Source organism: Shewanella sp. UCD-FRSSP16_17 (assembly GCF_001675935.1).
Lineage (GTDB): Bacteria > Pseudomonadota > Gammaproteobacteria > Enterobacterales > Shewanellaceae > Shewanella > Shewanella japonica.
This window is the reverse complement of record NZ_LZFV01000002.1, coordinates 1-115343: the sequence shown is the minus strand read 5'-3', so window position 1 is coordinate 115343 and position 115343 is coordinate 1. Positions and strand designations below refer to the sequence as shown.

The following is a 115343-nucleotide window of genomic DNA, read 5'->3' as shown; positions in this document are numbered from 1 at the left end:
TGATGTTGGGTAATTCGGTTTTTTTAGCGCACGCTGAAGAAGCTTCAACCAATGCACCTCAAGCAACCGTAAAACCAGCAGTTGAAGTTATTTATAACGACCCAAGAGATCCCATTGAAGGTTTTAACCGTGCAATGTGGGACTTTAATTACTTGGTGCTAGACAGGCATTTATTTCGCCCCATAGCCCACGGCTACAACGATTATTTACCCTTACCCGTTAAATCAGGTGTCAATAACTTTGTACGTAACTTTGAAGAGCCAAGTTCACTTGTGAATAATGCATTACAAGGAAAATGGGGCTGGGCGGCCAATGCTGGTGGCCGCTTCACAGTTAATACCACCTTAGGTTTATTCGGCATTATTGATGTTGCTGACATGATGGGGATGGTAAGAAAACAAGATCAATTTAACGAAGTTTTGGGCTATTACGGTGTACCAAATGGGCCTTATTTTATGGCGCCTTTTTTTGGGCCCTATGTGACAAGGGAACTCGCCTCAGATTGGGTTGATGGTCTATACTTTCCTTTATCAGAATTCTTGTTATGGCAGTCCATTTTGAAATGGGGTTTAAAAAACCTTGATTCTCGTGCTGCTGCTATTGATCAAGAACGCTTATTGGATAATGCGCTTGATCCATATACCTTTGTAAAAGAAGCCTATTTTCAGTATATGGATTATAAAGTTTATGACGGCAATGTGCCTTCAAAACAAGACGATGACGAGTTACTCGAAGAATACCTATTAGAGCTCGAGTAAACCTGCCGGACTAATTATTTCGCCGGTAGATAATCTGCCGGGGAAAAGTATGGCATTAACAGATGTCGCTGTGCTGTTAGTTGAAGATGATTCAGTTTTTAGGCAATTGTTGGCCGATTTTTTAGTCCAGCAAGGTGCTGTTGTATTCGAAGCCGCAGATGGTAACGAAGGAGTCAGTGAGTTTCAGGCTCATACTGTTGATATTGTGATTGCAGACTTGAGTATGCCTAAACTCGATGGGTTAGGGATGCTCAAGCAAATTATTAAAATTAATCCAGCAGTGCCTTCAATCGTCATTTCTGGAAACAATGTCATGGCCGATGTTGTTGAGGCTTTGCGATATGGCGCCAGTGATTATTTGGTTAAACCTTTGGCTGATTTTAGTATTATCGAACAAGCCATCTTGCAAGCTATTTCCCCACAAAACACGCAATTAGAACATCTCGATTTTAATGATAGCGACGCGGTGATTAATTCAGCGGCAAACATGAGTCAGGATTTATCCTACCAAGAGTTAACTGATAATTTCAGTTTGCTTGAACATAATTCAGAAGCGGCTAAAAGTGTTCAGCAGCAATTATTTCCTGCATCAAATGTGTGTTATCCATCAGCTAAAATTCATTATAGCCTCTGCAAAAATAGTGATGTCAGTGCCTACTTTATTGACTCAACGATGGTGGGTGACAATCACTTAATGATGTATATGGCTCATTTCCATCCCGAGGATAATCGTGCTGCATTTGGCTGCGTACTATTAAGAAGTTTCGTAAATCAAAAACTAAAGTTATTTAGAAATGGATTGAGCACCACACTCATTGAGCCGTTTAATATGTTGAGCTACCTAAATGACCGTATGGTTAACTCTGGCATTAATCTATTTGTAGATATTGTTTATGTCTGCATTGATTTAAGTAACTTTAGAGTGGCAATAGGGCAAGCTGGTAGCGGTTTACGCTGTTATTTACGTAATAATAATGGGCTTGCGCCATTGGCAATGTCTGAATCGTTACAGCTGGGAACTGTTGAATGGAATAAACCAAGTATGCAGTTTAGAACGTTAATGCCTGAAGAAAAAATTTGTATCGCCAGTAATATTAGTCAGCATCGTAATAAACTTTTGAATAATGAATTTGACGGATTATATTATGATGAAACTGTGCCTGCTGGTGGTTTTATTGAGTTAGCGGTTAACTAGTGGGTTACTAGTATAAGACAAGGTGGGTTTATTTAGGGCTGTTTCAAGTTTTTAAATAAGTGATAAGTCATTAGCCAACAAGCATTAAGAAAGTAAAATAAAAAACCTCGCAATTGCGAGGTTTTTAGCTTTTTAACACTTATCGATTAACTTGGTTTAATCGCTTCATGTTCAGCAGTAACAGCGATTTCTTCTGCTAATGCTTCTTCTTCGCTTTCATTGTGTCCTTCAGCGCCGTGCATCCAGTCAACGAGCTTGTCAGCCATGAAGTAAAGGATAATGCCTGATACAGCAGAAGTAATTGCGATACCAGCGAAAATAGCCATTGCATTAGCAAGTTGCTCTTCTTTTTCGCCACCATGACCAATGAATGAACCTACAATGCCGCCAACTTTGTTTGCAATAGCAACGAATAGGAACCAAGCACCCATCATTAGAGAAGCAATACGCAGTGGAGCAAGTTTAGTTACCATTGATAGACCGATTGGAGATAAACATAGTTCGCCCATAGTATGGAAGAAGTATGCACCTACAAGCCACCACATGCTTGATTTGGCATTGGCGTCACCGCCCATTTCTAATACCGCACCAATCATGAATAGGAAACCAATACCCAGTAATACTAAACCTAAAGCAAATTTTACAGGTGAGTTAGGCTCATTTTTACCAAGACGTACCCAAATAGAGGCTATCACTGGCGCAAAAATAACAATAAACATAGCGTTTAAAGACTGGAACCAAGTTGTTGGTACTTCCCAGCTACCAATCATACGGTCAGTAAAGTCATTAGTGAACAAGTTCATCAGACCACCAGCTTGCTCAAAGCCAGCCCAGAAGATAATGGTGAACAGACCCATAACCATAATCACTTTAATACGGTCACGCTCAACTTTAGTTAATGGCTCTTTACGTACATCACCTTTTTCTTTTTGCTTCTCTTTTTCAAGTTTTGCAGCAGGGTAGCGACCAATGTCACCTAATAATTTTTGCGCAAAAACAAATTGAATAATCAGTGAAAGTACCATACCGATACCTGCACACAAGAAGCCCATTTGGAAGTTACCATCGTAAGCTGCAACAACCGAACCAACAATAATACCTGAAAGGAATGCACCTACGTTGATACCCATATAGAAGATAGTAAATGCACCATCACGACGGTGATCACCTTCTTCATATAAGTCACCTACCATAGTAGAGATATTTGGCTTAAATAAGCCGTTACCAATGATAAGAGTAAATAGACCGATATAGAAAATAGTCGTTTCGGCACCTGGTGCCCAACTATGAGGAAATGCCAAAGTAAATTGACCAGCAGCCATTAATGCACCACCAATCATGATGGCTTTACGTTGACCTAAATAATTATCAGCTAACCAACCACCAATAAGCGGTGTTAAGTATACTAGACCTGTGAAAGTACCATAAAGAGAGATTGCATCTGCTTGTGTCCAACCAAGACCATGACCACCATCTGATTGAACCTTATCGACTAGATAGAGCACCAAAATGGCGCGCATTGCGTAGTAACTAAATCTTTCCCATAATTCTGTTGTAAACAGCAGGAAAAGCCCCTTGGGATGACCAAGCATGGTCCCCTGTGGTTTTGCATTGCTCATTAAGTCTTCCACCTTAAGCTTGTGATTGCCTGCGGGACAAGGGTCGCCACAGAAATTGTTGTCTGCAAATGGTGATTAATTTCAACGTATTGATTATTTAAGGGTCTACGCCCGTTAGTGTTTCAATTTAGTTGCTATAAAATTAATCACTTTGTTGTTTATTTATTATATTAAATGTCATCATTTTAAAGTTTTAATCATTAAAACCTCAAAAAGCTAACCTTATATACCCTTTAAAGGCCTTAAAAGTCAATGCTAATGCGACATCTGGCTCTGTAAATACTTGTATAAAATCACAACTTCGTTGGATTTTTAGATACCTTTGTTGAGATTTGTAGTGGGTTTGTATTCGTTTAACGCTGGTGCAAGTTCAAGCTTGTATTTCACTGTTTTGGTTAATGCAGTGTTGAAGCGAGAGGGGCTAAGGATAAGCAAGTTAAAAAATCCTACCTATACTAGAGTAAGTTTGGTTAATTGCTTTGCAATCTGTTAACAAAAAGATAAAATGTAACTCTTTGGATCTGTTTGTCTTAATTAGATATTCAATTGTTTGATTTACGTGTTAGTAACATGTGCTGTTTTCGCATGCCTAATCTTGGATTTATAAGCGTGGAGGCAAGATGTTTTACAAAGTATTTGTCTTAGCTTGCTTATTAAGTTTGAGTTTACCTTGTTCGGCGTGGGTTGATACCGATAAAGACGGCGTACCAGATAAAAAAGATGCATGTCCTGATACACCCGCTGATGCGGTTGTGTTAGCCAATGGCTGCCAGGACCTTACTTTGTTATCAAGTGAAACGAATGTCATCGATGAAAAAGCTGCAGATGTTGCTGATGTGCAAGGTTATTCAGTTTCAGCTATTGAATCTCCAATGCGGCTATTCTTTGAATTTGCTCACGCAGACTTATCGCAAACGCAGAGAGCTTCTTTACAGGCATTTATACCAGAGATTAGGCATTCCGCAAAGGTGTTGTTGGTAGGGCACACAGACAATATTGGATCAGAGCAGTTTAATAACGCCTTGTCTTTAGCACGGGCTAAAGCAGTGAAGTCATTACTAAGTAAAGAGTATGGCGTTAATACAGAGTTTATAGAAGTGTTAGGCAAGGGCAGCAGTCAGCCTATGACTGATAATTTATCTAAAGAATCACGTCAATTAAATAGACGAGTAGACATTTTATTAAATAGTAAAAGTACAAAATAATTTATATTAAGGGAGTTAAACAATGGAAAATATTGAAGGCTTAATGCAACAAGCGCCAGAATTTATAGTCACTTATGGACTGAAAGTGGTCATGGCAATTGTTATCTTTATTATCGGTAAGTACTTATCAAACGTGGCTAAGAACTTAACCACTAAGATGATGCTAAGCCGTAAAATTGATGAAACAGTTGCCTCTTTTGTCGGTAACTTAGTCTGGGGCGTTGTTTTTGTATTTACCATTATCGCCACTTTAGGCCAAATTGGCGTGCAAACAGCGTCATTGGTTGCTGTATTAGGTGCGGCTGGTTTAGCGGTAGGTTTAGCGCTTCAAGGTTCATTATCAAACTTTGCTTCTGGCGTGCTTATGGTTGTATTTCGTCCATGTCGCGTAGGCGATTACGTTGATGCGGCAGGTGTCTCTGGTACGATTGATGAAATCACTATCTTTTCAACACGTCTTTTAACGCCTGATAACAAGGTGATTGTTGCTCCTAACTCAGCAATGATGAATGGCACAATTACCAACTATTCTGCACAAGAAAAACGTCGTATCGATATGGTTATTGGTGTTGGCTACGGTGCTGATATTGCTCAAACCAAGAAAATATTAACTGAAGTGTTAGACAACAATGCCTATGTCTTAAAAGATCCTGCGTACACAATCGCACTGGCTGAGCTTGCTGATTCTTCAATTAACTTTGTTGTACGTCCTTGGGTAAAGACACCAGATTATTGGGGTGCTAAGTTCGAACTACTTGAACAAATTAAAAATGCACTTGATGCAGCGAATATTGAAATTCCATACCCACAAATGGATCTTCACTTAAAAGAGATGCCTGCCAAATAAGTCGGTAACTCTTTTAAAAAAACCAGCACTTGTTGCTGGTTTTTTTTGTGACAAATTTAATCAACATAGGCTGAATTGGTTCAAATGGTGTGACATTAAATAATGAAGGCATGATTAATTAAGGTAGAATGAATGCCTTTAATTTAGCTGCTTATTACAAGCTTGATGTTGATGAGAACAAACATGATAGATTTTCGTAGTGATACAGTCACAAAACCTACCGATGCGATGCGAGCGGCAATGGCGAATGCTGAGGTCGGCGATGATGTTTATGGCGATGACCCGACGGTGAATCGTTTGCAAGACATGGCCGCTGAGCGATTCGGCTTTGACAGTGCCTTGTTTGTTAGTTCTGGCACTCAAGCCAATTTACTGGCCTTGATAAGCCATTGTGACCGAGGCGATGAATACCTTTGTGGTCAGCAGGCTCATAATTACAAATTTGAGGGTGGTGGGGCTGCCGTACTGGGGAGTATTCAACCGCAACCGCTAAATAATCAAGCTGATGGCAGTATCTTATTAACGGATATTGAAGCAGCAATTAAACCCGATGATGTGCACTTTGCCAGAACTCGCTTGCTGAGCATTGAAAACACGATTGGGGGAAAAGTCCTACCGCAACAATATTTGGCTGATGCCCAAGCGTTAGCGTTTAATCATAATTTAAAAATTCACCTTGATGGTGCTAGAGTTGCCAATGCTGCAGTGGCTCAAAATGTAGCGATAAGTGATATTACCCAATATTTTGATTCTGTTTCTATTTGTTTATCAAAGGGGTTATCGGCGCCAATTGGATCAATTTTGTTAGGCGATGAGCGATTAATTAATAAAGCAATTCGATGGCGTAAAATGTTAGGTGGTGGTATGCGTCAGGCTGGGATAATCGCAGCCGCCGCAGAACTTGCGATTACCGATCAGGTTGATAGATTAGCAGAAGATCACGATAATGCAGCTTTACTCGCGCAACATTTACTTGAGATGCCTGAGCTTAACGTAGATATTTCACAAGTGCAGACTAATATGGTTTTTGCGACGTTAGATAAACGCTTTGATGTAAAGCATTTAACCTTGTTACTCGCACAACAAGGGATATTAATCAGTTCTAGTTATTCTCTTCGCTTTGTGACCCATAAAGATATTAGCCGACAAGACATACTGACGTTTGTTAAAGCACTTAAAGCATGTTTGCCTCAGGCTCTCACTAAGTAGTTTATCTAAAATATTGCCAATCAAAGACAAAGCGTAGCGAGCGACTATCGTTGCGCTTTTATCGTGCAATCTTACTCATGTTATGCTCATTTGTAGCGCAAGCCATCTCTTTTGGGTTAAGTTTATCTTGTTCTATTCCTTATATTTCAAGTGTTTACCTTAGTGGTATTAATGTTGCTACCTCTTTAGGGGTATTCTCTATAAAAGGATCAATATCATGGAATATTTAGGCCGTCATATTGTCAAATTAGTTGATTTAAATTCAGATAAGAAATTATGCAGTGGCCAGTTGATGAAGTGGCTAAATGAAGAAACGTCTCTTTATGCTCGATGTGAAATGCACAGTAAATTATTGATGCCCAAGCTAGTGTCGGAAATTAATTTTATGTGCTCAGCAAGCTTGGGTGATGTAGTTGAGTTTGGAATGGAAATTATTAGCTTAGGTCAAAGCTCTATAACACTTCGCTGTAAAGCACGAAATCAATCAACAAACGCGCCTATTGCGGTGGTTGATAAAGTTGTTTTTGTGAATATCAATGAACGTGGTTTGCCTGTGCCACATGGGATCAGAGCGAATGCTGCGTAAGGCTTAAAACAAAAAAGCCCATTTCAATATTGAAATGGGCTTTTGCTAAAACGCACTAAAAGCCTAAAAGGGCTTACCTGCCTTTAATGTAGTTTCAAATGTGGATGAATGATGCGACCAATGCCTTTAGCCAACATCATTAATGTCCCTTTAACTACACCGTGTAATTCAATCAAGTGACGACGATATAAAGAAGTGTAAACGAAACGGGCAATTTTACCTTCCACTAATACACCACCGCCCATGAATGACATTAAATTACCGACAGTATGAAACTTAGATAAATTTACCAAAGAGCCTAAATCTTTATACACATATTCATTCTTAGGTGCTTTGCCATCAAGCATTAATATAATGTTATCGGCTGTCATTAACGCCATTTGTCTTGCTGATTGACCTCTAGGCGGTACCCAGCTGCCATCTTCTTGTGGGCACGCTGCACAGTCTCCAATTGAGAAAATATGGTCATCTAGCGTCGTTTGCATGTTCTGCTTTACCATCACCTGATTGATATGGTTGCTTTCAAGGCCACCAATATTGTTCAGGAAGTCAGGCGCTTTTACACCAGTAGACCAAATAACCATGTCTGAAGGAATTAAGTTGCCTTCAGTTGTTGATAACCCCTCAGGGGTTACTTGTGTGATACGCGTATTTGTCATCACGTTTACGCCAAGCTGTTTCAGCTCACGGGTAACTGAATTTGAAATTTCTACCTTATCGACCTTTGGTAAAATACGTTCATCAGCTTCAATTAAGGTCACTTCAAGCAAGCTAGTATCAATTTTATAGCCAAAGCCACTTAGTTGTTCAACTGCATGGTGCATTTCCGCCGACATTTCCACACCTGTAGCACCAGCGCCAACGACAGCAATTTTGATTTTTTCATCAAGTTGATGGTGGCTTGCGTAGCGCATGAATTTATTCAGTAATATTTTACGAATAGACATGGCTTGTTCAGTGTTATCTAGGAATAAACTGTGTTCTTTAACGCCTGGTATATTGAAGTCGTTTGCAACACTACCAATTGCGATTACGGCATAATCATATGGAATATGGCGCGCTGGTAACAGCTCTTGACCTTCTTCGTCATTAATTGGCGCCAAAACAATCTGTTTTTCGTCTCGATTAATATCAATCATCGCACCTTGCTGGAAATGATAACCATGGGCTGATGCGTGGCCTCGATAGCTGATTGCATCTAGGCCAATATCTAATGCGCCTGTTGCCACTTCGTGCAATAACGGCTTCCACACATGGCTTTCGGCGCAATCAATTAATGTGACTTTTGCTTTGCCTTTTCTGCCAACTTTATGACCAAGTTTTGTGGCGATTTCCATACCACCTGCGCCGCCACCAATAATGACGATATTTGGAACTGCTTGCATCTGATGATGCTCCTATAAAGGTAAGTTTAAAAATTCAGTTAATTTCTATTTGGAGCGTTATATGAACGTCAATTAGCTCACTTGTTAATTTGGTTAATGGCAGAAATCGAAAAGCTTGGCCATATTGAACCTTATCAACTCGTCTTATCTTTATAATGTAAGGATAAGTTTGATAAAGCTGGGCTAATTGTAAACGCGTTTTAAATCACTTGTTTTCAGTGAGACTAAGTTCAATTGACTGAGCCTGTAAGTTCACTGTGTTCTGATATTAAAATAGAAATTTGAGCAGTGTTTATATAGTAATACAGGGGAGTTCGTCAGATTTTGATCGATAAACTGTGATCGCATATCAATGCTATTACCAAAAACGAAGAGTCGATCACAAAATGTGCGCAGAGTTGGAAAGTTAATTACAGTTAAAACAACACCGACAATCGCAATGTATTGTCGGGTTGATATGACTGTTTTCCATTTAGAACGATATACGAGTCAGTGGAGATTTTGGAAAACAATTGTGCTTTATTAAGTTGTCATGACTGATTTACTGAGCTTTAGCCAGTCGGCCGTTATAATCTTCAACAAGGTGAGCTACAATTTTTTCGGGATCTGCATCTTGGCAGCATTGGTCTAAGAATATTTTAAACGTCACCAGTGAGTGGGCGTTATTTAACATGCGGTTACTTTGCATTGCATAGTAGGTATCGTCAGTGTCAGATTTTCTAACCACAAACTCACCATTTTCGAATGCTTTTGAGCCTGGCTCACAGTGCCACTTAGTAATTCTATTTAGTGCGATTTCACTAGATTGGTTAATTTCGACATGATTTAACCAGCTTGCTGGTTTTTCATTTTCTTTGTAATGAGGACATCTTACTGTGTAGTTATACACATGAGTGATTGCTGTCATAGCTTACCTACTTTTTTAAGAATGTAATTCATCATAGACTGCTAATTTAACTTTGGTCAATGGTTATTTATAGAAGTTAGAGCCAGTTAACAGTTCTTAAATGATGGTAATTAAAAGTATATATTAAACAGTTGTTTATGTGTTTTTGTCTGTGGTTGGTACTTTATTTTTTGACGCTTAATATTGATAGTTTGCCTATAAGCACAAGCGTGAATTACTGCCAAGCAGGTATACCAAACTTGCCAGTTGTTTTAGCTCGATACTTGAATGAAAATCGTACTGCTGCAACCAAGTTAGCTTGCCGCAGTACAATTTCTGTCTTTCTTAACACATCATGCTAGACAATGAGTCAGCTTATTCTGATTAGGTACTTATTAACTTATAGAGCGTTGGTAAAAATTTCGCAAATTTCTGCGTGTGTTGCTTGTTGCGGGTTAGTCAATCCGCATGCATCTTTTAACGCATTGTCAGCTAAGACTGGAATGTCTTCAGGGTTCACACCTAACTCGGTTAAGTTAGCAGGTATATTCACTGCAACAGATAACGCTTTAATTGCTTCAATTGCAGAGTCAGCACCTTGTTCATCGGATAGTTGAGCAACATCTACCCCCATTGCTTTAGCGATGTCTTTTAACTTACCTGGAACCACTTTTGCGTTGTATGCCTGAACATGCGGCAGTAACAATGCATTACAAACCCCATGAGGTAGGTCGTAAAAACCACCAAGTTGATGCGCCATTGCATGGACATACCCAAGGCTTGCATTATTAAATGCCATACCCGCTAAGAATTGCGCGTATGCCATTTGTTCACGAGCGTCAATATTATCGCCTTGCTCTACCGCATTGACTAAATTGGCTTTAATTAACTCGATTGCTTTAATCGCGCAAGCATCGGTAATGGGAGTGGCAGCGATTGAAACGTATGCTTCAATTGCGTGCGTTAGTGCATCCATACCAGTAGCGGCAGTCAATGCTGCCGGCTTTTCAATCATAAGCTCAGGATCATTTACTGATAAAATTGGTGTCGTGTTTTTGTCGACGATAGCCATTTTAATGTGACGAGTTTCGTCAGTAATGATACAAAAGCGCGTCATTTCACTGGCCGTACCGGCAGTTGTATTGATAGCAACTAAAGGTAATTGTGGACGAGTTGATACATCCAGACCTTCATAGTCACTAATACTGCCGCCATTGGTTGCGACTAATGCAATACCTTTGGCGCAGTCGTGCGGTGAACCGCCACCTAATGAAATAACAAAATCACATTCATGTGCATTTAGCATGGCTAAACCGGCTTCAACATTGCTCACTGTTGGGTTAGGTTGTACGCCATCAAAGATGAATACTGTAATGCCATTATCGATGAGTTTAGCAGCGACCTTATCTACTAAACCAATGTTAACTAATGGCGTATCAGTGACTATCAGAGCACGTTTGAAGCCTAATGTTTTAATGTCATTAATTGCTTCATCAACACCACCTTGACCGAGAACATTTACACTTGGAATGAAAAATTTAGTCGCCATAATAAACCTCTTCAACGCTTGAAATTAATAAAGTTAAAATTCTTTTCTGTCGTTAAAGTAACAACCAAATGCACTGTGGTTTGTGATGAAAATCATATATTGATACTAAATTTTTGTCATTTTGTAGTTTTAATACGAAATGGGGATTTGGCGCTTATTTTAGTTTTTTGCGAGATATTGAGCACATTATCCACTAAAAAAAATGCTGATAACTAAAAGTGTTATCAGCATTTAAATAAGAGAAACCGTTAGCGATAAAACTAGAATATACCCGCTATCATTCAGGTCGTTAAACTTGAGGACAAGCGGTTTCAGTTACTGTGTTGATGACGATATCTGTCGTCGGCACATCACTACTATTAGTATCAGTGATATTGATTTGATCAACGACTTCCATTCCTTGTACAACTTGACCGAAAACAGCATAACCAGGACTTGTACTTGAACTGTAATCCAGCTGTGTATTATCTAGCGCGTTAATATAAAACTGCGATGTTGCTGAATTTGCCACATTGGTTCTTGCCATTGCAATGGTGCCGCGAGCATTCGATAAGCCGACGTTACTTTCTAACTCAATGGGATCATTAGTTGGTTTTGCGACTAATCCTGATGTGAAGCCACCACCTTGCGAAACAAAGTTATGAATTACACGGTGAAAAATTGTGCCATTGTAGAACTCTTCTTCAACATAGGTTTTAAAATTTTCACCAGTGATCGGTGTGTTTGTTGTATCGATAGCAAGTGTAATGTCACCTAGCGATGTCGACATGATGTAACAAATATCAGCTTGAAGCTCTTTTTCTTCTACAGGTGGATTGGGATCGACAGGTTCTACTGGATCGGTTGTGCTTGAATCTGAGCTTCCACCACATGCAGATAAGGTCAATGCAAATAACAACGGGTACATCAATTTCATTGTGGGCCTTTTTGTGTTTTGTTTTTGTTGCGGTTATGTTGCTTAATTGGTCTAGGTAAATCAACAAAAAAAACCACAAGATACAAACTGTTACTTTGCACTTAAAAACAGTATTTATTGAATTTTGTGGTTTTAATAGTGAAAGGGACTGATCCAGGCTTGAATACATCGCTTAAATGTCATTGAGCCGCTACAATAGCGCCATTATTACTTGTGTAGATTAGAGAAAAATATGACTTTTGATTCTGTTGGCTTTTCACAGCCTATTTTAGATGCGGTTAAGGCGTGCGGCTACGACAAAATGACGCCAGTACAGCAGGTTGTGATGCCACTTGTGATTGAAGGTAAAGATGTTTTAGCAAGTGCTCAAACAGGTACAGGTAAGACTGCTGCGTTTTCGTTGCCATTATTATCATTGTTGTCGCAACAAATTGAGCAACAAGAGACTAAAACTGCTTGGCAAAGACTCCGTGTGTTAATTATGACGCCAACACGAGAGTTAGCAATCCAAATTGAGCGTAACATTGTTGATTACGCTCAATTTTTACCGTTTGAGAGCGTCGCAGTATATGGCGGGGCAAGCATTAACCCCCAACGTAAAGCGCTAAATAAAGGGGTAGACATTCTCGTTGCTACGCCTGGTAGATTATTTGACATTATTGGCCAGTACGATCTGGATTTATCTTTTGTCACTCATTTAGTGATTGATGAAGCTGACAGGATGCTTGATCTTGGTTTTGTCAAAGACATAGAGAAGGTAAAACGTTTAGTCAATCGTCAACATCAAACCATGATGTTTTCAGCAACCTATTCAGAAGATGTCAAAAGCTTAGCGGCAAAAATGCTTAAGTCGCCTGAGTTTGTGCATGTGTCAAATCAAGCCACTGCCGATACGGTTTCTCAATCGGTATTTCAAGTGGACAAACGACGTAAAGCAGAGTTGTTATCAGAACTGATTGGCCGTAATAATTGGCAACAAGTTATGGTGTTTACCAGTATGAAAGAAACTGCAGAACACCTTCTTAAAGAGTTGAAATTAGACGGTATTAAAGCTGCAGTGTTTCATGGCGATAAAACTCAGGGAGCACGAAATAGAGCGTTAGAAGAATTTAAAAGCGGTAAACTGCGTGTCATGATTGCTACCGATCTTGCTGCTCGAGGCCTAGATATTGAGGCTTTACCTTTGGTGATTAACTTTGAGTTACCGCCAGAGCCTGAAGATTATGTTCACCGTATTGGTCGAACAGGGCGAGCAGGACTTGCTGGACAGGCAATTTCGTTAGTAGCTCAAAATGAAATGGAATTATTAAGTGATATTGAGTCGCTAATTCAATGCCAAATAGAAGTCCATGTTCAGCCTGGCTATGAAGCTGGCGCACCTTTACCAGCCAGATACCGTGAGGCTGAAGTCGTTAAACCTAAGAAGTCTTTTAAGCATAAAAGACCAAATGGTCATCGTGGCAATGATAAAGCCAAACCAAGTCGACAAGGTAAATATGCTAAAAAAGCTAAGTGATCATTATGGCTTTATTAAGTACTAATTGAACAAGGAAATGTTGGGTGATTCTCAAGACTATCAAAACAAATGTAATTACGGGTTTTTTAGGCGCAGGTAAAACTAGCCTTATTTTGTCTTTACTCAAGTTAAAACCTGAAAATGAAACATGGGCCATATTAGTTAATGAGTTTGGTGAAATTGGTATTGATGCCAGTCTAATGGCTGGCACTCACTCATCCGAGCAAGTGGTGATTAAAGAAGTTGCTGGTGGTTGTTTGTGCTGTGCTGCTGGCATCCCGACTCAAGTTGCTATTAACCAACTGATTCAAAAAGCCAAACCTGACAGACTTTTTATCGAGCCTACAGGTTTAGGGCATCCAGCTGAGATTTTAAAAGTATTAACCAACGAATATAACCGCCAAGTACTATCGGTCAATCAAACGGTATGTGTTGTAGATGCACGCAAAGTGCTTAATGAAATGTATCGTGAAAATGAGAATTTCAATCAACAAATTTCTATCGCCGACATTGTGTTTGCAAGTAAAGCGGACTTATATCAAGCACAAGAATATAAAAGCTTATCTTTACTCATCGAGCAGGTTAACAAAGAGGCTAACTTAGTTAGCTCTATTGATGAAAATGCGATAAGCCAGTTATTGAACGATATTGATAAACCACGCTCATTAGCTAAAAAGACGGCAACGCCGATAAGTCAGTCAGTTGGTCTTGGTAAAGGGGCATCATTAACTAATCGCTCTGCTTCAATATTTCAGCCTGTGTCATCCACTGAGCCCTTGCTGCAAGCCATAGATTTTAATCAAAGTGGTTACTGGGTAAAATCGAATCAAGGTGAAGGGGCATATAGCATTGGTTGGATATTTGAGCCTAGTTTATGCTTTGATTTTGATAAGCTTATTGTCTTTATCAATCAACTCATCGAACAAAATGTTGTTCGTATAAAGGCGGTTATGATCACTGAAGAAGGGATTGCAGGCTTTAATATGTCTGATAGCAAACTATCCGTTATGGAGTTAGATGAAACGATGGACTCTCGGATTGAGGTTATTTCTCTGGCGCCATTAGATGAAACGGTTATCACCGAACAGTTACAGGCTTGCTTAATTGCTGAGTGAAGTGATATAGATTAGCTTAATAAAAGAATTGATGCGCAATAATGCGCATCAATTTAAATTTCTCTTAAACACTTATTTCTCTAAAGCCCTTTTAAAATAGTTTACTTCCCCAGCCTAATTTGGCTCTCAAAACATTAAAGTAATTATGGCCTTTAGGGTGGATCATTCTAAGCCTATCTTCACTACGACTAATTAAAATCTCATCGCCAGGCAATACTGATAAATGGACGTGACCATCACAACTTACTTCAAGGTTTTCGCCATTATCGGGCGAGACGACTAACTTAATTGTACTGCTTGCATCCACAACAATAGGGCGACAAGATAAGGTGTGTGGAAACATTGGCACTAAAATTAATGCTTGCAGGTTAGGGGTGAGAATTGAGCCGCCAGCAGATAATGAGTACGCGGTCGAGCCTGTAGGCGTTGAGACAATCATGCCGTCAGCCCGCTGACTATACATGAATTGATCATCAATATAGACCTCAAACTGGATCATGTGCGCCACTTTACCTGGATGCAGTACGGCCTCATTGACAGCGGTATTACTTGATTTGAGCATGCCATGGCGATGGACTTCTGCCTCAAGCAAAAAACGGTACTCAGTGTCATATTGTCCGTCTAACACCTTCGACAACGAGGCTTCGAAGTTATCTGGAGGTAAATCAGTTAAAAAACCTAAGTTGCCACGGTTTACACCAATCACTGCAATATCGAACCTAGCTAATACTCTGGCAGCTCCAAGCATATTTCCGTCGCCGCCTACCACAATGGCTAAATCGCAACGCTCACCTAATTCTGTTAAATCAACCGATTCAATGTCGACTTTCAGTTCTGAAGCGACACGTTCTTCGGCTAAAATATCGAAACCTTGCATCGACAACCAATGATGCAAACGCTTCAAAGTGAGGTTTGTACCCTTGTGGTGTGGTTTGCCGATTAGGCCAATTGTTTGGAACTTTTTGGTCATATTAGTATTTGATTTGCTCAAAGGCTTGAAACAAAGAAATTGATCCCCATAATATGCCCATAGTAATCAGAAACAAAGCATTTTTAGCTGGAGTGAAAATGAGCAACGAGTCAAATAAAGCAGATCAAGACGTTATTGATGCAGCTGAAACCACTGAAATCGAAACAGAAGTTGAAACTGAAGCAACACAAGAAGTTGATGAGTTAACTCAAGCTAACCTTAGAATTGAAGAGTTAGAACAACAACTTGCGGCATCTGAAGCAGCATTAGCTGAACGTAAAGATGTAGAAATTCGTGCGGCAGCAGAAACAGCAAATATCCGTACTCGTGCGGCTAAAGATGTTGAAAAAGCACGTGCATTCGCTTTAGAGAAGTTTGTAAACGAACTGCTACCTGTGTTGGACAACATGGAGCGTGCGTTAACAGGTGTTAATCCTGAAGATGAAGCGACTAAAGCTATCGTTGAAGGTGTTGAATTAACCATGAAAGGTTTCTTAGGTTCAGTAGAGAAATTCGGAGTGGTACAAGTTAACCCAATCGGCGAAGCATTTAACCCAGAACATCACCAAGCAATTGGTATGCAACCTAGCGCAGAATATCCAAAAGACACTGTCATGTTGGTTATGCAGAAGGGTTATACCTTAAATTCACGCTTACTCCGTCCAGCTATGGTTATGGTTTCTCAAGGTGGCCCAAGCGTAGATACTCAAGCGTAGATACTCAAACGTAGAGACTAAAGCGCAGATACTCAAACGAATAGGCTCACACGAAGAGACTATTCAAGCTTTAAAACAGCGATTAAGTATCATAAAAAAAGGACTGCAATTGCAGTCCTTTTTTATGTCTTCTTATCGCCATTTAAATAAAATACTCGCTTCAATCGTTTAAATGACGAGGCAATCAAACAAGGAGTAAGTTAATCTAAATAGGCATTGATTTGAGCGAGTACACCTTCACCATCGAGTTTTAATTCTTTAATTATCTCATCGGGTGCGCCGTGCTTAATGAATTCATCAGGTAAACCAATTTGTAAAACAGGCTTAATGATTTTCATTTTTTGCAATGCTTCAATAACACCGCTACCAGCACCGCCCATAATGGCGTTTTCTTCTAATGTCACTATCACATCATGGCTAGTAGCCAATTCAGCCAGTAAAGCTTCATCGAGCGGCTTAACAAAGCGCATATCAGCAACGGTAGCGTCAAGCGCTTCGCCAGCTTCTAAACCTGCGGCCAATGTCGTACCAAAATTAACAATGGCAATTCGTTTGCCTTGACGTTTTATCAAGCCTTTACCAATTGGCAGAGCAGTCATAACTTCAGTTTGCTCAATGCCAGTAGCACTACCACGAGGGTATCGAACCGCGGTAGGACCGTCTTTATAGCAATAACCTGTATAAAGCATTTGGCGGCACTCATCTTCGTCAGATGGTGCCATTATGACCATATTAGGTACGCAACGTAAAAAACTTAAGTCAAATGCACCTTGGTGTGTAGGACCATCGGCACCCACAATACCACCGCGGTCTATGGCAAATAGTACTGGCAGTTTTTGTAAGGCGACGTCATGAATGATTTGATCGTAGCCACGTTGTAAGAAAGTTGAGTAAATTGCCACAACCGCATTGAACCCTTCACACGCAAAACCAGCGCCGAGGGTGACAGCATGTTGTTCTGCAATGGCGGCATCAAAGTACTGTTTAGGGAATTTTTGCGAAAACTCAACCATTCCCGAACCTTCACGCATTGCAGGCGTAATCGCTAAAAGCTGCTCATCTTCTTTGGCAACATCGCATAACCATTTACCAAACACTTGCGAGAAGGTTGGTGAGCTTGGTTTCGCTTTAGGCTTTCTAAATTGAGTGTGATCAAATTTAGGGACCGCATGCCAGCCGATAGGATCTTTTTCTGCAGGTTCATAACCACGACCTTTCTTGGTCATGATATGAAGAATTTGTGGACCTTTAAGGTCGCGCATATTGCGCAATGTTTCGACTAATGAATCTACATCATGACCATCGATAGGGCCGATGTAGTTGAATCCAAGTTCTTCGAATAGTGTTCCAGGCACAACCATGCCTTTAAGGTGCTCTTCGGTGCGCTTTGCCATTTCTTTAATGACCGGCATACCTTTGAGGACTTTTTTACTGCCTTCACGGATCGTGGTGTAAAAGCGGCCCGACATTAATTGTGCCAAGTGGTTGTTGAGTGCACCGACGTTTTCAGAAATTGACATCTCGTTGTCATTTAACACAACTAACATGTCATTGTGTAAATCACCGGCGTGGTTCATGGCTTCAAACACCATGCCGCCTGTCATAGCACCATCACCAATAACGGCAACAACTTTACGATCTTTTTGTTCTTTTTCAGCTGCAACTGCCATCGCTAAAGCAGCGCTAACTGACGTACCTGAGTGACCAACACTGAACGTATCGTATTCACTTTCTTCACGCCATGGGAACGGGTGCAAACCATTCTTTTGACGAATAGTATGCATTTGTTCACGACGACCAGTTAAAATTTTGTGCGGGTAAGCTTGATGACCAACGTCCCAAACTAAACGATCGAATGGCGTGTTATAGACGTAATGAAGCGCCACGGTCAATTCGACTGTGCCTAAGCCTGATGCAAAATGGCCACTGGAATTACTTACTGATTTTAGTAAGAATTGTCTTAACTCATCAGACAGCTGTGGCAGCATACCTTGCGGTAGCTTTTTTAAATCTTCAGGCGTATTAGCTTGTGCTAACACTGGAAATTGAGAATTATCGAAACTCATAATGAGATAAACTGTCTCTTTTATAATCTTCGCGCAATGATATAGCGGGCGAAGTCTGCAATTAACTGGCTATTGTAGGTCAATTTAGCCAGCGCTGAAAGTGCATCGTTAATTAGTTTTTCGGCGCATTCATTAGCACCGTCAAGTCCAAGTAAGCTCGGAAAAGTGCTTTTGTTGGCTTCTTCGTCACTGCCTTGTGGTTTACCGAGCTCTTCGGTGCTGGCAGTGATATCTAAAATGTCATCTTGAACTTGAAAAGCTAAACCAATATTTTCGGCGAATTCTCTGATGATTTGCTGCTCTGTGTCAGAGGCATTAGCGGCAATTAACGCTAATTCTGCGGCGCAACTTATTAACGCACCAGTTTTTTTGTTATGTAATTGGGTCAGCTGTTCAATATTAATACGTTTATCTGTCGAACTCAGATCAATTGCTTGTCCGCCACACATACCACTATAGCCTGAGGCTTTAGCTAGCGCCGTTACCATTGCCAATTGTTGCTGTGGATTGATCCCTTCCACTGGCTGACAAATGAGCTCAAATGCCAGTGTTTGTAGTGCATCACCTGCTAATATCGCCGTTGCTTCATCAAAAGCAATATGTACCGTTGGTTGGCCTCGGCGAAGCGCATCATCATCCATAGCGGGTAAATCGTCATGGATTAATGAGTAAGCATGGACGCACTCAATGGCCGCTGCGGCATTATCGAGTATGCGACTATCAGCACCAAGCATTTCACCGATACTGTATACCATAAATGGACGAATACGCTTGCCGCCAAGTAAAGCACCATGAATCATTGCAGCTTTTAATTGGGGAGCATTGTCATCAAGTTCATTCAGTTTTGCTTCAAGAACTCGATTGACACGTTGTTGATATTTTTCAATAGCTTGGTCTAACACGCTTATTCGCCTTCAACGGTAAATGGGGTCAGATTTGTATCATCTTCATCAAGTAGGATAGATACTTTTTGTTGGGCTTGTTCAAGCTTAGATTGGCTTTGACGTACAAGCTTAATTCCGCGCTCGAATTGTTTGAGGGCATTGTCTAGTGTGACTTCACCTTGCTCAAGATCTGCAACGATGTTTTCAAGCTCCGATAACGATTCTTCAAAACTTAGATTCTCAGGTTTTTTAGCCACAATTATGATTCCTTCTGATTTGCGGATGACAAGGTATATCAGGGCGACCTAAGGGTCAAATTCAGTCGTTGTTTATTTGCTCAATAGCACGCTTTAAGACTGAAAATTTATACAATTAGTAAAAAATCTCTAAACTTGGGCTAAGTTTGACCGATAACTATAACGAAAGCCAGTTTCCTTCATTCGCATTCATTTAATTGATGGCCCACTCGTAAATAGTGACCTAATAATTGATGAATTTTTTAGCACTGGCCGTTATTTTATAATCGAATGCTGTTTTTTCAGTGTTTTTTGATATTTGAACTATTATCCCTGTTGCACAGGGTGTTACATTGATACTGAAAAGATAAGTGCTGCGTTGGTAGTGATTTATCAGCTAAGGCAGCATTTTAAGACTGCAATCAAGGAGACATTGTGGATTTAGCAACCCTAATCGGTTTGATAGGCGCATTTGCATTTATTATTGGGTCAATGGTCAGCAGTGGTGGTATTTCCATCTTTGTTGATGTGCCGTCGATTATGATCGTATTTATCGGTTCATTGTTTGTGGTCATGATGAAGTACAATTTAAAGCAGTTTCTTGGCGCTGTTAAAATTGGTGCTAAAGCTTTTATGTTCAAAATTGACAAGCCAGAAGATCTCATCGAGCAATCAGTCAATATGGCAGATGCCGCTCGTAAAGGTGGTTTCTTAGCTTTAGAAGAAGCGCAAATCACCAACAGTTTTATGCAAAAAGCAGTTGATATGCTGGTTGATGGTCACGATGGCGATGTCGTACGAGAAGCCTTAGAAAAAGACATAGCCTTGACCGAAGAACGTCATAAAACCGGTATCGGCATTTTTAAATCTTTAGGTGATGTAGCACCTGCAATGGGGATGATCGGTACCTTGATTGGTTTGGTTGCCATGTTATCAAACATGGATGACCCGAAATCTATTGGACCATCGATGGCTGTGGCATTATTAACCACACTTTACGGTGCAATCATTGCCAACATGATTGCTATTCCAATCGCGGATAAATTGCAGTTAAGAATGAGTGAAGAACTCCTCAATCGTAATTTAATCATGGATGCTGTATTAGCGATTCAAGATGGTCAGAATCCACGTGTAATTGAAGGATTTTTGAAAAACTACTTAGCTGAAAAACAACGTCAAATCGATACCACGGACGGAGAGTAACTCATGGCCAAAAAAGCCAAGTGTAATTGTCCGCCACCTGGCGCCCCTTTATGGCTAGCGACATTTGCTGATTTAATGTCGCTGCTAATGTGTTTCTTTGTACTGTTGCTGGCTTTTTCAGAAATGGATGTGATGAAGTTCAAGCAAATTGCCGGTTCAATGAAATACGCCTTCGGGGTGCAAAATAAAGTCGAAGTGAAAGATATTCCCAAAGGTACTTCTGTGATTGCGCTGGAGTTTCGCCCAGGCAAGCCCGATCCAACCCCGATTGAAATTATTAACCAACAAACCAATGAGATGACTCAACAAACGATTGAGTATCAAGCAGGTGAAGATGCCAGTGCTGGCGGCGTTCAAAAGCAACAAGGTGAAAACCGAGGCGGCAATTCTTCTGCGACTGCGCAGCAACAAGCTCAAGCTCAGCAATCTCAAGCTTCATCAGAACAAGAGAATATTAACGATCAAGTTAAGAAAATGGCTGAAAAGCTCAATGAAGAGATTGTTGATGGTGCCATAGAAATTGAATCATTAGGTCAGCAAATTATTATTCGAATTCGTGAGAAAGGCTCCTTTGCTTCGGGATCTGGTTTTCTACAGCCTCGTTTTAAGCCTGTGGTTCGTTCAATTGGTGAGTTATTAAAAGATGTCCCTGGTATTGTCACGGTTTCGGGGCATACAGACGGAATGCATATTAGTAATGAGCTTTATAGCTCTAACTGGGACTTGTCTAGTAAACGTGCTGTTGCTGTCGCCCATGAGCTAGCAAAAGTGAAAGGGTTTGATGAAGCGAGAATGCAAGTGGTTGGTATGGCATCCAACGCGCCGTTAGTACCCAATGACTCTAACCAAAATCGCAGTCGTAATCGTCGAGTGGAAATTGCCATTGAGCAAGGTAAAGCTAAAGAGTCAGATGAAATTGAGGTTATGACGCCATAGTTTTTTGTACCATAGTTTTTTGAATCATAGTTTTTAGCGACATACAGTGGCTTAATAATAACCTATGATTGGATTATCATCAGTGGCGTTTTTGTTAAGTTTGTTGTTTTGATTATTGTTTTTATGGTGAGTTATCAAGCCGTTTTAGTATCAGATTAATTCTGTTATTACTGCGGCTTTTTTATTGGCCTGAAGCCTGATAAATCAATAAGCCTGTGCTCAAATCTGGTGATTTATTGTGTTTGGTAAATAGACAATTTTTGTTATAATCCCGCCTTTAATGGCTGGTTGCTTTTCTAGCCATCATTTTTAAGCCTTTTTACATATTAAATTTTGATATATTTTTGTTTTATATCATTGGTTTAGTTTGCTAGTAAGGTAATACCGAAACAGAAGCCCGCGGAAATCCAATGAAGTTTATCGTAAAGCTATACCCAGAAATCATGATGAAAAGTAAAACGGTGAGAATGCGTTTTACTAAAATCCTTGAAACAAACATTCGCAATGTACTTAAAAAAGTTGATGACGATGTAAAAGTGCAACGCCAATGGGATCGTATCATGATCCACGTAGCGAGCGATGAACAAGCAAGAATTGATGCGATTTCAGCTAGATTAGAATGTATCCCTGGTATTGCTCATGTGATTCAAGTTGATGAATACTCATTTGAGTCAATTGATGACATTTACCAGCAAGTTTTGCCTGTATATAAAGATGAACTAGCAGGTAAAACCTTCTGTGTACGTGTTAAGCGAACAGGTAAACATGATTTCAATTCAATTGAAGTCGAACGTTATGTCGGTGGTGGTTTAAACCAGCACACTGACGCTGTTGGCGTGAAGTTAAAAAATCCTGATATGACAGTGAATCTTGAGATTGATCATGAAAAGCTATACATGGTTGTACGTCGTATTGAAGGTCTAGGTGGCTTCCCTATGGCCACTCAAGAAGATGTGTTATCACTTATTTCGGGTGGTTTTGATTCTGGTGTTTCTAGCTATCAGTTTATCAAAAAGGGCGCACGTACACATTACTGTTTCTTTAACTTAGGTGGCGCTCAACATGAGATCGGCGTTAAACAAGTTGCTTACCACTTATGGCAAAAGTATGGAGAATCTCATAAAGTTCGCTTTATCACAGTGCCTTTTGAGCCAGTTGTAGAAGAGATCCTTGAGAAAATCGATAATGGTCAAATGGGCGTTATTTTAAAGCGTGTGATGATGCGTGCAGCCACTAAAATTGCCGAGAAGTACGGTATTCAAGCACTAGTTACAGGTGAAAGTCTCGGTCAAGTTTCAAGTCAAACCTTGACTAACCTCAATGTAATCGACCGTTGTACCGATTTATTGATTCTGCGTCCACTGATCACCATGGATAAGCAAGATATCATTAATGAAAGCCGTAAAATTGGCACAGAAGATTTTGCTAAAGCTATTCCTGAATATTGTGGTGTTATTTCACAGAAACCAACAGTGAAAGCCATTTTATCTAAAATTGAAGCTGAAGAATTGAAGTTTTCAGAAGATCTTGTCGATAGAGTCGTTAATGACGCTGTCGTGATTGATATCAAGCAAATTGCAGAAAAGGTCGAAACAACGGTAAGCGAAACTGAAACAGTCGCTTCAATCGATAACGACGAAGTAGTTATTGATATTCGTGCTCAAGATGAAGAAGAGCAAAATCCGCTAAAAATAGCTGATACAGAAATATTGAAGATCCCTTTCTTCAAACTAGCCACTCAATTTGCAGACTTAAGTAAAGAAAAAACTTACCTATTGTATTGCGATCGTGGTGTGATGAGTAAATTACAAGCTCTGTATTTAACTGAGCAAGGCTACACTAACGTTAAGGTTTACCGTCCTTAATTGATTCGTCGATTCGAATTATTCGGATAAACTATGTTAATGCTAAATAGCCATTAGATTAATTCTAGTGGCTATTTTTTTACCTGAAATAGCTGTGAATATTGAATATAAAAAAACCGCATTACCAATAAAATGGTTAATGCGGTTTTTTTGAAACGGTTTTTACAGTAAATTAATCAGCAATACGTGTTTCAGCCGTTTTGATTGTCGCTTTGTCTGCGTTCTCTTCGGTTAGCGTGTTTTTCACGTTAACATCGATGTTGTTTTGCATTTCATTCATGCTTTGCTCAAGTTCAGCATTAATTGATGCTTGAAGGTCGCTGATATCAATTGTGGTATCATTTGCTGTGGCCATAAATGCACATGAAGAGAGTAAAGCAGCTGTTGCTAACGTTGTTAAGTTAAACATAAAGGGTCGCCTCCTAGGTGACAAATCACACTGTCGGACACTCCCTTATTACCTGGTAGAGATTGTCCAACTCACTAAATTTCAATGGTTATAATTTAAACGAACACAGTGTTCTTTACAAACGACAAAAAATAACGATAATCATTAGAAAAACTAATTAAAAAACGAGAGATTGATCACTATGTCGAGAAGATTGCCACCTTTGAATGCAGTCAAAGCATTCGAGGCTGCTGCGAGGCACTTAAGTTTTACTCGAGCGGCAGAAGAGCTATTTGTCACGCAAGCAGCAGTCAGTCACCAGATAAAAGCACTGGAAGATTTTTTGGGCTTAAAACTATTTCGACGCAAAAATCGCTCGCTATTATTGACTGAAGAAGGTCAAAGCTACTTCCTCGATATCAAAGATATTTTTATCCAATTAGGCGAATCTACCGATAGGCTATTAGCCAGAAGCGCGATTGGTTCGTTAACGGTAAGCATGTCACCAAGCTTTGCAATTCAATGGCTTGTGCCAAGACTTGCAAAGTTTAGTGAGAAAAACCCAGACATTGATGTGCGAATTAAAGCTGTAGATAGCGAGGTCGACTCATTGACTGATGATGTCGATGTCGCGATTTATTATGGTCAAGGTAATTGGCCTGGGCTACGTGCAGATAAACTCCGTAATGAAGTGTTAATTCCTGTTTGTTCGCCGCTGTTATTGAGCGGTCCTAAGCCGCTTGAAAAACCCAGCGATTTAAAAAATCACACCTTATTACACGACTCGAGTCGTCAAGATTGGCAGGCTTGGTTTAGACAATGCGGGATTAGTGAAATTAATGTTAATTCTGGTCCTATCTTCAGTCATTCATCATTAGTATTGCAAGCTGCGGCTCATGGTCAAGGTGTGGCATTGGGGTATAGCGTATTGGCAAGGCCTGATATTAAAGCCGGTCGACTTGTGTGTCCGTTCTCGGAAGTATTAGTCAGTAAAGATGCTTATTACCTTGTGTGTCAGCAGAGCCACTCAGAGCTCGGAAAAGTGGCAGCTTTCAGAGAATGGATGGTAGATATGTTTGCTGAAGAGTCACGCAGTGAGTTATTAGCTGGTTAGATAAATAAGTCGTTACTTTCTAGAAGTGATTTATTACTTGCTGTGCTTTAGCTGCACAAAACTATGAGGCGTTGAAAGCAAAGTGTTGCAAAGAGGCCTCAGCTTACCATTCAACAATTATTCATCAATAAGTGAACCCCAATCAATGACAAATAAGTTGTGCTCTAGTGAAATCAATGGTCAAGCAATAGAATATATTTTACAAGGTGAGCAGAGCAAAACCTTAGTGGTTTTTGCCCATGGTGCTGGCGCTAATATGCATCATGAGTTTATGGAGGCTGTGGCATCTGGACTTAGCCAAACTGGCGTTCAAGTGTTACGTTTTAACTTTTTGTATATGCAAGCCAACATGCAAGATGGCAAACGCAGACCTCCAGATAGGGCGCCAAAACTACTCAATCATTTTCAACAAGTATTGCAGCAAGTACTAGCGCAAAATAAACAGCAAACCTTAGCGGTTGAGAATATCATTTTGATGGGGAAATCTATGGGGGGCAGAATGTCGGCCATATTGATGACGCCAGAGTTAGGTGAAATGGAGAAGGTCGAACTTGTACCTGAATTTTCTGAGATCGCTAAATTGATCAAAGGCGTGATTTGCCTTGGTTATCCTTTTGTTCCATTAAAAGGTGGAGAACCTAGGTTAGCACCAGTCAATGATTGCACTGTACCGTTATTAGTTATGCAAGGAGAGCGGGACAAATTTGGCGGTAAAGAAGAACTCCCGCAATGGCCTTTAAACAAGTCGATTAAAATACAGTGGATTAAGGATGGCGATCATAGTTTTAAACCACGGAAGTCGTCAGAGACCACATTAGAGGATAATCTGCAAACTTGTATTCAACAATGTCAGCATTTCATTAATGCACATATAAATTGATCATTTAAAGGCAATCATGATGAAAAAAGGTTTACTACTTTTAGCAGCGCTAAATGGTTTTTTAGCCGTTGCGCTTGGCGCATTTGGTGCACACGGATTAAAAAATATTGCCTCACCAGAGTTAATTGCCATTTTTAATTTAGGCGTTGATTATCACTTTTATCATACCTTTGCGATTATCGCTGTTGCGTTTGCAGGCCATTGGATCTCGTCAAAGTTACTTGATTGGGCGGGGTATCTGTTTTTTATCGGCATCTTACTGTTTTCTGGTTCATTGTATCTTTATGCCTTTACTGGGGCTAAGTGGATCGGTCCAATAACTCCAATGGGTGGTGGATGCATGTTAATTGGTTGGATATTATTTGCAGTTGCCATTGCTAAGTATCAGAAAGATTAATGAGTTAACCTACTGAAAAGCAATATGAGTTTATTAAAAGCAGCCGAAACATCGTTTTAGCTGCTTTTTAGTTTCTGTATTTCTCGTTTCATTTCACACAGAATTATGAATTTTGCGTATAATGCAGCCCAGCAAACTATTTTTAATCACAAGCACTGGCGTCATTATTCTAATGGAACGTACAGTCTCGTTATCGACACCAAAGGTTCATCATGAAAAACCTATTTTTATTCTGCCGTGCGGGCTATGAGAAAGATTGCGCAGCAGAAATTCAACAGCGTGCAGCTGAATTGAATATTGGTGGTTTTGTAAAAACCAATACCAATGATGCTTATGTTATTTTCCAAAGCTTTGAAGAAGATGGTGGTGAACAACTAGCAAAAAGAATTGAGCTCAACTCTTTGGTGTTCGCGCGACAAATGTTTGCGGCAAATGATTTACTAAAAGATTTGCCAGAATCAGACCGTGTCTCTCCAATTGTTGCAGCTTTAGCGGAAGTGTCAAAAGCGGGGGAGTTACGTGTTGAAACGCCGGATACTAATGAAGCGAAGGAATTATCGGGTTTTTGTCGTAAGTTTACCGTGCCACTAAGGCAAGGTTTGAAAAAGTCAGGCTCATTGCTTGCTCAAGAAAATGACAAAAGACCCATTATTCACGTTTGTTTTGTTGGACCAGGTCAAGCGTACGTTGGTTACTCACTGACTAATAATAGCTCGCCTCATTTTATGGGGATCCCACGTCTTAAAATGGCGGCTGATGCTCCGAGCCGGTCAAGTTTGAAATTAGACGAAGCATTTGGGCACTTCTTAACAAAAGAAGAACAAGAACAGCGCTGTCGCTCAGGTCTTCATTCAGTTGATTTAGGGGCATGTCCTGGCGGTTGGACCTATCAGCTCGTTCGCCGCGGTATGTTTGTCGCCGCTGTTGATAATGGTCCTATGGATCAAAAGTTGATGGATACAGGTCAGGTTCGTCACTACCGTGCTGATGGTTTTCGTTTTGAGCCACCAAGAAAAAACATTTATTGGTTAGTGTGCGACATGGTTGAAAAGCCTTCACGGGTTGCAGAGCTTATGGAAGCATGGGCGATAAATGGTTGGTTTAAAGAAGCTATTTTTAACCTTAAGCTACCAATGAAAAGCCGTTATAAAGAAGTTAGGCAAATCCTTGATACTATGGCTGAGATTTTAAAAGAAAACGAAATCGAAGATTTTAAAATCCAATGTAAGCATCTTTATCATGACCGTGATGAAGTGACAGTGCATTTATGGGTTAAACCAAATACACCATGGAACTTTAATTAATCCTTGAAGCGATATTGGCATTTTTTGTGATGTTTATTGTTTCAGCTATAAAAAAGCCCTTAGTGAATCTCACTAAGGGCTTTTTATTATCTATTTAGCTTAGCTTAATGAAAGATTAGCCTAAACGGTCAATAACGGCTTGAGTGAAGTCAGTCGTACCGTGTGTACCACCTAAATCGCGAGTCGTACGGTCGCCTTCTTCGATCACTGCAGATACTGCACTACGGATCATTTCAGCTTTATCAGCCATACCTAGATACTCAAGCATTTGGATAGATGCAAGAATAACTGAAGTTGGGTTTGCTAAGTTTTTACCCGCAATATCAGGTGCACTGCCGTGTACGGCTTCAAAAATCGCAGCGTCGCTACCGATGTTAGCACCAGGTGCCATACCTAAACCGCCCACTAAACCTGCACATAAGTCAGATAAAATGTCACCGAATAAGTTAGTTGTTACCAATACATCGAAATTTTCTGGATTCATGACCAACTTCATACATGTTGCATCAACAATCATTTCTTCAGTTTCGATATCTGGGTAACGCTGGCTTACTTCACGCGCTACTTTCAAGAATAAACCTGAAGTCGACTTCATGATGTTTGCTTTGTGAACAATCGTTACTTTTTTACGGTTTTCTTTACGAGCAAGCTCATAAGCGAAAGTGGTAATTTGTTCAGCACCTTGGCGAGTAATGATACTCGTTGCTTCTGCAGTAGCACCATCTTCAGATACTTTTTGGCCTAAACCAGAGTACATACCTTCGGTGTTTTCTCGAACGGTGATGATATCAATATTGTCGTAACGCGCTTGAGTACCTTTAAACGAAAGCACTGGACGTACGTTTGCGTATAAGCTGAACTTTTTACGCAAGCTAACATTGATAGAAGTAAAGCCTTCACCCACTGGAGTGGTTAATGGACCTTTAAGAGTGATACGGTTTTTTTCAATAAGGTCTAAGGTACGCTGAGGTACTAATTCACCTTGTTTTTCTAAAGCGGCTAAACCGGCGTCTGCAAATTCATATTCAAAGTCGCAACCAGCTTTGTCGAGAATCTTTAAAGCGGAATCGATAATGCTTGGTCCAATCCCGTCACCTGGGATTACGGTTATAGTACGTTTTGGCATGGATAGTCCTTCCACCTAGTAGTTACTGCATTTCTCTGTTTACGTTAACAAGCTTGTAACAGAACGATTTACTAACGTTTTAATGCGCCGCATTTTAACGAATTTAGAATTTTTTTTACAGGATTTAGTGAGTTTAATCACATATTTTTTGTATTTTTTAAGTTAATCCTCAGCTGATTGCTTTAATATATTCACAATAGCGTAAATTTAAGATTCAATTAGCGTCATAAATACACTTTACATGTTGCAAAAAGGTTGGCGCGGCAATGATTTTACCTGAGTAGCTTAGGTAGATAAGAATATTTTTACAGACGACTTTGGTCTAACAGGTTAAAAATGCACCAGTAAATAGCTGGATGCTTTACCTCAACATCACTCAAGTCGATTAAATGTTAGCTCGTATTCATTGCGTATGTGTCAAAGCGCTTGATTGAATAAAGATCCATTTGTTTAATTGCTCGATAATAATAACTCACGAGGATGACTTTGAAGTTACATACATTTCTACCACTGACGTTACTCGCCGCGTCCGTTGCAGTAAACGCTGCGCAGCAGCCAAAAACGTTAAGCTTAAATGACATCATGCATTTTGAAACCCTGCAACAGCCTGTTATTTCTGATAATGGTCGTGTTATTGCGGTTGAAGCGATGCCTGATCGAGGCGACAGTCGCGCCTTAGTGAATATTGCCGCGACTCAAAAACAGTACGTTATTGATGGTGGTTCGGCACTTCAGCTTAATAGCCAAGGCTCTTTTGCAATAGCGAAAATTGAGCCGAGTTTATTATCTGCAGAGACGCTCAAAAAGTCTGAGCTTCATAGTGGTTTGGTATTGCTAAATACCAGCACTGGAGAGCAACAGCAGTTTGAAAAGGTAAAACACGCAGAATTTAGCCCTAATGGTGAGTTTGTCGCGATATGGTTTGAAGTTGAAAAATCCGAAGAGGCTGATAAGGAGGCGGATAAAGACGATAAAGCCAAAGTTGATGAGAAAGACACTGGCAGTAAAATCAAACTTATTCATCTAGCTGATAATAATGTTCATGAGTTTGAGCATGTGACACAGTTTGCTTTTGACAGAGTCGGTAAAAACTTTGTTGTTGCGAGCAACGATATCAATAATCAGCGCCACACCATTACAAAAGTTAATTTAATCAATAATACCTTAAACCAACTACACCAAAGCCAAACTCAACAATTTGGAGAGTTAAGCGTATCTGACGACGGATTATGGCTTGCGTTTACCAGTGGTGATGCCGCCGTTAAGCGTGATGAACGTGAGTATCAGTTATCTATTATTGATTTGAAAAATAGTCAGGTTAAGCCAACGCCTACAACGGAAGAATGGACACTTAATCAATATTCAAAAATCTTTTTCTCAGAAGATAGTTTGCGGTTATTTGTAGGTCGAGTACCACAGGTTGATAAAGTGGTTTCTTTACCTGAAATTAAACAGCAAGCTGATTTGTTTGATACTGAAATCGTAACCGGCTTACGAAACCTGAAAGTATGGCACGGGGATGATCCTAAAATTAAGCCCCATGAAGTCAAACAATACAGTAAAGAATTACAACGTACTTATTTAGCTGTTCTTCACGTCAATGCCAATCGTATTGTGCAACTAGCAGATAAAGATGTACCAAATGTGCAATATGGTGAGCAAAAACGATATCTATTGGCCACATCAGATGTGCCTTATCAAAAAATGATCACTTGGGCTGGTTTTTATCAAGATGTGTATTTAGTGGACTTAAATACAGGCCGAAAGCAGCAGCTTTTAACCCAGCACCCAACGAATGAAATGCCGACGCTATCACCTAATGCGAGATTTGTGGCTTATTATCAGCAAGGTCAGCTCTTTCTCTATGACATTGCAGGAGTAAGAAGACATACCATCTCTAAAGACATTAGCGTGAGCTTTGCCAATGAAGATCATGACTACCCAGGTAATGCACCGAGTTATGGCTTTGGCCCTTGGTTAGCTGATGGTTCAGGTATTATTGCTTACGACAAGTATGATGCTTGGCAATTTAGCAGTGCATCATTCGATGGCTTTATGCTGACGGCCGGTGAGGGGCGTAAAACCAGTACGCAAATGAGAATTGAAGGGTTGTATGAAGACAAGAATGTCCCGGCAACGATAGCACAGCAGCAAACGGTGTTGGTGCATGGCTACAACGAAAAAACCAAAGCGGATAGCTTATACAGTGCCGTTGTGGGTGTGCCTGGGTTAACAACCTTGATGGAAACCGATGCGAAAGTGAAAGTGCTAGCAAAAAGTAAAAATGCTGACACTATCGTGTATTCAAAGGAGCGTTATGATCTTTACCCTGATCTTTACACCGCTGACATTGCAGCGCCGCAAGATGGTGTTAAGCAAACTGCGTTAGATAAACAGCGAGATGATTTTAATTGGGCCAGTGCCGAGCTAGTGCAATGGCGTGATGCAGATGGCCGTTTAACTGATGGTGTATTGATCAAGCCAACTAATTATCAAGAAGGTAAACAGTATCCTGTTATGGTGTATTTCTATCGCTTTATGAGCGACCGATTACATTCATTCCCTCATATGGCTATTAATCATCGTCCTAACTTTGCTTGGTACGCTGACAATGGTTATGCGATTTTCTTACCGGACATTCGATTTGAAGTTGGCTATCCAGGTGCATCAGCGGTTAAAGGGTTAACTTCTGGTGTGCAAAAGTTAATTGATATGGGCATTGCAGATCCTGATGCTGTCGGTATTCAAGGACACTCATGGGGTGGTTATCAAACTGCATTTGCGGTTACCCAAACCAATATCTTCAAAGCAGCTGTAACGGGTGCCCCTGTATCTAATATGACGAGTGCATACAGTGGTATTCGTCATGGTTCTGGTTTAGCTCGACAGTTCCAGTATGAAACAGGCCAAAGTCGAATTGGAGAAAGTTTATTTAACTCCCCACAAAAATATATTGAGAATTCACCAGTATTTTATGCTGAACGTATTCAGACACCAATGATGATCATGTTTGGTGATAAAGATGATGCGGTGCCATGGGAGCAAGGCGTTGAGTTATACCTTGCAATGCGACGTACTGGTAAGGATGTCGTGTTTTTACAATATGAAGACGAGCCGCATCATTTGAAGAAATATCCGAATAAACTCGACTATACAATCAGAATGAAGCAGTACTTTGACCATTATCTTAAAGGTGCTAAAGCCCCTGAATGGTTAGAGAAAGGTGAGGCTTATAAAGAGTATCAATAACAGTTAAAATAGACTTAATTGTGATTAATAAAAATGCCACATTATGTGGCATTTTTTATGGTTAAGGTAACCTTGCACACGATTGTGGCTCAATAGGCTGACAGTCGAATTCTCGTTTTAAAACTGAGATGTTAGGGTCAATTGCTAGATTACTTTTCACCTTCTGATAAAGGGGTCTTATGGTCATCAGAATCTGTTTCGGCGACTGCAGGGGGAGAAGCTGGGATGACATTATTTAAAATGGGAATTTGTAAAAACTGATCGTAAGTCTCTTGTCCCCACGCAATCAATTTTCCATTTTTAAATAACAATGGTGTGCACTCATCTTTAGTGGTGATGCCGTCAGATTTAACATGATGGGTTCGATAAAACATGATCTGAAAGTTAGCGTTGTCAGTTGCTTTCGCTTCGGTAAAGTCCGCTCGACCCATTAATTTTCTAATGTTCTCAATAGGCTGGCCTATATTGATTTCACTGAGCATATTGTGATTAAACTCTTGTCTTTCTTGCCAACTTCTATCTTCTGGTTTCGGTTCATAAACCATCACAACGGCAATTGCGAAGACGATGTAGGCAATGAACATGGAGGCGATGATAAAGGACATTTTTGAATTCATTTGCTTAGGTGTTCCTTTCGCTATTGCTAATGACTCTGAATTGTTTGAGATTGATATTGAGGGGCATATGACATTGCAGTTGGGCTAACTTGTAACTCACTCTCGCCATGTCTTTACCATCAATGAGTTTTTGCGCCTGTTTTGCACCTAAGTTATCAATGGACTTGTATAGGTTTGCTAAGCTTCTGAACTTATTTAATAAATCGGCTGCTGACTTCGGCCCAATACCTGCTATCCCTGGTACTTTATTGCCGCTGTCTCCAGCTAGCGCGATAAAATCAAGTATCTGACTTTGTTGTACAGCAAGCTTTTTTTCGTATTCAGTTAAATCGAAATATTGCTGTTTGAAGTGATCCCATATGACGATATTGTCATCAATGATTTGGCTGAAACCTTTATCAGTAGAGACGATAATTGCTTTACCTTTATTTTCAGTGATTTTAGTCGCTAGGGTAGCGATGACATCATCTGCTTCTGAGACGGCGTCATGAGAATGTATATGTGCTTCAGAAAGCGCCGCTTTAATATCGGCTAATCCCGATTTTAAAGGCGTAGGCATCGGCTTACGCCCTTTTTTATATTCAGGGTATAACTGTTTTCGCCAAGATTCTTCATCACCATCCCAGACGACAATCGCATGGGTGGGCTCATGGTGAACTAACAGTTTTTTGGCTGCGGCTAACGTACGTTCTTTGACGCTGGCAATATCATTTTCATCTGGTAGTACTGCATGAATACGTCTAACAAGGTTCAGACCATCAATGATCAACAGTTTGTTCATGTTTATTTTCGTCGCTGGTGGTAAGGCTCAAGTGAGCCCACGTTAGATTGAATAGTTTTAGCTCACCATATAGGTGATTAAATTCAGTTTTAATTTATGATGACTAATCATATAGCTATTTAACGTTTTGTTAAACAATCACCACCATTAAAGCGACAGATATTGACTGAACCCTATTGGGATTCCGTTTCATTTTCCGTTTTATTCATTATGCGATAGCAAGGCACGTATGCACTGCCTGGTAATTTCATTCGTTGCTGGCTAACAAATGCATTGAGCAGTTTATCCATCATCATCATTAATTGCTTGTCACCGCGGATCTCAAAGGGGCCTCGCTCTTCAATGAGCTTTATGGTGTCTCCTTTCACATTGCCAGCGACTATCCCTGAAAAAGCACGTCGAAGGGTCGCTGCTAGCTCGGCCTTATTAGGCTGGAAATATAAATGCAGGTTTTGCATCACTTCATGGGTCGGATCGAATGGTAGCTGAAACTCGGGCTCTATTTTTAAAGACCATTGATATTGATATGCATCGCCCAATTCTTTACGGCTATTTTTAACGGCTTGCATACCTTGTTTCATGATTTGTCCTACTTTGACGGGATCATCGATAATGATTTGGTATTTAGCTTGAGCGTCAGGTCCTAAAGTGGCCCCAATAAACGCATCGATCTCGGTAAAGTAATCGGCACTCTCAATGGGACCTGTGAGTATCAAAGGGAAGGGTAAGGATTGGTTAGCATTGTTAAGTAAGATACCTAAAATATAAAGCAGTTCTTCGGCTGTGCCTGCACCACCAGGAAAGATAACAATACCATGGCCTAGCCTCACAAAGGCTTCTAAGCGTTTTTCGATGTCGGGTAAAATCACTAGCTCATTAACAATTTGATTTGGCGGCTCTGCGGCGATGATACTTGGCTCAGTTAAGCCAATATAACGAGCGTTATTAACCCTTTGCTTAGCATGACCAATGGCTGCTCCCTTCATGGGTCCTTCCATTGCTCCAGGGCCGCAACCTGTACAAATGTCGAGTCCACGCAGCCCAAGTTCATAGCCCACTTCACGGGTATATTGATATTCAATAGGATTGATACTATGGCCTCCCCAACAAACGACGACATTAGGATCTTTCATTGGTGAGATGACTCTTGCGTTGCGTAATATATCGAACACAACATTGGTGATATGGCTCGCATTAGTAAGATTGATGTGTTTGAGATTGTCGTATTTATTGTCGATATAGACGATGTCTCGAAGAACGGCGAAAAGATGCTCTTGAATCCCTGCGATAATCTCGCCATCAACAAAGGCTTGCTCTGGCGGATTAATCAATTCAATTAATAAGCCTCGTTCACGCTGGAGAACATTGATGTCAAAATTGGTGTATTTATCAAATAGGGCCTCAGAATTATCACTTTGTAATCCTGAGGCAAGCACTGCAAGGGCGCAGTTTCGAAGTAGTTGGTATAAATCACTCTTAGCGCTTTGTTTGAGTCGATTAACTTCCATTTGTGAAAGTTGATCTAAACTCCCGCGAGGGCTTATTTTTACTATCATATGCAACTCCTCTTGAGATGAGTTGCATCGAAGGTTAGATATCGATTACGACTCTATCTCTGCCATTGTGTTTGGCTTTGTATAGGGCTGCATCGGCACGTTCAAAGGTTTCTTCGATACGTTCATTTTCCATTACTTGCGCAGCACCTATTGATAATGTAACTGTAATTCGCTGATTTTTAAATTTAAATGGAATATTCTTAATTTTCTCTCTGACACGATTTAATAATAAACCAATATTGTCTTCATTGACTTCTGGAAGTAATAAAACAAATTCTTCACCGCCGTATCGTGCGACAAACTCGCTTTCTCGCAATGAGTTTTTTAGTGCCATAGCAATGACTTGCAATGTTTTATCACCGGTGCTGTGACCAAAGTTATCATTGACTGATTTAAAGTAATCTATGTCAGTAACAGCAACCCAAAGCGGTGCATTAAAACGCTTATGGTTGCGATATTCTTGCTCCATTCTATCTTCAAGTGCGGTTCTGTTAGGCAATTGTGTTAATGGATCAAGTAAATTAAGTTTTTGATGTTCAAATAGTTTTTCTTTATAACTATTTGCCTCTTTGGTAATACTGGTTAATTCCTTTCGCATTGACTCAATGGATTTTCTGAGCAGTGTTTGCTCTCTGTTTTCCAATGCTTCTTTACGGCTTAGCGCATCTTTAAGCGAAGATAATTGAATTGTCAGCGCTGTCTTTAATGCGTTTAAATCATCTGACTCAATTAAAATGCCATCGGCATTGTCGACACGTAAGTTAATCTCTTTGTTCAGCTGGCTTTTTATTTGCTGTGAACGTTCATTGTTATTAGCCGTGTTACTTACCACATCTCTAACGACACTAATGGCATCATTTAAAGCATATAAAAAGTCTTGGGATGCTGTTTTTTCACGTGCGATGTTATTGAGTAAAAGGCTTAATATTGTTTGATACGACTCAAGTAGGGTATTGAGTTTAATATCACCCATTAATACTTCTTTCATGACCAAAATTTGATCACGCTGTTCTTTTCTAAATTCTATCTCAGAAATTTTTTGGGCTAGCTCTTTGGCTAAAATAAGGTGCTGAGGCAAAATAACGTGTTCATCAGTACCTGCAAATTGCTTTTGTAAAATATGCTCGTAAAAGCCGATGACTTGTTCAACTTTAGGGATGTACTCCCAAATGGTATGAATCGGTTTATTGAGATCTTTTTTGAAGTAATTAATTTCTTTTTTAATTTCTTCTGGGGCGGAGTCTACACGTTGAATTTGGCTGATAACTCGAGAAAGGCTGGTGCGGCTTTCTTCAAGTTGAGTCATTGTATGATTGTATTGGCCTTTTAATAGGCGCTCTATTTCAACGAGCTCAGGCAAGGCCTCATCAATTTGATCATAACCTTGTAAATGATGTCTTAGCTTGGCTAATCGATTATCAAGTTCTAGATTTTGACCTTTACAGGCAAGGCTTAAATGACCTAAAAATTGAATTAGGGTGCGTAATTTTTCATTACGATCCTCATGGATTTCTTCAAGCGCCAACTTGGCAGAGTTTAGTTTCTGTTTCAAAAGTGAAACTTGTGACACTGCCGTCGAAGAATCTTTCATGCTTATGAGCTTCCTAAATCAATCAAATAACTAACAACATCAATCACCTATTTGATTGATTAGTGACGTTTATAATACTGTATTTGGTATTTTTATAGAAATAATATTAATAACTATATACCTATATCGGCCGCTGTGGACGAAAGATTAATGATGTTTGTGTTTATTGGTTAATTTGTAGGCCATTTTATCTCAGCGATAGGTCTATTACTTTCAGCTCTGATAATGCCTCTTTGCAATGCATGAGTAAGGTTTAAATATAAAGGTTTGAAAAAGATGGCCGCTGGAGCAAAGTTTAGTGTGCGTATACTGACGTAAGTACTACCTTTATCAATGGTTTTTGCTGCTGCAAGGGCATATTGTACCGTTTCAAATTGAAGGTCGTTGGTAAGGCGTAAATCAGGGTTTGCCAATAAAGGGAGATTAATATGACCCATGATGCATTCAAGGGGGTCATGTTTTACTACCGAGTAATTAGGAATATTGGTATTGATTGCTAAATCTTGCGAAGCCAAACTTGCCTCAATCTTTTTGAGTGTTTCATTAGCTGTGAATGTTTCTTTAAAGCAAAAAGCAAATTCGCCTGGCTTAATGACATAAACACAAGCTGGAAGGTCTTTCTCAAATTGCTGGATCAAGCTTTCTGTAATTAATTTTGATTCCGATAGCCCAAAGTCAATATCTAAATCGGTAAGTGCTTTGATGTTAACTAAGGCAATGGTTTTAGGCGATGTGCCAGTGGACATGCAGTCAAGCATTCCTCTGTAGCCCTTTACTTCGGTGAGTGGATCTTGAATGACTTTGGCGGTTAATGACTGTTGTTTTTGTTTTAATGTATTAATTCTTTTTAAGCTATATAACCACACAAACGACAAAATAAAGATAGCGGCCAGTAGAATGATAATCGCCATTTGCTGATCTTTACTGCTCTTGATATAGCCATTTAACTTGTTTTGATAAACGTTTATTTCAAATTTGAGCTTTTCTTCATTCAGGTTAGAGTTTACGGCTTCATCCACAATATTTTCTTGCTGTTCATTATCTATCGCTACAAGCTTATCCATCATTTCAAGCGCTGAGGAATCATCTTTTATCCCGCGGTAAGCTTTGGAAAGAAAAGAAAGGGCCTCTTTTTGCGCATCAATAAGTTGCTTCTCTTCTGCAATGACTAGCGCGGCCTTGGCATGAGTAATCGTTTCTTCCCATAAGGCTTGTTTTGACATCACTTCAGCAAACAGCAACTCGTTGTATACCAGATAATGCATGACTCTACGGCTTTTAAAAATCTCGTTAGCCATTTTCAAATAACTGACAGAAGACGGGTAGTTGTCTAGATACATGTACGCTTCGCCAATATTATGGAAATTTAGCCCTTGGCTAATAACCTGATTATTTTTTTTATCGAGCTGTTGTGCATTTAAATAATAATCAATGGCTTTATTCCATTGTTTTTGGTTGCCGTATACCATGGCGATGACTGTCATGGCATTAGACTGTAAGGCTTCATGTCCTAATTCTTGAAAGCTAATGGCAGCTTCATTTGCATTTTTTAATGCTTCATCCCATTGGCCTAAATCTCGATAAGCCCTTGAAAGCTGAAATTGAGCGTGAGCTTGAATTACTGGGTAATTCAATCGATTGGAAATTCGATAGGCTTCGCTATGATGCTGCAGCGCTTTCGCTAGCTGGTTTTTACCAGTGTAATATTTACCAATAGCGGTTTCAGATTGGGCAATAAAATAGTCATTTCGCAGCTGGTAAGCAATTTCTCGATAACTTTTATAATGATATAGGGCTTGGGTATCTTGCTTTAATATGGCATGAAGGCTACTTAAACCGCCATGTAAAACAAATTGTAAGGTGAGGCTGTGCTCATCACGTATTGAAGCGATTTTCTTCAAGGCTTCTTTAAATAATATAATAGATTGTTTGTACTGTTGATCTTCTATACCGCGAAACTTTGCTTCAAGTAGCAATATCATCGCTTCTTGCATTGGGGTTACTGCAATTGATTCTAACTGTTGAGTCAATAAACGGGAGTTTTCAGTTTTATTTGGTGTTCTGACAACCGTTTCCATATACAGACGAGCCAAAGTTTCGAGGTCTGCTTGTAATTCATCTGGCGTATATTTGAGTTCTTTTGCTATTAACTCAAATTCTTGGCGGTTATTGAATGAAAGCGGAAATTGTGTTCGAACTAATAGTTGGTCAAATAGCGCTTGCGGTGTTTCATTAAATTCAATTTCACGTTCTTGTGGATCGATTGCTAATGCCGGAATTGAAATTATTAATAAAATAAAGGCCAAGCAGTTTGGTATCAATTTTCGCATGTAAGAACAGTGACCTTATTATTTTGTAAGCTTTTGTTGGAAGTGGGTGAGCCTACAATAAGCTCTTGTTATAATGCCACCTCATTTAATGTAATATTTATTACAACAAATCTATATGATGTTGAAAACGCTTAACTACAGCGTGTAAAAATATAACAAGAATAATAACAGAAGGAATCGATAGTGAAAGTCTCAAAACTGGCTATTTTTACCGCAGGGATATTTTTTTCAGCTTCTACCCTGGCTGAAGTGCAATATCAGATTGATCTCACACAACCACAACATCACCTTGCAAAAGTGAATGTGACCTTTCCAGAGTCATCTGCAGATACGCTTACAGTAAATTTACCGGTTTGGCGTACTGGTAAATATGCAGTGCTTCCACTTGCAGATGGTGTGCGTTTATTTAAGGCGACAGATGACGATGGTAATGCACTAAATTGGCAGAGAACTGCAACAGGTGAGTGGACGATTGAGCTACAAGAGCCGACAGAGGTCAATGTGAGTTATCAGCTTTACGCTAATGATTTAGGAACTCGTGTTCGCCATATTGATGAATCCCATGCTTATTTAGATGCCAGTGGCGTATTTATGTATAGCCCCGAGTTTCGCCAAGATAAGGTGAATGTTTCGATGACGGTGCCTAAAGGCTGGCAAAGTTATTCAGGAATGGAATCAGGACGCAGTAAGCACTCTTTTGTTGCTGATAATTATGATGTATTGATCGATTCTCCAATCGAAACTGGAGTAAACACGCACTACAGCTTTGAAGCTGATGGACGTGATTATGAAGTGGTTTTTTGGGGCGAAGGTAACTATGACGCTGAACAAATCGTCACAGACCTAACAAAAATCAGTAGCACAGCGGAAGTCATATGGGATGATTATCCTTTTGAACGTTACGTCTACATGATCCACGCTACCAGTGGCGCACGTGGTGCAACTGAGCACTTAAATTCGACCATTATTCAACTGCCAAGGTTTAACTTTCGTGAGCGAAAGGATTACCTACGCTTCATTAGTACAGCATCACATGAGTTTATCCATACATGGAATGTGAAAGCCTACCGTCCTGAAGGGTTAGTACCTTACGACTATCAAAAGGCAAGCATGACTGAGTTATTGTGGATGGCCGAAGGCTCAACCAGTTATTTCCAAAATCAATTATTGCTTCGTGCTGACGTTATTACGCCAAAAGAGTTTTTTGCTGATTTAGCAAAACGTATTGATAGAAATCTCAACAAACCTGGGCGGGAAATTCAATCTGTTGCTGAAGCTAGCTTGAATGAATGGACTAATACAGGTGGCGATTATGCCATTAACCATGGTGTTAATATTTATTCTGAAGGTTATTTAGCTTCTTTATCTTTAGATTTTAACCTTTTAGCAGACACTGAGCTTGCTCATTCTTATCGTGATGTTCATCGTAAGTTATATCAAGACTTCAAGTTACCTAAAGGGTATAACGTTGATGATGTGAAAAACATATTAGCAACGCTTTCTGGCAAAGATTATCAACCTTGGTGGCAGTCACATATTACATCACCATTTAGTTTAGAGTTTGACTCATTACTGGCTCAAGCTGGATTGGTCTTATCTTATGGCGACAGTGAAAAAGCGACCGTTTACAGCGGTCTTACATTAACTGGTCAGCATAACGATCTCACGCTTGCTCATGTGACACGTAACAGCCCTGCATGGCTGGCGGGTATTGTAGCGGGCAATGAAATTATTGCGGTTAATGGATTAAAAGTGACTGCAGCTGGGTTCAAAAAGCGTTTAGAAGACTTTAACGCAGGTGACGAAATTGAACTGACTATTTTTAATAATGATAAGTTAACTCAAGTTTCACTGACACTAGAAGAGCAACCTAAAGGTGACTTAGCGATTGAAGGTGTGTCTAATCCGACTAATGCGCAAAAAGCATTCTTAAAAGCTTGGCTTGGTATTGATTGGCCATTTGATGATGCAGGTAAATTCATCTAGTTATTAATTGTTAAAAAGCCCTCAATGCGAATGCGTTGAGGGCTTTTTTATGTATCAATAATTTTAACCGCTGCTTGTTATCCTAGCAGGGGAAGTCATTTAGATATTCTCTTCTATTGGGCCTAATGCTTGTTGTAATGCATTGATAAAGGCAACAAGCTCTCCGCCCATTAGTGCGAAGTCAGCATCTAATTTGGCTAAAGGATCTTCAGTGCCAACATCATCAGTTGCCGCTCTGAATTCTTCAGAAAATTTAAGACGCTTCACGCTGGCGTCTGATTGCAATAAAAATGCGATAGATTGGCCAAAATGTAGCGCTAACTTGTGCACCTGCTTACCTGTAGCAAGGTGTGCTAGCACTTCATCTTCTTGCAGTACCTGCTGTTTAAAGCGCACGATACCACCTTCATCTGAATCTGACTTTAGTTCTGCTTCATCTTGCATTTCAAATGGCTGTGGCGATGAACCATTGCGTAACCATTCAGTTAATGTGGTTTCAATTGGCGTAGTAAAGTGAAGTGGTATAACTGGCAAGCTACCGAGCGCTTTACGTAACAATGCGAGTAACTCTTCTGCTTTTGCTGCACTTGAGCTATCAACCAGAATCATCTCAAGTTCTGGCATGATTAACGCGTGAGTTTGACTGCGACGAGAAAATGCCCGAGGCAGAAGCGTCATAGTGATCTCTTCTTTCATCGCATCTTTTTCTTTCTTGGTGACTTTGCGACTTTCTTGATCTTCTATTAATGCCACTTTTTCATCTAAAGCTTCTTTAATCACCTGACCTGGTAGAATCTTTTCTTCTTTGGTCACACAAATGAGGTGGCGATTTTCAGCACTGTGCACCAATGCATGGCCTTGTTTACCTAAGGCTTTTGAAAATCCAAATTTACTGATGTCTTGGCTAGAACATGGCGAGAAAGTGAAATCAGCTAATGCTGTTTCTAGTGCCTCGGTATCGGTAGTGAAAGGTTTATTGAAACGATAAAGGGTGAGATTTTTAAACCACATAAAAAGACACTCATCAAAAATTAAAAATGCAGTTTACGGGATCCATGCGCTGGGGTAAACCATCAAAATACTGCAGCTTGATTGTTCTATATTCAGAATTCATTAAACTGTAATGTTTCATAATTTCTAATTAAAACCATTAAAAATCAGCAGCTTGTTTGTTCTTCGCTTTTGCTGAATTAGCTTTAACTTAATAAACTCGGCTTTTTGAAATATTTCTGCAACAAAAGGCGTGCACTATTCGCATCGTTCCCAAGCTATTAGGCAGCAAATATCTGCTTGTTCCAACCTGATAGCAGCACAAAAAATGGTGTAAAACACCAAAAAATATGTCTAAAGGATGAAATGATGAATGCTTTTTATAAAACGTTAGTTGCTTCTGCTATTGCCACTGCTACGCTTTCAACTGCCCATGCAGCAGAACCTCTAGAAGTATATGGTAAGTTGAATGTGTCAGTTCAGTCGAATGACGAAGGTGACGGTTCAGTAACTGAAATTCAAAGTAATGCATCACGTTTCGGTGTAAAAGGCGGATTTGAATTAAGTGAGTCTTTAGAAGCGTTTTACACTATCGAATACCAAGTTGATACTGGCAATGCTAGTTCAGATAACTTCACTGCTCGTAACCAGTTTGTTGGTTTAAAAGGTAACTTTGGTTCTTTCGCTGTGGGTCGTAACGACACTATGCTGAAAAAATCACAAGGTAAAGTTGACCTATTTAACGATTACTCAGGCGATTTAAAAGCACTTTTCAAAGGTGAAAACCGTCTAGCGCAAACTGCAACTTACTTAACGCCAAAGTTTGGTGATTTTCAAGTTGGTGTAACTTACGCTGCTGAAGGTGATAGCAAGCAAGAAGAAAGTGATGGTTTCAGTATTGCGGCTATGTACGGTGATTCTGGTCTAAAGAAAAGTCCAGTTTATGCTGCAATTGCTTACGACTCTGAAGTTGCCGGTTACGACATCGTTCGTGGTACTGTTCAAGGTAAAATCGCTGGTTTTGTACTAGGTGGTATGTACCAGCAAGAAGAAAAAGTTGATAGCGGTTCAAGCATCGATGGTTACTTATTAAGTGCTGCTTACAAAATTCAAGAAGTAACGTTAAAAGCACAATACCAAGACATGGAAGACAAAGGTGATTCATGGTCAATTGGTGCAGATTACTCGTTAGGTAAGCCTACAAAACTATTCGCTTTCTACACTGACCGTACTTCAATGGGCACAGTAGAAGAAGACAATGGTGACATCATCGATATCTCTATCGATGAAAGCTACTTCGCTGTAGGTATTGAACACAAGTTCTAAATTAAGCATTTAATCAATGCTTCAGCTAGATTCTTGATAATAAAGGAGGCGTTAGTCTCCTTTATTTTTTATTGCAGCAATAGTGAGTTAGCTCTCTATACGTTGAACTGTTATCAAGTTAGATTGAAAAGAATGATAGATTTATGACAAAAATATGATTTTATAGCTTTTTTGAGTGCTAAGATCATATTTCTGTAATAAAACTGACCAATAATACTCAAGCGGCTTACTAAACACAGAAAAGATTATGACAGCTAAGATTTTAATTGTAGAAGATGAGTCAGCCATTCGTGAGATGCTGACCTTTGTTATGGAACAACATGGTTTTACCACATCTGCTGCTGAAGACTTTGATTCAGCCGTTGAGCTATTGCAAGAGCCTTACCCGGACCTCATCCTGTTGGATTGGATGTTCCCTGGCGGCAGTGGCATACAATTGGCTAAACGCTTAAAGCAAGATGAATTTACACGTCAAATTCCTATCATCATGCTCACTGCTCGCGGTGAAGAAGAAGATAAGGTAAAAGGCTTAGAAGTGGGAGCTGATGATTACATCACTAAACCTTTCTCTCCTAAAGAGCTTGTGGCACGTATTAAAGCCGTTTTACGTCGTAGTGCACCTACGCGTCTAGAAGAAACCATTGATGTGCAAGGATTGTTACTGGATCCTGTCAGTCATCGCGTTTCGGTAGGCGAGTCGGTTCTAGACATGGGGCCAACCGAGTTTAGATTGCTGCACTTCTTTATGACTCACCCAGAGCGTGTCTATAGCCGTGAACAGCTATTAGATAATGTGTGGGGCACGAATGTTTATGTAGAAGACAGAACTGTTGATGTACATATTCGTCGTTTACGTAAAGCGGTTGAAGACTCTGGGCATGATAAGTTAATTCAAACCGTACGTGGTGCTGGTTACCGTTTTTCGACCAGAATGTAATATTTAAAGCCGCAGATAAAAAACTACTGCAGTAGATTGCATTGAGTAACGACATAAGGAGTATGTTGTTGTATTTTACAATCTCTCAGTGGTTTTTTAACAATTAGTCGTGGTCAGAGATTTCATTTTACGCTATCTTGTGAGCCAATATTTACCTACCAACAATTAGGTAATAATCCGCAAACTGGATTATTTACATTAATTTTAGGCTACTTATGTTTCGATCTTATTCAGGATCTCGCTTGCTATTACGGCTCCTCGGAATTGAGCTTGTATTCGCCCTTATCGGCTTATTGATAAATCAAGTCGCACTCACCCTTATTATCGGCAGTATTCTTTTATTAGGATGGCATTACCGACAAATTAGTCGTCTTAATTTTTGGCTTTGGAAAGACAGAAAATTAACGCCTCCTCAAGGGACGGGTAGCTGGGAAGGTATTTTCAATGGTATCTATCGCTTACAAGGTAAAAACCGTCGTAGAGTCGGCCAACTCGCTTCATTATTGAGCCGCTTTAGACAAGGTGCAGAAGCACTGCCTGATGCTGCAGTTGTACTAGATTCCGAGTTGAATATTCTATGGTGTAACAAGCTTGCTCAACTGATTTTAGGGTTTGTTTGGCCGCAAGATAATGGTCAAAGAATCGATAATTTAATCCGTCACCCTGATTTTTCTGAATACCTTAAAAAAGGTGAATTTAATGAACCGCTTGAATTGGCATCTCCAGTGTCAGAGCAGCGTTTATTAGAAATCCGCTTAATGAGTTACGGTGACAGGCAATTATTATTAATCGCTCGCGATGTCACACGAATTAACCAATTAGAAGGGATGCGAAAAGAGTTTGTAGCGAATGTATCCCATGAACTTAAGACACCGCTAACAGTGCTTCAAGGCTATTTAGAAATCATGCAAAGCATGGAAGAGCCAGACAGCATGAACCATAAACCATTGAATCTGATGCAACAACAAACAAGACGTATGCAATCAATGGTCGAGCAATTGTTAGCTTTGTCTCGTATCGAAGATGGTGCCGATATTGATTTGGAAAAAACCATCAATATGAGAGCGATGTTAGATATCTTAAAAGATGAAGCTTCAGCGCTAGCCCTTGATCAATATGATTTATCTTTTTATTGCGAAGACGACTTAGATTGCCACGGTAACGAGCTACAATTACGTAGCGCGTGCACAAATTTAATCTCTAATGCGATTCGTTATACCGAGCCTGGTGGTAAGGTGACTGTGCGCTGGGAAATGGTACCAACAGGCGCCCAATTTAGTGTGACTGATACAGGTCTTGGTATTGCTCCACAGCATATTAATCGTTTAACCGAACGTTTTTATCGTGTGGATAATGCACGTTCAAGTAAGACGGGCGGTAGTGGACTAGGCCTAGCTATTGTAAAGCATGCTTTAAGCCATCATTACAGTGAGTTAACCATTACTAGTGAGCTTGATAAAGGCAGCTGTTTTAGTTTTATTATCCCCACAAACTTGGTCGTAAAAAACAACACAAGTAATTAACTGCTAGTATTACTTCATTTAATAAAGCCAACTCATGTCAATGCGAGTTGGCTTTTTAATTTATAGGCTAATCGTTTTAACTGCTTGTCATTAGACTGCTTGTGATGCAGTTAACATCCCCGCTCAGAGTAAGTCGTAAAGTATCTCGCAATTCATTAACATGCCCTACAATATGTATCAAAGCGCTTTCTCTGTGACGCTTTCGCTCAGCTGTTTTGGCTGAACCTCATTTAATTACTTTTGTTTCGGAATTATGTTTAATTACTCAGTTAAATCTAAATCAGTGTTATTGGTCAGTGTTTTACTTTTAGGTGTTAGTTTTACTGCTAATGCCAACAACGATGTTAACACTGTAGTACAACAACAGACTAAGCCGTCTCACTGGAGTGGTTTGCCCTTATTGTCTGATAAAGCGATTGAGCGAGGCTATGAGTTACCTATCCCCGTAGGCGTAAGCCTTTTTTATAACAACATAGATGCCGACTACATTGCTGTTAATGACTTTGAGGTTCAAGTAGATGGTGGTTTATTAGGGTTTCGTGGCCCCAATGATTACGTCGTGCCTGCTGAAGATGTCAGTATTTCAGGTTCTGATAGAAGTGTGCAGCTTAAAATTGATGCGTGGATATTACCGTTTTGGAATGTCTATGCTTTGTTGGGGTATACCGAAGGCAACAAAGATATCTTGGCTAAGTTAGATAATGTTGAAGGTTTGCCTTGTGATGAGGCCTGTAATGGCGTGGTACTGCCAATTCCTATTAATTATACCGCTAAAAATTACGGTATCGGTACTGTGCTTGCGGGACAAATAGATCCCATTATTGGTGATACTCCTGTAATTGTGATGGCCGTGGGGGCAATAGTGAAAGCCAACACAAATACAACTGATAGTGTCATTAAAACTAAAATTGCTTCAGTAAGAGTAGGGCAACGATTTGATGTAGGCACCGACAAGCTAGCTTGGTTTTTAGCATTCAGCCATCAAAGTGTTGATCAGAATGTCACCGGTGATTACTCCTTTGTTGGCACAGAGCTTGAACCTTTAATGGAAGAGGTGAAATTTGATATCGATTTGGCGAAAGAAGAAACTAAAAATATGTCATTGAGTATGAACTATGACTTCGGGCCGAAAAATGAATGGAATTTATATGCTGAGTATGGCTTTTTAAATTGGCAGCATTTAATTATCGGTTTTGGGCGCCGTTTTTAATTGAAATCAACAAAGATTGTCATATAACGTCAATAAAAAATAAGTGTGTATTTAGGGAGAGGATAAAATGAGCCTCTATAAGTCACTGTTTAAATAGTATTTTAAGTTAGTATTTGCGGGGTTGCAGCAGGTGTAACAAGAATGTCAAAAATGTTGATTGTCATACAACTGTCACATATTGGTCATAGACTTGTCATCGTAGCAATTGATACTGAGCGTGTCTTAAATAACAACGCTTATAATACCGGAGCATTACAATGAAACTTAAACAGCTAGTTGGCGCTATTGCCTTTACTGCAGCTGGTGTATTTTCAGCAACATCGATGGCAGCAATTGATAAAACATTACCTGTGTACGAAAAAACAAGTGGTGTTTCAGGTAATTTATCATCAGTGGGTTCAGATACACTTGCTAACATGATGACGTTATGGGCTGAAGAGTTCAAACATATTTACCCTAACGTAAATATCCAAATTCAAGCTGCTGGTTCTTCTACTGCACCACCAGCATTAACTGAAGGTACTTCACAATTCGGTCCAATGAGCCGTCAAATGAAGCCTAACGAAGTTGAAGCATTTGAAAAGCATTACGGTTACCAACCAACGGCAATTCGTGTAGCAATCGATGCATTAGCAGTATTCGTACATAAAGATAACCCAATTGAAGGTTTAAGCATCGAGCAAATCGATTCTATCTTCTCGTCAACTAAGAAATGTGGCGGCAACGACGTAAATCGTTGGGGTGATGTTGGTTTAGACGGCAACTGGTCTAAGAAAGACATCCAGTTGTACGGTCGTAACTCAGTATCAGGTACTTACGGTTACTTCAAAAAGAAAGCACTTTGTAAAGGTGATTTCAAAGCAAATGTAAACGAGCAACCGGGTTCAGCTTCAGTAGTTCAATCTGTTTCTCAAGGCCTTAATGCAATCGGTTACTCAGGTATCGGTTACAAGACTGCAGGTGTTAAAGCTGTAGCAATCTCTAAGAAAGGCACTAAATACATTGATGCAACAGCAGGTAACGCTGCAAATGGTACTTACCCATTATCTCGCTACCTATATGTTTACATCAACAAGCACCCTAACAAAGATTTATCACCAATGGATCGTGAATTCATCCGTTACGTGTTATCTAAGCAAGGTCAGCAAATCGTAGAAAAAGACGGTTATGTACCACTACCTCGTAGTGTTGTTGCAAAAGACCTAGAAAAAGCTGGAATTAAGCTGTAATACAATCCCACTTTTGACACTAAAAGCCTCATTCGTGAGGCTTTTTTGTGTCCGCTTAATAGACTCGATGAAAAGACCTAAGTGAGTTAATATAACCCGATAATAATTCCAATAAGGGTTTGATGTGGCTGAACAATTAGATTTCACTCGTGACTACCATTCTGTTGCTAACACTGATGACATTATCGTGCATCATATGACGCTTTTCCTTGATGTTGACTTTGACAAACAGCAACTTCATGGACAGGTTAATTTGCAATTTAAACGGCAAACATCCGCTGTGCATTTAGTGCTAGATAGCCGTGATTTGTTGATTGATGCCGTGACAGATATCCATGGAAACCAGTGTCACTATTCACAGGAAAGCTTAAGCGAGTTTCAAGGCGGGCAAATCACTGTTGATATCGGTACAGAGATTACCGAAGTGGTTATTCATTATCGTACTTCGCCTAGTGCCCAAGGATTACAGTGGTTAACTCCTGAGCAAACCTTAGGTAAACAACACCCTTATCTATTTAGTCAATCTCAGCCTGTTAATGCCCGAAGCTGGATCCCGCTGCAAGACAGCCCGAAGGCCAGAATCACTTTCAATGCGAGTGTCAAAGTTAATAACGGTCTTCGTGCAGTAATGAGCGCCGCTAATTCTTCTGCTATACCTCAAGATGGTCAATTCTATTTTGAAATGGAAAAACCCATTCCAACTCATTTGCTTGCGCTTGCAGTTGGCGATTTAGCTTATGGTGAGATTAGCCATCGATGCGCTATTTATACAGAACCTGGCATGCTTGATAAGGCGCTCAAGGAGTTTGAAGATACCGAATCAATGATTGTGGCTGCTGAATCTTTATTGGGGCCTTACCCTTGGGATCGTTATGACATGATAGTGCTGCCACCCAGTTTCCCTTTTGGTGGGATGGAGAACCCACGTTTAGCATTTATTACTCCAACATTAATTGCAGGTGATAAAAGCTTAGTGTCAACCGTGGCGCATGAATTAGCCCACTCTTGGACAGGCAATTTAGTCAGTAATGCAACCTGGCGTGACTTATGGCTAAATGAAGGTTTTACCACATATTTCACCAATCGTTTGGTTGAAAAAATATATGGCCAAGAACAAGCGGAACTTGAGTGGGTGATTGAATATGGCCGCTTAAAAGAAGAAATGCTATCAATGCCACTAAGTGCACAAACTTTGCCAGCCAATGTCCAGTTTCAAGATGCTAACGACTCATTTAATCGATTTACTTATGATAAAGCCTCTATGTTTGTACATGAGCTTGAATCGAGGCTAGGCCGCGCTGATTTTGATGTGTTCTTATTTAATTATGTTCAGCAGTTTAAGTTTGAGGCTATTACAACAGAGACGTTTGTAGAGTATGCCAAACAAACCTTATTACACCAGCATGGCGATAAAATATCAGAGGGTGAATTACTCACTTGGGTTTATGGTGAGGGCCTACCTGAGTGGTTCGAGGGCCCAACATCAAGTAGCTTAGACAAAGTGACCTCGGCATTAACACAATTTTGCGCAGGAGGGCATGCAAAGCAATTGAATGTGGCAGGCTGGCGAGTGCACCATTGGCAGTACTTTATCAACCAATTGCCATTTCAATTAACGCAGGTTCAGTTGAAAGATTTGGATATGACCTTTGGTTTTACTCAGAGTAAAAATGCAGAGCTTGCATGTGACTGGCTTAGAGTCGCCATTCGAAACCATTATGAGATAGTGCTGCCAACCGTCGCTGAATTCTTAGGAAGTATTGGACGAGCAAAATTTGTAAAACCACTCTACAGTGAATTGCTTATTGCTGGCTATGTGGATTTTGTGTCAGATATTTATCAGCAAACAAGAGCAAGCTATCACCCATCATTACAAGTACAACTGGATGTTATGCTTACGTCATAAAACTCAAGTTACCTCAATACTCCTTAGCTAAATAACGAACAAAAAAATGGCAACCCAATGGGTTGCCAGAAGTATTTCTTGTGGGACATAAGTTAATCATACGCTAGCGGATTAACTGGTTCCCAAATAAGGGGGATGATGATGAACAATGAAACAGTCGTAAACTAATTCGGTTAGCGATCATTTAATGTTGCCGTGATGAAGGGCTAATCAAACTTGAGATGTTGGGTAAGTAAGAATCCACTTAACCATTATCAACTCGCTACAGTTACTCAGAGTATCGGTTTAACAAAAGGTTCAATGTCATGAGTAAAAAAATACATTTTTTAGGAAAAATTTTTTAGCTTAAAGAGACCTGTTTAAAATTAACCCAACTCTTCTTGCTTTGAGCGAAACTTGCCCGATTAACCTCAAATTTTATTTGCTGAATTAAAGATAAAAAAATGGCAACCCAATGGGTTGCCAGAAGTATTTCTTGTGGGACATAAGTTAATCATACGCTAGCGGATTAACAGGTTCCCAAATAAGGGGGATGATGAACAATGAAACAGTCGTAAACTAATTCGGTTAGCGATCATTTAATGTTGCCGTGATGAAGGGCTAATCAAACTTGAGATGTTGGGTAAGTAAGAATCCACTTAACCATTATCAACTCGCTACAGTTACTCAGAGTGGTGGTTTAATAAAAGGTTCAATGATTTTATAAAAAAATGATTTTTTCATTCTATTTATATCCAAGATTCATTTTTAACCAACACTCCTTTCTATCTCATACGAACATAAGCGTGCGGGCTTTGTATGGAAGGGGTCATTTTTGTATTGATTAAAGCACAAATAAAAAATGGCAACCCAATGGGTTGCCAGAAGTATTTCTTGCGGGACATAAGTTAATCAAGCGCTAGCGAATTAACAAGTTCCCAAATAAGGGGGGATGATGATGAACAATGAAACAGTCTTAAACTAATTCGGTTAGCAATCATTTAATGTTGCCGTGATGAAGGGCTAATCAAACTTGAGATGTTGGGTAAGTAAGAATCCACTTAACCATTATCAACTCGCTACAGTTACTCAGAGTGTCGGTTTAATAAAAGGTTCAATGATTTTATAAAAAAATAATCTTTTCATTTCATTTTTATCCAAGATTCATTTTTAACCAACACTCCTTTCTATCTCATACCAACATAAGCGTGTGGGCTTTGTATGGAAGGGGTCATTTTTGTATTGATTAAAGCACAGATAAAAAAATGGCAACCCAATGGGTTGCCAGAAGTATTTCTTGCGGGACATAAGTTAATCAAGCGCTAGCGAATTAACAGGTTCCCAAATAAGGGGGATGATGATGAACAATGAAACAGTCTTAAACTAATTCGGTTAGCGATCATTTAATGTTGCCGTGATGAAGGGCTAATCAAACTTGAGATAGTTGGTAAGTAAGAATCAACTTAACCATTATCAACTCGCTACAGTTACTCAGAGTGGTGGTTTAATAAAAGGTTCAATGATTTTATAAAAAAATGATCTTTTCATTTTATTTATATCCAAGATTCATTTTTAACCAACACTCCTTTCTATCTCATACCAACATAAGCGTGCGGGCTTTGTATGGAAGGGGTGATTTTTGTATTGATTAAAGCATAGATAAAAAAAATGGCAACCCAATGGGTTGCCAGAAGTATTTCTTGTGGGACATAAGTTAATCAAGCGCTAGCAGATTAACAGGTTCCCGAATGGGGGGATGATGATGAACAATTCAAAAACCAGTAAAGCAGTCTTAAAAATAATTCGGTTAGCATTGGTTGATGAGACCATGTTGATAAATTGTCTTGTGAAGTAAACCGTGATGAAGGGTTTGCTTTACCATTAACGCTTACCAACTTGCTACATATACTCAGAGCGTTGCTATTCAAAAAGGTTCAAATAAATTTAAAATTTTTTATAAAAATATAAAAAAACTGATTTTTGATGACCTAGAGTCTTGCCATTACGCCGCTTTTTATGAGTTTTAGCTAGTCGGAGAGGAGTACTATTATGATTGAGATGTCGATGTATTGGCTTACGTATTTAGAGCCATAAAAAAAGGCAATCAAATGATTGCCTATCGATCCACTTTGAGATCAAGGGGACCGCGCTAGAAGTCCCAGGGAGATGATGAAAGTGAAATCACACTGTCTTAGTAAGTAAGACTCTCCCTTCTCTGGATAGTTCAAAAAAAATACAATTTATTTTGATATTTATTTTGATATGACTTTTGATAAATTTTTTGTATTTAAATTCAGTGGGTTGATGTTTATTTTAATAAGCCCTCAATTTCACTCATTAGGTTTTCCGGCTTTGTTGTTGGTGAATATCGATTGAGAACCTTGCCATCTTTGTTGATTAAAAATTTTGTAAAGTTCCATTTTATCGACTGACTACCTAATAATCCCTTAGCTTGTGACTTCAAGAAAGTATATAGCGGTGCTGAATCTGGGCCATTTACATCAATTTTGCTAAATAGTGGGAAGGTGACCCCGAAATTAATTTCACAAAATTCACTGATAGCTGCTTCGTCGCCTTTTTCTTGTTTACCAAATTGATTACACGGAAAACCTAATACCACAAAACCTTGATCTTTGTAGAGTTGGTATAAATGTTCCAGTGGTTTGTATTGATGAGTAAAGCCACATTCACTAGCGGTGTTAACGACTAACACAACTTTGTCTTTAAATTGTGCCATTGAAACGGTATTACCTTGAATATCAACTGCTGATTGATCGTAAAAAGACTGACTCATAACTTACTCCTCATAGATTTGTTCTTACTATATCTGATCAACTCTAATAGCACAATTAAGTTGCGCGCAATTTAAATTTTTTGTTGTGAGTTAGATATCAAAAACACTGCTATTTCGTTTATTTTTTAGCAATGTCGTCATCAATATTTATAAGTAGCAAGTATGAATCATTTGGTTAAATTGTTATTAACGCGTTTGAAGTTTGTATGCGAGTGATTGATTTGTCACCAGCGTGACTGATTTATAAAGACTTAATAATAATGGTCAGTATAATCTCGGCAAATTATGATTCTTGATTGAGGTATTAACATGAGCAAAACCATTAAAGCTGTAGCCATAGCGGCAGTAAGTGCACTATCGTTGAATGCAAGTGCATCCGAATTAACGTTTGGTATAAGCGAACATGTGGTTTCTGCTGATTTAAAATCTTACCTTAATGAGCATACCAACCTTGAAGCGGGTTACATTTATTCTGATAAAAAAGGACATTTGGCTGAATTTGCGATGCACATGGTTCATCAAACTGGTCCACATACTATTGAAGTAGGCCCTAAATGGTCTTCAGTTTGGTTTGATAATAATCCAAATGGCAGTGTGATATCAGTGGGTGGTCATTACAGCTTGGCGCTGAATAACAATTTATCATTACATGGTGATGCTTATTATGCACCTTCTGTATTATCTTTTTCTAACGTCGATGGCTACACCGAGCTCGGTGCAAAAGTGAAGTATAGCTTTAACCCGAATATGGCATTGTTTGTAGGTTACCGTAACTTAACATTCAAATATGACGACCGTTCAGATCGCTCATTTGATGATGGTTTCTATATTGGCGGTACGGCAAAATTCTAGCACTTACATCGTTGGTCGTTCATATATAAAAAAGCAAGTTGCTGAGCAACTTGCTTTTTTTTATGGCAGTCTGTCACTGATATTGGTTCGCCTCAAAATCTAATTCAGCGTAATCATCGGCATAACGTTTTTTGGTATCCTTTCTACGATGATTGACTTTTTTCGTTTTGGGCTTGGTTTCAACTTCTTCATCCCAAAGAAGATCGTCGATATCGAATTTATAGTTTTGAGACATAACTCTTTCCAAAGTGATGCTACTACAGCTGAGTTTTTAGGGCTGTCATAGCGTATATCATGACTGGTTACCCGTACTTTTTACCGAATTTTATTTTGAAGCGAAAGCAAAATATATGTGCTTTGTTGGTGAAAAATTCTTTCCGACCTATCTGGTATCATTCGCTTATGTTAGGCGGTAGCCGGGAAGCTAATTGCTAACAATGTATATCGACGACTGGACATACTGTTGGACATATAAGGGGAAGGCTTTTTTATGAGCTGATTTTTTGAACTGATTTTTTGAACTGATTTTTTGAACTGATTTTATGAACTGATTTTATGAACAATGTACTGCTCTTCGTGTTCCCCACGTATTCGTTGACTTTCCACATTCAATAAGTACATTTTGCTTTCTACAACTTGGTAAATTTGCCCTCGATCTAAATAGATTATATTTCCTGTACTATCCCAATTGAACTCACCTGAACTGACAAATGGGTTAGGGTCTTGTCCTAAGTGCTCTGTTGAAATGGTGTATTGATTAGGGGCAATTAAGGTGAGTATGGTTTTCATTCCGTTGCAGCTTGGACAAGGAAAAACGCCTTGGTAAGTGCCTGCCCAGTCAACCGTATGTAAGCTGCCTTTGAGAGGATCGGGGTCAAATTGTAACTTAGTGTCATTGCAGGCTGCTAACATCAGCAAAGTTGCTAGAGCAATTATCCTTATTGCGTCCATAACATTCCTTTTATCCAGCTAGGTAGTCTTGATATTAAAAAAGTCCTTAAAGGTGTCTATCTGTGTCATTGCGTCTTGATAACCTAAATCAATTAAAGCACTTGTGTAGGCTTTTTCAAATAATAGGTAAGAAACCACACTTGAGTCTGACTGACTATCTATACCAATGAATTTGAGGAGTATCCTTATCGCGAGGGGAAGATCTTTATAATATCTTGCTGCAATTTCGCTTAGGTCCTCACTAGGCTTTATAACTAACGTATTAATCTTCCTTAGGTTTATCATTTCCACATCTGCGCCAGGAATTAAATCTAAGGTGGTATTAATTCTTTCAAGCCGCTCAAGATCACTGTTTAAGGTGTCAGAAAAAATGGTATCGAGTAAGTGACCCGCGATGGTGGCAGCTTTTGGGTGAGCATCAATTTCGTGTTGTGGTTTTTTATGTGGGCTATCGAGGTTAATAACCATGATTTTATCAGCCCCCAAATGAATTGAACTTGATAGCGGGGATAATTGATGCACTGAGCCATCGCCAAAGTAAGCTTGATTGAGCTTAATTGACGGAAAAACCAAAGGAATAGCTGATGTTGCCATCAAATGGTTGGTCGTCAGTGTGCAGCGGTTTCCTTGCCGTCTGGCTCTTTGCCAATCATCGACACTATTATGGGCTTGGTAGAAGCTGTATGAATGTGAGTCGTTATAACTAGAAGCATCAATACTAATCGCTTTTAGCGCGCCACTGCCAATGTTTCGCTCAATGCGTTGGAAGTCTATTAGCTGGTTAAGTAACTGACGTAACGGAGAGTTATCGAGCAAACTACCGGCATCAGTGTTCATTTTATCAGTCTGTAGGCCTTTTAATGCCATCTTGCAAAGGTGTTTGAATACATCCCAAAAAGAAGAGCGATATACTTTTTTAGTTTCAAAATGACGCCATACCCAATCGAGCTTTTTAACACCTAAATGAAAACACGATGCATGGGTTGCTAACGAAGTGGCATTAATTGCACCAGCTGAAGAACCACTGAGGATTGCAAATGGAATGTGGTGATTGCGAGGGTACAGTTGTACTAAGGCTTTTAACACACCAATTTGGTATGCAGCCCTAGCGCCACCGCCACCTAATACCAGTGCAATAGTCTCTGACAACGTTTATCTCCTTATTGTGTTTAACATCATGATATCAGTATGGTTAATATTATCTGGTTAGACGAGTTAATGAAGTTTTTTTTACACCATCGTATAAATTTTTAGTAAAAAAAACGCACCCTCAGGTGCGTTTAATGTCTTTCACTGAGGCAGGTTTTAGCTAGCCTAGTGAAGGTTTGAGTAAAGGTTTAGCCTTTAATAGATGACTTAATGAAGTCAACGATTTGGTCAAAAGGAATTTCTTGCTTTTCACCAGTGCGGCGATTTTTATATTCAAATACACCAGCGTCGATATTACGGTCACCAATTACGACAACGTGAGGTAGACCAATTAGCTCCATGTCATTGAACATGACACCTGGGCGCTCTTTACGATCGTCCAGTAAGATTTCAATACCTTCAGCACTCAAATCTTTGTATAACTGCTCTGCCATTTCTTTTACACGATGCGATTTGTGCATGTTCATCGGTAAAATACCCACAGTGAATGGGGCAAGGGTCGCTGGCAACATCATGCCTCGGTCGTCGTGGTTTTGCTCAATTGCTGCAGCAACAATACGACTGACACCGATACCATAACACCCCATCAGCATTTCTTTTGCTTTACCGTTTTCATCAAGTACGGTTGCACCCATGGCTTCTGAGTAATTGGTTCCAAGTTGGAAGATGTGACCCACTTCGATACCACGTGCAAACTCGTAAGTGCCTTTACCGTCAGGCGTTGGCTCACCTTCAACAACGTTACGAATATCCATCGCTTGCGCCATTGGTAAGTCACGTTCCCAGTTAATGCCAAAATGATGTTTGCCATCTTGGTTGGCACCCGCTGCGAAATCGCTCATCACAGCAACATCTTTGTCAATGATGGTCGGTATTGTTAAGCCAACAGGGCCTAAAGAGCCAGTGCTTGCACCAATGGCATCTTTGATTTTTGCGTCAGTTGCAAACTCAAGTGGTGCAGCAACAAGTTCGTGCTTATCGGCTTTTAATTCATTTAGCTCATGATCGCCACGTACGATTAGCGCTACAAGCGGCGCTTCTTCAGTCGCACCTTTAACAATCAATGTTTTCACTGTTTTAGTGATTTCAACGTCAAATTGTTCAACTAACTCGGCAATCGTTTTAGCATTTGGCGTATCAACTAAAGTCATTTCTTGAGTTGGTGCAGCTAACGTTGTTGTAGGCTCAGCTGTTTCTGCTTTCTCGATATTGGCTGCGTAATCACTGCCGTTTGAGTAAGCAATTAAATCTTCGCCGCTATTTGCAAGTACATGGAATTCATGTGAAGCACTGCCGCCAATTGAGCCTGTATCTGCGATAACAGGACGGAAAGCTAACCCCATACGCTCAAAAATTTTACTGTATGCATTATGCATTTGTGCGTAGGTGTTATCTAAACACTCTTGGCTTAAATGGAATGTGTAAGCATCTTTCATCAAGAACTCACGAGCACGCATCACACCAAAACGAGGACGAACCTCATCACGGAATTTTGTTTGAACTTGATATAAGTTCAATGGTAATTGCTTATAAGAGCTAACTTCTTTACGTACAAGGTCGGTAATGACTTCTTCATGCGTTGGACCTAATACGAAGTCGCGATTGTGGCGATCTTGAAAGCGGAGCAATTCTGGACCGAATTTTTCCCAGCGACCAGTTTCAGCCCATAAATCGGCTGGCTGAACTAGGGGCATTAAGATTTCAACAGCACCAGCATTATTCATTTCTTCACGAACAATCGCCTCAACTTTACGCAATACGCGTAATCCGCTGGGCAGCCATGAATAAAGGCCTGATGCATTACGGCGGATAAAACCTGCACGTAACATTAATTGATGACTGATCACTTCTGCATTTGCAGGAGTTTCTTTTTGTGTTGAAAGCAGGTAATTGCTAACTCGCATTCCCAATGTCCACTTAGTAGCTATTAATGGGCGACATTTTAGCACTTGCAACGATGTTGTCACCAGATAATTAACAACATCTTGGCTTTAATATATGGAACAAGGGCATTGAAATAATTAAACCAATAAGACGCTGGTTTAACATCGCCATGTTAGCAAGGAAAATTGAACGACAAGGCGTTATTGTGCAGCACTTTTTAACTACTTATCGCGCCTATCGCCGATTATTTTAGCAGGGTTTCCTGCAACAATAGCGAACTCCGGGACATCTTTGGTGACAATGCTGCCCATACCGACAATGGCTTGATTACCAATAGTGACACCATCAACAATACCAGCTTGTGCTCCAATCCAAACATCATCACCAATTGTGATCCCTTTGGCTGTAACAGCTTGTTGGTAAATAGGGCTATCGACGGACATCCCGTGATTAAATGCGTATATAGTCACGTTATTTGCTATGCGGGTCTTATTGCCGATCGTGATCCCTACTTTTCCGCCATCAAATGAACAGCCGTGGTTAATCGCGACCTCATTACCCAGTGTAATAGGGCCGTGGAGGAACACATCAGCTGCAATCATACATTGGTTACCTATATGAATGTCACGTCCACGTTCTGCAAAAAGGTTGGCTTCAGGAGCGATAAAACTGTGCTCACCAATATGAATAGTTTCAACTTGGGTTAAATGTTGTTGGATCTCGTCTTGCCAAGGCTTTGCCCAGACTAAGTGTTTTTCTTTTAACGAAAAATAAAGCCAAGGCATCCAAGATAGGCGTTTTTTATGCTGAGTTTGATAATCAGGTTTATTATTCATTATTAAGCCTAAGATTAAGTTAACGAAATTATTATTATGACCGTTAGATTTAAAACATTGTTAGATAAATCAATTCGCCTAAAAATGGGTGAAAATGACATAGTTAATCGAAAAGCTAAGTTTATTTTAACATACGCTAGTCGGTTTAATTTCAATCACCTCAATCGTTTTATCATTAACTCGCCAAAATACATCTATATCAAATAAAGCAACTTGATAAATTTTAAGATCAACTTTGGCTTTTTTATATGCAGGCCTCGGGTCTTGCGCTAAAACATCCGTAATTACTTGTTGTAAATGCGATATATCAAGCGCTTTAGAGTGAGCCAAAACTTGTGTTTCAGCTAATGATGAATATTGAACCTCTATTAATTCTGGTGCTGATTGAGCAATGCCCCCAGTTGCATTATCAATGGCGTCAGAAAATGGAATATAGGGTTTTATGTCAATGATTGGTGTGCCATCTAATAAATCCATTCCAGATATTTCTAGGCAAACTTTACCGTTGCGTCTAACAACTGAATGTAATTTAACTACAGATTGGCCAATGCCATTTGGTCTAAAAGTAGAGCGGGTAGCAAATACGCCTAGCTTTTCATTTCCGCCTAGTCGAGGAGGTCTAACGGTGTTTTTCCAGCCTTGTGCTAAGTTTTCATGAAAACAAAAAAGTAGCCAAAGGTGTGAATATTGTTCAATACCCCTGACGGCATCGAGTTGGTTAAATTTGGGGGTTAACTCAACCCAGCCTTTGACATTAACTAGGCCAGGTTGCCTAGGAATACCAAATTTTTGTTTATATGGCGTGCGACAAATTGCAACCGCTTCAATATCAGATTGAAACGGCTGGTCAGAATGAGTAGTCATGAATTAAATAATAGTAAAAAGGTTATTGCACATTGTGCATTTTAATTGCTTGGCCGACGCAGAATGCTTGGGTAAAGCAAGTTTCTGTTGGTTGTTCTGTTAATAGACACTTCTTAACGATAAGTCCATTAGCACCCAGTTCATTGGCCTTCTTACGAGCTTGTGTGCGGGCATCAGCGACATTAGCGGGGACGCCAGTTTCCGTTTCTTGACAAGACTCGCCTTCAACTAGGGCAACAATATCAAATGCGCCAGTTGGACGTTCACCGTCTTTAAATAGTTCAACGCTTGTTGGCTTGAAATACTCATCTATGGCTTTACTGTCTAAATTACTATTAAAAGTATAATCACTTGCGCAGCCTGATAATAAAAAGCTTGATACTAGTGCGAAAGACATCATTGGACGAGAAACATTCATAATACAGGCCTAATTGAGTGGTGTGCTGCGAAGGGGTTAGTTTACATGGCTTATTGCGTCGAGGAAATACTGTTTACTCATCCTAGATAACAAAAAAGCTTACCGAAGTAAGCTTTTTATCATATCGTAGATTAAGACTTATTCCATACCAGGAATTAAGAAGTCTTCCATTGTTTTACCATTATCTACTTGGTTTTTAAATACAGTTGGCATGCGGCCTTGACCAGTCCATTGAATTAATTCACCATCTACTTCAATTTGATATTTAGCAGGGCGTGGGGCACGCTTTTTAGGCGCAGGCTTTGCTGTTACTTCACCTAAATCTTCAATTGATAAACCGCTATTTTCAATTTGAGCTAATATTTCAGCAATGCGTGCATTACGCTCAGCATTGGCTTCTAATTCAGCTTTTTCGTCTTCTTCTCTTTCTGTAATGATTTTTTCAAGCTTAGTAGAAAGTTCACGTAATTCATCTAGTGATAACTCTTTTACAGCAGCTTTAAAACGACGACCATGTGTCAAAATTTCTAAAAAGTCACTCATATCAATGTGCATCCTAATGATTTTAATTAATAAGTATCTCAAGTAATTCTGTGATGATTAAATAATACCTATCAATACTCTAAATTGGTTAATTGTTATCAAACTAGAGTGTAAATTGATGCGACTATTTAAATTGTTAAAACAAAAAAAGATAGTAAAAAAAGCACGGTTACTTGAATTGCTCTTAATAATAGAAAGTAAATTTGATTGGATCAAATAAAAAAACCTTTAAATAGGCAAATTTTAATTAAAAAGCGTTAATTAAGTCTAAAAGTAATATTTTATTTGCATATATAAGTTATTTATCAGCAGTCTCTTAACTAAAAATTATATAAACAAGTGTTTGACTTTGGTTGACGTTAACGTTAACAGGACGTAAAGTTATGCCATATTGCATTGGCTGAAGCCAATGTGCCATCCACATACATTGAAGGTGTAGAAGGAAATCCCATGAAAGTATTGGTGCCTGTAAAGCGCGTAGTCGATGCCAATGTGAAAGTCAGAGTAAAAGCTGATAACACAGATGTTGATACTGCTAATTTGAAAATGGCCTTGAACCCATTTTGTGAAATCGCGGTAGAAGAAGCCGTTAGACTAAAAGAAGCGGGAAGTGTCACAGAAGTTGTAGTGGTGAGTATTGGTGCCAAATCAGTACAAGAGCAGTTACGTACTTCAATGGCTTTGGGTGCTGACCGTGCCATTCATGTGACGACTGATGAAGATTTAGTGCCGTTATCAATTGCTAAAATTTTAAAAGCGGTTCAAGAAAAAGAACAAGCTGATGTGATTATTTTTGGTAAGCAATCAATTGATGGCGACAATAACCAGACAGGCCAAATGCTTGCTGCTTTAACTGATATGCCACAAGCAACATTTGCTTCTGAATTAACATTAACTGCTGACAGTGCTGAAGTGACTCGTGAAGTTGATGGTGGGTTACAAACATTAAAAATGCCGTTACCAGCGGTGGTGACTGCGGACTTACGCTTAAATGAGCCTCGTTATGCTTCATTACCTAATATTATGAAAGCAAAGCGTAAACCACTTGAAACCTTCTCTATTGATGACTTGGGTGTAAGCCTTAAAGCACATCAAAATGTGATTAAAGTGACGCCACCTGCAGAACGTCAAGCAGGTGTCATGGTGAGTTCGGTGGCTGAACTTGTTGAAAAGTTAAAAAATGAAGCGAAGGTGATCTAATTATGGCTATTTTAGTATTAGCAGAACACGATAACGCAAGTTTAAAATTAGACACGGCCAAAGTCGTTAGTGCAGCAACTGCAATTGGCGGCGATGTCCATGTGCTTGTTGCTGGTAGTCATGTTGGTGCTGTGGTTGCTTCTGCACAAGCACTATCGGGTGTGAGTAAAGTCCTTGTCGCTGACAATGCTGCTTATGAAGCGCAAATGGCTGAAAACCTTTCTAAGTTAATTGTTAATGTCGCCAGTGATTACGATTACGTGCTAGCAGCAGCAAGCAGTGTAGGTAAAGATACACTTCCTTGTGTGGCAGCATTATTAGATGTTGCGCAAATTTCTGAAGTCGTAGATGTGGTGAGTGCTGACACATTTGTACGTCCTATTTATGCAGGTTCTGCATTGGCGACAGTACAAAGCTTAGATGACAAAAAAGTGATGACGGTTCGTACCAGTGCATTTGATGCTGCAGGCAACGATGGCAATGCTGAAGCGGTTAACGTTGATTTTGTTGCAGAAGCTAAGACAGTTTTTGTTTCGCAAACTCTCACAGAATCTGAGCGCCCTGAATTAGGCAGCGCTGGAGTGATTGTTTCTGGTGGTCGTGGCATGGGTAGCGGTGAGAACTTTGCTATTCTAGAAGCATTAGCTGACAAGCTAACCGCTGCCGTTGGCGCTTCACGTGCCGCTGTTGATGCTGGTTATGTTCCTAACGATTTACAAGTCGGTCAAACAGGTAAAATTGTTGCTCCTGATCTGTATATCGCTGTCGGTATATCTGGCGCTATTCAACATTTAGCGGGTATGAAAGACTCTAAAGTGATTGTGGCTATCAATAAAGATCCTGAAGCGCCAATTTTCCAAGTGGCTGATTATGGACTTGAAGCAGACTTATTTGATGCGATTCCAGAGTTAACTCAATCTTTGTAATTATAAACTGATTGTAGAAAAAGGTTTTTGTCTTTTAGGCAAAAACCTTTTTTTTGGGTCGCAGTTTATGGCGTGATTATTCGATAGTTTGTTTTAGTGTCAGTGCGCATTAAATGACATTGTTTTTCAGCTTTATCATTGCTAAACCTATTGAACGATATAAATACACCTGAATTAATTCAATAATCAGATTTTTTAAGCATATTAATCTCACTGTCGTTAATTGATGGATAATCCTTCGCTTGCTAACAATTCGTTACGGTGTCGATATCGTCTTGTGTTGTTTTTTGATTGTGATGTTATTTCTCACAAGATAAGCTAGTTTTATCTGGTAATTAACCTCGTGCTTATGTTTGTATGGTCTTGTGTCGCGGCAGTGAGCTTTTATCAAGCATTTAAACTGTCGTATACATAAGTAGAGGCGCATCAAATATCAGTATGGTTAAGTTGGTTGATACCAATAACTTAATTTGAAAGGATTTGGTGCCGAAGTGAATCGGTACGATCAATACCATTTGCTGGGGCAGTTTCCGAAAGGGGCTGCACTGTCATAGTAATTTTTATCCGTGAGGATAAAACAATGGATATCGATGTTGATATCGATATTACTGTGGAGTGCTACTGAAAAGTTTCTTGTCTTCGCTTTATGCGATGTCTTGCCTTATCAGTTATCCTCCATTCGTACTCAACGAAGAAAATATATAAATGATGATAACAAGTTATGCCGATTCGGCACTCTCTCTTTTGCCTCCTGTTGTGGCAATTGTATTAGCAGTAGTTACACGCAAAGTACTTCTTTCATTAGGTTTAGGTATTATTGCTGGCGTGATATTGCTGACTGACTTCTCTTTTACTGGAGCTGCAAGCCACTTAGTGAGTACTGTCACCAGTTTAGTGTGGGATGACGGCGCACTCAATGCCTGGAATTTACAAATTATTGGCTTCTTGGTTGTGCTGGGGATGATCACCGCTTTAATTACCGTGAGTGGTTCAGCACGTGCGTTTGCTGATTGGGCACACCAACGTATTCGCAATAAACGTGACGCCAAACTCATGACCATGTTCTTAGGTTGTGTGGTATTTATCGACGATTACTTCAACAGTATCGTGGTTGGCTCAATCGCACGTCCTATTACTGATCGCTACCATATTTCACGTGCAAAACTGGCTTACTTGTTAGATTCAACCGCTGCACCAGTATGTGTTATCTCTCCTGTCTCAAGCTGGGGCGCATACATTATTGCCCTAATTGGCGGTATCTTAACGGCACATGGTTTTGCTGATACAGGCCATTTAAGCGTGTTTTTACAAATGGTGCCGATGAATTTTTATGCCATTTTTGCGCTATTACTTTTATTGTGTGTTGCTATCTTTGGTTTAGACATTGGCCCAATGCGCCAACATGAGCGTAATGCGCAAAAAGGCGAACTCTTTGACGAAAGCAAAGGGTTACCTCCAGGCGCGACCGCTGATTTACCAGAAGCTGATACAGGTAAAATCATGGGGTTATTCCTGCCGATTTTTGTGCTTGTGGCGGCAACTATTTACTTTATGGTTTCAACTGGTGCTGATGCGCTGGCGGGTGAAGGGTTACCATTTAGTGTTTTAGGTGCATTTGAAAACACTGAAGTCAGCGAATCATTATTTTACGGCTCATTAGTGGGTCTAGTGGTGACGATTGCATTAACCATGCAGCAAAAAATTAGCACCAGCATGATGTTTACTGGAATCAAAGTTGGCGCTAAGTCAATGTTGCCAGCTATTTATATCTTGTTATTTGCTTGGACAATTGCGTCAGTGATTGGCGAGCTTGAAACGGGTAAATATATGGCGAGCTTGGCAACGGGTAATATTCCATTTGCATTACTGCCTGCAGTGCTATTTTTATTAGCTGGTTTAACCGCATTTTCAACCGGCACTAGCTGGGGTACATTTGGTATTATGTTACCAATCGCTGCCGATATGGCGATGGGCAGTGATAGCACTATGATGTTACCAATGCTTGCCGCTGTGCTTTCTGGTGCGGTATTTGGAGACCATTGTTCACCGATTTCTGATACCACTATCTTGTCTTCGACAGGAGCGAGCTGTCACCATCTTGACCACGTTATGACACAATTGCCTTACGCGATAATCGTAGCGGTTATCAGTATTGTGGGTTATACCGTGCTTGGTTTCTCTGGTTCTGTTGCGATGGGCTTTATTACGTGTTCTGTATTGTTCGTATTAGCAATCTTAGGGCTAAAAATAGCCACTAAGTAGTCCTAAGCACTTGGATTTAGTTTGTGACTTAATGTGAGCTCGACTTGTTAAAGTCAGATCCCAGTTTAGGCTAAAATCTAACAATAAAAATGCCACTCAATTGAGTGGCATTTTTTTGCTCGTTAACCTGAGCTAAGTTACTTTAAGCCACGGCGCTCAAGCAAGCCGTCAGTGGTAGGGGCTTGGCCTCTAAAGTTTTGATAGGCTTCCATTGGCGGCACGCTATTGCCGACTTCACGGATAGTTTTTCTAAACTTCATACCGATTTCTCGATTCAGCCCACCTTGAGTTTGCACATAAGCAAAGGCATCAGCAGCAAGAATTTCACTCCACATGTATGCATAGTAACTAGCTGAATATCCCCCAGGGAAGGCATGAGCAAAGTAAGTTGAGCGGTAACGAGGTGGTACTGCTGGTAAGTCGACACCATGTTTGTTAAGCGCAGCAGCTTCAAAGCTTTCAACATTTTGCAGCGGCGTGTCAGCATCCAGTGCATGCCATTCTAGATCAAGCAGCGCAGTTGACATGTATTCTAAGGTGTCAAAGCCTTGGTTAAAGCTTCGAGAAGCTAATAGCTTTTGCAGTAAATCGTCTGGAATAGGTTTGCCTGTATCGTAGTGTTTAGCGTAGTTTGCAAGTACTTTAGGGTGCGCAGCCCAGTCCTCTTCAAAAGTTGAAGGGAATTCAACGAAATCACGAGATACAGCAGTACCTGCTAAAGATGGGTATTTCACTTTAGAGAACATACCGTGAGTACCGTGGCCCATTTCATGGAACATGGTGGTCGCTTCATCGTAGCTCACAAAGGTTGGCTGGCCTTCTGGCGCCTTTTTAATGTTCATGACATTTACGACGACAGGTTTTTGATTTAATAACTCAGATTGACCGACAAACGAGCTCATCCACGCACCGCCACGTTTACCTTCACGAGCAAAGTAGTCTGCATAGAAGATAGCCATGCTACTGCCATCTTCATCAAACATCTCGTAAGCTTTTACGTCTGGGTGATAAACCGGTAAGTCTGGACGTGGCTTTAACGTAACACCGTACAATGCTTCTAGGGTAAAGAATACGCCATCTTCTAAAACACGGTTGAACTCAAAGTAAGGTTTAATAGACGCTGAGTCGAGGTCATATTTTTCCTTACGGACTAACTCTGCGTAATATGCCCAGTCCCATGGTGCTAGGGTAAAGTTACCGCCAGTTTTATCTATCATGGCTTGTATATCAGCGGCTTCTTTTTGAGTGTTTTCCACCACAGATGGCACCATTGAGCCAAACATGTCGTACACCGCTTCGGGCGTTTTAGCCATCTGCGGTGCTAAACGGTAATCAGACCAAGTGTCAAAGCCAAGTAGTTTGGCTTTTTTAGCACGAAGCTGCGCTAAACGAGCGACTAATGAAGCGGTTTCGTTGTCACCCGTTAAGCCACGGTTTGCTGACGCTTCCCAAACTTGCTGACGCAGCTCACGGTTATCTAATTGAGCTAAAACAGGTTGACGTGTGGTATTGGTGATATTGAGTAGATATTGGCCTTTAAGCCCTGCCGCTTCAGCATCTGCTTTTGCTGCTGCAATAGCGGATTGTGATAAACCTGCCAGTTGGGCTTCATCGTCTACTTTTACTGCAATTTCCTTGCTGAGTCTTAACAGTCGTTGTGCAAACTCATTGGTGAGTGTTGATTGCTCTTCATTTAATTCTCGAATCTTTTGTTTTTCCGCTTCAGTTAGTTTGGCGCCAGCGAGCACAAATCGCTGATGATAAACCTCTACTAAACGAACTTCTTCTGCAGTTAACGAGCTGTTATTGCGAGTATCATAAATTGCTTGAATACGGCTGAATAACTGCGGATTTAAATTAATATTGTCTGAATGTGCCGCCATCTTAGGCGCCATTATGCCTTGTACTTTACGTAATTCAGGGTTGCTGTTTGAGCCGGTTAAGTTATAGAAAATACTTGAGGTGCGAGTGAGTAATGCACCGCTTTTTTCCATAGCGACAATGGTATTTTCAAATGTCGGTGAGGCAGGGTTAGCAGCAATTTTGAGGATTTCTTGATGGTGCTGTTCAATTCCCAGCTCAAGCGCTGGCTGAAAATGCTCATTGTTAAGCTGACTAAAGTCAGGTGCTTGATACTGGAGTACGCTTGCTTGCATCAATGGATTTTGAGATTGCACTTGAGCGCCCTGAGTGGTGTTTTCTGTTTGAGTATGACTACAACCACTTAATGCGAGTGTTGCAGCAATCGCGACAGCGACAATTGTTTTATGCATTGTGTTTCTACTTCCTTAATTATAATTGTTTATGCAATTTATCAATTGTTTCTTAATCGTATATGAAGATTTTGTCGTTTCGTGATGCCTGTATATGTTGTGCTGGTAGTGAGCTTGAAAACTGTGATCTAATTTATTGCAAAATGTAAATTATGTTAATAGATGCTTGTTTGGAATACATTCTTTTCATCAGTCATGCTTTGGCTTTGTGCGATATTCTCTTGAGAAACGGATAAGGAGGGCGAGTTAACCATCAATAGGGAAAGCAAATTAACTGTGATGGTAAAGGGGATTCATCATCAAGGAATAGTGCTAGCAAGTTCACGCTATTTAATCCTCACATGCCTTATCTCTAAATCGATTCAATGGTAGACTAACCTCGATTATAACAATAAGGATCTTCTGTTTTGGCACAACTCTATTTCTATTATTCGGCAATGAATGCCGGCAAATCAACTTCGCTTCTCCAATCATCTTATAACTACCGTGAACGTGGCATGAATACGCTTGTTATGACAGCGTCAATTGATGACAGATACGGTGTTGGAAAAGTGGCGTCTAGAATAGGGATTGAAACAGATGCTCAAGTATTTGGAGCAAACGATAATTTATCGACCATGATTGAAGCTGAGCTTGAATCTCAGCAATTACACTGCATTTTAATTGATGAATCCCAGTTTTTAAGTAAAGAACAAGTGAAGCAATTAACTCATGTGGTGGACAACCTTGATATCCCAGTATTGTGTTACGGCCTGAAAACGGATTTCCAAGGGGAGCTGTTCAGCGGCAGTCAATATCTACTCGCCTGGGCAGATAAATTGGTTGAGTTAAAAACCATTTGTCACTGTGGTCGCAAAGCCAATATGGTCGTTCGCCTTGATGGTAATGGAAAACCTATGCGTGAAGGTGAGCAGGTTGCTATTGGTGGTAATGAAAGCTATGAGTCTGTGTGTCGTAAGCATTTTAGAGAATTCATCTGGGATTAGTCATTAAAGGCTATTTCCAGAAATACAAAAACAGCGCCTAAAGGCGCTGTTTTTTATAAAGCTCACATAGATTGCTTGTATGAAGTCAGACTAAAAATCGGCTTCATCAAAGGTTGCAATTTGCGCGCTGCTCATTTCGACTTGCTTGCGTAAACTGCGCGTTTGGCATCCCCAATATCGCATATAAAACTCGGCTGTATTTAACTTAGCTTGATAAAAATCAGACTCATCTGTACCTGCATCAAGGGCGGCAATTGACGTCGCTGCAATTCGTGCCCACATCCAAGCAAGGGCACTAATGCCAAATAACTGCATATATGGCATTGAGGCTGCACCAATCATATCGGGATTTTTAGCCGCTGACTGTGCAATAAAGCCGGTGGCTTTTTCTAAATCCGTGGCTGCATCCATTAACCCTGCAAGGTAAGGTTTCATCGCGTCATTATTACTATGCTCACCAATAAAGCCTTTAACCATATCTGACCATAATGTCAGTGTTGCGCCTTTATCTGATAATAATTTACGCCCAACAAGATCGAGTGCTTGTACGCCATTTGTGCCTTCATAAATCATCGCAATTCGAATATCACGTACAAATTGTTCCATACCCCATTCATTAATATAGCCGTGTCCGCCATAAATCTGCTGAGCATCAACACACGCTTTAAAGCCTTGATCGGTCACAAACCCTTTTACGATTGGCGTAAAAAGGGCTGCAAGCGCTGCCGCTTGTTTAGCTTTTACGGGATCGCTGTGTCGTTCAGCCTGATCAAGCCATAAAGCCTGTTGGCCCATTAATGCACGCGTTCCTTCATTGAATGACTTTTGAGATAACAACATACGACGCACATCACCGTGAACTATAATCGAGTCTGCAGCTTGTTGTGGCTGTTTAACTCCAGAAAGGGCTCGGCCTTGAATGCGCTCTTTAGCATAAACCAGCGCATTTTGATAAGCGATGTCAGATACGCCTAAGCCCTGAATACCAACGCCAAGGCGAGCTTGGTTCATCATAGTAAACATGGCTTTTAGACCTTGATGAGGTTCGCCAACCAACTCTCCTACAGCGCCATCAAACACCATGACACAGGTTGAGTTACCATGAATCCCCATTTTGTGCTCTAACGCACTGGCACATAACTGATTGGCTTCACCTAAGCTGCCGTCATCGTTTACATGAAACTTTGGCACCGCGAACAATGAAATACCTTTCACCCCTTCTGGTGCATCAGGCAATTTGGCTAAAACTAAATGGACAATGTTTTCAGCTAAGTCATGATCCCCTGATGAAATGAAAATTTTCTCGCCACTGATTGCAAATTTGCCATCAGCAACGGGGGTTGCTTTAGTACGAAGAAGGGCAAGATCGGTTCCAGCATGGGATTCAGTTAAGTTCATGGTGCCAGTCCATTCACCACTGACTAATTTGGCTAAATATTTTTGTTTCAGTGCATCGCTTCCATGGACATGGATGGCTGAATAAGCGCCATGGGTTAACCCAGGATACATGGCAAAAGCCATATTGGTGGCGGTTTTCATTTCGGTGGCAAAGGTGCCAATGACTTCAGGTAAGCCCTGACCGCCATATTCAGGATCGCAAGTGAGCGTAGCCCAGCCATCATCAATGTATTGTTGGTAAGCCTCTTTAAAACCTTTAGGCGTAATGACGTTGCCATCTTTAAGTTGGCATCCTTCAAGATCCCCTGAGGCATTTAAAGGTAACATGATGTCGGTGGTGAAATCGGCGACGCCTTGCAAAATAGCGTCGGTTAGCTCTGGGTCTATTTCATCAAAGCCTGCGAGTTCGGTTTGATCATAGATAGATAGCAGCTCAGATAGGATAAATTGGTAATCACGCAGTGGGGCTTGATAAATCGGCATAATACGGTCCTTTGTTTTTTGCGTTTTTTCGCACCATAGTTGTGGTTGTAGAGTCGTCGTGGTTGTTATTAATTATTGAATAAGTTTTTCAGCGACTGGTTATAACTTAGTCTACTTTAGCGAACTTTGAGTAAAAACTCAGTTAATTTAAGCGGTAATAATTTGTGTTGCTTGAGCGCCATTATCCTTCATTCATTGCTTGGTTTTATTGACGCAGATTAATCAATAATTTGGTGGCGCTGCCAGAATGCCATTGCATGCTTCAATACTAGGCTTGGCGCTTCTAGTTGAGGGTAATGACCAACATCATGCAGGCTGATAGCATCTGGAGTATCAATCAGAGCTTCATATCGCTCAAGCATATCTTGGCCAGAAATAGGATCATCTAGACCATTAATGAAGCGCATCGGCGTTGGGTTATCAATAAGCGCATTGACCCAACGGTCACGATTCACCTTTCGCTCTTTCATGTATTGAATAAGCTTATGAAACACTCGCTCACCTTGATGATGTTTAATCAACTGCCAATGTTTTTGTAGTTCGCTTTCTGAAATGTTGATTGTGCAAATGGTATCAAAGTTACGTTTAAATGCTTTGAACCCCATTCCTTTAGCGACTAAAAAGCCGAGTGGGCTTAATAACAATCTTTGGATAAGAATTGGGTGAATCACTTCAGGGAAAATACCGCCGTTTAATAACACTGTGCTCAGTATTCGATAATTGGGTTGATTGTGCAGCTGCCTCGCCAGTAACTCTTGTGTGACTGTGTTGCCATAATCATGAGACAAAATATGCACATTAGTTATTTTGAGTGACGCGAGTAGTTGCTCGATTAAATTGGCCTGAGCGGCGAACGAATAGTGAAATTGGGTGGGTTTATCTGATAATCCAAAGCCAATCATATCTAAGGTAATGACATGAAACTGAGCGCTGAGACTTTGCCATATAGGCTGCCAATCATAACTGCTGGTGGGAAAGCCATGAATCAGTAATAACGCGGGATTATTAGTATCTCCTGCATGTTTTACGAAAATAGAATAGTCAGCTTCTTTGGCAAAAGAAAATTGCTGAAAATAGCTATCTTGTTGCCAGTCAGTCAATGTCGGCATGTGAACTCCATTTACCTTTTATGCCAAGTTAACCTGATTAGACCAGTTTGTAAAATGGCTGATGACTTGGATAAATGAACATATTTCTGTGACAAGCTCAGTTAAAAGTTAATAGTGATGAAAGCAATAAGCGGGTAGCTCGGTCTGTATATAGGTGCTCAAGCAAGGCCGAATTAAAGGCCGAATTTAAGAGAGCGTTTAAGACAGAATTTAGATGACATTTGCGTTAAATCATTCTTAATATTTCCGAGGTTTGTCTGTATGAATGTGATTGATATTCACCATAACGGTGACCATATAAAACTCGCCAAATGGCTACTATTCACTGCGGCAGTTATACAAGGTATTTTATTGTCATCGCTAGCATGGGGCGCTGATGAGCAAGGTGATAAAGGGTATCAATTTCCCAAAGCCGCCGATTTTGCGCTGTTTGATGCTAATGGCAAACAATGGTCACTTGAATCGACTGCTGGCAAGCCCGTTGTCATTCACTTTTGGGCGACTTGGTGTCCTTACTGCAAAAAGCTGCAACCTGGTTTAGAAAGATTACGGCAAACTTATCAAGATACTGATTTAGAGATGATAGCGATTAGTTTTCGTGAAGATAAGGGCGCACAACCGCAAAGCGTGTTAAAAAGTCGAGGAATAGAGATACAAACGCTGATAAATGGTGACAGTGTGGCCGACTTATATGGCGTTAAAGGTACACCAACTACCGTATTTATAAACCGAAGTGGGGAAGTGGTGTGGGTGACACAAGTGTCCGACCCTGACTCGCCTAAACTAGCTCAAGCCATAGAATATATCCTTACGCCGTAATACCGTTTAGTTATCCTTTTATAAGCTAATAAAGTCGAAGCAAATTTAAGGGATGTTTGCTCTGCGACTTAGATAGTAAGCCGCAGAGCCTGTATTAAACGATAATGCCTGAATCTGTTTTTGTTTCATTAGCGATGCAGTTATTAGCAGATGCTTCGCTGTCAGATTTCATTGATAAGGGCAGTTCTCTTGCTTGTTCACGTAAGAAGTCCATCCCAGCTAAAAAGCCTGAGAACATTTTCAAACCAATAAATTGACCTGCCGGTGTGGTCACATAGTTACTGCCTTGTTTATTCAGTGCGCCAGCTGAAATCAAATAACTCATCTCAAGTGGGAACGCTTGCCACAATGTTTTACCTGTATGTGCTTTAAATTGGGCGTTATCCAATAGTCCATGCCCCATCATCATCATTAAATGATGTTGTAATAACGCTTTGTTATCTAATGGTTTGGTGTAGCTGGTTCCGGTTTGATTAGATTGGATACGCTCAATATAGTCAGGGATATCAAAGCTTGAGATCCTGAACTGCTCGCCAAAACGCCCGAAAGCACCTGAACCAACACCGAAACAATCTTCGCCATCTAATACATACTTATTTTCAACGGGTTGGCCAAAGTTACGACTGAAAGTCCATGGGAATTCCATAATATATCGCTCAGCCAGTGCTTCTTTTACCGCTAAAAATTGTGGCCAAAGTTCTTCGGGTTGGCCTGCAAGGCAACCCGCTTTTTTACGGTTTTGACCAATGCCTACGGTAAGGGGATAAGTGGTGATTTGATCTGGGCTGAGACGAATTGTTTGGGCTAAGTCATTGGCTACAGTCTCTGGGGTCTGCATTTTAAAGCCGTACATCATATCGAGATTAACCGTTGGTATTACTTCAATCGCACGGCTAACGTATTCGGCTTGTTGTAATCCACTACCAAATTTTTCAAATCGACCACTGGCCTTTAAAATCTTGTCATCAAAGCTTTGTACCCCGATAGACATGCGATCCACTAAGCCTTTAAGTAAATGCGGATTACCTTCTTTAAAGTATATCGGATCGCTCTCGCAAGAGACTTCTCTTATCGTGGTAATAGATTTAATCAGTTCGATAGTTTTGATTAATTCATCTTCTAAAATCGTGGTCGTGCCGCCGCCAATATACACTCGATTAAATCGGTATCCTTGTGCAATTACTGTGCGAATTTCTTGTCTTAGGGCTTTAAAATAAGTTTTAGCGACGCCTTCATTAAACTTAATTTTGTGGAACGAGCAAAATCGACACAATGTATGACAAAAAGGAATGTGAATGTATAAGGTCTCAATCGGTTTTTCTGGTACCGCTAATTGCTGAATTCCATCTAAAGGCACTGCATCTTTAAGACTTAGCGATTGTTTGATGGTGTGTCCCATGACCCAGTCAAGACTATTTGTCGCAAGATTTAATCTTGAGTTTGATAGGTAGTTTTTCATAGGCGTTCCTCAAATTATTGTCATGACTATTGGTTTTGTTTAGTCCAATAAGGCAGCTTTGCTGTTGATGACTTGTTGAATATCAGACTAGAGGAGTCAAAGAATAGAAAATGATAGCTCTCGCAAGAAAATACAATTAGCTACATAAACTCGGTGTTCTTGTAGTAAAAATTTGAACGGTATCACTTAAATAGTTCGTTTATGAATGGTTTTAGCTTGTTTGGAAGTGACAAGTGTTATGGGTTTTGTCGATAGATTTACAGATTTACTTCATTGAGGAGGATAAAAATCCTTAACAATAAGTGTATCTTGAATTAGTAATATTAAATGTACTAGCGGCTTTATCACTTTGGTTGACTGTATTTTGCTCATTAATCTGTTCTAGATCACTTTTGTTTCATCGCTAAATAGCGTAGATTACGTGTTGATTGTATTATTTTATAAACTCTACGTTTTATTTTGGCGACATTCGAGAGGGCAATATGGAACATCGTTGGCAAATAGCAATATCAGCAGGTCTACTCGCAGCGCTATGGGCTGGGGTTGCCGATGTTTTCCAGTTAGTGACTTGGGTTGGTTTTTTAAGCTGTAGCACTTTTTTTGCTCAAACAGAAACTGGCATTAAAGGCATGCTGATGGCTATGAGTACAAATTTGTCAGGTGTTTTTTGGGGTTGGCTTATTATCTCGGGGAGTGGGTTCTTTATTTCACCGATGGTAGGTTACGCATTTACCGGTGTTGCCACTGCTGCAATGTGTTTACAGGCGAGTTATCAAAAACTGGCGTTTATCCCAGGTGCGTTTATTGGCTGCTGTATTACATTTGCATTAGGCGCTGATTTAGCTGCTATTCTACCGCCATTATTATTGGGCGCCATGTTGGGTTACAGCATGAGTTTATTGACCAATCAATTTATTAGTATCACACCGAAAATTCAGGGATTATTTACTGCAGCCCCCGCTAAAGATGCTTAATTAACAACTCTTTCTATGTAAGTCTAAAGTGATACGTTTTTGAGCGGTGAAAACCCGCTCTTCGGGCGGTGTTTTACTTTATATACGTTTAATGTACTTCGAGATTCATTTTTATTTCTTTTTTATGTGCGGTTTTTATCCTTTAATCTCAGTCATTTGTATAACTTTAGACTGACTTATTTCTTTATGCTCTTTTATATTCACGGCTAATGAACTGATAACTTTCAGGTTTATATTTTTCCTGCTTTTATAACCCTTTCGACTATACTCTTAAAGCTTAATTTGGTTAAAAAACGACCAGTGAATTAAGTTGACAATTAGGAGTGAACGACATGAACAAGACCTTAATAATTGCATTATGTGTTTTATTTAGTAGTTCTGTATTTTCAAAGGATAGATTAGAAGTATATGAAGATTACGATCTCGGCAGCGAAATCATGATGATGACCACGGTAAAAGTGGATCCCAATATGGGAGATATCTACTTAGCGGGTTTACGCAGTAGCTGGGTTAAAGCAGTTAATATTCAAAAGGAGCTTGGCTTTATTAAAGATTGGAAAATTTACGGCAGCGATCTGGCAACCAGTGGTGACTTTAATATGTTGCTGGTGGTGACTTTTGACAATGCCGCAGATATTGAACCCAATAAGGAAAAGTACAAACAATTTATGCAGAAATGGAGTGATTCGGATGAAAAAATGTCTAACGAAATCTCTGCCAAATACCCCGAAGTGAGAACCTTAACAGGGGAATATAGAATGCGAGAAATTATCTTGAAATAAGATAATCGGGACTTGTTCATGATTTACTGACGAGTTTGAATAGGTTCCGACCCAGATGCTACTTTGTCATTCATGCTTCATATACACCTCAATTTTATTGTGTGTTATTTTTGCCCTGCATTGAAACACTTGATGCAAAATCGCTATGAAATCGTTATGTATACTGGCGCTTTACTCGCGTTATTTGTTTAAAAATGTCCCAATGTTACTCGTCAAATTTACTCTTAAAAGCAAACTCGCTAGGATGTCGCCTTTTATTTTCTAACAAGGTCCATCATGAAGTTTGTCACCGTCTTTGTTTCAATCATGCTTTCTCTGGTTATCATTTTTACACCTAAGGCCAATGCTGCGCCTGAAGTCGGTTTAATGGTAGGTAGCGACTCAGGCATTAATGTAAAAATGAATGAGTATAAGTTTGGGGTGGGTTTTGATGACTTTTCATTTACCTTAGATAAAACATTTAATTTTAAGGACCACCCACATTTTTATTGGGGCGTGGGCGGCAAGATTGCTGATAAAAAAAATGATGATATTAAATTGGGCGCAAGAGCGGTATTTGGTGCTCACACTAAAGTAGAGCGGTTTACTTTTTTCATCGAAGCGCAGCCTACATTGTACCTAGTTGATGATGTCAAAGTAGAATTAGAGGCTATTGGTGGCGTTAGGTATCATTTTTAGCAGTTTGTTAGATAAGGAGGGAAGCAAAACCCCTTGCTTCCCTAAAGAATTATTTTTTAAGAATGGCTACTTGAGTTTATTGCATGTGTATTCGCTACTAACGACCAATTAATGTGTCGTTATTGATTAACTCGTAATGATAAAGCCTTAATTATGGTGGGGTAATAAAACTCAGCAGATTCAAGCATGGCGTGTATTGCGCATTCTTAAAGGTGTAGATTGAACCTACTGAGTTAGCTTGTGTACATTGTTTATTGACGCTGGAATAACATCTGAGTATCAACGTCGCCATCACCATCTTCGTCGATATATAAAAGCAATGTATTGCCTTGTGCCGACATTGATAGGGAAGGCCCATCTTCACCGACAAAGTCAGTTAACCCAGTGTCTCCATTACTATCAAATGTTTGGGTTACTGTGACCATATTGCTTTCACTATCGATACTGTAGGTTCCCCATTCCATGCCAGACTCTTCGGCCTCACCATCTAGGTCTATTTCTGCATGAATGTATGTTCCATCATCGTTAAATAACAACATCAACAAGTCATTTTCATCACCGGGTTGATCATCAGTTGCTTTTACTAACCAAGTGCCGACAACACCCTCGCTGCCTTGCTTATCAAAATTAAGTGTTTCATCAATTGAGTCATTGGCATCTTCGTCGATTGAAAGGACCAATTGTTCTTCCATAACTTCGGCAAATAATAAAGGTGCACCATCTACGTCAGTAAAATCTGTTAAGCCTGTATCGCCATTTTCATCAAATGTTTGACTGGCAATAACACGGTTGGTTTCGCTGTCACGGCTGTACATTCCCCATTCCATTCCTGACTCTTCCTCTTCATCCTCCGAGTCAACTTCAAAATGCGCATAGGTGCCGTCGTTAAAGAACACTAACGTGAGTAAATCATTATCGTCATCTGGATAATGCCAAGTGCCTGTGATACCAACCTGAACGCCATTCGCCGCAACTTGTTCGGTTAAGTGGTCGACAGCATCGTCTGCATCAACCAAGTCTGTTACAGCGGTATCTTGACCGCCATTTTCAATAGTGGTTTTAACCGCAGGATCGTCGGCAAATTCATCTGTGCTTAAATTAAAATCAACCGGTTCAGCTGTTGCGATTGCGGTATCGGTAATGGTAATCCCATTGGAAGTATCGCCATCTTGGTCAAGCGTTTGTAGCAACCTTGCGATGTTTACTACTTGATTGTCATCAACACTTTCAGATGCCGCAATATTAAAAGGGGTGACAATTCCTGATGCTGGTGTTGCTGGGAAGGTTAGGTCGCCGATAAAGAAAGTGACAGTTTCACCTTCAAGGTAATTATAATTACCTTCTTCATCAGTGACTCCAGATTGAGTTTCTGTTCGATATCCAATACCGATAACGGCACTATCGATAAAGATACCTTGGGCTGGTGTGGGAGCGGGCTCTTCAACCTCTGGTTGCGGTATTTCAGCTTCTGGTGCTGGATCTTCTGAATCATCACTACTACCACAACCCAGCAATAGACCTGAGATAAGTAGCGCTATTAATTTCTTAGACATTTTTCTCTCCTTAGAAGTTTGTCAAATCACTGCTTTATGTCAATAGATGACAATCTTTAAGCCTAATATAAAATGCAAAACTTGCACGATTAAACCCACAGAATTAATAGGTGATATTTAATGTTGAATATAATAACGAATTCGATCTAATTTACTGATTTTACGATATATTGTGAATTTTGTAGGTTGATTAATCTTGATTAAAAACAACCGCTATCAACCAATAGACTGATTTGCACTGAAAGCAGTTAAAGCATGACAATCGCCGGCTGTTTCTAGTAAAGCGCGCTGTACTAGCGTTTGAAGAAGTGTCGAATTCGAGTTACAGCATTGAGTTTTTGGCTTTGCTTATTCGTAAGTAGGTCAGGCTGGAATTGAGCAATTAATCGATATAAGTGGTAGTGAGTGACTTTTTTTGCCACATACCAATCAAGGCGGATGATTGAGCCTCGTAAAGTAGAGCGTTCGAAGTCTACTAAGCCTAATTTATTCTGATTATCAACAATGATATCTCTTATGGGTAAGGCGTGCCGAGCAACACCTGCTTCGAGCATTTTATTGACTAATTCAATCAAATCTTTCAAGTTATCACGGGTTAGATGGGCTGGCGTTTTACCCGAAATTTTTGACATCACCAGTGTTTTGTTTCTGTCATCACAGTCGATTAAATTGGGGACCCCATTAATATTTTGAAGTCTAACTAATGATTCTTTTTCGATGTTATAACGACTAATGTATTTACGGTAAGGTTTAAAGTGCTTCTCTACTGAGTCTTTACCAATCGTGAGGTACATTTTTTCAGTATCGTAAGTTCCATTTACTATATTTGTCTGGGTTTTCATTGGATTTATTGCTTGTTACAGAATTATTTCATTTTATTTTAGTTTAAGCCTCTTCGGTATGGGACTTTTGGTTGAAGCTTAGAAGTTAATTTTACTTTGCTTAAACCCTGAATTGTTACTTCAGTAACAAAGCGGTGACCTGCCAGAAACGAAAACCTTATATCTGCAATCAACACCGCTTTGTTGTTAAGAATGAAACTAGAATATGAGTCAATCACTACATGTATCTCATTTTTTGAGAGGATGACAATAAGTTGAGTAAGAGAAATACACCGAAATGATTCAGCTTATTACAACAAGCTGTATCTAGTTTTTTGGGGAAGGGTTAGATATGTGGTGTATAAAGAAATACACCGTAATGTTGCAGCTCATTACAACAAGGTGTATCTAGTTTTTAGGAAGGTTTAAATATCTGGTGTAAAAGAAATACACCGTAATGTTGCAGCTCATTACAACAAGCTGCATCTAGTTTTTTGGGGGAAGGTTTAAATATGTGGTGTATAAAGAAATAAACCGTAATGGCGCAGCTCATTACAATAACAAGCTGCATCTAGTTTTTACAGAGGGTGAGAATATGTGGAGTAAAAGAAATAAACCGTAATGGCGCAACTCATCACAATCACAAACTGCCTCATGCGTACTTGGGATACCTTGTTGGCAATATGGGCTGACATATAACCGCCAATCAAAGTACCAACCAGTACCGTAACCCCCTCGAACCAAGCAATTGCATCATTGTAGATAAATAAAATAATAGCGATTAAGGAAACCGATGAAGAAATGACTAGCTTAATGCCATTCATCGCATTGATATTAGTGTGCCCAGCTAATGCCAAATAACTTAAACCGATAATGCCTAATCCCGCATTGAAAAAACCGCCGTATATACAAACAGCTAGTAGCACTAAAAATAACATTACCGCGCCCAATTGAGAGGCATATTTATGTTGATTCGATAAGCGACTGAAAAAGGCATTGATTTTAGAGCCAAAAATAAACAGTAAGGTGGCAAATAATAGTAACCAAGGAATCGCTTGTTGGAACACGGTCTCTGGAGAAATGAGTAATAGCCATGCGCCGAAAGCACCACCAAATAAACTGGTGATGATAATGGTTTTAATCTCTTTTTTATGAGCAAGCAGCTCTCGCCTAAATGCAAATGCACCACTGAGATATCCAGCAAAAGACGAAAAAGTATTGGTTGCATTAGCCATAATCGGTGGCACGCCAACAAATATTAGTGCAGGGAAAGTGATAAAACTGCCACCGCCAGCTAGCGAGTTTAAAACGCCGCCAAAAAAACCAGCAAGTAACAGTAATAAAATATCAAACGTCATGAAATTAGCCTAACAATGGCAATAGGGCAGAGCCTATATGGGAAGATTAACCCCCTATCTTACATGCAAAGCGGTAATTAAAGATTAAATTACAGCGCTCTTTCGCCACATAATCGATATTTTTTATATACGCAGACATATGAAGTAAGCATCCTAGAAGAGTAGAATACGCAAACTCTTTTGATTTCTCCTAAAGGGTTATTCGCTAAGTGCTAATCAATATTTAACTTATTTACAATTGATAATCATTCTCATTTGTTGTGATTTGTTTTAGTATGCTTTCGTTTTTAATAACAATGCATTCTATACCGTCACAAGGAAATGATATGACCAACATGATTAAAGCTACAGCTGCACTAGGCGTAATGTTAATGAGCCTAAACGTTAACGCAAGTGAGTGCGAACTAACAATTACGGCCAATGATGCAATGCAGTTTGATAAGAAAGCCTTATCAGTACCAGCCACATGCAAAGGAGTCACATTAAACCTCAAACACTCCGGCAACTTACCTAAATCAGCCATGGGCCATAACTGGGTACTAAGCACTGCTGACAATGTTCAAGCTATTGCGAGTGACGGCATGACTGCAGGTGTTGATAACAGCTATATAAAAGCGGGTGATGAAAGAGTGTTAGCCCATACTGACGTTATTGGCGGCGGTGGCTCAACATCAATAACGTTTAATATCGAGGGGTTAGATAGCAAAGCCGCTTACCGATTCTTTTGTTCATTTCCAGGTCACTGGGCGATTATGCAAGGCAGCTTTGTGATAGAAGGCTAATATTTTTTAATGTGACTCTAGCTGGGATGCTAAGAGTGAGCATGGCTCAACTGAGGCTATGTCGGCGACGATAGGCAGGATGCCTGAATGTCATGTGGTGCATGGATGCACGAGAATGACCAGCCTCCATCACGCAAATGAACTTAACGCATTCAGACACTTCCAACGGAGAGCATCGAACCCTCAGGTTAATTTGGTGTTGGATAGAGAAAGTTTACTCAGATTCTCACTTAGTTCGTTAATGCGGAAGTAACCCTGCTTTTTGATACCAAAACATGGCTTGTTTCATATCTTTTTTAACTCCAAGTCCTAACTCATGCATAGTACCTAAAATTTCATATGATTTTCTTTGAGTTAATTGATCTTTATCTTGTTGGTAAATACAAAGAAATACCTCTTGAGCTTTTGAGTAAGATTTTTCTTTAAAAAGAACTACACCAGTATTTTCTAGTTCTTTGATATTCTCTATGGGAGTAACACAACTTTGATGCTGGAACTGTGTATAAACTTCAAAAGTTTGTTCTTTTTCAGTTGAATAACCTGAGACTAGGCTGCTGATTTCAGACATGTTGCCATCGTAAGTGGGGCAAACCGCATAGCCGAATGCTTTGCTTATATAGTAATTAATGCCTAATCCATTAGATGAGTTGTAACTAAATGGCTGTTGTGAATCAACAGCAGAATATTGAAATTCTTGATACTCACCAGCGCATAGCTCAGTCGCTCTTTTCTTCCAGTTCTTCTCAACGGTATTTAAGTTGGAAATAGCAGAGGTTCCACTTTGCACTTCAATATAAAACAACCCTTCCATTATTTTTTGGTCGGTAAACCCGCCATTTATTACACTATACCCTTCAGTATTTGCGTCCCTATATGAGGCACAAGACATTAAGGTTGTGAGAGCTATAATCATAGCGACTATTTTTATAGGGGTCATACGTTCATCCATAAACAATTAAACTTCATATTTTATAAATGAAATCTTACCTTAATAACAATTATTTATGAATTAGTTGTTTTTATTTATATCGAAGAATATCCAAATAAATATTACAGCTATTAGCAATCTCTTTTTAACAGTGGAGATTAAATTAGCTGGTTTTACTGATGTATGTGGATATATGAATGTCTCGGAGACAGGGATATCAGAGTGACCATGACTCAACTGAGGTAATATCAGTTTCGATAGACTGGATGCTTGAATGTCATGAAGTGCATGGATGCAAGAGAATGAACTGCCTCCATCACTAAAATTAGCTTAACGGATTCAGACACTTCCAACGGAGATCATCGAACCCGCAGATTAATTTTGCTGTACGATAAAGAAAGTTTGATCTGTTCCCACTTATTATATGAAATCGGGAGTAACTTTTGATAAAGGCGCAACCCCAAGGGACAGAATTTAAAACACCTATATTGTTTTTTAGTACCATATCTTTTGTTGGGGGGCTGAATAAATATAGCAAGCCAGTGTTATCCGCTAACGAATAAGTGGGAACCCTCAGATTTTGAGTAATGATTTGTAGGCCAGAATTTAGATAATAACCAAAGGGAATGATATAAATGGAAAATCCGTATGAAGGCTGTGAGCGTCAAGATACCTATTCTTTTATACAGTCGTCGATAATTCCAATTATGTTTATGCAAGGAAGTCTATTTTTCACTTTTTGGGAAATTATGCAGTCGGAGTTGTAAGTGGAATTATATTTTTAGTCGCGCTTTTTACACAGGAAGAAATAAAACTGTTTAAATATGATGCAGATTTCAAACTTATTTTCTTATGTGTTTATGCTTCCACTGGATTGTATTCAGCAATCTTAGGTTTCTTTGATAAATTTTCACCAATGTTGATTCTTATAGTGATTGATACCTGTTGGATTATGTATATTTATTATGTATATGAACGAGTTTATTTAGAAGGCAATAAGTGAAGAAAATAAGTTTAGGTAAAGTAAATTGAATATCTAATTAAAAACAAACCTGCCGATTCAACAATCTCCATTGAAGTGTCCGATGACGTTAAGTCAATTCACGTGATGGAGGCAGGACGCCGACATAGCCTCAGTTGAGCCATGGATGGCGAATCTGAGGCGGTAGTGAATTGGCTTAGCTAGTCAGAGGAAAAACACTTCGTTGGAGCGGGTGGGTGTTCCAAGAAGGAGTTGACGTCCACTCCCTTTTGGTCTGGTGTGGGCGAAGCGCCACGACCTTGATCTTGCTGTTATCTTTGTTTTTATTGCACCAGTATAAACTCAAATCACACCAACAAAAAAGCGAGCCTACAATGACGCTCGCTTTTGATTTTTCAAAGTAAAATTGAATCAAGCATTCAATTTAAAACACCATTTCTGGTACATGCTCTGGCACTACCAACTTACCTGCAGTTTTAGCAACAATCTCTTCAACGCTCACCCCTGGTGCTCGCTCTAGCAAGTGAAATGCGCCGTCTTTGATTTCCATAAAGGCCAAGTCTGTCATGACACGTTTGATGCAGCCGTAGCCTGTTAAAGGCAGCTCACATAGAGGCAGTAGCTTTGAGTTACCTTTTTTATCTGCGTGCATCATGGTGACGATAATATTGTCAGCGCCAGCCACTAAGTCCATCGCGCCGCCCATGCCTTTAATTAATTTCCCTGGGATCATCCATGATGCAATTGAACCATTAACATCCACTTCAAATGCACCTAGTACGGTTAAATCAACGTGGCCGCCTCGGATCATGGCAAAGCTTTCTGCTGATGAGAAAAAAGATGCGCCATCAACAGCGGTGACCGTTTGTTTACCTGCATTAATTAAATCAGCATCAATGGTTTCTTCGGTTGGGAACTCGCCCATACCCAGCAAGCCATTTTCAGATTGAAGCATGACGCTCATGCCGTCTGGAATGTAATTAGCGACTAAGGTTGGAATACCGATACCTAAGTTAACGTAAAAGCCGTCTTGCATTTCTTGTGCTACACGTTGAGCAAGTTGTTCTCTTGATAAAGCCATGTTCTTGCTCCTTATTTTGCAGCCGCGTCAGTTGGTTTGACAGTACGTTGTTCGATGCGTTTTTCAAAGCTTGCTTGTATGACGCGGTCAACATAAATACCTGGGGTATGAATGTGGTTTGGATCTAATTCACCCGGCTGGACAATCTCTTCAGCTTCAACGACCGTAATCTTGCCCGCAGTTGCCATCATAGGGTTAAAGTTCGCTGCCGTTTTACGAAAGATCAGATTACCCATCGTGTCAGCTTTCCATGCACGAACAAGGGCAAAGTCAGACGTCAGTGAATCTTCAAGCACGTAATGTCGGCCTTTTATTTCACGGGTTTCTTTGCCTTCAGCAATAGGCGTTCCGTATCCAGTTGCGGTAAAGAACGCAGGAATTCCAGCGCCGCCAGCACGGATTTTTTCAGCCAATGTGCCTTGTGGAGTCAAGATAACGTTTAACTCGCCCGATAACATTTGCTGCTCAAACGTGGCGTTTTCGCCCACATACGAGGCAATCATGGTGGCGATTTGACGTTCTTTAAGCAGAAGGCCTAAGCCGAAATCATCAACACCAGCGTTGTTTGAGATGGCGGTTAATCCTGTTACACCCATTTTTACCATGTGGTTAATTAACCCTTCTGGAATACCACAAAGGCCAAAGCCACCGACCATGATGGTCATGTCATTGGTGAGTCCGTTTAAGGCTTCTTCGTAGCTATGAACGACTTTATTGAGTCCTGCCATCATCTTGTCCTTTTCTATCTTGCGTTAAGTGCAAATTATTGGGGCCAGAATAACCTTGGTTATTCACTGCAAATTGCTTGAGCAACTTTCGAGCCCGTTAGTCGGCCTAAAGCGGCGCTAATTTGTTGGCCAGCTTTAGCTAATTTGTGTAAGTCGATACCGGTTTCAATCCCCATACCATGAAGCATGTATACAACATCTTCTGTCGCTAAATTGCCTGACGCACCTTTAGCGTATGGGCAACCACCTAGGCCGGCCACAGATGAGTCAATCACACTGATGCCCGTGTCTAAACAAGCTTGTATATTGGCAAGCGCTTGGCCATAGGTGTCGTGGAAGTGTAGTGCCAGTTTTTCAACAGGCACTAATTTAGCCACGGCTTCAACCATCTTACGGGCTTTAATGGGGGTGCCAACACCAATGGTGTCGCCAAGTGAAATCTCGTAACACCCCATTTTGTAAAGTATTTCAGACACACGAGCGACTTCATCAATCTCAATGTCACCTTCGTAAGGGCAGCCAAGGACACATGAGACATAACCACGTACTGGAATGTTACGGGCTTTAGCCATTGCCATGACTGGCTCAAAGCGTGCAATAGACTCTTCAATAGAGCAGTTTATATTGCGCTGACTGAAGGTTTCTGATGCTGCGCCAAATATAGCAACTTCATCTGCTCCAGCGTCAAGCGCAAGTTCCAGCCCCTTTAAGTTAGGGGTTAAAGCGGAGTAAACAACATCTGGCTTGCGGGTTAATTGCTTAAAAATATCACCCGAGTCGGCCATTTGTGGCACCCATTTAGGGGAAACAAAGCTACCCGCTTCAATTCGCGTTACACCTGCATCAGCTAACTGGTCGATGAGCGTTAACTTGTCTTGCGTGCTGACGGGAAGCTCATTTTGTAATCCGTCACGGGCGCCAACTTCAAAAATACTGACTTTATGCGGCAACATTATTTACGCCTTATGCTTGTTCGGCGTCAGCCGTTGGTTCGACATTTAAAAGCTGAACACCGTCGGTGACGAGCTCGCCGCTTTGAAAATAAAATTCACTCACGACACCATCAAAAGGGGCTTCGATGGTGTATTCCATTTTCATGGCTTCCATGACTAGCAGCCCTTGTCCTTCAACGACGGTTTCACCGACCTCAACCAGGTGTGTTACCACAGTGCCATTCATCGGGGCTTTTAGTTTTTCTGCGCTATCAACTGTTTCTTCGGCTTCTTGGGCGAGAACCGCTTTAAAGTGATAACTACCAGAAGGTAAAAATAGCGTGAACTCATCGCCTTCATGGCTAACTGGTACTTTACTTTTATGGCCGTTAATTTCAGCCAGTAAGACTTCATCTTTGATGCTGCCAGCCAGTTTAAGGGCTTGACCATTTAAACCAAGGTGCAGCGAGTCTCCTAAATCAGTTATCACTAGGTTTTGCAGTTCGTGTTCACCATCTGCGCCTGTGACATGCAGCAATGCAACATGATGCACACTGGCACTGTTGAGCCTAAAGCCGCTGACTTGACCCCAAGGCGAGTAAGGATCATCGCTATTGGTGGCATTGATTTTTGCAGCTTGTTGACGGGCCAATACCTGGTAAAGACCGGCTAATGCCAGTGCATTTTCAGTTTCATCGGTGACATCGCCAATTAAGCTATTTGAGTAACGCTCAATAAAGTCGGTGCAAAAGTCGGCTTCTGCAAAGGCTTTATGTTCGGCAATATTGGCTAAAAATTCGATATTATGTTTCAGACCGCTGATTTGGTACGAGCTTAATGCGTGGGTTAAACGCTGCAATGCGCGAGGGCGAGACTCGTCCCATACAATCAGTTTTGAAATCATCGGATCGTAAAAGTTACTGATGGTATCGTTTTCACGGATACCCGAATCAATGCGTACATGACGGTTTTGATCAGGCTCACGTAGGAAGTTTAATTTACCGGCAGCTGGTAAAAACTCATTACGGGGATCTTCGGCGTAAATACGCACTTCAAAAGCATGGCCGTGAACCCGCACCTCATCTTGAGACAAAGGTAATTCGCTGCCACTTGCTACCATCAATTGCCATTTGACTAAGTCTTGCCCTGTGACCATTTCTGTCACTGGATGCTCAACTTGCAGGCGGGTGTTCATTTCCATGAAGTAAAAGCTGTCATCGGTATCAAGTAAGAACTCAACCGTACCAGCGCCAACATAATCAATAGCTTTTGCTGCAGCGACTGCCGCTTCACCCATTTGTTTGCGCAAACTATCACTTAGGCCTGGTGCTGGTGCTTCTTCGACCACTTTTTGATGGCGACGCTGAATTGAACAGTCACGATCGGATAAGTAAATCGTGTTGCCAAAAGTGTCAGCAAAGACTTGCACTTCAACGTGACGAGGTTGGCGAAGGTAGCGCTCCATCAATAGTTTGTCATTGCCAAATGATGATGCAGCTTCACGACGTGCTGAGTTAATGGCTTCAAGCACGTCGGCTTGGCTCTCAACAATGCGCATCCCTTTACCACCACCGCCATAAGCGGCTTTAATGAGCATTGGGTAGCCAACATTTTTTGCTTCATCAAGTAATGTCGCATCGCTTTGGTCATCGCCATGATAACCAGGCACTAATGGTACATTGGCCGCCCCCATAATGATTTTAGCGGCACTTTTACTGCCCATGGCATCAATTGCATCACTACCTGGACCGACAAATGCAATGCCATTTTGTTCACAGTTGCGAGCAAATTCTGCATTTTCTGATAAAAAGCCATAACCAGGATGAATGGCTTCAGCGCCTGATTTTTTAGCAATATCAATAATTAAATCAGCTTTTAGATATGAGTCAGCAGGAGCACTGCCACCGATGTGAAATGACTCATCAGCCATAGCAACGTGACGGGCATTGGCATCAGCGTCAGAGTATAAAGCGACTGTGCGTATGCCCATATCTCTGGCGGTGTTAATAATGCGACACGCAATTTCACCGCGATTAGCAATTAATAATTTGGTAAACATTACTGAACTCCTTGTGCAGCAGTCTTTGTGCTTGCTTGGGGGCTTTTATCGTTATTATTTTTGCTGGCAGTTGTCCAAGCAGCAGGGCGTTTTTCAAAGAAGGCGTTAAGACCTTCTTGACCTTCATCAGAGACCCGAATACGGGCGATTTGCTCACTGGTGTAGGCAAGAGTGTCGTCGTTAATAACACCATCTTCGAGGTGAGATACTAAGGTTTTAACCCATGCCATGCCTTGTGGGCTATTCGCGTTAAAAGCATCGATAAAGGGTTGTGCAGCGGCATCTAAATCATCATTAATTTCGTGAATAACTTGATGATTTAACGCAACGTCAGCACTAAAACGTTCAGCTGTGAGCATGTAACGTCTTGCTTGGCGGTTCCCCATTGCTCTGACGACATAAGGGCTAATCACCGCAGGGATAAGGCCGAGTTTGACTTCGCTTAAACAAAAGCTTGCACGCTTATTGGCGATGGCGATATCGCAGCAACATATAAGGCCAAGTGCACCGCCAAAGGCTGCGCCATTGACTAAGGCAATGGTCGGTTTGGGAAATTTGTCTAAAACATGCATTAATTTGGCTAGCTCATGGGCGTCATCGAGATTTTGCTCGAAGTCCATTTGAGCTTGTTTGCGCATCCAATTAAGGTCTGCGCCTGCACTGAAGTTTTTCCCGTTGGCTCGTAGAATTAATTGATGGCAAGTTTCGTTATTGGCAAAAAACTCAATGGCGGTGATCATTTCATTAATCATCACTTCATCAAAGGCGTTATGCTTTTCAATACGATTAAGTATTAACTCACCAATACCTTGGTTAAGCTGACATTCGATGTGTTGAAAAGAAAGCGGTAGTGTCACTGTATCAGTCATCATGTACTCCTATTGTTAAACCGCAATTACATGCGGAATACACCAAATTTGGTATCTTCAATAGGCGCATTTAGTGCCGCCGATAAAGCAAGACCTACCACATCGCGTGTTTGCGCTGGGTCGATAATGCCGTCATCCCATAATCGTGCACTCGCATGATATGGATGTCCTTCTTTGTCGTATTGCTCAACAATGGGTTTTCTAAAGGCTTGTTCGTCTTCATCTGACCAATCTTGTCCCTTACGAGCTAAACCGTCACGACGAACGGTAGCTAAAACGCCTGCAGCTTGCTCGCCGCCCATGACGGAAATTCGGGCATTTGGCCACATCCACATCATCGTTGGCTCGAATGCACGGCCACACATGCCGTAGTTACCTGCGCCATAACTGCCGCCAATAATCACGGTAAATTTTGGCACATTGGCACAAGAAACAGCTGTTACCATTTTAGCGCCGTGCTTAGCGATGCCTTCATGTTCATATTTTTTACCGACCATGAAGCCAGTGATGTTTTGCAGGAACAATAATGGGATTTTGCGCTGACAACATAGCTCAATAAAGTGAGCGCCTTTTTGTGCTGACTCTGAAAATAAAATGCCATTATTGGCGACAATACCGACAGGGTAGCCGTGAATACGGGCAAAACCACACACTAAGGTGTTACCGTAATTCGCTTTGAACTCATCAAAGTCAGAGTCATCAACGACACGAGCAATCACTTCTTTTACATCAAATGGCTTTTTAAGGTCAGTGCCTACAATGCCGTAAAGCTCGTTGATATCAAATTTAGGTGGTTTCACTGGACTTAGCTGCGCAGCAATGTCTTTTTGATGATTAAGGCGCGCAATGGATTTACGAGCAAGCTCTAATGCGTGATCGTCATTTTGCGCTAAATGATCTGCCACACCAGAAATTTTGGTGTGCACTTCAGCGCCGCCAAGCTCTTCTGCTGTGACTTCTTCACCTGTAGCKGCTTTAACTAATGGTGGCCCAGCTAAGAAGATGGTGCCTTGCTCTTTGACGATAATTGATTCATCAGCCATTGCTGGAACGTATGCGCCGCCTGCGGTACATAGCCCCATAACCACTGCCACTTGCGGGATCCCTTTCGCTGACATTTGCGCTTGGTTGTAGAAAATACGGCCAAAATGATCTCGGTCAGGGAAGACTTCATCTTGGCGCGGTAAGTTTGCTCCGCCAGAATCAACCAGATAGATACAAGGAAGATGACAGCGACTTGCAATATCTTGRGCGCGTAAATGCTTCTTCACTGTGATGGGGTAGTAGGTTCCACCTTTGACTGTTGCATCATTAGCAATAATCATACATTCAACGCCGCTAACACGACCAATACCGGCAATGACCCCAGCCGCTGGTACGGCTTCATCATACACCTCGTATGCTGCAAATTGAGAAATTTCCAGAAAAGGTGAACCTGGATCGAGTAGCTTTTCGACACGTTGGCGAGGGAGCAATTTACCTCTCGAAAGATGACGTTCAAGTGCAGCGGGGCCGCCACCTTGTTCAATCTTAGCGAGTTTGAGTTTTAGGTCGTCTACGATGGCAGCCATGTCATTATGTTTGGCTTTAAATTCATCGCTACGGGAGTTAATACGGCTGCTCAGTTGCGTCACAATGCATATCCTTATTGAATCAAGTGAGGCGTTAGCATGGCTGAGACAATGGGGGAAACTCTCAACCACGCTACGCAAAACACTTTCGATTTACCGATTAGTTACGGATGCCCGCCGTTTGAACGGCTTAGGTTATGTGCTTACGATAGCGTGTTGCTATCTTGACTATTTTGTTTCGTTAAACAGTTCACGGCCAATTAGCATGCGGCGAATTTCTGATGTGCCAGCACCGATTTCGTATAGCTTGGCATCTCGTAATAATCGTCCTGTGGCATATTCATTAATATAGCCATTGCCGCCGAGTAATTGAATCGCATCTAACGCCATTTTCGTGGCCAACTCTGCACTGTATAAGATAGCGCCAGCGGCATCTTTACGAGTGGTTTCACCGCGATCGCATGATTTCGCCACATTATAAACGTATGATTTTGCGGCATTCATGCCGGTGTACATATCAGCGATTTTGCCTTGGATAAGCTGAAATTCACCGATTGATTTACCAAACTGTTCACGCTCGTGAATGTAGGGCACAACGATGTCCATGCACGCATTCATGATGCCTAATGGGCCACCAGATAATACGACACGTTCATAATCTAAGCCGCTCATTAATACTTTTACGCCATTGTTTAGGCCGCCTAGTATGTTTTCTTCTGGGACTTCACAATCTTCAAAAACAAGCTCACAGGTGTTTGAACCACGCATTCCGAGTTTGTCTAGCTTTTGAGCGGTGCTGAAACCTTTAAAGGTTTTTTCAACGATAAAAGCGGTAATGCCGTGAGGGCCTTTATCGATATCGGTTTTAGCGTAAATCACTAGAGTGTCGGCATCAGGACCGTTAGTGATCCACATTTTGTTGCCATTTAGAATGTAGCGGTCGCCTTCTTTACGAGCATGAAGTTTCATCGATACCACATCGGAACCCGCATTAGGTTCGCTCATGGCTAAGGCACCAATGTGCTCACCACTAACCAGCTTAGGCAGGTACTTGGCTTTTTGAGCAGCATTACCGTTACGGTTAATTTGGTTAACGCAAAGGTTTGAGTGTGCGCCATAACTAAGGCCAATTGAAGCTGATGCGCGGGAGATTTCTTCCATGGCTACAACATGAGCAAGGTAGCCCATATTAGCGCCGCCGAACTCTTCAGGTACGGTCACGCCTAGTAGTCCCATTTCGCCTAATACTGGCCACATATGGTTAGGGAATGTATTGTCTTGATCGACCTGCGCAGCAATCGGTGCGATTTCATTTGTTGCGAAATCATTGATGGCGTCGCGAAGCATATCCACGTCTTCGCCCAGGCCGAAATTAAGGCTTGTGTAGAGTGATGTCATTGTCTTGTGTCCTGTTGAATATTAGGTACTTTTACCGTGAAACTATGTTGTTTCTTAGGCTTATAATTTTTATGTTGAACTTTGTATTGGTTAAGCATCAGTTCTTAGTGACTAATTGCTTGGTTTAACGTTATATCGAGTCGATGAGTGCGACGTTTTGAGCTTAGTTGTTAATTGTGATGCTTTGAGGGGGGCTCCCCCCAATTATTTAATCTTGTTCTAGCGCCGCTCGGCATTGCTGCTCTGCAGAATTCAGCTCCATGAGTACGACTTTGATGTCATCCATTTGCTGCTGCAGCGAAGCTTTCTTTTCTTCTACTAAGTCGAGCATGGTATGTAATTGTGACGTACTGCTTTTATCCGCATCATACAGTTCGAATAACCGACGGGTTTCAGCTAACGAAAAGCCTAATCGCTTACCACGCAAAATCAGTTTTAGACGAACTCTGTCTTTTAAGCTGTAAATACGGGTTTGCCCACGGCGTTTAGGTTTAATAAGCCCTTGGTCTTCGTAAAAACGAATACTCCGAGTCGTGATATCAAATTCTTTTGATAAATCACTAATTGAATAGGTTGATTGTGGGTTTATATTCGCGCTCATCATCTCACCAAAAATACGTCTTTTGATGCAAGATATATGAAGTTTACGTAAAGGTAAAGTTTGTCACTGGTTTGTGACGTGCTTTCGCTTGATGAAGTTGTAAATTGAGCTTGCCAATACTGAGAAAATCTCAGTTTCGGTGAGGTGAAAAGGCTTGTGTTTAATTGGGCGAAGTGTAGCAAATTTTTGCTGCTGTTTATCATGAAAATTTATACGACTGTTTTAATTTCAGCTAGTTAGTTAATTATTTCTATGCAAATTGCAGCGGGATTTATCGGTATTTCTATATCCCTTGGTCTAATAGGGTTTATTTTTTAACCACGCCATAATGAAAAAATTATGATCAGAAATAAAAATATCAATTGCGAATAAAAAACTGATAGAGGAATAGCATATGGCTGGATTAGGGATGAAGATGCATCAGCAATCTATACAAGATAAGCAGACGTTTTGGCAACAAGCATCACAAGCAGTGACTTGGTTTACCCCCTTTAACACTGTGTTGGACGAGTCGAATGCCCCTTTTTATCAGTGGTTTGCTGGTGGCAAAATGAACTCTTGTTTTAATGCTGTCGACAGGCATGTTGAAGCGGGTCATGGCGATCGTATTGCCATCGAGTATGTGAGTCCTGTGACTCAAAATCACTACAGTATTACGTATCAAGAATTGTTATCTCAAGTCAGTCGTTTAGCAGGTTACATGGAATCCATTGGTATTAAAAAAGGCGATAGAGTTGTCATTTACATGCCCATGGTGCCAGAAACCGCCTATGCAATGTTGGCTTGTGCTCGTATCGGTGCAATCCATTCTGTCGTTTTTGGTGGCTTTGCTGCTAATGAACTTGCGACCAGAATTAACGATGCTAAGCCTAAGCTTGTGTTATCAGCATCATGCGGTATCGAGCCATCTGGTGTTGTAAAATACAAACCGCTACTGGATGAAGCGTTAGAGCAAGCGACTCATCAAGTTAATCATTGTGTCATTTTAAATAGACCACAATATCAAGCTGAATTACTGAGTGAGCGCGATGTTGATTGGCAGCAAGCAGTAGCAGATGCACCATTAATTGATTGTGTTCCCCTTGAGTCAACTCACCCTTTATATGTGTTATATACCTCAGGTACCACAGGGCAACCAAAAGGAGTTGTAAGAGATAACGGTGGCCACGCAGTCGCCATGATGTGGTCAATGAAGCATATTTATAATATTGATGCGGGCGATGTATTTTGGGCTGCATCGGATGTGGGGTGGGTTGTAGGTCACTCATACATTGTCTATGGACCGTTAATGGCGGGAGCGACAACCTTAATGTATGAGGGCAAACCCGTTGGCACGCCTGATGCTGGGGCTTTTTGGCGAATTATTGCACAATATAACGTTAAAAGTTTTTTTACCGCTCCTACGGCCATTCGCGCAATTAAACGAGAAGACCCTAATGGTGATGGATTAGACGGCGTTGATTTGTCTTGTCTTGGGCAAGTCTTTTTAGCGGGTGAGCGTTGCGATCCTGATACGCTTTACTGGGCGCAAGAAAAGTTGAACAAGCCAGTGATTGATCATTGGTGGCAAACTGAAACTGGTTGGCCAGTTGCTGCCAATTTAATGGGAGCCGATCCTATTGAAGTTAAAGCAGGATCGCCAGCAAGGCCAGTACCGGGTTACCAAGTTGAAGTACTTGATGCTATGGGTGAGCAAGTGCCTGCCAATGAAAGCGGTAATGTCGTGATTAAATTGCCATTGCCGCCAGGAAATCTCACCACGCTTTGGAATAACGACAGCCGTTACGTCGACAGTTATTTATCCATGTATGACGGTTATTACTTAACGGGTGATGCTGGTTACATCGATGAAGACGGGTATCTTTATATTATGAGTCGTATTGATGACATCATAAATGTTGCTGGGCACCGTTTATCGACAGGTCGATTTGAAGAAGTATTATGTCAGCATGATGCTGTGGCTGAGGCGGCAGTGATTGGTGTGCAAGATAAACTTAAAGGCCAAGTGCCTCTAGGGTTAGTGGTATTAAAAAATGGTGTCGATATTTCTGATGAGCAATTATATAAGGAGTTATTAGCCTTAGTTCGCCATGAAATAGGTCCTGTTGCCTCCTTTAGATTGGTGAGTGCGGTGCAAAAGCTGCCTAAAACCCGTTCAGGTAAAATATTACGGGCGACGATGCGTAAAATTGCCGACAATAGTGCCTTTACTGTGCCTGCCACAATCGAAGATCCCATGACTTTAGATATTGTGCGCTCAGCGTTAACTAAGATGGGATATGCCGATGCGTTAGCAAAGGAACTCACAGCCTCTTAAGTTACACTGTGGTATAGCTGTGACAAGAATATGCGTTTGGGAGCAAGCTGAGCTTAATCTACGCTCAGCTTTTTTTGATGAGTTTTGCGCCTTGATGAATAATTGCCTGAAATCTCGTGTAATGCTGGGGGTTTGTCGCTAAAAGGTGACTCAATATGGCATGACTGGCGAAGCGACATTATTAGTCTAAAATGAGAGCTAAACACTGATTTTATTATTTAATTTTACTTTGCATGATAATAACGACTGCAAATTAGTTTTATAATAAGCTAATACAATCCGTTTTTGTTAGCAGCTTATTCGATTAAAAAGGTTTTAGCATTCATGATTTCCAATATTAAAGAATTGCCTGAAAAAATTAACACTAAAACAAGTCGTTTGTTTTGGTTGACGGTATTCACTGGCGGTATTTATCCCATTCTTTGGTTGTTTGCGAAATACCCTAAAATGGATGATATCACCTCAATTCGCACTGCTGACGATAGCTTCGTGATAACTATTGCTGTGTGTTTTGGCCTTGGCGGCGTGCTAACCCACAGTGATATGGGATTATTCGGATTTGTCGGAAATATGATGTTGCTGATCGCATTTGGTCTTTATGTTTTTTGGTCTTTTCGTGCCAGAGCGGCGATTCAAGATTATGCTCACGTTAACTTCGATATTGATTACAAGATGAATAAGTTCTTCACGGTAATTTTTAATATTTTTTATATTAATTACTGCATAAATCAATTACCGGAAGAACAACAAAAAGGCCATCCAACCTATGGCAAAGGCTCGATTAATATTACTGAGCTAAAGTAATCCTGTTTCAGTATTTTGAACATAAAAAAGAGAAGCTTTACGCTTCTCTTTTTTATGTTTCTGACTTAATTTTTATGAACTGGTATCAAATTATTTAATGAACAGTTTTGTGTGCTTTTAGTTTGATATATCTGCAATATGTTGTTTTATTGCTCTTTTATGTTTGCGGTTTAGTGTAAACAACATATGACGACAAGCTGAAAAGTAAGCGATTTTCTAGCTCATTTTACGTAAAAACTTATCAGGTAATATACGGAGGATTAATTGAATCATCGCCCAAGGGTAACTCGGCACATAACAATTCGCAGGTTCCTTATTGATTGCTTTGACCATAGCTTTGCAGCCTGTTTCAGCATCGACCATAAATAATGCCCCATCGGCGTGATCGTTAATTTCTGTTTTTATGTAACCAGGGTGTACACAAGTAACCTTAATCGGTGTATTCATTACATCTAACCGTATGCCTTCGGAAAGCGAGCTTAATCCTGCTTTAGTTGCTGCATAAACGGTCATTGCTCGTCTAAAACCTCGCAGTGCACTAATTGAGGAAACTGTGACTAAGTGGCCCGCGTTTTGTTTACGGAATATACTCATTGCAGCTTCACACTGAGCTAAAGCAGCGATGAAATTAGTTTGTGCAGTTTGTTTATTGGCTTCAAATAATCCTGTGCCTATTGAGGCACCTTTTCCCATACCTGCATTCACTATGATGCGATCAACTTGCCCCATTAACTGAGTAAATTGCTCAAAAACGTCAAACACCTGTTGATGGTCATTGACATCTAGCGGTAATAACCAGACGTTGACATTCGGATTAATCGACTCGATTTGACTTTTTAATGCATCTAATCGTTCGGTTCTACGAGCACAAAGTCCTAGATTGCAGCCTTGTTTAGCAAACTCTATGGCCATACCTTGACCTAAACCTGAGCTTGCCCCTGTGATAATGATATTTTGTCTATGCATCTTGATTCCATTCTGATTAAACACGAACAAGAAAACTTAACGTTGTTTCTGTGTTATTTTTATCGATAAATTTCTTGCTGTTTTTCAACCGATTGGATGAGAAAAGAGCAAAAGCTCAAATTATCTTGCGGACATTCCAAACAAGTGTCAAATCTGAGTGAATAATAACGATACTATTTAAACCGTGGGCCGGAGAGATTACTGCTGAAATCTTACGGAACCAGTATCTCGAGTTGTCAGGTGTATTTAGAAATGAGCCTTGCGATGGCTTTTCGTGTTTTGTGATTGAAAGGGAAGTGATGGCAAAGCACGGTAACACCAGCCATTGTGGCTGGTGTATAGAGTAAGGTTTTAGTATTTAGCTGATGAGTCTTTCTGGTATTTTGTTTATTTGTATTAGGTTAACTAACAATCTGGCAATCATTTTAGCGCTCAAATTGACAAGCTTTAATGCAGCCATTTGCTCCTGTGGTGATGAGCTCTGCAATTTTATTTTTTACACATTCAGATAGCTTACGTTCAGACTTTCTGGTTTGCATGTAGAGCGTCATATTGGGCTTATTACGCATTAATTCTTCACGTTCTTTTCGTGGGACAATTTGCGCTCTGATGGTGTCATCATGGGTTAAATAATCTACCGCACCTTGAGATACCACTAAAGTAATAGCGTCAGTGCCGACTAAGAAGTCAGAAATTTCATTGAGGTTGTTTGTTTTAGCGGCAACGAGTAATTCTCTTTGACGAGAATCGGCAAACTGTTTTAGCGGTGTTGCTTCAAGTTCGCTATTAAAATGCAGCACTTCAGTCAAAATTACAGGGTAATTAAGCACACGATCTAAAATTGGCTTATACATCTCATCCCAAATTGGGTGGTTTTCTCTTGCGACTACAAAGGTGTCGGTAACTTCACAAATTTTCTGACTTTGTATGCCAACATGAATGGACGGATTGCAGGTAATGACGATGTCGCAATGACTATTCAGTAACATTTCTTCGTCATTTGCGCCGTTGTCTTGCAATACTGCAGATTTAACGCAGGGTTTCATACACGCGTTATTACACTGGCAGTTATACAGTTTCCTTAGCACGCCATTTGTAAAACCAGAAGGCGCATGAATGACAATTTCACTGTTAAGTGTTTCGATGCTTTTATCTATTTCTTGTGCAAGATCGATATGGTTGATCTCAATACGTTTAAGGATAGGGTAAAGGCGCTGAGACTTATCGGTTATTTCTAAGCCTGACACTTTTTTGATAAACAAGGGATCATCAAAAGCTTCTCGTAACCTAGACAGGCAACGACTAATTTTTGATTGGGGAACGTTAAATGACTCAGCTGTGAGTTTACCGCTTTGAAACTCGTAAAGTCGAAGAAATACCAGCAAAGTCATGTAATCAAGATGCAGAAGACTTTCTTGTGTAGTTGTTGGCTTCATATATCACACTTAGTTGGAATCATGTATGAGTAATGTACCAACTAGGAGGTAATTTAGGAGTTAAAAACTAGATAAGTTTTACCTTAGTCACGATAAAGCGGCGTTTTTATTCTTGAAGTGTTAACTAACGAATAAGATTAGCGAAAATCAGTCAAAAGTTTATTCTGTACATAGCCAAACTGGCTTAAATATAAATAAGAAATTTAGCCTATATTCATTTTATTGGGGTGTTATTGCCTTATACACGGCATATAAGGCAATAACGTTTACCTATGCAGACCACTCAAATGGATCATGGTCAGCCAACACTTTGGCATAAGTGTTGGTCATGGTTTTTATGGAGAAGTAATAACCATGAGTTTGGGTTTCAAGATTCTTGGCATCGGCTTGAAAATGAATGTCTTCGCACCCCTCAGTTTGGCTAAATTTATCAATTAATGTCGTTAATTCACTGAGTTCAAGTTTATAAGGGGGATAGCTAAAGTTAACCGCTGCAACGAGTTCGCCCATTGCTGAATAACGGCGAATATAATCCGCCATTGTTTCAATTAACTTATCATCTTTTACCCCAATCCATTGGATGGCGTAACTTCTTACAATGAATCTTTTAGAATAAAAATAGTGTTCTTTTTCTCCCGCTATAATGGCGATATCGTGATATTGGCTATCTTCAATCAATTGCTGATGCGCGAGTTCAACATCTTCTATTTCTACATCAAGGCCTGCGACAGCAATAACTTGCTCGGCCGTCACCAGACGACCGTCCTTACTTAGCAAGCGAATATAATCAACCAGTTCAATCATATTTTATTTACCTATGCCGGTAACAATGCCAAGCTTTCTAGCTTGTCAGCGACGTAACCCAGTTTGAATTTTTCTAATGTTGCACGAGTCGGCACGCCAGTATCCTTATCCCAGCCCATTTCAGCGTAAAACATGTCTAAGCCTATTTGGATATCGTCTCGATCCATTTTAATCGTGCCTTCGTCGCCGAAGTTCTTGTCATGATCTAAGTCATAAACCCATTCAGACAAGACATCATGTTTATTTCGCTGATCAATTTCATTCATTTGCAACACGGTAAGTGCGCGGTGCAATTGCAAGACACTTTCTGCCATGGCGTCCAGTTCGGCTTCTGATGTTTCAATGCCTGTGACAAGGCTGAACATTTGTGCTTCGATTGAGCTGTCACCGATATAGTCTCGATTGGCATCTGGTGAAACAACGAGTGGGAACATCCAGTTACATAGGGTTAATGAATCATGTAATACATTTTTCACTAAACACCATTTAGCAAATTTTGCTTTGGAGGTATTCATGGCGGTGTAATGTTGAACTGGATCAAATGCGCCTTCGCCCCATAGTGACGCGGCTACTTCGGCGATCTTGGCGTGGGGAAGGCCACAGTTAATTAAGTTGATGTGCGAGTGACATTGCGGATCACGGTTAAATACTGTGTTTAGCAGCGCTCCTACTTGACCTGCTGATTCACTGGCGTGGTGAACGCCACCCACCATAGAACGGTTAAACACTTTCATGTTTTTATCGAGAAATACACTGTAGGTTTTACCGACTAAATCATAATTTGCATCAGATTCTAACTCGAAGGTCAATTCCGCCATACGAGGGGATTCTACCTCATTAAGAATATCTTCAACGTTGTACAGTTCACCATCTTCATTAATGAATTCATGTAAGCCACGGCCTAGGCAGCGACCTAGAATATTTGAGCCAGGATAATCTTCACTGTAGGCAATACGGGTATAGAAATCTTGCATAAAATGCGCATCGAGATCAGCGTATTGTGCCCAATTAATCGCAGCATATTCTTCAGCTGGTAGAATGATTTCCCAAAAGCCGCGGGCGGTAAACTCTCGCATTAAATGGGACAGTTGGCCGTAAGCACTCCAAATACCATAATCATCCATATAATAGGCACCAACGGTTTGAATGTCGGTTCGTTTTTCACCATTGCTTGGTTTCCCCATGGCGTACCAAGGATCGAGAAAACCTAAACATACATTGGTAATGTTTTCAGTTGGCAGATTGTATTCGGTTTTCATTTTTGGGTTTTTAACTTCACAAAAACAGCGAATAGGGCAAGAGTGGCAGCCTCCTGGACGTTTAAAGATTTTATTGGCTTCATCACGGCCAAAATACATTTCGGCCATTGAGGTGCGCATGCCTACTTTTTGGCGGTCATCCCATGGTGTTTCACCCACATCTACAGGATTGTCTGCTGCTCCCCATGTGACGCCTGGACCGCCGCGCCAACGACTGCCTGTAGAGCTATACTCTGCCCAAGATTGCGGCTGATTAGGAACAACTCCTTGATTGTTAGCACCAATGATCCCAAGAATATGGTCATCTAATGCACGTAATTGCTCATTGGTTGTCGATTCTGCGATATCGACTGTACCAGTGCCAATAATACCAATGGCCTTAAGTTTTTTAGAGCCTAGTACAGCCCCATGACCGCCTGCTGAGTGGCCACCTTGAGTTTGAATAGTTGATTGAGCTACAAGGTGTTCACCACTAGGGCCAATTGCTGCAACCTGAGCTTGTTGTCCCATTAATTTACTGATGCTGGCAAAGGTATCGAATATGCCTACTCCCCATAAAAAATCTGCGGGTTCGAGGGTGACAGTGTCATCAACAATTTTTAGCCATACAGGGGTTTCTGATTTACCTTCAATAATAATTGCATCGTAACCAGCAAATTTAAGCTCTGGTGAAAAGTGACCGCCAAAGTGGCCATCAGTGATTAAGTGATTTCGAATAACAGGGTTACGAGAAGTAATCGTTGTTCTAGCCGAACAAATTGCACCTGAGCCACTTAATGGCCCCGCTGAAATAACTAATTGGTTTTCTTCATCAGTTGCTTTAATTCCGTCGACATGGTCATCCCATAAAACTTTATAACCGATTCCCATTCCGCCAATATAATCGTGATAGGTTTCTGTTGTTTCTTTAGTAATAACTTTTGTAGTTAAATTAACTCTTAAAATATAACCGGCCCAGCCACCATATGTAGTAGTCATAATTATTCCTTTTTAGTTTTTAAACTAATTCTAAATACTTTTCATGAAGTTCAACTTCGGCAACAGCGTCTTCCCAGGTATAAAACTTAATTGCGCCAGTTGGGCAAACTTGGGCACAATTAGGGCTGCCTTCACAGAGATCGCATTTGAGAGATTTTCGAGTGGTTTTATCTATGGTGATAACTTGCTGCGGGCATTTGTCAGCGCAATAGCCACAACCGACACATAAGTCATCGTTGACCACTCTGGCTCCCGTTTCTTCGTTAACGGTAATCGCTTCTTGAGGGCAAACGGTCATGCAAACATCACATTGACGACAGGTTGATGGCACAATGGTGCTATCACCTTGTTCACCACGCTGGTCTTGATAGTTTGGCTGCACGCCATGGGGGCCAAAATTGAGATTTTTGGCAACTTTAATTCTTGAGGTACTTGGGCTGACAGCTGATTTCCCGTGGCTCCAGCTACAGGCTATTTCGCAACGTCGGCAACCTACACATAAGATAGGGTTGACGACCATGAGTCCACCGGGTATGACTTCAACTATTGGGGTTTCTGCGTCATCACTGCTACCACACCCAGTTAAAAAACCGACTAATGTTCCACCATAAACGGTTCCGACAGCGACCTTAGCGCCATTAGCAAGTAGTGCTCTCCTTGTAATCATATTTGTTTCCTCTTAATTATAAATATTGCTTTTATGTTTATATTTATGATTCGAGTATTATTTAATTAATTTAAAAACAAGTTGATTATGATCACGTTTGTTTTCTTGTTTTTCTAATTAGTCTTAATATATATCTTAAGTCACATTTTTTGGCTGTGTATTCCATTTATTAAAAGTTGCTTTTCTATTTAATTATTGAAAAATCCTATTCGATTCCATTTTTTGGAATTGTTACTTTTGAACTGAGTATTTTACTTTGTGGAATGTACTGTTTTGTTAGTTGTTGTTTTAATATTTTGAGTGGATTCATGATTTTTATCACAATAAGATTTTTATAAATAAATAATTATTACTAAAAATTAAAAATGCCGTGAATTAATAAAAGGAATAATAATGATGAGCAAATTGTTAATTAGGAAATATAAGAAGTGGATAACACCGCTTGTTTTAGTTCCAATGGTTGCACTTACTGCATGTTCCGGTGATGACGGAAAAAATGGCGATGATGGAGAATCTGGTGACATTAACATTGCAATTTCATCGGCAAAATCATTACAAGCTGAAATTGAAAAGGTCACGATTGATGAGTCGTTGCAGGTTTCTTTTGAGTTTTATCTTAGTAATGCCAACGGTGTAGCTGTAAGTGGTTTAGCCGATGTGGCGTCCATTTCAACTTTAGGGGCAGGCATTGCTAAGCTCGGAGTTCAACAAAGGCGCGTGCGCCCATTGAATGAAGCAGATAGCGCTACTATTGTGACAACTGCTGAAACTGATTTATCACCACAATGGACGAGTTATATCAATAACGTGGTTGAGCCTGGAGACGTTGCGGACAATGATTTAGAAGAGGGCTGGGACAAGCACAAAGGGACTCAGTGGCAAGCAAGTATTGAGTCGGATTGTAAAGAAGCTTGTATTGAAGCTATTGGAAACGGTTTATATCGCTATACGTTTTCACAGCCTTTAGATAGCTATTCAAATATTGATGGAATTAATACTGAATACAATGTAGAAAATATTCATCGGGTGTATTTAGAGTTAATGCCTTTTTCCGATGCAGACATCAGTACGATGTTGGTGAACACCACATTTGACTTTGACCCGACCACTGGCGTAAACGCTCCAGCAGAAGATACTCGGGTGTTACTGACAGCGGAGCAGAGTTGTTATCGATGCCATACAAATGACTTAAGTGCTGACAATAGCTTATTAATGCATGGCAATAAACGTTTTGATTACGAAGGCTGTGTGATGTGTCATACCAGTTATTCTGGCGATCCTGAAACAGGCGTGAGCATTGGTATGGCCAGCTTAGTACATAGAATCCATAAAAGTGATTATTTGGTCATTGGTTATAAAGGATCTGTCCATGATTATAGCGATCTGACTTATCCTGGTGATATGCATCAATGTCAGCAATGTCATATTGAAGATGGTGCGCCTCAAGCTGACTTTTACCAATACCCTGGTCAAGAAACCTGTTTAAGCTGTCATGAGAAATATGCACCTGACACCTGGAATGGGACTGCGGTAGGCTTATTTCACGATCGAGATGCGTTTCCTGATGCATGGGCGATGAGCTGCAGTGGTTGTCACCCAGATAGTAATAATCCATTAGGTTCGGCTATTTTCCACAATGCTACTGTGAGTGTGACAGATTCCTTGATTGAGCAATATCAGTTTGCGTTAACTGACAGTGTGGTAGATGAGGCGCAAGACACGTTAACAGCTACCCTAACTTTTAACCAATTAAGCACGAATCCAGATGCTGATCCCGCTATTAATAACCTTTGGCTGGTGGCATCAGGTAATCCGCAACAAGCTGTAATGCCAGAAAACAATGGCCAGCGTAAAGTGTGGGACCTAGTATCAAGCTCAGAAGATATCACGTTAATTAGAGAGAGCTCAGTTGTTACTGTGACGATTAACAATGCTGGTGTTGCCGATCTTGGGCTGAATACGACGGGTACCTTATATGCGAAGGTTATGGTTTGCGGAGACAAACTAACGGGTCTAGCAGCTTCATGTGAGGCACTAGAGACGGAAGCAAGTATCGTGCTTGCTGAGGTCCCAGCTGATGCAGCGATACCATTAACCACTAATGTTGAGCTTTATACTGAATTAGTGAATAACCAAAAGTGTATTGCTTGCCATGATGAACAGTTCCAGCAACGAGTGAATGAAGCTCACAGTAAAATCTCTACACCAGCCAATGGGGCAACTTGCGGTGCTTGTCACTCGCCACAAGTTGCGACAACTTTAACGGATGGTAGTTGTCAAAGCTGTCATACCAACGACATGGTTAAATACATGAATGCGACACGCAAGCACACACCTGGTGATGCAAGTATTAAAGCATTTAGAACTATTAATAATAGTCTAGGTTATCGAGAGTTAGTGCATTCACTGCATGCAAACACTCGCACAACCAAAGGCTATACCGGTAGTGAACGTGAAGCAATGACGTATCCGGCTTCTGCGAACGATTGTCGTGCTTGTCATGATGAAGGTCAGCTCCAAATGGATACGCTTGCTGCGCAAGACTCAGTCATAGTGGCAGCTCGTGATGCGACCTCATCGGGTCAAGTTTCTGAGTATTCACCGACTGTTGCTGTGTGTGCCTCATGCCATAACACTGAAGCAAGCTGGTCAGCTCATGCAGAAAGCTTCGGCGGTGTATTCCAACAAGATGCAAGCTCTGGCGCAATATATCATCCTGGTGATGAGTCTTGCCAAACCTGTCATGGCGAAGGGAAAAGCTTAGGTATTGATGTGATGCACGGACTGAACTAAATCGTTCATCAATGTGTTAAAGGTTGTATGAGTTAGCTTGCTTAGATTAGCTTATACAACCTTTTTTAGTTACTTTTAAGCTAAAGTGAGCTCATTAATCATGTTTTATTAACGTCGCTGGCTTGGTTATTTAACCAAAAATCTTGTATTTTCAGACTGCTGGAATAAATGTTGTAACGATTATTTACAATCCGTCTTAATTTTTTCTAACTCACTGTGTTTATTAGCTAAAACTTGTTTATTAGTTTGCTTTCCTAATTATGCAATTGTGTGTGCACATTTTGCGACTGTAATTTAGTTACATAAATCAGTATAATCACCGTCCAAATGGATTCGCTACGCGCGATTAATCTCTGTGACCTTTGGAAAATAATAATGACTACCCAACCCTTTCGTTCAGACATCGGTGTTATCGGCCTCGGTGTAATGGGCAAGAATCTCGCGTTAAATATTGCTGATAATGGCTACCAGGTCGCGGCTTTCGACCTCGACAGCGACAAAGTGAATACCGCAATAAATCAAGAACAAGCAGAAAGAAAAGCAAACTTAGCTCCCCGAATGCTAGGCTGTAATAATCTTACTGAAATGCTTGATTCTTTAGCTAAACCTCGCGTCATTGTGTTATCTGTGCCTGCTGGTGGACCTGTTGATGGCGTGTGTAATGCGCTTATTGAAGCAGGTATCGAATCAGACGATATCATTGTTGATACAGGTAATAGTCTATGGACTGATACTGTGGAGCGTGAAGCGCGCTTTAAAGGTAAGTTTGTATTTTTTAGTTCTGCTGTTTCAGGTGGAGAAGTTGGCGCACGTTTTGGACCTTCTTTAATGCCTAGTGGTGATAAAGATGCTTGGCAATACGTGGCACCTGTATGGAAAGCAATGGCAGCAAAAGTTGATCCTGCAACAGGCTTGCCTATTGAGCGGTTTGAGCCGGGCAATCCAGTGATTGAAGGGGAGCCATGCACGACTTACATAGGTCCTGCGGGCTCTGGCCATTACGTTAAAATGGTGCATAACGGTATTGAATATGCTGACATGCAACTCATTTGCGAAGCTTATCAATTATTGCATGATGGCTTAGGTTTATCTGCTCATGAAGTTGGTAGTATTTTCCATACTTGGAACCAAGGTAGTTTAAATAGCTATCTTATGGAAATAAGCGCAGAGGTGTTACAACAAGATGATCCGTTAACCGGCCAACCTCTGGTTGAAATGATCTTAGATAAAGCGGGTCAAAAAGGCACTGGTCTATGGACTGCGGTAAGCAGCTTACAAATTGGCTGCCCTGCGCCAACAATTGCTGAAGCGGTTTATGCACGTGCGGTGAGTACGCAAAAAACCTTGCGGGTTAATTTAAGCAGTAAGCTTTCTGGTCCTGCAAAAATACCATTGAACGATGCCGAAAAAGCGGAGTTTATCGCTAACCTGGAAGATGCTTTATATTGCGCCAAGGTATGTTGTTATGCCCAAGGTTTTCAATTAATGGCGATGGCGGCTAAAGAGCAAAATTGGGATTTAGATTTTGCTGAAATCGCCAAGATTTGGCGTGCGGGTTGTATCATTCGTGCCACTTTCTTACAGTCAATTACTAAAGCTTATCAAGATGATGCAGCGCTTCCAAACTTACTCATGGCGGATACCTTTAGCGAGAGTTTATCAGCTAAGCATATGAATTGGCGCAAGACCGTTGCGGCATCTGTCATGCAAGGGATCCCTGCACCCTGCATTAGTTCTGCAGTGGCTTATTATGATAGCTATCGCAGTGAAACCTTGCCCGCAAATTTACTCCAAGGTCAACGTGACTTTTTTGGGGCTCATACATTTGAACGTACCGATAAACCAGCAGGTGAAAAATATCATCTAGATTGGAGTGCTAAGCAACGCACATTATCAAAAGTCTGATATCGAGTTTGAATAACAGCTTTTAGCTGGCTATTGATTAAAAGCACTTCTATTTAGAAGTGCTTTTTTGTGTATAGAATAATGATATTACCCAATCCAGCGGGTAAGCAAAACTTGTAACTGCGGCTTGACTGCTATAGGTTCAACTATAAGCAGTAAGGTTTGTAAGTAAAAATTCATAGTTATGAGGGAATATAATGCCGACAAAAGCTGATAAAAAGAAACGAATAGCCGAAGCGATAGAAAGCGTCACGTTTGAATATGAACAATACTCCAAAAATGCTGCCAAAAAACTCCCCCCCCTTGAAATTGACAATAATGATGCACTAGAAAAATTACTTGAAGTCGTACTGCTAAGGGAATCGTTAAGTCAAAGAACTGCAGCTAAAGCACCTGCATCAGTGAAGTTAAGAGCTTCTTTAGCCGACATGATCTTGCTTAATGATGATTTTGACCGAAAACAGATCTCGGCCAATGCAACGGCAGAAGTTGAATCTTAAAAGTCTACAGTGCTAAGTTTTTACGTATGCCAAAACGCCTTTTCCCATAAAGGAAAGGCGTATTAAGCGGATTGCGTTTAACTTATTAACTGGTGGGTAATTTGTTTCGCTGTTTGCTTCAGCGCATTTTGAAGCAGGTTTAGCTCTGTGTGGTTTAGCACATTGGGTAACACTGAAAAGGTGAGTGCGGCAATCACTTGTCCTTCTGGTTCTCCAATCAATGCGCAATATTCCGCGATACCTTCAATATGGCTTGTATGTGTAAACAAAAAACCTTGTTGCTTAACTTCTTCCAGTTGAGCAGATAAAGCCATTTTCTGTTTTTGATTCATTGTTAAATAAAGTGCATCTCGTTTTAGTATCATCAAGGCGACATCAGGGTTACTGTTTGCCAGTAATACCTTACCTGCAGTTGATGAAACGGTAGAGAACATTGCTCCTTCAGTTATGTTGATTGACACTGGGGAGTGACTTTTTGCTTGTACAATAACCATTGCCTGACTTTGGTAAAGCATGCTTAAGTGGCAAGCTTGACCTGTTGTAACCGCCAAATCCTCCATTAACGGCAGCGCTGCTTGCCTCACTTTATCAATCGGCGATATTCCTCTTGAGAGGTTATATATTTTCAAAGACAGCCGATATCGACCAGAAGACTCATCCCGATGAAGATACCCCCGAGCTTCAAGGTTAACCAATACCCGATAGATATCATTTGGCTTACGCCCAATACCTTTGGCTATCTCTGATTGAAGTAAAGGGGTTTGTTGCTCAGCTAAAAATTCCAAAATATCAAAGCCCTTGTCCAATGCTGGCACAGAGTATTTTTGTTCTGCAATTGAGTTAACACTTGCTGGCATATCACCTTTCCCTTTTATTAATGGTGCCCAATTGTTCGGTTGGCCTTTTTCTTTGAGATGTAGGTAAGGCTATTTGAGCAAAATTTGCATATAAAACCGACTGGGTATTTATTTATAAGCTCAATACTTATATAAATTTAATATTTATATGTAAATAAAAACTTGCGATCTTAATAAGTTTAATTGATTATTGTTAACAATACTCGATTTGCTTAGGCATTTATTTTGCCATTATCGAGCAAGATGAATAAAGACGGAACTAACATTAGCAATTAAAAGGAGGTATGGAAGATGAGTAAGCTTGAATTAACAGTTGAACAGATTAAAGATTTTAATCGTGATGGCTATGTCATTGTAAAGGGGTACTATTCTCAACAAGAAATGGCGAAATTGCAGCAAGTCGCTTTTAATGATGAGGGTTTGTACCAACAAGCATGGAATAAGAAAGACAGTCAAGGTGCCTTAAGCAAGGTGTGCATTTGGCAGCAAACTGGTGATGACTTATACAGTATGTTTTCTAGAGGCCGACGACTTGTTGATTCAGTAGAAAAGATACTAGAAGAGGAGGCTTACCATACGAGTACCAAAATCATGATGAAAGAGCCATTGGTTGGAGGCGCTTGGGAATGGCATCAAGACTTCGGTTATTGGCATCAAGATAACCTTATGCTGTACCCAAAAGCGATTAGCTGCATGATTGCCATCAACCCTGCAACAGTTGAAAATGGCTGCTTACAGGTACTAAAAGGCTCACATCATATAGGAAGGTTAGATCACGCTAACACTGGCGATCAAAAAGGCGCAGACATGACTTTTGTCGAAGAAGCAATGAAGTATCATCCTTTAGTCAATGTTGAGTTAGCAACAGGGGATGTTCTGTTTTTTCATTGCAACTTGCTGCATAAATCAAATCAAAATCGCTCAGATAAACCTAGATGGTCGATGATATGTGCTTACAATGCAATTACTAATCAAGCATTTAAACCAAATGAAGCTGTGTATTATCCGCTTTATAGGCTGGATGATAGTGCTATTCTTGAATGGCATGAAGAGGGAAGAAAAGGGTAATTATTACAGGATTAAGTATAGGCTTAATAAGGTAAAAAGCTTCCTATGACATGCTTGTATTAATGTTAAAGCAAGTTCATAGGAAGACTTATTGTGCGAGCGGTCAGTTACATTGGCAAACTAAAGATTAATCCTATGCTGAACAATAGGCTGAAAATCATTGTTAATTTAGCTGTGCGCCCCAAGATTGGGTTTAAGGCTTCACCACTGGTATTACTGAACTCTCCGCTGAGTTGACGAGCGTAGATTAATGATAAACCTGCTAGCAGCACTGGAAGGCCTGCAAGGTTACCCATTAAAAAACCACCAATAATAAGACCAAAAGGTAAATAGACTAATGCTTGATATAAGACTCTAGCTTGAGCTTGTCCAATTTTGACTGCAAGGGTATTTTTACCTGCTTTGGTGTCTGTTTGAATATCACGGGTATTATTTACTAGCATAATCGCTGCGTTAAACATGCCAATAGCGCTTCCTAACAGCCAAGCACTGGTACTTGTGTCACCTGCTTGTAAGTAATAACTACCAACGACGGCAACAAGTCCAAAGAATACAAATGCTGCCACTTCACCTAAACCATGTGATGCTAAAGGGTAAGGTCCGCCGCTGTAACATACCGCACCAAGTAAGGATGCCACGGCTAATATCGCAATAGGCCAGCCACCATGAAAAATAAGTGCTGAACCAACCAATAATGCAAGCAATAAGCAGACAACCATGGCATTGCGTACACTGCTAGGTGATAACATTCCGCTTTGGGTCACTCTGACAGGCCCTACTCGTTCTTCTGTGTCGATGCCATTTTTAAAATCAAAATAATCATTGGCTAAATTGACGGCAATTTGCAATAAAATGGCACATAACATTGAAATGCAAGCAATGGTATAACTGAATTGCTCAAGGTGTAGGGCTAAAATATTACCAATTAATAATGGACCAATGGCAGCAGGTAAAGTGCGAGGTCTAATGGCTAAAATCCAAGATTGCATATTGTTAAGGCTTCAAGATATCGAGTTAAATTAGGATAGACTAATAGCATAGCAACTTTTTTTGATTAAGTACGAGGTTGTGATCGCGCAATTAAGTAAAATCTTGTTACTAATTGTGCTGAATTTTATCGTTTTTTTGTTTATTTGTACGTAAATTCGAGAATATATTTACGCTAGGCGTGTGGTTCTAAGGTAATCTAAGTTTATTGGGTCAGATTGTGCAGACGTTAGGGAAATTATGAGTCAAGTTTTAAACGATTTATTATCATTGCTTTCATTAGAGCAAATCGAACTAGGGCTGTTCCGTGGGCAAAGTCAGGATTTAGGCTTCGGTCATGTCTTTGGCGGACAAGTGATGGGGCAAGCGTTAAGTGCTGCAAAGCAAACAGTAAGTGAAGATAGGCATGTGCATTCATTACACTCTTATTTTTTGCGGGCGGGTGATGAGAAACTTCCTATTGTTTACGATGTTGAAAACATGCGTGATGGGGGCAGTTTCAGTGCAAGACGAGTAAAAGCGATTCAAAAAGGCCGCCCTATTTTTTACATGACTTGCTCGTTTCAAGCTCCTGAAGAAGGTTTTGAACATCAAGCTGAAATGCCAGTCGTCGATGGTCCAGACGGGTTACTAAATCAGCAAGAATTAGCTTCTACAATGCGCGATAAAGTACCCGCTAACATACTTGAAAAATTCATGGCTGACTCGCCGATAGAAATGCGCTTGGTTAATCCAATACATCCTATCGCTCCAGACTCTACTGAACCCAAGCGGTATATTTGGATGCGAGCGAATGGCCATATTCCAAGTGATCACAGTGTTCATGAATATTTACTTGCATATGCGTCAGATTTCAACTTTCTGGTGACTGCGGCTCAGCCTCATGGTGTGTCATTTTTAACGCCAGGGATTAAAATGGCGACGATAGATCATGCCATGTGGTTCCATAGGCCGTTTAATTTTTCAGATTGGTTGCTTTATAGTGTAGAAAGTACCAATGCCAGCGGTGGCCGCGGTTTTGTTAAAGGGCAGTTTTTTGATCAACAAGGTCGCTTGGTTGCATCTGCAACACAAGAAGGCTTATTAAGAATGACGAAAGGATAAAAATATGAAGTTCGGTGTAAAAGCAGCAATGTTTGCGTTGATGACATTTATGATGACAGCGTGTGTAACCGTTACCCCAGATGAACCGGTTATTATTAATGGCTATGCGGGTTACCTCGAGAAAATTGTATTGCCTCAAAACTGTAAAATTAACATTGCGATTATTGGTCTTAATACCCCAGGTTTAATTATCTCGCAAAAAACGTTCGATATTGCCAGAGCACCAGTACCATTTAAGTTTACTTTACCTGCGGACAGTATTGATGAAGATATTGAGTATGGGGTTGTTGCGATGATTCTGTATCAAGATAGACCTATTTTTCAAACCTATGAGAAATTTCCGGTTATCAATAATGATAAGTTCACCACTGAAGTTATTATGAAAAAGGTAGATCGCTAAACTGATCACTGTATACCTGCTTAAAAACAGCAGGGTTCAATAGTAAAACTATTGCTCGAACTTTACGTTATGTCTTAATGATTATGCTGACAAATTAAGACATAACTCACATCTTTAACTTTCTCAAATTGCTTATGGTCTTCATCGAGCAATAATCAATGCTCAGTTAACTACTTAATCGAGGCTTATGTTGTGCCTGATTTACTTGCCAAAGAAGCCCCTGAAAACCAATCTGGTGGCGAACAAAGATTAATTTGGGCATTGTGTCTCGCATCTATCGTTGTTTATATCAATTTATATGCAGTACAAGGCATGCTGCCCTTAATTGCTGAGTATTTTAATGTCAGTGGTGCTAAAGCAACATTGATCTTGTCTGTTACCAGTTTTTCGCTGGCTTTTTCGTTACTTATTTATGCGGTAATTTCAGACCGAATAGGCCGTTTAGCACCTATTATGGTCAGTTTATGGATGTTAGTCGCTTCCAATCTATTACTTATTTTTGCTCGAGACTTTGATGCTTTATTATTGGTTAGGCTATTGCAGGGGGTATTACTCGCAGCAGTGCCTGCCATTGCAATGGCATATTTTAAAGAACAATTACCAGCAGGGTTTTTATTAAAAGCGGCTGGTATTTACATTATGGCAAATAGTTTAGGCGGTATTGGTGGCAGGTTAATGGGAGGGCTTTTGTCTCAGAACTTTACCTGGGAACAAGCCATGATGGTGAATTTTTCGGTTACTTTGATTGGGATTTCTATAGTCACATATTTGCTACCAAGAAGAGAAATAAAGTGCGCGGCAACCCAACACTCAACGAGCGTCATTAATAAAATAAAGCACGATATCGGTGGTTTTATTTATCATTTGACAGATCCCCAGATGCGGCTTGTATATGCCATCGGTGGACTTGCTTTTATGATGATGGTGAATCAGTTCAGCTTTATTCAATTACACTTGATGGCCGACCCATACAATTTTAGCCGTTTTGCGGCGACTTTAATTTTTCTTTGCTATTTAAGTGGAACATTAACGTCTTATTTATCTGCTAAGTGGGTGGTTAAATTTGGCGCCCAACGATTATTCAAAGGCGCATTGGTTGTGATGCTGCTTGGCACGTTATTGACCTTAATGGATAATCTACTTTGCATTACAATTGGTTTTTTACTGACTGCGAGTGGTTTTTTCTTAACTCATAGTTGTTGTAATTCGTTTGTGGCGATAAGAGCATCGACTCATAGAGCTAAGGCGACTTCCCTATACCTTTGCAGTTATTATCTAGGAGCGTCCCTTGGAGGCCCTTATTTGATGATATTTTGGCATCAATCAGAGTGGCAAGGTGTTGTTATTGGTTCGGTAGGGTTATTGTCTCTGTTATTAGTGGCTATTTTAAGGTTGACACATCATCAATCGAAGGCAGCTGAACAAGAGCTCAATACGCAAACACAGTAACGACATAGATAAGTTTTCTACCTTTGAATTAGAGGCCTAAAGGCCTCTTTTTTTTGTTGTTTTTTCTTGCGCTAAGCCTGCTCGACGTTCAAAACTGAGTTGTCTATTGAAACAACGTTAGTATCCAGTTATTACATTCACTTTGTACCTCATGTACAAATACAATACGTAATGTTTGATTTTAATTGTTCAGCACTCATTTTAGAGTGAACTTTAAAGAATAGCTAAAGCCTCAACTCACTAAGTATCCTAGATAGATTATGTAATTATTAAGAGCTCATCTTGATTTGATTGGCGTTGCTAACTAACACTTTAGGCGTTGACATTATAGTCGTTACGTATAGGTATTCATTTAGAGAGGTCTTTTTGAGTTAGTGATAAATTTCAGACATAAAAAAACCACAATTAAGTGGCTTTGATATTACTTAAAACTCAGTTTGATAACTCAGAGTTAAGAAAGTGGTATCCCCTAGGGGATTCGAACCCCTGTTACCGCCGTGAAAGGGCGGTGTCCTAGGCAGTGGTATCCCCTAGGGGATTCGAACCCCTGTTACCGCCGTGAAAGGGCGGTGTCCTAGGCCTCTAGACGAAGGGGACCCGGACATATTGTTTTACTTCCAATATAACGAAGACCTATAAGTAACACTTTAGAAGGCTATTAAAGTGAAACCGCCGTGCTCTTGTAATAACAGCGCGGTGCCCTAGGCTCTCTCTTCTTTAATCGAAGGGGACCCGGACTGGCGTTATACTCTACCAAAGAGTGAATAACTCATTAAGTTCTGTAGGCTAAAACTTAACGCTTTTTTATTTTCTCGAAGTTCATCAAGAAAAAATAAATAGTGGTATCCCCTAGGGGATTCGAACCCCTGTTACCGCCGTGAAAGGGCGGTGTCCTAGGCCTCTAGACGAAGGGGACCCGGACTGCATTAGACTCTGCAAAGAGTGAATAACTCATTAAGTTCTGTAGGCTAAAACTTAACGCTTTTTTATTTTCTCGAAGTTCATCAAGAAAAAATAAATAGTGGTATCCCCTAGGGGATTCGAACCCCTGTTACCGCCGTGAAAGGGCGGTGTCCTAGGCCTCTAGACGAAGGGGACCCGGACTGCATTAGACTCTGCAAAGAGTGAATAACTCATTAAGTTCTGTAGGCTAAAACTTAATGCTTTTTATTTTCTCGAAGTTCATCAAGAAAAAATAAATAGTGGTATCCCCTAGGGGATTCGAACCCCTGTTACCGCCGTGAAAGGGCGGTGTCCTAGGCCTCTAGACGAAGGGGACCCGGACTGCATTAGACTCTGCAAAGAGTGAATAACTCATTAAGCTCTGTAGGCTAAAACTTAATGCTTTGATTTAAATATAATTGGTGGAGCTACACGGGATCGAACCGTGGACCTCTTCGCTGCCAGCGAAGCGCTCTCCCAGCTGAGCTATAGCCCCTCAACTATACTTAATACATTTGGACATGCTGCGATAAATAATCACGTTGTGTCTCAACTGCGAGGCGCATTCTATGCAGCCTCGCCAAAAGTGTCAACTCGTTTTTTAAGAATTTATTCTATCTGCTACAAATTCAATCGCTTTGGATATTCTTTGTTCGCAACGAGCCTTTCCAACTAAAAATAAGGTTAAATCTACAGCAGGTGACATGCCAGCGCCTGTAACGGCTACACGTAAAGGCATTCCGACTTTACCCATTCCCACTTCAAGTTCTGCAGCAGTATCTTCAATTGCTTGATGTATTGCTTCAACAGTCCACTCTGGAAGTGCAGCAATTTTTTGCTGAATTAGCTTTAACGGCTCCATGGCTACGCCACGTAAATGCTTTTTAGCGGCATTTTCGTCAAAAGCGTCGAAATCTTCGTAAAAGTAGCGGCTAGAAGCTGCTAACTCTTTCAAGGTTTTTGCTCTTTCAGATAATGCAGTAACAACTTCAGCTAATGCTGGGCCGTTTGCTGTATCAATTTTTTGGTGATCCATGTGCCATTGAAGATGCTTTGCTACATATTCTGGAGCAAGCTCCTTAATGTAGTGTTGGTTCAACCAATTTAGCTTTTCAGTATTAAAGGCAGAAGCGGCTTTATTGATATCGTCTAGTTTGAATAGCGAGATCATTTCTTCCATCGAAAACACTTCTTGGTCGCCATGTGACCAACCTAAACGTACAAGGTAGTTAAGCAGTGCTTCTGGTAAGTAACCATCATCACGATATTGCATTACACCAACAGCACCATGACGTTTTGACAATTTTGCACCGTCATCACCTAAAATCATCGATACATGAGCATATTCAGGTACTGGTGCACCTAATGCTTTAAGGATGTTAATTTGACGAGGGGTGTTGTTGATGTGGTCTTCACCACGTACAACGCAAGTGATACCCATATCCCAATCATCTACAACTACACAAAAGTTATAAGTCGGCGTACCTTCTGTACGGGCGATAATTAAGTCATCTAAAGTGTCATTAGCAAATTCGATACGACCACGTACATGATCATCAAATACCACACTGCCTTCTGTCGGGTTCTTAAAACGGATGACAAATGGTTCATCTGTATCACGAGGCTCAAGATCACGACAGTGACCATCATATTTTTGTGACTCACCATTCGCAGCTTGTTCTTCACGCATTGCTTCAATACGCTCACGGGAACAATAGCACTTATAAGCAGTACCTTCTTCTAGCATCTGCGTAATGATTTCGTTATAACGATCGAAACGTTTAGTTTGGTAATATGGACCTTCATCCCAAGTTAGTCCTAACCATTCCATTCCTTCAAGAATGGCTGCACATGCTTCAGGTGTTGAACGTTCAATATCAGTATCTTCTACACGTAAAACAAACTCGCCTTGGTTTGCGCGGGCATAAAGCCAAGAATAAAGTGCTGTTCGAGCACCACCTACATGTAAAAAGCCTGTTGGGCTAGGAGCAAAACGCGTCTTAGTTGTCATAATGGGACACTAACCTATTTCAAAAACGTCTATATAAAGACAGATATAATAAAGTGGGCGATATTCTATACCTAAACTACCTTATTATGCGAGTTTCACTTTTGATTATATAAGCTGGGTCGCTTTACTTAAGTGATATTATTCTTGTGAAGAAAAACTATAGCTAACAGGCGAATGTCTTGCTGCTTGAAGTTTACTAATTACTGAATGAGTTCTTGATTGCACAAGATAGATTTAATCTGGATAAAGCTCGGCGATTAAAATTAATGCTAAAGCTTAAATTCTTGATACAAGCTTAATGACGAAAGTAAACAAAAGAAAAGACATGAAAGCTTATGACCCTAAGCGCTTGCTTAATAATGCATCAAAAGGTTAAGTATTCATGTCTGTTATGGGTTTAAAGCGTTTAACAATTCAGCAGTGTGCACGTTTTTAGCGCTGCTAAGCTTTGTTTCGTGAAAAAGTCGTTGACAGTATTTTGTTGCTCCCTATAATACGGCCCCACACAGCGAGGTCGATTAGCTCAGCTGGGAGAGCACCTCCCTTACAAGGAGGGGGTCACTGGTTCGAGCCCAGTATCGACCACCATTCTTTTTTAAGAATTAAATCATTGTGTAAATCCCAGGTCGATTAGCTCAGCTGGGAGAGCACCTCCCTTACAAGGAGGGGGTCACTGGTTCGAGCCCAGTATCGACCACCATTCTTTTTGTAA

93 protein-coding genes, 7 tRNA genes and 1 riboswitch (1 of these 101 running past the window's edge) are annotated in these 115343 nt (G+C 40.4%); of the genes, 45 read left to right on the top strand and 55 right to left on the bottom strand.

Going from position 1 to position 115343, the window contains the following annotated elements; all coding sequences use genetic code 11:
* Both A9267_RS05370 and A9267_RS05365 read left to right on the top strand, forming a co-directional pair.
* On the top strand, window positions 1-758 hold the 3' portion of the coding sequence (locus A9267_RS05370) for an MlaA family lipoprotein (RefSeq protein ID WP_055025001.1). It extends 28 nt beyond the left edge of the window; only the last 758 of its 786 coding nucleotides appear in the window; its start codon lies off the left edge, out of view; it ends in the stop codon at window positions 756-758.
* Window positions 759-807: 49 nt separating this feature from the next.
* A complete protein-coding gene (locus A9267_RS05365; RefSeq protein WP_055025000.1) occupies window positions 808-1953 on the top strand; it encodes a response regulator in 1146 nt (381 codons plus the stop codon).
* Window positions 1954-2099: 146 nt separating this feature from the next.
* Here A9267_RS05365 and A9267_RS05360 read toward each other — a convergent pair whose 3' ends face one another.
* On the bottom strand, window positions 2100-3572 hold the full coding sequence (locus tag A9267_RS05360; protein ID WP_055024999.1) for a peptide MFS transporter: 1473 nt from the start codon (window positions 3570-3572) through the stop codon (window positions 2100-2102).
* Window positions 3573-4192: 620 nt separating this feature from the next.
* On the opposite strand from A9267_RS05360, the gene A9267_RS05355 reads away from it, so the two are divergent.
* The 4 genes from A9267_RS05355 to A9267_RS05340 all read left to right on the top strand — a co-directional run bounded on the left by A9267_RS05355 (window position 4193) and on the right by A9267_RS05340 (window position 7419).
* Window positions 4193-4777 carry an OmpA family protein gene (locus A9267_RS05355; RefSeq protein ID WP_065108522.1) on the top strand — a complete coding sequence of 195 codons (585 nt, stop codon included), beginning with the start codon at window positions 4193-4195 and terminating at the stop codon, window positions 4775-4777.
* Window positions 4778-4799: 22 nt separating this feature from the next.
* A complete protein-coding gene (locus A9267_RS05350) occupies window positions 4800-5624 on the top strand; it encodes a mechanosensitive ion channel family protein (RefSeq protein WP_055024997.1) in 825 nt (274 codons plus the stop codon).
* A 171-nt stretch (window positions 5625-5795) separates the two neighbouring features.
* The gene (ltaE, locus tag A9267_RS05345) at window positions 5796-6833 is read left to right on the top strand and encodes a low-specificity L-threonine aldolase (protein WP_327272452.1); all 1038 of its coding nucleotides are present in this window, start codon (window positions 5796-5798) and stop codon (window positions 6831-6833) included.
* 217 nt (window positions 6834-7050) lie between these two features.
* Window positions 7051-7419: a hotdog domain-containing protein gene (locus A9267_RS05340; protein WP_055024995.1), complete on the top strand. Its 369-nt coding sequence runs from the start codon at window positions 7051-7053 to the stop codon at window positions 7417-7419.
* Between the two features lie 83 nt (window positions 7420-7502).
* Here the strand turns inward: A9267_RS05340 and A9267_RS05335 are convergent, their stop codons facing one another.
* From A9267_RS05335 to A9267_RS05320, 4 genes are all read right to left on the bottom strand, one after another.
* Window positions 7503-8804 (bottom strand): NAD(P)/FAD-dependent oxidoreductase, encoded by a 1302-nt coding sequence (locus A9267_RS05335; protein WP_065108521.1) that lies wholly within the window; start codon window positions 8802-8804, stop codon window positions 7503-7505.
* 541 nt (window positions 8805-9345) lie between these two features.
* On the bottom strand, window positions 9346-9711 hold the full coding sequence (locus A9267_RS05330; protein WP_055024993.1) for a hypothetical protein: 366 nt from the start codon (window positions 9709-9711) through the stop codon (window positions 9346-9348).
* 379 nt (window positions 9712-10090) lie between these two features.
* A complete protein-coding gene (yiaY, locus tag A9267_RS05325) occupies window positions 10091-11239 on the bottom strand; it encodes an L-threonine dehydrogenase (protein WP_065108520.1) in 1149 nt (382 codons plus the stop codon).
* 289 nt (window positions 11240-11528) lie between these two features.
* Window positions 11529-12155 (bottom strand): peptidylprolyl isomerase, encoded by a 627-nt coding sequence (locus tag A9267_RS05320; RefSeq protein WP_065108519.1) that lies wholly within the window; start codon window positions 12153-12155, stop codon window positions 11529-11531.
* A 232-nt stretch (window positions 12156-12387) separates the two neighbouring features.
* Here A9267_RS05320 and A9267_RS05315 point away from each other — a divergent pair, with 232 nt between their 5' ends.
* Both A9267_RS05315 and A9267_RS05310 read left to right on the top strand, forming a co-directional pair.
* A complete protein-coding gene (locus tag A9267_RS05315) occupies window positions 12388-13671 on the top strand; it encodes a DEAD/DEAH box helicase (protein WP_065108518.1) in 1284 nt (427 codons plus the stop codon).
* Window positions 13672-13715: 44 nt separating this feature from the next.
* Window positions 13716-14786 (top strand): CobW family GTP-binding protein, encoded by a 1071-nt coding sequence (locus A9267_RS05310; RefSeq protein WP_065108517.1) that lies wholly within the window; start codon window positions 13716-13718, stop codon window positions 14784-14786.
* Between the two features lie 91 nt (window positions 14787-14877).
* Here the strand turns inward: A9267_RS05310 and nadK are convergent, their stop codons facing one another.
* The gene (gene nadK / locus A9267_RS05305) at window positions 14878-15756 is read right to left on the bottom strand and encodes an NAD(+) kinase (protein ID WP_055024988.1); all 879 of its coding nucleotides are present in this window, start codon (window positions 15754-15756) and stop codon (window positions 14878-14880) included.
* 98 nt (window positions 15757-15854) lie between these two features.
* Here nadK and grpE point away from each other — a divergent pair, with 98 nt between their 5' ends.
* On the top strand, window positions 15855-16472 hold the full coding sequence (gene grpE / locus A9267_RS05300) for a nucleotide exchange factor GrpE (protein ID WP_065108516.1): 618 nt from the start codon (window positions 15855-15857) through the stop codon (window positions 16470-16472).
* A 200-nt stretch (window positions 16473-16672) separates the two neighbouring features.
* Here the strand turns inward: grpE and dxs are convergent, their stop codons facing one another.
* From dxs to xseB, 3 genes are read right to left on the bottom strand one after another with little or no spacing between them, the layout of a single operon-like run.
* A complete protein-coding gene (dxs, locus tag A9267_RS05295; protein ID WP_065108515.1) occupies window positions 16673-18538 on the bottom strand; it encodes a 1-deoxy-D-xylulose-5-phosphate synthase in 1866 nt (621 codons plus the stop codon).
* Window positions 18539-18558: 20 nt separating this feature from the next.
* A complete protein-coding gene (gene ispA, locus A9267_RS05290; RefSeq protein ID WP_065108514.1) occupies window positions 18559-19440 on the bottom strand; it encodes a (2E,6E)-farnesyl diphosphate synthase in 882 nt (293 codons plus the stop codon).
* Window positions 19441-19442: 2 nt separating this feature from the next.
* The gene (gene xseB / locus A9267_RS05285; protein ID WP_055024984.1) at window positions 19443-19679 is read right to left on the bottom strand and encodes an exodeoxyribonuclease VII small subunit; all 237 of its coding nucleotides are present in this window, start codon (window positions 19677-19679) and stop codon (window positions 19443-19445) included.
* 414 nt (window positions 19680-20093) lie between these two features.
* On the opposite strand from xseB, the gene pomA reads away from it, so the two are divergent.
* The 3 genes from pomA (at window position 20094) to thiI (ending at window position 23662) form a co-directional block, all read left to right on the top strand.
* Window positions 20094-20861, top strand: a complete 768-nt coding sequence (gene pomA, locus A9267_RS05280; RefSeq protein WP_055024983.1) for a flagellar motor protein PomA — start codon at window positions 20094-20096, stop codon at window positions 20859-20861.
* Window positions 20862-20864: 3 nt separating this feature from the next.
* On the top strand, window positions 20865-21797 hold the full coding sequence (locus A9267_RS05275; RefSeq protein WP_065108513.1) for a flagellar motor protein MotB: 933 nt from the start codon (window positions 20865-20867) through the stop codon (window positions 21795-21797).
* Window positions 21798-22207: 410 nt separating this feature from the next.
* Window positions 22208-23662 carry a tRNA uracil 4-sulfurtransferase ThiI gene (thiI, locus tag A9267_RS05270; protein ID WP_065108512.1) on the top strand — a complete coding sequence of 485 codons (1455 nt, stop codon included), beginning with the start codon at window positions 22208-22210 and terminating at the stop codon, window positions 23660-23662.
* 172 nt (window positions 23663-23834) lie between these two features.
* Here the strand turns inward: thiI and A9267_RS05265 are convergent, their stop codons facing one another.
* Window positions 23835-24071, bottom strand: a complete 237-nt coding sequence (locus A9267_RS05265; RefSeq protein ID WP_065108511.1) for a hypothetical protein — start codon at window positions 24069-24071, stop codon at window positions 23835-23837.
* A 181-nt stretch (window positions 24072-24252) separates the two neighbouring features.
* On the opposite strand from A9267_RS05265, the gene A9267_RS05260 reads away from it, so the two are divergent.
* The 4 genes from A9267_RS05260 to rlmM all read left to right on the top strand — a co-directional run bounded on the left by A9267_RS05260 (window position 24253) and on the right by rlmM (window position 27745).
* On the top strand, window positions 24253-25164 hold the full coding sequence (locus A9267_RS05260; RefSeq protein WP_055024979.1) for a transcriptional regulator GcvA: 912 nt from the start codon (window positions 24253-24255) through the stop codon (window positions 25162-25164).
* Between the two features lie 145 nt (window positions 25165-25309).
* Complete coding sequence (locus A9267_RS05255; RefSeq protein ID WP_065108510.1) at window positions 25310-26044, top strand: alpha/beta fold hydrolase; 735 nt, start codon at window positions 25310-25312, stop codon at window positions 26042-26044.
* A 19-nt stretch (window positions 26045-26063) separates the two neighbouring features.
* Window positions 26064-26441, top strand: coding sequence for a DUF423 domain-containing protein (locus A9267_RS05250; protein ID WP_055024977.1), 378 nt, complete (start codon window positions 26064-26066; stop codon window positions 26439-26441).
* A gap of 212 nt (window positions 26442-26653) precedes the next feature.
* Window positions 26654-27745 carry a 23S rRNA (cytidine(2498)-2'-O)-methyltransferase RlmM gene (rlmM, locus tag A9267_RS05245; RefSeq protein ID WP_055024976.1) on the top strand — a complete coding sequence of 364 codons (1092 nt, stop codon included), beginning with the start codon at window positions 26654-26656 and terminating at the stop codon, window positions 27743-27745.
* Window positions 27746-27860: 115 nt separating this feature from the next.
* Here the strand turns inward: rlmM and A9267_RS05240 are convergent, their stop codons facing one another.
* Window positions 27861-28871 (bottom strand): isocitrate dehydrogenase, encoded by a 1011-nt coding sequence (locus tag A9267_RS05240; RefSeq protein ID WP_055024975.1) that lies wholly within the window; start codon window positions 28869-28871, stop codon window positions 27861-27863.
* Between the two features lie 486 nt (window positions 28872-29357).
* Between A9267_RS05240 and A9267_RS05235 the strand changes: the two genes are divergently transcribed.
* Window positions 29358-32120, top strand: a complete 2763-nt coding sequence (locus A9267_RS05235) for a prolyl oligopeptidase family serine peptidase (protein ID WP_443018784.1) — start codon at window positions 29358-29360, stop codon at window positions 32118-32120.
* A 149-nt stretch (window positions 32121-32269) separates the two neighbouring features.
* Here the strand turns inward: A9267_RS05235 and A9267_RS05230 are convergent, their stop codons facing one another.
* From A9267_RS05230 to A9267_RS05210, 5 genes are all read right to left on the bottom strand, one after another.
* Window positions 32270-32737, bottom strand: a complete 468-nt coding sequence (locus A9267_RS05230) for a DUF3192 domain-containing protein (protein ID WP_065108508.1) — start codon at window positions 32735-32737, stop codon at window positions 32270-32272.
* Window positions 32738-32741: 4 nt separating this feature from the next.
* Window positions 32742-33518 carry a flap endonuclease Xni gene (gene xni, locus A9267_RS05225; protein WP_065108507.1) on the bottom strand — a complete coding sequence of 259 codons (777 nt, stop codon included), beginning with the start codon at window positions 33516-33518 and terminating at the stop codon, window positions 32742-32744.
* A gap of 173 nt (window positions 33519-33691) precedes the next feature.
* Window positions 33692-35074, bottom strand: coding sequence for a nucleotide 5'-monophosphate nucleosidase PpnN (gene ppnN, locus A9267_RS05220; RefSeq protein ID WP_065108506.1), 1383 nt, complete (start codon window positions 35072-35074; stop codon window positions 33692-33694).
* 34 nt (window positions 35075-35108) lie between these two features.
* A complete protein-coding gene (locus tag A9267_RS05215; RefSeq protein ID WP_055026429.1) occupies window positions 35109-36665 on the bottom strand; it encodes a GGDEF domain-containing protein in 1557 nt (518 codons plus the stop codon).
* A gap of 170 nt (window positions 36666-36835) precedes the next feature.
* A complete protein-coding gene (locus A9267_RS05210; RefSeq protein ID WP_065108505.1) occupies window positions 36836-38995 on the bottom strand; it encodes a tetratricopeptide repeat protein in 2160 nt (719 codons plus the stop codon).
* A gap of 183 nt (window positions 38996-39178) precedes the next feature.
* On the opposite strand from A9267_RS05210, the gene A9267_RS05205 reads away from it, so the two are divergent.
* On the top strand, window positions 39179-40981 hold the full coding sequence (locus A9267_RS05205; protein WP_065108504.1) for a M61 family metallopeptidase: 1803 nt from the start codon (window positions 39179-39181) through the stop codon (window positions 40979-40981).
* A 99-nt stretch (window positions 40982-41080) separates the two neighbouring features.
* Here the strand turns inward: A9267_RS05205 and rdgC are convergent, their stop codons facing one another.
* On the bottom strand, window positions 41081-41992 hold the full coding sequence (rdgC, locus tag A9267_RS05200) for a recombination-associated protein RdgC (RefSeq protein WP_055026432.1): 912 nt from the start codon (window positions 41990-41992) through the stop codon (window positions 41081-41083).
* 345 nt (window positions 41993-42337) lie between these two features.
* Between rdgC and A9267_RS05195 the strand changes: the two genes are divergently transcribed.
* The 6 genes from A9267_RS05195 (at window position 42338) to A9267_RS05170 (ending at window position 50102) form a co-directional block, all read left to right on the top strand.
* Window positions 42338-43297, top strand: a complete 960-nt coding sequence (locus A9267_RS05195) for a porin (RefSeq protein WP_055026433.1) — start codon at window positions 42338-42340, stop codon at window positions 43295-43297.
* Window positions 43298-43544: 247 nt separating this feature from the next.
* Entirely contained in the window at window positions 43545-44234 is a 690-nt protein-coding gene (gene phoB, locus A9267_RS05190; RefSeq protein WP_055026434.1) for a phosphate regulon transcriptional regulator PhoB, read from the top strand.
* Between the two features lie 215 nt (window positions 44235-44449).
* Window positions 44450-45757: a phosphate regulon sensor histidine kinase PhoR gene (gene phoR, locus A9267_RS05185; RefSeq protein WP_065108503.1), complete on the top strand. Its 1308-nt coding sequence runs from the start codon at window positions 44450-44452 to the stop codon at window positions 45755-45757.
* A 253-nt stretch (window positions 45758-46010) separates the two neighbouring features.
* Complete coding sequence (locus A9267_RS05180) at window positions 46011-46967, top strand: hypothetical protein (protein ID WP_065108502.1); 957 nt, start codon at window positions 46011-46013, stop codon at window positions 46965-46967.
* Between the two features lie 257 nt (window positions 46968-47224).
* The gene (locus A9267_RS05175; RefSeq protein ID WP_055026437.1) at window positions 47225-48196 is read left to right on the top strand and encodes a PstS family phosphate ABC transporter substrate-binding protein; all 972 of its coding nucleotides are present in this window, start codon (window positions 47225-47227) and stop codon (window positions 48194-48196) included.
* 124 nt (window positions 48197-48320) lie between these two features.
* Entirely contained in the window at window positions 48321-50102 is a 1782-nt protein-coding gene (locus tag A9267_RS05170) for a M1 family metallopeptidase (RefSeq protein ID WP_065108501.1), read from the top strand.
* 2287 nt (window positions 50103-52389) lie between these two features.
* Here A9267_RS05170 and A9267_RS05165 read toward each other — a convergent pair.
* A complete protein-coding gene (locus A9267_RS05165; RefSeq protein ID WP_055026044.1) occupies window positions 52390-52875 on the bottom strand; it encodes a glutathione peroxidase in 486 nt (161 codons plus the stop codon).
* Window positions 52876-53184: 309 nt separating this feature from the next.
* On the opposite strand from A9267_RS05165, the gene A9267_RS05160 reads away from it, so the two are divergent.
* Window positions 53185-53727 (top strand): YfaZ family outer membrane protein, encoded by a 543-nt coding sequence (locus A9267_RS05160; RefSeq protein ID WP_065108500.1) that lies wholly within the window; start codon window positions 53185-53187, stop codon window positions 53725-53727.
* A gap of 73 nt (window positions 53728-53800) precedes the next feature.
* Here A9267_RS05160 and A9267_RS21735 read toward each other — a convergent pair whose 3' ends face one another.
* The 8 genes from A9267_RS21735 to A9267_RS05125 all read right to left on the bottom strand — a co-directional run bounded on the left by A9267_RS21735 (window position 53801) and on the right by A9267_RS05125 (window position 60372).
* Window positions 53801-53962: a small highly charged protein gene (locus A9267_RS21735; RefSeq protein WP_119968964.1), complete on the bottom strand. Its 162-nt coding sequence runs from the start codon at window positions 53960-53962 to the stop codon at window positions 53801-53803.
* Window positions 53963-54267: 305 nt separating this feature from the next.
* The gene (locus A9267_RS05155) at window positions 54268-54678 is read right to left on the bottom strand and encodes a copper resistance protein NlpE (protein ID WP_055026046.1); all 411 of its coding nucleotides are present in this window, start codon (window positions 54676-54678) and stop codon (window positions 54268-54270) included.
* Window positions 54679-54696: 18 nt separating this feature from the next.
* Window positions 54697-55827: a patatin-like phospholipase family protein gene (locus tag A9267_RS05150; RefSeq protein ID WP_055026047.1), complete on the bottom strand. Its 1131-nt coding sequence runs from the start codon at window positions 55825-55827 to the stop codon at window positions 54697-54699.
* Window positions 55828-56015: 188 nt separating this feature from the next.
* Window positions 56016-57731 (bottom strand): proline--tRNA ligase, encoded by a 1716-nt coding sequence (locus tag A9267_RS05145; RefSeq protein ID WP_065108499.1) that lies wholly within the window; start codon window positions 57729-57731, stop codon window positions 56016-56018.
* Window positions 57732-57932: 201 nt separating this feature from the next.
* Complete coding sequence (locus A9267_RS05140) at window positions 57933-58547, bottom strand: acyltransferase (protein ID WP_065108498.1); 615 nt, start codon at window positions 58545-58547, stop codon at window positions 57933-57935.
* Between the two features lie 126 nt (window positions 58548-58673).
* Window positions 58674-59411 carry a tRNA (N6-threonylcarbamoyladenosine(37)-N6)-methyltransferase TrmO gene (tsaA, locus tag A9267_RS05135; RefSeq protein WP_055026050.1) on the bottom strand — a complete coding sequence of 246 codons (738 nt, stop codon included), beginning with the start codon at window positions 59409-59411 and terminating at the stop codon, window positions 58674-58676.
* A gap of 22 nt (window positions 59412-59433) precedes the next feature.
* Window positions 59434-59829 carry an Rcs stress response system protein RcsF gene (rcsF, locus tag A9267_RS05130; protein WP_055026051.1) on the bottom strand — a complete coding sequence of 132 codons (396 nt, stop codon included), beginning with the start codon at window positions 59827-59829 and terminating at the stop codon, window positions 59434-59436.
* Window positions 59830-59967: 138 nt separating this feature from the next.
* On the bottom strand, window positions 59968-60372 hold the full coding sequence (locus A9267_RS05125; RefSeq protein ID WP_055026052.1) for an H-NS histone family protein: 405 nt from the start codon (window positions 60370-60372) through the stop codon (window positions 59968-59970).
* Between the two features lie 450 nt (window positions 60373-60822).
* On the opposite strand from A9267_RS05125, the gene A9267_RS05120 reads away from it, so the two are divergent.
* The 3 genes from A9267_RS05120 (at window position 60823) to A9267_RS05110 (ending at window position 64760) form a co-directional block, all read left to right on the top strand.
* A complete protein-coding gene (locus tag A9267_RS05120; RefSeq protein WP_065108497.1) occupies window positions 60823-61572 on the top strand; it encodes an electron transfer flavoprotein subunit beta/FixA family protein in 750 nt (249 codons plus the stop codon).
* A gap of 2 nt (window positions 61573-61574) precedes the next feature.
* Window positions 61575-62498: an electron transfer flavoprotein subunit alpha/FixB family protein gene (locus tag A9267_RS05115; RefSeq protein ID WP_065108496.1), complete on the top strand. Its 924-nt coding sequence runs from the start codon at window positions 61575-61577 to the stop codon at window positions 62496-62498.
* 408 nt (window positions 62499-62906) lie between these two features.
* Window positions 62907-63127, top strand: a riboswitch (Lysine riboswitch).
* Between the two features lie 76 nt (window positions 63128-63203).
* Window positions 63204-64760, top strand: coding sequence for a Na+/H+ antiporter NhaC family protein (locus tag A9267_RS05110; RefSeq protein WP_055026055.1), 1557 nt, complete (start codon window positions 63204-63206; stop codon window positions 64758-64760).
* A gap of 137 nt (window positions 64761-64897) precedes the next feature.
* On the opposite strand, the gene A9267_RS05105 is transcribed toward A9267_RS05110, so the two are convergent.
* Window positions 64898-67033 carry a M3 family metallopeptidase gene (locus tag A9267_RS05105; protein ID WP_065108495.1) on the bottom strand — a complete coding sequence of 712 codons (2136 nt, stop codon included), beginning with the start codon at window positions 67031-67033 and terminating at the stop codon, window positions 64898-64900.
* Between the two features lie 407 nt (window positions 67034-67440).
* On the opposite strand from A9267_RS05105, the gene A9267_RS05100 reads away from it, so the two are divergent.
* Window positions 67441-68019 (top strand): thymidine kinase, encoded by a 579-nt coding sequence (locus tag A9267_RS05100; RefSeq protein WP_055026057.1) that lies wholly within the window; start codon window positions 67441-67443, stop codon window positions 68017-68019.
* 90 nt (window positions 68020-68109) lie between these two features.
* On the opposite strand, the gene A9267_RS05095 is transcribed toward A9267_RS05100, so the two are convergent.
* Both A9267_RS05095 and A9267_RS05090 read right to left on the bottom strand, forming a co-directional pair.
* Entirely contained in the window at window positions 68110-69900 is a 1791-nt protein-coding gene (locus A9267_RS05095; RefSeq protein WP_065108494.1) for an acyl-CoA dehydrogenase C-terminal domain-containing protein, read from the bottom strand.
* Between the two features lie 218 nt (window positions 69901-70118).
* On the bottom strand, window positions 70119-71009 hold the full coding sequence (locus A9267_RS05090) for an alpha/beta fold hydrolase (protein WP_065108493.1): 891 nt from the start codon (window positions 71007-71009) through the stop codon (window positions 70119-70121).
* 261 nt (window positions 71010-71270) lie between these two features.
* Between A9267_RS05090 and A9267_RS05085 the strand changes: the two genes are divergently transcribed.
* A complete protein-coding gene (locus A9267_RS05085) occupies window positions 71271-71828 on the top strand; it encodes a TlpA family protein disulfide reductase (protein WP_082972211.1) in 558 nt (185 codons plus the stop codon).
* A gap of 94 nt (window positions 71829-71922) precedes the next feature.
* On the opposite strand, the gene A9267_RS05080 is transcribed toward A9267_RS05085, so the two are convergent.
* Window positions 71923-73287 (bottom strand): coproporphyrinogen III oxidase family protein, encoded by a 1365-nt coding sequence (locus A9267_RS05080; RefSeq protein ID WP_082972209.1) that lies wholly within the window; start codon window positions 73285-73287, stop codon window positions 71923-71925.
* Window positions 73288-73769: 482 nt separating this feature from the next.
* Here A9267_RS05080 and A9267_RS05075 point away from each other — a divergent pair, with 482 nt between their 5' ends.
* The 3 genes from A9267_RS05075 (at window position 73770) to A9267_RS05065 (ending at window position 75721) form a co-directional block, all read left to right on the top strand.
* Window positions 73770-74261 carry a DUF1097 domain-containing protein gene (locus A9267_RS05075; protein WP_065108492.1) on the top strand — a complete coding sequence of 164 codons (492 nt, stop codon included), beginning with the start codon at window positions 73770-73772 and terminating at the stop codon, window positions 74259-74261.
* Between the two features lie 332 nt (window positions 74262-74593).
* Window positions 74594-75043, top strand: a complete 450-nt coding sequence (locus tag A9267_RS05070) for a hypothetical protein (protein WP_055026061.1) — start codon at window positions 74594-74596, stop codon at window positions 75041-75043.
* A gap of 276 nt (window positions 75044-75319) precedes the next feature.
* Window positions 75320-75721, top strand: a complete 402-nt coding sequence (locus A9267_RS05065) for a hypothetical protein (protein ID WP_065108491.1) — start codon at window positions 75320-75322, stop codon at window positions 75719-75721.
* A gap of 251 nt (window positions 75722-75972) precedes the next feature.
* Here the strand turns inward: A9267_RS05065 and A9267_RS05060 are convergent, their stop codons facing one another.
* From A9267_RS05060 to A9267_RS05050, 3 genes are all read right to left on the bottom strand, one after another.
* On the bottom strand, window positions 75973-77274 hold the full coding sequence (locus A9267_RS05060) for a hypothetical protein (RefSeq protein WP_065108490.1): 1302 nt from the start codon (window positions 77272-77274) through the stop codon (window positions 75973-75975).
* A gap of 293 nt (window positions 77275-77567) precedes the next feature.
* Complete coding sequence (locus tag A9267_RS05055) at window positions 77568-78116, bottom strand: hypothetical protein (protein WP_156669111.1); 549 nt, start codon at window positions 78114-78116, stop codon at window positions 77568-77570.
* A gap of 557 nt (window positions 78117-78673) precedes the next feature.
* Entirely contained in the window at window positions 78674-79453 is a 780-nt protein-coding gene (locus tag A9267_RS05050; protein WP_065108488.1) for a sulfite exporter TauE/SafE family protein, read from the bottom strand.
* 335 nt (window positions 79454-79788) lie between these two features.
* On the opposite strand from A9267_RS05050, the gene azu reads away from it, so the two are divergent.
* Window positions 79789-80235 carry an azurin gene (gene azu, locus A9267_RS05045; protein WP_443018786.1) on the top strand — a complete coding sequence of 149 codons (447 nt, stop codon included), beginning with the start codon at window positions 79789-79791 and terminating at the stop codon, window positions 80233-80235.
* Between the two features lie 238 nt (window positions 80236-80473).
* Here azu and A9267_RS05040 read toward each other — a convergent pair whose 3' ends face one another.
* The 9 genes from A9267_RS05040 to A9267_RS04995 all read right to left on the bottom strand — a co-directional run bounded on the left by A9267_RS05040 (window position 80474) and on the right by A9267_RS04995 (window position 91384).
* Complete coding sequence (locus A9267_RS05040) at window positions 80474-81184, bottom strand: SEL1-like repeat protein (protein ID WP_156669109.1); 711 nt, start codon at window positions 81182-81184, stop codon at window positions 80474-80476.
* Window positions 81185-82569: 1385 nt separating this feature from the next.
* On the bottom strand, window positions 82570-83226 hold the full coding sequence (locus tag A9267_RS05030) for a 3-oxoacid CoA-transferase subunit B (protein ID WP_065108485.1): 657 nt from the start codon (window positions 83224-83226) through the stop codon (window positions 82570-82572).
* An 11-nt stretch (window positions 83227-83237) separates the two neighbouring features.
* Complete coding sequence (locus tag A9267_RS05025) at window positions 83238-83954, bottom strand: CoA transferase subunit A (protein WP_065108484.1); 717 nt, start codon at window positions 83952-83954, stop codon at window positions 83238-83240.
* 59 nt (window positions 83955-84013) lie between these two features.
* Window positions 84014-84907: a hydroxymethylglutaryl-CoA lyase gene (locus tag A9267_RS05020; RefSeq protein ID WP_065108483.1), complete on the bottom strand. Its 894-nt coding sequence runs from the start codon at window positions 84905-84907 to the stop codon at window positions 84014-84016.
* A gap of 10 nt (window positions 84908-84917) precedes the next feature.
* On the bottom strand, window positions 84918-86945 hold the full coding sequence (locus A9267_RS05015) for an acetyl/propionyl/methylcrotonyl-CoA carboxylase subunit alpha (RefSeq protein WP_065108482.1): 2028 nt from the start codon (window positions 86943-86945) through the stop codon (window positions 84918-84920).
* Window positions 86945-87814 (bottom strand): enoyl-CoA hydratase-related protein, encoded by an 870-nt coding sequence (locus A9267_RS05010; protein ID WP_065108481.1) that lies wholly within the window; start codon window positions 87812-87814, stop codon window positions 86945-86947. The genes A9267_RS05015 and A9267_RS05010 overlap by 1 nt, the downstream gene beginning before the upstream one ends.
* A 26-nt stretch (window positions 87815-87840) precedes the next feature.
* Window positions 87841-89448 carry a carboxyl transferase domain-containing protein gene (locus tag A9267_RS05005; protein ID WP_065108480.1) on the bottom strand — a complete coding sequence of 536 codons (1608 nt, stop codon included), beginning with the start codon at window positions 89446-89448 and terminating at the stop codon, window positions 87841-87843.
* A 165-nt stretch (window positions 89449-89613) separates the two neighbouring features.
* Window positions 89614-90783, bottom strand: coding sequence for an isovaleryl-CoA dehydrogenase (locus tag A9267_RS05000; protein ID WP_055026074.1), 1170 nt, complete (start codon window positions 90781-90783; stop codon window positions 89614-89616).
* A gap of 208 nt (window positions 90784-90991) precedes the next feature.
* Window positions 90992-91384, bottom strand: a complete 393-nt coding sequence (locus tag A9267_RS04995) for a MerR family transcriptional regulator (RefSeq protein ID WP_055026075.1) — start codon at window positions 91382-91384, stop codon at window positions 90992-90994.
* Window positions 91385-91778: 394 nt separating this feature from the next.
* Here A9267_RS04995 and A9267_RS04990 point away from each other — a divergent pair, with 394 nt between their 5' ends.
* Together A9267_RS04990 and A9267_RS04985 are read left to right on the top strand one after the other, a co-directional pair.
* Complete coding sequence (locus tag A9267_RS04990; RefSeq protein WP_065108479.1) at window positions 91779-93701, top strand: propionyl-CoA synthetase; 1923 nt, start codon at window positions 91779-91781, stop codon at window positions 93699-93701.
* 324 nt (window positions 93702-94025) lie between these two features.
* The gene (locus A9267_RS04985; protein ID WP_055026077.1) at window positions 94026-94505 is read left to right on the top strand and encodes a hypothetical protein; all 480 of its coding nucleotides are present in this window, start codon (window positions 94026-94028) and stop codon (window positions 94503-94505) included.
* 216 nt (window positions 94506-94721) lie between these two features.
* Here the strand turns inward: A9267_RS04985 and A9267_RS04980 are convergent, their stop codons facing one another.
* From A9267_RS04980 to A9267_RS04960, 5 genes are all read right to left on the bottom strand, one after another.
* Window positions 94722-95471 carry an SDR family oxidoreductase gene (locus tag A9267_RS04980; RefSeq protein ID WP_065108478.1) on the bottom strand — a complete coding sequence of 250 codons (750 nt, stop codon included), beginning with the start codon at window positions 95469-95471 and terminating at the stop codon, window positions 94722-94724.
* A 425-nt stretch (window positions 95472-95896) separates the two neighbouring features.
* Window positions 95897-96907 carry a LysR family transcriptional regulator gene (locus tag A9267_RS04975; protein WP_055026079.1) on the bottom strand — a complete coding sequence of 337 codons (1011 nt, stop codon included), beginning with the start codon at window positions 96905-96907 and terminating at the stop codon, window positions 95897-95899.
* 270 nt (window positions 96908-97177) lie between these two features.
* Window positions 97178-97711: a hypothetical protein gene (locus tag A9267_RS04970; RefSeq protein WP_065108477.1), complete on the bottom strand. Its 534-nt coding sequence runs from the start codon at window positions 97709-97711 to the stop codon at window positions 97178-97180.
* 11 nt (window positions 97712-97722) lie between these two features.
* Window positions 97723-99948 (bottom strand): aldehyde ferredoxin oxidoreductase, encoded by a 2226-nt coding sequence (locus A9267_RS04965; protein WP_065108476.1) that lies wholly within the window; start codon window positions 99946-99948, stop codon window positions 97723-97725.
* 19 nt (window positions 99949-99967) lie between these two features.
* Window positions 99968-100615 (bottom strand): 4Fe-4S dicluster domain-containing protein, encoded by a 648-nt coding sequence (locus tag A9267_RS04960; protein ID WP_055026082.1) that lies wholly within the window; start codon window positions 100613-100615, stop codon window positions 99968-99970.
* Between the two features lie 393 nt (window positions 100616-101008).
* Here A9267_RS04960 and A9267_RS04955 point away from each other — a divergent pair, with 393 nt between their 5' ends.
* The 3 genes from A9267_RS04955 (at window position 101009) to A9267_RS04945 (ending at window position 105813) form a co-directional block, all read left to right on the top strand.
* The gene (locus tag A9267_RS04955; RefSeq protein WP_082972206.1) at window positions 101009-103408 is read left to right on the top strand and encodes an OmcA/MtrC family decaheme c-type cytochrome; all 2400 of its coding nucleotides are present in this window, start codon (window positions 101009-101011) and stop codon (window positions 103406-103408) included.
* 375 nt (window positions 103409-103783) lie between these two features.
* Entirely contained in the window at window positions 103784-105313 is a 1530-nt protein-coding gene (gene gndA / locus A9267_RS04950; RefSeq protein ID WP_065108475.1) for an NADP-dependent phosphogluconate dehydrogenase, read from the top strand.
* Between the two features lie 197 nt (window positions 105314-105510).
* Entirely contained in the window at window positions 105511-105813 is a 303-nt protein-coding gene (locus tag A9267_RS04945; protein WP_055026085.1) for a hypothetical protein, read from the top strand.
* Between the two features lie 77 nt (window positions 105814-105890).
* Here A9267_RS04945 and A9267_RS04940 read toward each other — a convergent pair whose 3' ends face one another.
* Window positions 105891-106670, bottom strand: coding sequence for an IclR family transcriptional regulator (locus tag A9267_RS04940; RefSeq protein WP_065108474.1), 780 nt, complete (start codon window positions 106668-106670; stop codon window positions 105891-105893).
* 291 nt (window positions 106671-106961) lie between these two features.
* On the opposite strand from A9267_RS04940, the gene A9267_RS04935 reads away from it, so the two are divergent.
* Window positions 106962-107738 (top strand): phytanoyl-CoA dioxygenase family protein, encoded by a 777-nt coding sequence (locus tag A9267_RS04935; protein WP_065108473.1) that lies wholly within the window; start codon window positions 106962-106964, stop codon window positions 107736-107738.
* Between the two features lie 107 nt (window positions 107739-107845).
* On the opposite strand, the gene A9267_RS04930 is transcribed toward A9267_RS04935, so the two are convergent.
* Window positions 107846-108727: a 1,4-dihydroxy-2-naphthoate polyprenyltransferase gene (locus tag A9267_RS04930; protein WP_065108472.1), complete on the bottom strand. Its 882-nt coding sequence runs from the start codon at window positions 108725-108727 to the stop codon at window positions 107846-107848.
* Window positions 108728-108965: 238 nt separating this feature from the next.
* Between A9267_RS04930 and tesB the strand changes: the two genes are divergently transcribed.
* From tesB to A9267_RS04915, 3 genes are all read left to right on the top strand, one after another.
* Window positions 108966-109829 (top strand): acyl-CoA thioesterase II, encoded by an 864-nt coding sequence (gene tesB, locus A9267_RS04925; protein WP_055026088.1) that lies wholly within the window; start codon window positions 108966-108968, stop codon window positions 109827-109829.
* A gap of 4 nt (window positions 109830-109833) precedes the next feature.
* A complete protein-coding gene (locus A9267_RS04920; protein WP_065108471.1) occupies window positions 109834-110229 on the top strand; it encodes a YbaY family lipoprotein in 396 nt (131 codons plus the stop codon).
* A 192-nt stretch (window positions 110230-110421) separates the two neighbouring features.
* Window positions 110422-111678, top strand: a complete 1257-nt coding sequence (locus A9267_RS04915) for an MFS transporter (RefSeq protein WP_065108470.1) — start codon at window positions 110422-110424, stop codon at window positions 111676-111678.
* 521 nt (window positions 111679-112199) lie between these two features.
* On the opposite strand, the gene A9267_RS04910 is transcribed toward A9267_RS04915, so the two are convergent.
* The 6 genes from A9267_RS04910 to gltX form a co-directional block, all read right to left on the bottom strand.
* Window positions 112200-112275, bottom strand: a tRNA-Glu gene (locus A9267_RS04910).
* A gap of 243 nt (window positions 112276-112518) precedes the next feature.
* Window positions 112519-112594: transfer RNA gene (locus tag A9267_RS04905), tRNA-Glu, on the bottom strand.
* A gap of 106 nt (window positions 112595-112700) precedes the next feature.
* Window positions 112701-112776 (bottom strand) — tRNA-Glu (locus A9267_RS04900).
* Window positions 112777-112881: 105 nt separating this feature from the next.
* A tRNA-Glu gene (locus A9267_RS04895) sits at window positions 112882-112957 on the bottom strand.
* Between the two features lie 83 nt (window positions 112958-113040).
* Window positions 113041-113116, bottom strand: a tRNA-Ala gene (locus A9267_RS04890).
* A gap of 105 nt (window positions 113117-113221) precedes the next feature.
* Window positions 113222-114631, bottom strand: coding sequence for a glutamate--tRNA ligase (gene gltX / locus A9267_RS04885; protein WP_065108469.1), 1410 nt, complete (start codon window positions 114629-114631; stop codon window positions 113222-113224).
* 512 nt (window positions 114632-115143) lie between these two features.
* On the opposite strand from gltX, the gene A9267_RS04880 reads away from it, so the two are divergent.
* Both A9267_RS04880 and A9267_RS04875 read left to right on the top strand, forming a co-directional pair.
* Window positions 115144-115219 (top strand) — tRNA-Val (locus A9267_RS04880).
* 36 nt (window positions 115220-115255) lie between these two features.
* A tRNA-Val gene (locus tag A9267_RS04875) sits at window positions 115256-115331 on the top strand.
* The last annotated feature ends 12 nt before the right edge of the window (window positions 115332-115343 follow it).

Excerpts from the sequence above, each read along its gene's own strand:
- A9267_RS05365 (WP_055025000.1), top strand. The coding sequence starts at position 808 with ATGGCATTAACAGATGTCGCTGTGCTGTTAGTTGAAGATGATTCAGTT.
- A9267_RS05360 (WP_055024999.1), bottom strand. The coding sequence starts at position 3,572 with ATGAGCAATGCAAAACCACAGGGGACCATGCTTGGTCATCCCAAGGGG.
- A9267_RS05355 (WP_065108522.1), top strand. The coding sequence starts at position 4,193 with ATGTTTTACAAAGTATTTGTCTTAGCTTGCTTATTAAGTTTGAGTTTA.
- A9267_RS05350 (WP_055024997.1), top strand. The coding sequence starts at position 4,800 with ATGGAAAATATTGAAGGCTTAATGCAACAAGCGCCAGAATTTATAGTC.
- ltaE (WP_327272452.1), top strand. The coding sequence starts at position 5,796 with ATGAGAACAAACATGATAGATTTTCGTAGTGATACAGTCACAAAACCT.
- A9267_RS05340 (WP_055024995.1), top strand. The coding sequence starts at position 7,051 with ATGGAATATTTAGGCCGTCATATTGTCAAATTAGTTGATTTAAATTCA.
- A9267_RS05335 (WP_065108521.1), bottom strand. The coding sequence starts at position 8,804 with ATGCAAGCAGTTCCAAATATCGTCATTATTGGTGGCGGCGCAGGTGGT.
- A9267_RS05330 (WP_055024993.1), bottom strand. The coding sequence starts at position 9,711 with ATGACAGCAATCACTCATGTGTATAACTACACAGTAAGATGTCCTCAT.
- yiaY (WP_065108520.1), bottom strand. The coding sequence starts at position 11,239 with ATGGCGACTAAATTTTTCATTCCAAGTGTAAATGTTCTCGGTCAAGGT.
- A9267_RS05320 (WP_065108519.1), bottom strand. The coding sequence starts at position 12,155 with ATGAAATTGATGTACCCGTTGTTATTTGCATTGACCTTATCTGCATGT.
- A9267_RS05315 (WP_065108518.1), top strand. The coding sequence starts at position 12,388 with ATGACTTTTGATTCTGTTGGCTTTTCACAGCCTATTTTAGATGCGGTT.
- nadK (WP_055024988.1), bottom strand. The coding sequence starts at position 15,756 with ATGACCAAAAAGTTCCAAACAATTGGCCTAATCGGCAAACCACACCAC.
- grpE (WP_065108516.1), top strand. The coding sequence starts at position 15,855 with ATGAGCAACGAGTCAAATAAAGCAGATCAAGACGTTATTGATGCAGCT.
- dxs (WP_065108515.1), bottom strand. The coding sequence starts at position 18,538 with ATGAGTTTCGATAATTCTCAATTTCCAGTGTTAGCACAAGCTAATACG.
- A9267_RS05275 (WP_065108513.1), top strand. The coding sequence starts at position 20,865 with ATGGCCAAAAAAGCCAAGTGTAATTGTCCGCCACCTGGCGCCCCTTTA.
- thiI (WP_065108512.1), top strand. The coding sequence starts at position 22,208 with ATGAAGTTTATCGTAAAGCTATACCCAGAAATCATGATGAAAAGTAAA.
- A9267_RS05265 (WP_065108511.1), bottom strand. The coding sequence starts at position 24,071 with ATGTTTAACTTAACAACGTTAGCAACAGCTGCTTTACTCTCTTCATGT.
- A9267_RS05260 (WP_055024979.1), top strand. The coding sequence starts at position 24,253 with ATGTCGAGAAGATTGCCACCTTTGAATGCAGTCAAAGCATTCGAGGCT.
- A9267_RS05255 (WP_065108510.1), top strand. The coding sequence starts at position 25,310 with ATGACAAATAAGTTGTGCTCTAGTGAAATCAATGGTCAAGCAATAGAA.
- A9267_RS05250 (WP_055024977.1), top strand. The coding sequence starts at position 26,064 with ATGAAAAAAGGTTTACTACTTTTAGCAGCGCTAAATGGTTTTTTAGCC.
- rlmM (WP_055024976.1), top strand. The coding sequence starts at position 26,654 with ATGAAAAACCTATTTTTATTCTGCCGTGCGGGCTATGAGAAAGATTGC.
- A9267_RS05240 (WP_055024975.1), bottom strand. The coding sequence starts at position 28,871 with ATGCCAAAACGTACTATAACCGTAATCCCAGGTGACGGGATTGGACCA.
- A9267_RS05230 (WP_065108508.1), bottom strand. The coding sequence starts at position 32,737 with ATGAATTCAAAAATGTCCTTTATCATCGCCTCCATGTTCATTGCCTAC.
- xni (WP_065108507.1), bottom strand. The coding sequence starts at position 33,518 with ATGAACAAACTGTTGATCATTGATGGTCTGAACCTTGTTAGACGTATT.
- ppnN (WP_065108506.1), bottom strand. The coding sequence starts at position 35,074 with ATGATAGTAAAAATAAGCCCTCGCGGGAGTTTAGATCAACTTTCACAA.
- A9267_RS05215 (WP_055026429.1), bottom strand. The coding sequence starts at position 36,665 with ATGAAAGATTCTTCGACGGCAGTGTCACAAGTTTCACTTTTGAAACAG.
- A9267_RS05210 (WP_065108505.1), bottom strand. The coding sequence starts at position 38,995 with ATGCGAAAATTGATACCAAACTGCTTGGCCTTTATTTTATTAATAATT.
- rdgC (WP_055026432.1), bottom strand. The coding sequence starts at position 41,992 with ATGTGGTTTAAAAATCTCACCCTTTATCGTTTCAATAAACCTTTCACT.
- A9267_RS05195 (WP_055026433.1), top strand. The coding sequence starts at position 42,338 with ATGATGAATGCTTTTTATAAAACGTTAGTTGCTTCTGCTATTGCCACT.
- phoB (WP_055026434.1), top strand. The coding sequence starts at position 43,545 with ATGACAGCTAAGATTTTAATTGTAGAAGATGAGTCAGCCATTCGTGAG.
- phoR (WP_065108503.1), top strand. The coding sequence starts at position 44,450 with ATGTTTCGATCTTATTCAGGATCTCGCTTGCTATTACGGCTCCTCGGA.
- A9267_RS05180 (WP_065108502.1), top strand. The coding sequence starts at position 46,011 with ATGTTTAATTACTCAGTTAAATCTAAATCAGTGTTATTGGTCAGTGTT.
- A9267_RS05175 (WP_055026437.1), top strand. The coding sequence starts at position 47,225 with ATGAAACTTAAACAGCTAGTTGGCGCTATTGCCTTTACTGCAGCTGGT.
- A9267_RS05165 (WP_055026044.1), bottom strand. The coding sequence starts at position 52,875 with ATGAGTCAGTCTTTTTACGATCAATCAGCAGTTGATATTCAAGGTAAT.
- A9267_RS05160 (WP_065108500.1), top strand. The coding sequence starts at position 53,185 with ATGAGCAAAACCATTAAAGCTGTAGCCATAGCGGCAGTAAGTGCACTA.
- A9267_RS21735 (WP_119968964.1), bottom strand. The coding sequence starts at position 53,962 with ATGTCTCAAAACTATAAATTCGATATCGACGATCTTCTTTGGGATGAA.
- A9267_RS05155 (WP_055026046.1), bottom strand. The coding sequence starts at position 54,678 with ATGGACGCAATAAGGATAATTGCTCTAGCAACTTTGCTGATGTTAGCA.
- A9267_RS05145 (WP_065108499.1), bottom strand. The coding sequence starts at position 57,731 with ATGCGAGTTAGCAATTACCTGCTTTCAACACAAAAAGAAACTCCTGCA.
- A9267_RS05140 (WP_065108498.1), bottom strand. The coding sequence starts at position 58,547 with ATGAATAATAAACCTGATTATCAAACTCAGCATAAAAAACGCCTATCT.
- tsaA (WP_055026050.1), bottom strand. The coding sequence starts at position 59,411 with ATGACTACTCATTCTGACCAGCCGTTTCAATCTGATATTGAAGCGGTT.
- rcsF (WP_055026051.1), bottom strand. The coding sequence starts at position 59,829 with ATGAATGTTTCTCGTCCAATGATGTCTTTCGCACTAGTATCAAGCTTT.
- A9267_RS05125 (WP_055026052.1), bottom strand. The coding sequence starts at position 60,372 with ATGAGTGACTTTTTAGAAATTTTGACACATGGTCGTCGTTTTAAAGCT.
- A9267_RS05120 (WP_065108497.1), top strand. The coding sequence starts at position 60,823 with ATGAAAGTATTGGTGCCTGTAAAGCGCGTAGTCGATGCCAATGTGAAA.
- A9267_RS05115 (WP_065108496.1), top strand. The coding sequence starts at position 61,575 with ATGGCTATTTTAGTATTAGCAGAACACGATAACGCAAGTTTAAAATTA.
- A9267_RS05110 (WP_055026055.1), top strand. The coding sequence starts at position 63,204 with ATGATGATAACAAGTTATGCCGATTCGGCACTCTCTCTTTTGCCTCCT.
- A9267_RS05105 (WP_065108495.1), bottom strand. The coding sequence starts at position 67,033 with ATGCATAAAACAATTGTCGCTGTCGCGATTGCTGCAACACTCGCATTA.
- A9267_RS05095 (WP_065108494.1), bottom strand. The coding sequence starts at position 69,900 with ATGCCGATTTATCAAGCCCCACTGCGTGATTACCAATTTATCCTATCT.
- A9267_RS05090 (WP_065108493.1), bottom strand. The coding sequence starts at position 71,009 with ATGCCGACATTGACTGACTGGCAACAAGATAGCTATTTTCAGCAATTT.
- A9267_RS05085 (WP_082972211.1), top strand. The coding sequence starts at position 71,271 with ATGAATGTGATTGATATTCACCATAACGGTGACCATATAAAACTCGCC.
- A9267_RS05080 (WP_082972209.1), bottom strand. The coding sequence starts at position 73,287 with ATGAAAAACTACCTATCAAACTCAAGATTAAATCTTGCGACAAATAGT.
- A9267_RS05075 (WP_065108492.1), top strand. The coding sequence starts at position 73,770 with ATGGAACATCGTTGGCAAATAGCAATATCAGCAGGTCTACTCGCAGCG.
- A9267_RS05070 (WP_055026061.1), top strand. The coding sequence starts at position 74,594 with ATGAACAAGACCTTAATAATTGCATTATGTGTTTTATTTAGTAGTTCT.
- A9267_RS05065 (WP_065108491.1), top strand. The coding sequence starts at position 75,320 with ATGAAGTTTGTCACCGTCTTTGTTTCAATCATGCTTTCTCTGGTTATC.
- A9267_RS05060 (WP_065108490.1), bottom strand. The coding sequence starts at position 77,274 with ATGTCTAAGAAATTAATAGCGCTACTTATCTCAGGTCTATTGCTGGGT.
- A9267_RS05055 (WP_156669111.1), bottom strand. The coding sequence starts at position 78,116 with ATGAAAACCCAGACAAATATAGTAAATGGAACTTACGATACTGAAAAA.
- A9267_RS05050 (WP_065108488.1), bottom strand. The coding sequence starts at position 79,453 with ATGACGTTTGATATTTTATTACTGTTACTTGCTGGTTTTTTTGGCGGC.
- azu (WP_443018786.1), top strand. The coding sequence starts at position 79,789 with ATGATTAAAGCTACAGCTGCACTAGGCGTAATGTTAATGAGCCTAAAC.
- A9267_RS05040 (WP_156669109.1), bottom strand. The coding sequence starts at position 81,184 with ATGGATGAACGTATGACCCCTATAAAAATAGTCGCTATGATTATAGCT.
- A9267_RS05030 (WP_065108485.1), bottom strand. The coding sequence starts at position 83,226 with ATGGCTTTATCAAGAGAACAACTTGCTCAACGTGTAGCACAAGAAATG.
- A9267_RS05025 (WP_065108484.1), bottom strand. The coding sequence starts at position 83,954 with ATGGCAGGACTCAATAAAGTCGTTCATAGCTACGAAGAAGCCTTAAAC.
- A9267_RS05020 (WP_065108483.1), bottom strand. The coding sequence starts at position 84,907 with ATGTTGCCGCATAAAGTCAGTATTTTTGAAGTTGGCGCCCGTGACGGA.
- A9267_RS05015 (WP_065108482.1), bottom strand. The coding sequence starts at position 86,945 with ATGTTTACCAAATTATTAATTGCTAATCGCGGTGAAATTGCGTGTCGC.
- A9267_RS05010 (WP_065108481.1), bottom strand. The coding sequence starts at position 87,814 with ATGACTGATACAGTGACACTACCGCTTTCTTTTCAACACATCGAATGT.
- A9267_RS05000 (WP_055026074.1), bottom strand. The coding sequence starts at position 90,783 with ATGACATCACTCTACACAAGCCTTAATTTCGGCCTGGGCGAAGACGTG.
- A9267_RS04995 (WP_055026075.1), bottom strand. The coding sequence starts at position 91,384 with ATGAGCGCGAATATAAACCCACAATCAACCTATTCAATTAGTGATTTA.
- A9267_RS04990 (WP_065108479.1), top strand. The coding sequence starts at position 91,779 with ATGGCTGGATTAGGGATGAAGATGCATCAGCAATCTATACAAGATAAG.
- A9267_RS04985 (WP_055026077.1), top strand. The coding sequence starts at position 94,026 with ATGATTTCCAATATTAAAGAATTGCCTGAAAAAATTAACACTAAAACA.
- A9267_RS04980 (WP_065108478.1), bottom strand. The coding sequence starts at position 95,471 with ATGCATAGACAAAATATCATTATCACAGGGGCAAGCTCAGGTTTAGGT.
- A9267_RS04975 (WP_055026079.1), bottom strand. The coding sequence starts at position 96,907 with ATGAAGCCAACAACTACACAAGAAAGTCTTCTGCATCTTGATTACATG.
- A9267_RS04970 (WP_065108477.1), bottom strand. The coding sequence starts at position 97,711 with ATGATTGAACTGGTTGATTATATTCGCTTGCTAAGTAAGGACGGTCGT.
- A9267_RS04965 (WP_065108476.1), bottom strand. The coding sequence starts at position 99,948 with ATGACTACTACATATGGTGGCTGGGCCGGTTATATTTTAAGAGTTAAT.
- A9267_RS04960 (WP_055026082.1), bottom strand. The coding sequence starts at position 100,615 with ATGATTACAAGGAGAGCACTACTTGCTAATGGCGCTAAGGTCGCTGTC.
- A9267_RS04955 (WP_082972206.1), top strand. The coding sequence starts at position 101,009 with ATGATGAGCAAATTGTTAATTAGGAAATATAAGAAGTGGATAACACCG.
- gndA (WP_065108475.1), top strand. The coding sequence starts at position 103,784 with ATGACTACCCAACCCTTTCGTTCAGACATCGGTGTTATCGGCCTCGGT.
- A9267_RS04945 (WP_055026085.1), top strand. The coding sequence starts at position 105,511 with ATGCCGACAAAAGCTGATAAAAAGAAACGAATAGCCGAAGCGATAGAA.
- A9267_RS04940 (WP_065108474.1), bottom strand. The coding sequence starts at position 106,670 with ATGCCAGCAAGTGTTAACTCAATTGCAGAACAAAAATACTCTGTGCCA.
- A9267_RS04935 (WP_065108473.1), top strand. The coding sequence starts at position 106,962 with ATGAGTAAGCTTGAATTAACAGTTGAACAGATTAAAGATTTTAATCGT.
- A9267_RS04930 (WP_065108472.1), bottom strand. The coding sequence starts at position 108,727 with ATGCAATCTTGGATTTTAGCCATTAGACCTCGCACTTTACCTGCTGCC.
- tesB (WP_055026088.1), top strand. The coding sequence starts at position 108,966 with ATGAGTCAAGTTTTAAACGATTTATTATCATTGCTTTCATTAGAGCAA.
- A9267_RS04920 (WP_065108471.1), top strand. The coding sequence starts at position 109,834 with ATGAAGTTCGGTGTAAAAGCAGCAATGTTTGCGTTGATGACATTTATG.
- gltX (WP_065108469.1), bottom strand. The coding sequence starts at position 114,631 with ATGACAACTAAGACGCGTTTTGCTCCTAGCCCAACAGGCTTTTTACAT.